This is a genomic window from Streptomyces sp. NPDC088810, assembly GCF_044750305.1.
GTDB lineage: Bacteria > Actinomycetota > Actinomycetes > Streptomycetales > Streptomycetaceae > Streptomyces.
This window is the reverse complement of sequence record NZ_JBIVJQ010000014.1, coordinates 55,990-168,994: the sequence shown is the minus strand read 5'-3', so window position 1 is coordinate 168,994 and position 113,005 is coordinate 55,990. Positions and strand designations below refer to the sequence as shown.

The 113,005-nt window shown below is 72.6% G+C and carries 95 protein-coding genes and 6 pseudogenes (1 of these 101 cut by a window edge); 59 read left to right on the top strand and 42 right to left on the bottom strand.

Going from position 1 to position 113,005, the window contains the following annotated elements:
- A protein-coding gene (locus ACIP4Y_RS34115; protein ID WP_401399811.1) for an alpha/beta hydrolase crosses the window boundary here: on the top strand, positions 1 to 607 show its 3' portion. The gene continues 290 nt to the left of window position 1, outside the view; only the last 607 of its 897 coding nucleotides appear in the window; its start codon lies off the left edge, out of view; it ends in the stop codon at positions 605 to 607.
- Positions 604 to 1,440, top strand: coding sequence for an NAD(P)H-binding protein (locus ACIP4Y_RS34110; protein WP_401399809.1), 837 nt, complete (start codon positions 604 to 606; stop codon positions 1,438 to 1,440). The genes ACIP4Y_RS34115 and ACIP4Y_RS34110 overlap by 4 nt, the downstream gene beginning before the upstream one ends.
- 298 nt (positions 1,441 to 1,738) lie before the next feature.
- Here the strand turns inward: ACIP4Y_RS34110 and ACIP4Y_RS34105 are convergent.
- Both ACIP4Y_RS34105 and ACIP4Y_RS34100 read right to left on the bottom strand, forming a co-directional pair.
- Positions 1,739 to 2,363: pseudogene (locus tag ACIP4Y_RS34105) on the bottom strand (SDR family NAD(P)-dependent oxidoreductase).
- Positions 2,364 to 2,468: 105 nt separating this feature from the next.
- A complete protein-coding gene (locus tag ACIP4Y_RS34100; RefSeq protein WP_401399807.1) occupies positions 2,469 to 3,497 on the bottom strand; it encodes a helix-turn-helix domain-containing protein in 1,029 nt (342 codons plus the stop codon).
- A 508-nt stretch (positions 3,498 to 4,005) separates the two neighbouring features.
- Here ACIP4Y_RS34100 and ACIP4Y_RS34095 point away from each other — a divergent pair.
- From ACIP4Y_RS34095 to tgmB, 3 genes are all read left to right on the top strand, one after another.
- Positions 4,006 to 6,921 carry an AfsR/SARP family transcriptional regulator gene (locus ACIP4Y_RS34095; protein WP_401399805.1) on the top strand — a complete coding sequence of 972 codons (2,916 nt, stop codon included), beginning with the start codon at positions 4,006 to 4,008 and terminating at the stop codon, positions 6,919 to 6,921.
- Between the two features lie 322 nt (positions 6,922 to 7,243).
- Positions 7,244 to 7,489, top strand: a complete 246-nt coding sequence (tgmA, locus tag ACIP4Y_RS34090) for a putative ATP-grasp-modified RiPP (protein ID WP_401399803.1) — start codon at positions 7,244 to 7,246, stop codon at positions 7,487 to 7,489.
- Entirely contained in the window at positions 7,489 to 8,523 is a 1,035-nt protein-coding gene (gene tgmB, locus ACIP4Y_RS34085) for an ATP-grasp ribosomal peptide maturase (protein WP_401399801.1), read from the top strand. The genes tgmA and tgmB overlap by 1 nt, the downstream gene beginning before the upstream one ends.
- A gap of 114 nt (positions 8,524 to 8,637) precedes the next feature.
- Here the strand turns inward: tgmB and ACIP4Y_RS34080 are convergent, their stop codons facing one another.
- Positions 8,638 to 9,858 (bottom strand): metallophosphoesterase, encoded by a 1,221-nt coding sequence (locus tag ACIP4Y_RS34080; protein ID WP_401399799.1) that lies wholly within the window; start codon positions 9,856 to 9,858, stop codon positions 8,638 to 8,640.
- 340 nt (positions 9,859 to 10,198) lie between these two features.
- On the opposite strand from ACIP4Y_RS34080, the gene ACIP4Y_RS34075 reads away from it, so the two are divergent.
- From ACIP4Y_RS34075 to ACIP4Y_RS34065, 3 genes are all read left to right on the top strand, one after another.
- Complete coding sequence (locus ACIP4Y_RS34075) at positions 10,199 to 10,336, top strand: hypothetical protein (RefSeq protein WP_401399797.1); 138 nt, start codon at positions 10,199 to 10,201, stop codon at positions 10,334 to 10,336.
- Between the two features lie 157 nt (positions 10,337 to 10,493).
- On the top strand, positions 10,494 to 10,616 hold the full coding sequence (locus ACIP4Y_RS34070) for a hypothetical protein (protein ID WP_401399795.1): 123 nt from the start codon (positions 10,494 to 10,496) through the stop codon (positions 10,614 to 10,616).
- Positions 10,617 to 11,650: 1,034 nt separating this feature from the next.
- A complete protein-coding gene (locus ACIP4Y_RS34065; protein ID WP_401399793.1) occupies positions 11,651 to 13,729 on the top strand; it encodes a SpoIIE family protein phosphatase in 2,079 nt (692 codons plus the stop codon).
- A gap of 106 nt (positions 13,730 to 13,835) precedes the next feature.
- Here the strand turns inward: ACIP4Y_RS34065 and ACIP4Y_RS34060 are convergent.
- Positions 13,836 to 14,132, bottom strand: a pseudogene (locus tag ACIP4Y_RS34060) (metal ABC transporter permease); the annotation flags it as partial.
- A gap of 235 nt (positions 14,133 to 14,367) precedes the next feature.
- Complete coding sequence (locus ACIP4Y_RS34055) at positions 14,368 to 14,889, bottom strand: hypothetical protein (RefSeq protein WP_401399792.1); 522 nt, start codon at positions 14,887 to 14,889, stop codon at positions 14,368 to 14,370.
- 268 nt (positions 14,890 to 15,157) lie between these two features.
- Between ACIP4Y_RS34055 and ACIP4Y_RS34050 the strand changes: the two genes are divergently transcribed.
- Positions 15,158 to 15,832 carry a hypothetical protein gene (locus ACIP4Y_RS34050; protein ID WP_401399790.1) on the top strand — a complete coding sequence of 225 codons (675 nt, stop codon included), beginning with the start codon at positions 15,158 to 15,160 and terminating at the stop codon, positions 15,830 to 15,832.
- 265 nt (positions 15,833 to 16,097) lie between these two features.
- On the opposite strand, the gene ACIP4Y_RS34045 is transcribed toward ACIP4Y_RS34050, so the two are convergent.
- Both ACIP4Y_RS34045 and ACIP4Y_RS34040 read right to left on the bottom strand, forming a co-directional pair.
- Positions 16,098 to 17,069, bottom strand: coding sequence for an alpha/beta hydrolase (locus ACIP4Y_RS34045; protein ID WP_401399788.1), 972 nt, complete (start codon positions 17,067 to 17,069; stop codon positions 16,098 to 16,100).
- A gap of 1,570 nt (positions 17,070 to 18,639) precedes the next feature.
- Positions 18,640 to 19,467 (bottom strand): sulfite exporter TauE/SafE family protein, encoded by an 828-nt coding sequence (locus ACIP4Y_RS34040; RefSeq protein ID WP_401399786.1) that lies wholly within the window; start codon positions 19,465 to 19,467, stop codon positions 18,640 to 18,642.
- 431 nt (positions 19,468 to 19,898) lie between these two features.
- On the opposite strand from ACIP4Y_RS34040, the gene ACIP4Y_RS34035 reads away from it, so the two are divergent.
- The 4 genes from ACIP4Y_RS34035 to ACIP4Y_RS34020 all read left to right on the top strand — a co-directional run bounded on the left by ACIP4Y_RS34035 (position 19,899) and on the right by ACIP4Y_RS34020 (position 22,075).
- The gene (locus ACIP4Y_RS34035; protein WP_401399784.1) at positions 19,899 to 20,312 is read left to right on the top strand and encodes a DUF6233 domain-containing protein; all 414 of its coding nucleotides are present in this window, start codon (positions 19,899 to 19,901) and stop codon (positions 20,310 to 20,312) included.
- 272 nt (positions 20,313 to 20,584) lie between these two features.
- Positions 20,585 to 21,061: a hypothetical protein gene (locus ACIP4Y_RS34030; RefSeq protein WP_401399782.1), complete on the top strand. Its 477-nt coding sequence runs from the start codon at positions 20,585 to 20,587 to the stop codon at positions 21,059 to 21,061.
- A 210-nt stretch (positions 21,062 to 21,271) separates the two neighbouring features.
- Complete coding sequence (panD, locus tag ACIP4Y_RS34025; protein ID WP_401399780.1) at positions 21,272 to 21,691, top strand: aspartate 1-decarboxylase; 420 nt, start codon at positions 21,272 to 21,274, stop codon at positions 21,689 to 21,691.
- A 39-nt stretch (positions 21,692 to 21,730) separates the two neighbouring features.
- Positions 21,731 to 22,075, top strand: coding sequence for a GNAT family N-acetyltransferase (locus ACIP4Y_RS34020; RefSeq protein WP_401399778.1), 345 nt, complete (start codon positions 21,731 to 21,733; stop codon positions 22,073 to 22,075).
- 1,485 nt (positions 22,076 to 23,560) lie between these two features.
- Here the strand turns inward: ACIP4Y_RS34020 and gndA are convergent.
- A complete protein-coding gene (gene gndA / locus ACIP4Y_RS34015; RefSeq protein WP_401399777.1) occupies positions 23,561 to 25,000 on the bottom strand; it encodes an NADP-dependent phosphogluconate dehydrogenase in 1,440 nt (479 codons plus the stop codon).
- 272 nt (positions 25,001 to 25,272) lie between these two features.
- Between gndA and ACIP4Y_RS34010 the strand changes: the two genes are divergently transcribed.
- Positions 25,273 to 26,457 carry a transglycosylase family protein gene (locus ACIP4Y_RS34010; RefSeq protein ID WP_401399775.1) on the top strand — a complete coding sequence of 395 codons (1,185 nt, stop codon included), beginning with the start codon at positions 25,273 to 25,275 and terminating at the stop codon, positions 26,455 to 26,457.
- Here ACIP4Y_RS34010 and ACIP4Y_RS34005 read toward each other — a convergent pair.
- Entirely contained in the window at positions 26,447 to 27,586 is a 1,140-nt protein-coding gene (locus ACIP4Y_RS34005) for a DMT family transporter (RefSeq protein ID WP_401399774.1), read from the bottom strand. The two genes, ACIP4Y_RS34010 and ACIP4Y_RS34005, sit on opposite strands and share 11 nt — an antisense overlap.
- Positions 27,587 to 27,814: 228 nt before the next feature.
- On the opposite strand from ACIP4Y_RS34005, the gene ACIP4Y_RS34000 reads away from it, so the two are divergent.
- From ACIP4Y_RS34000 to ACIP4Y_RS33965, 8 genes and pseudogenes are all read left to right on the top strand, one after another.
- Positions 27,815 to 28,585: a (2Fe-2S)-binding protein gene (locus ACIP4Y_RS34000; RefSeq protein ID WP_401399884.1), complete on the top strand. Its 771-nt coding sequence runs from the start codon at positions 27,815 to 27,817 to the stop codon at positions 28,583 to 28,585.
- 40 nt (positions 28,586 to 28,625) lie between these two features.
- Positions 28,626 to 29,777 (top strand): glycogen synthase, encoded by a 1,152-nt coding sequence (gene glgA / locus ACIP4Y_RS33995; RefSeq protein WP_401399772.1) that lies wholly within the window; start codon positions 28,626 to 28,628, stop codon positions 29,775 to 29,777.
- 50 nt (positions 29,778 to 29,827) lie between these two features.
- On the top strand, positions 29,828 to 31,048 hold the full coding sequence (gene glgC, locus ACIP4Y_RS33990) for a glucose-1-phosphate adenylyltransferase (RefSeq protein ID WP_401399770.1): 1,221 nt from the start codon (positions 29,828 to 29,830) through the stop codon (positions 31,046 to 31,048).
- An 88-nt stretch (positions 31,049 to 31,136) separates the two neighbouring features.
- Positions 31,137 to 31,433 (top strand): annotated as a pseudogene (locus ACIP4Y_RS33985) (GNAT family N-acetyltransferase); the annotation flags it as partial.
- Between the two features lie 131 nt (positions 31,434 to 31,564).
- Positions 31,565 to 33,886, top strand: coding sequence for a GH92 family glycosyl hydrolase (locus ACIP4Y_RS33980; protein ID WP_401399768.1), 2,322 nt, complete (start codon positions 31,565 to 31,567; stop codon positions 33,884 to 33,886).
- A 150-nt stretch (positions 33,887 to 34,036) separates the two neighbouring features.
- Positions 34,037 to 35,368: a wax ester/triacylglycerol synthase family O-acyltransferase gene (locus tag ACIP4Y_RS33975; protein WP_401399766.1), complete on the top strand. Its 1,332-nt coding sequence runs from the start codon at positions 34,037 to 34,039 to the stop codon at positions 35,366 to 35,368.
- 131 nt (positions 35,369 to 35,499) lie between these two features.
- Positions 35,500 to 37,017 carry an SDR family NAD(P)-dependent oxidoreductase gene (locus ACIP4Y_RS33970; protein WP_358642776.1) on the top strand — a complete coding sequence of 506 codons (1,518 nt, stop codon included), beginning with the start codon at positions 35,500 to 35,502 and terminating at the stop codon, positions 37,015 to 37,017.
- Positions 37,018 to 37,370: 353 nt separating this feature from the next.
- On the top strand, positions 37,371 to 37,544 hold the full coding sequence (locus ACIP4Y_RS33965; protein ID WP_358642778.1) for a hypothetical protein: 174 nt from the start codon (positions 37,371 to 37,373) through the stop codon (positions 37,542 to 37,544).
- A 160-nt stretch (positions 37,545 to 37,704) separates the two neighbouring features.
- Here ACIP4Y_RS33965 and ACIP4Y_RS33960 read toward each other — a convergent pair whose 3' ends face one another.
- On the bottom strand, positions 37,705 to 39,051 hold the full coding sequence (locus ACIP4Y_RS33960; protein WP_401399764.1) for an amidase: 1,347 nt from the start codon (positions 39,049 to 39,051) through the stop codon (positions 37,705 to 37,707).
- A gap of 108 nt (positions 39,052 to 39,159) precedes the next feature.
- Positions 39,160 to 40,221, bottom strand: coding sequence for a LacI family DNA-binding transcriptional regulator (locus tag ACIP4Y_RS33955; protein WP_401399762.1), 1,062 nt, complete (start codon positions 40,219 to 40,221; stop codon positions 39,160 to 39,162).
- Positions 40,222 to 40,450: 229 nt separating this feature from the next.
- On the opposite strand from ACIP4Y_RS33955, the gene ACIP4Y_RS33950 reads away from it, so the two are divergent.
- The 7 genes from ACIP4Y_RS33950 (at position 40,451) to ACIP4Y_RS33920 (ending at position 50,452) form a co-directional block, all read left to right on the top strand.
- The gene (locus tag ACIP4Y_RS33950) at positions 40,451 to 41,737 is read left to right on the top strand and encodes an extracellular solute-binding protein (RefSeq protein ID WP_401399760.1); all 1,287 of its coding nucleotides are present in this window, start codon (positions 40,451 to 40,453) and stop codon (positions 41,735 to 41,737) included.
- A 6-nt stretch (positions 41,738 to 41,743) separates the two neighbouring features.
- Entirely contained in the window at positions 41,744 to 42,631 is an 888-nt protein-coding gene (locus tag ACIP4Y_RS33945) for a carbohydrate ABC transporter permease (RefSeq protein WP_401399759.1), read from the top strand.
- On the top strand, positions 42,628 to 43,533 hold the full coding sequence (locus ACIP4Y_RS33940; RefSeq protein WP_401399757.1) for a carbohydrate ABC transporter permease: 906 nt from the start codon (positions 42,628 to 42,630) through the stop codon (positions 43,531 to 43,533). The genes ACIP4Y_RS33945 and ACIP4Y_RS33940 overlap by 4 nt, the downstream gene beginning before the upstream one ends.
- A gap of 26 nt (positions 43,534 to 43,559) precedes the next feature.
- On the top strand, positions 43,560 to 44,816 hold the full coding sequence (locus tag ACIP4Y_RS33935) for a glycosyl hydrolase (RefSeq protein ID WP_401399755.1): 1,257 nt from the start codon (positions 43,560 to 43,562) through the stop codon (positions 44,814 to 44,816).
- A complete protein-coding gene (locus tag ACIP4Y_RS33930; protein WP_401399753.1) occupies positions 44,813 to 46,846 on the top strand; it encodes an endo-beta-N-acetylglucosaminidase in 2,034 nt (677 codons plus the stop codon). The genes ACIP4Y_RS33935 and ACIP4Y_RS33930 overlap by 4 nt, the downstream gene beginning before the upstream one ends.
- A gap of 28 nt (positions 46,847 to 46,874) precedes the next feature.
- Complete coding sequence (locus tag ACIP4Y_RS33925; RefSeq protein ID WP_401399751.1) at positions 46,875 to 49,895, top strand: alpha-mannosidase; 3,021 nt, start codon at positions 46,875 to 46,877, stop codon at positions 49,893 to 49,895.
- An 89-nt stretch (positions 49,896 to 49,984) separates the two neighbouring features.
- Positions 49,985 to 50,452 (top strand): DUF4231 domain-containing protein, encoded by a 468-nt coding sequence (locus ACIP4Y_RS33920; protein WP_401399750.1) that lies wholly within the window; start codon positions 49,985 to 49,987, stop codon positions 50,450 to 50,452.
- 12 nt (positions 50,453 to 50,464) lie between these two features.
- Here ACIP4Y_RS33920 and ACIP4Y_RS33915 read toward each other — a convergent pair.
- Positions 50,465 to 50,668 (bottom strand): annotated as a pseudogene (locus ACIP4Y_RS33915) (FCD domain-containing protein); the annotation flags it as partial.
- On the opposite strand from ACIP4Y_RS33915, the pseudogene ACIP4Y_RS33910 reads away from it, so the two are divergent.
- Positions 50,620 to 51,081 (top strand): annotated as a pseudogene (locus ACIP4Y_RS33910) (amidohydrolase family protein); the annotation flags it as partial. The pseudogenes ACIP4Y_RS33915 and ACIP4Y_RS33910 overlap by 49 nt on opposite strands.
- Here ACIP4Y_RS33910 and ACIP4Y_RS33905 read toward each other — a convergent pair.
- The gene (locus ACIP4Y_RS33905; protein WP_401399748.1) at positions 51,069 to 52,490 is read right to left on the bottom strand and encodes a lipase maturation factor family protein; all 1,422 of its coding nucleotides are present in this window, start codon (positions 52,488 to 52,490) and stop codon (positions 51,069 to 51,071) included. The pseudogene ACIP4Y_RS33910 and the gene ACIP4Y_RS33905 overlap by 13 nt on opposite strands.
- 126 nt (positions 52,491 to 52,616) lie before the next feature.
- Here ACIP4Y_RS33905 and ACIP4Y_RS33900 point away from each other — a divergent pair, with 126 nt between their 5' ends.
- The 3 genes from ACIP4Y_RS33900 (at position 52,617) to ACIP4Y_RS33890 (ending at position 56,772) form a co-directional block, all read left to right on the top strand.
- Positions 52,617 to 53,723: a DUF6777 domain-containing protein gene (locus tag ACIP4Y_RS33900; protein ID WP_401399746.1), complete on the top strand. Its 1,107-nt coding sequence runs from the start codon at positions 52,617 to 52,619 to the stop codon at positions 53,721 to 53,723.
- A 62-nt stretch (positions 53,724 to 53,785) separates the two neighbouring features.
- Positions 53,786 to 55,852 carry a SpoIIE family protein phosphatase gene (locus tag ACIP4Y_RS33895; protein ID WP_401399744.1) on the top strand — a complete coding sequence of 689 codons (2,067 nt, stop codon included), beginning with the start codon at positions 53,786 to 53,788 and terminating at the stop codon, positions 55,850 to 55,852.
- A gap of 56 nt (positions 55,853 to 55,908) precedes the next feature.
- Positions 55,909 to 56,772 (top strand): Fpg/Nei family DNA glycosylase, encoded by an 864-nt coding sequence (locus ACIP4Y_RS33890; RefSeq protein ID WP_401399742.1) that lies wholly within the window; start codon positions 55,909 to 55,911, stop codon positions 56,770 to 56,772.
- A 6-nt stretch (positions 56,773 to 56,778) separates the two neighbouring features.
- On the opposite strand, the gene ACIP4Y_RS33885 is transcribed toward ACIP4Y_RS33890, so the two are convergent.
- From ACIP4Y_RS33885 to ACIP4Y_RS33870, 4 genes are all read right to left on the bottom strand, one after another.
- A complete protein-coding gene (locus ACIP4Y_RS33885) occupies positions 56,779 to 57,357 on the bottom strand; it encodes a hypothetical protein (RefSeq protein ID WP_358642815.1) in 579 nt (192 codons plus the stop codon).
- Positions 57,358 to 57,434: 77 nt separating this feature from the next.
- A complete protein-coding gene (locus tag ACIP4Y_RS33880; RefSeq protein ID WP_401399740.1) occupies positions 57,435 to 58,091 on the bottom strand; it encodes a zf-HC2 domain-containing protein in 657 nt (218 codons plus the stop codon).
- Between the two features lie 151 nt (positions 58,092 to 58,242).
- Positions 58,243 to 58,758 carry a hypothetical protein gene (locus ACIP4Y_RS33875; RefSeq protein ID WP_361475430.1) on the bottom strand — a complete coding sequence of 172 codons (516 nt, stop codon included), beginning with the start codon at positions 58,756 to 58,758 and terminating at the stop codon, positions 58,243 to 58,245.
- 141 nt (positions 58,759 to 58,899) lie between these two features.
- Positions 58,900 to 59,448 (bottom strand): sigma-70 family RNA polymerase sigma factor, encoded by a 549-nt coding sequence (locus ACIP4Y_RS33870; protein WP_358642821.1) that lies wholly within the window; start codon positions 59,446 to 59,448, stop codon positions 58,900 to 58,902.
- Between the two features lie 217 nt (positions 59,449 to 59,665).
- Here ACIP4Y_RS33870 and ACIP4Y_RS33865 point away from each other — a divergent pair, with 217 nt between their 5' ends.
- Positions 59,666 to 60,814 carry a CapA family protein gene (locus ACIP4Y_RS33865; protein WP_401399738.1) on the top strand — a complete coding sequence of 383 codons (1,149 nt, stop codon included), beginning with the start codon at positions 59,666 to 59,668 and terminating at the stop codon, positions 60,812 to 60,814.
- On the opposite strand, the gene ACIP4Y_RS33860 is transcribed toward ACIP4Y_RS33865, so the two are convergent.
- Together ACIP4Y_RS33860 and ACIP4Y_RS33855 are read right to left on the bottom strand one after the other, a co-directional pair.
- Complete coding sequence (locus ACIP4Y_RS33860; protein WP_401399736.1) at positions 60,815 to 62,245, bottom strand: amino acid permease; 1,431 nt, start codon at positions 62,243 to 62,245, stop codon at positions 60,815 to 60,817.
- A gap of 117 nt (positions 62,246 to 62,362) precedes the next feature.
- Complete coding sequence (locus ACIP4Y_RS33855; protein ID WP_401399735.1) at positions 62,363 to 62,839, bottom strand: universal stress protein; 477 nt, start codon at positions 62,837 to 62,839, stop codon at positions 62,363 to 62,365.
- 98 nt (positions 62,840 to 62,937) lie between these two features.
- On the opposite strand from ACIP4Y_RS33855, the gene lysX reads away from it, so the two are divergent.
- Complete coding sequence (gene lysX, locus ACIP4Y_RS33850; protein ID WP_401399733.1) at positions 62,938 to 66,216, top strand: bifunctional lysylphosphatidylglycerol synthetase/lysine--tRNA ligase LysX; 3,279 nt, start codon at positions 62,938 to 62,940, stop codon at positions 66,214 to 66,216.
- A gap of 133 nt (positions 66,217 to 66,349) precedes the next feature.
- Positions 66,350 to 67,183 (top strand): polysaccharide deacetylase family protein, encoded by an 834-nt coding sequence (locus ACIP4Y_RS33845; RefSeq protein WP_358642830.1) that lies wholly within the window; start codon positions 66,350 to 66,352, stop codon positions 67,181 to 67,183.
- 39 nt (positions 67,184 to 67,222) lie between these two features.
- Here the strand turns inward: ACIP4Y_RS33845 and ACIP4Y_RS33840 are convergent, their stop codons facing one another.
- Entirely contained in the window at positions 67,223 to 67,894 is a 672-nt protein-coding gene (locus ACIP4Y_RS33840) for a class F sortase (protein WP_401399730.1), read from the bottom strand.
- Positions 67,895 to 68,226: 332 nt separating this feature from the next.
- On the opposite strand from ACIP4Y_RS33840, the gene ACIP4Y_RS33835 reads away from it, so the two are divergent.
- The gene (locus ACIP4Y_RS33835; protein WP_401399729.1) at positions 68,227 to 69,090 is read left to right on the top strand and encodes a hypothetical protein; all 864 of its coding nucleotides are present in this window, start codon (positions 68,227 to 68,229) and stop codon (positions 69,088 to 69,090) included.
- Between the two features lie 156 nt (positions 69,091 to 69,246).
- On the opposite strand, the gene ACIP4Y_RS33830 is transcribed toward ACIP4Y_RS33835, so the two are convergent.
- Entirely contained in the window at positions 69,247 to 70,011 is a 765-nt protein-coding gene (locus ACIP4Y_RS33830; RefSeq protein WP_358642836.1) for a hypothetical protein, read from the bottom strand.
- A 32-nt stretch (positions 70,012 to 70,043) separates the two neighbouring features.
- A complete protein-coding gene (locus ACIP4Y_RS33825; RefSeq protein WP_401399727.1) occupies positions 70,044 to 70,613 on the bottom strand; it encodes a hypothetical protein in 570 nt (189 codons plus the stop codon).
- 333 nt (positions 70,614 to 70,946) lie between these two features.
- Here ACIP4Y_RS33825 and ACIP4Y_RS33820 point away from each other — a divergent pair, with 333 nt between their 5' ends.
- From ACIP4Y_RS33820 to ACIP4Y_RS33810, 3 genes are all read left to right on the top strand, one after another.
- Positions 70,947 to 71,912 (top strand): SCO0930 family lipoprotein, encoded by a 966-nt coding sequence (locus ACIP4Y_RS33820; RefSeq protein WP_401399882.1) that lies wholly within the window; start codon positions 70,947 to 70,949, stop codon positions 71,910 to 71,912.
- A 276-nt stretch (positions 71,913 to 72,188) separates the two neighbouring features.
- On the top strand, positions 72,189 to 73,001 hold the full coding sequence (locus tag ACIP4Y_RS33815) for an SAM-dependent methyltransferase (RefSeq protein WP_401399725.1): 813 nt from the start codon (positions 72,189 to 72,191) through the stop codon (positions 72,999 to 73,001).
- Positions 72,998 to 75,142: a putative bifunctional diguanylate cyclase/phosphodiesterase gene (locus ACIP4Y_RS33810; protein ID WP_401399723.1), complete on the top strand. Its 2,145-nt coding sequence runs from the start codon at positions 72,998 to 73,000 to the stop codon at positions 75,140 to 75,142. Before ACIP4Y_RS33815 ends, ACIP4Y_RS33810 begins: the two co-directional genes overlap by 4 nt.
- Before the next feature lie 1,069 nt (positions 75,143 to 76,211).
- On the opposite strand, the gene ACIP4Y_RS33805 is transcribed toward ACIP4Y_RS33810, so the two are convergent.
- Positions 76,212 to 77,096: a LysR family transcriptional regulator gene (locus tag ACIP4Y_RS33805; protein ID WP_401399722.1), complete on the bottom strand. Its 885-nt coding sequence runs from the start codon at positions 77,094 to 77,096 to the stop codon at positions 76,212 to 76,214.
- Between the two features lie 120 nt (positions 77,097 to 77,216).
- Here ACIP4Y_RS33805 and ACIP4Y_RS33800 point away from each other — a divergent pair, with 120 nt between their 5' ends.
- The 8 genes from ACIP4Y_RS33800 (at position 77,217) to ACIP4Y_RS33765 (ending at position 84,698) form a co-directional block, all read left to right on the top strand.
- On the top strand, positions 77,217 to 77,888 hold the full coding sequence (locus ACIP4Y_RS33800) for a succinate dehydrogenase (protein ID WP_401399879.1): 672 nt from the start codon (positions 77,217 to 77,219) through the stop codon (positions 77,886 to 77,888).
- A gap of 1 nt (position 77,889) precedes the next feature.
- Complete coding sequence (locus ACIP4Y_RS33795; RefSeq protein WP_401399720.1) at positions 77,890 to 79,839, top strand: fumarate reductase/succinate dehydrogenase flavoprotein subunit; 1,950 nt, start codon at positions 77,890 to 77,892, stop codon at positions 79,837 to 79,839.
- Complete coding sequence (locus tag ACIP4Y_RS33790) at positions 79,836 to 80,585, top strand: succinate dehydrogenase/fumarate reductase iron-sulfur subunit (protein WP_401399718.1); 750 nt, start codon at positions 79,836 to 79,838, stop codon at positions 80,583 to 80,585. The genes ACIP4Y_RS33795 and ACIP4Y_RS33790 overlap by 4 nt, the downstream gene beginning before the upstream one ends.
- 104 nt (positions 80,586 to 80,689) lie before the next feature.
- Positions 80,690 to 81,718: a hypothetical protein gene (locus ACIP4Y_RS33785; RefSeq protein ID WP_401399716.1), complete on the top strand. Its 1,029-nt coding sequence runs from the start codon at positions 80,690 to 80,692 to the stop codon at positions 81,716 to 81,718.
- A gap of 144 nt (positions 81,719 to 81,862) precedes the next feature.
- On the top strand, positions 81,863 to 82,633 hold the full coding sequence (locus ACIP4Y_RS33780) for a GNAT family N-acetyltransferase (RefSeq protein ID WP_401399714.1): 771 nt from the start codon (positions 81,863 to 81,865) through the stop codon (positions 82,631 to 82,633).
- On the top strand, positions 82,633 to 83,466 hold the full coding sequence (locus ACIP4Y_RS33775) for a lysophospholipid acyltransferase family protein (protein ID WP_401399712.1): 834 nt from the start codon (positions 82,633 to 82,635) through the stop codon (positions 83,464 to 83,466). Before ACIP4Y_RS33780 ends, ACIP4Y_RS33775 begins: the two co-directional genes overlap by 1 nt.
- Before the next feature lie 98 nt (positions 83,467 to 83,564).
- The gene (locus ACIP4Y_RS33770; RefSeq protein ID WP_401399710.1) at positions 83,565 to 84,125 is read left to right on the top strand and encodes a hypothetical protein; all 561 of its coding nucleotides are present in this window, start codon (positions 83,565 to 83,567) and stop codon (positions 84,123 to 84,125) included.
- 30 nt (positions 84,126 to 84,155) lie between these two features.
- Complete coding sequence (locus tag ACIP4Y_RS33765; RefSeq protein ID WP_401399708.1) at positions 84,156 to 84,698, top strand: hypothetical protein; 543 nt, start codon at positions 84,156 to 84,158, stop codon at positions 84,696 to 84,698.
- Positions 84,699 to 84,732: 34 nt separating this feature from the next.
- Here ACIP4Y_RS33765 and ACIP4Y_RS33760 read toward each other — a convergent pair whose 3' ends face one another.
- The 3 genes from ACIP4Y_RS33760 to ACIP4Y_RS33750 form a co-directional block, all read right to left on the bottom strand.
- On the bottom strand, positions 84,733 to 87,063 hold the full coding sequence (locus ACIP4Y_RS33760; RefSeq protein ID WP_401399706.1) for an ATP-binding cassette domain-containing protein: 2,331 nt from the start codon (positions 87,061 to 87,063) through the stop codon (positions 84,733 to 84,735).
- 29 nt (positions 87,064 to 87,092) lie between these two features.
- Positions 87,093 to 87,290, bottom strand: a complete 198-nt coding sequence (locus tag ACIP4Y_RS33755; protein ID WP_358642862.1) for an antitoxin — start codon at positions 87,288 to 87,290, stop codon at positions 87,093 to 87,095.
- 88 nt (positions 87,291 to 87,378) lie between these two features.
- Positions 87,379 to 88,386 carry an LLM class flavin-dependent oxidoreductase gene (locus ACIP4Y_RS33750; RefSeq protein ID WP_401399704.1) on the bottom strand — a complete coding sequence of 336 codons (1,008 nt, stop codon included), beginning with the start codon at positions 88,384 to 88,386 and terminating at the stop codon, positions 87,379 to 87,381.
- Positions 88,387 to 88,611: 225 nt separating this feature from the next.
- Here ACIP4Y_RS33750 and ACIP4Y_RS33745 point away from each other — a divergent pair, with 225 nt between their 5' ends.
- Positions 88,612 to 89,103, top strand: coding sequence for a hypothetical protein (locus ACIP4Y_RS33745; protein ID WP_401399702.1), 492 nt, complete (start codon positions 88,612 to 88,614; stop codon positions 89,101 to 89,103).
- Positions 89,104 to 89,122: 19 nt separating this feature from the next.
- Here ACIP4Y_RS33745 and ACIP4Y_RS33740 read toward each other — a convergent pair whose 3' ends face one another.
- Entirely contained in the window at positions 89,123 to 89,338 is a 216-nt protein-coding gene (locus ACIP4Y_RS33740) for a dodecin (protein ID WP_401399700.1), read from the bottom strand.
- 209 nt (positions 89,339 to 89,547) lie between these two features.
- Here ACIP4Y_RS33740 and ACIP4Y_RS33735 point away from each other — a divergent pair, with 209 nt between their 5' ends.
- Complete coding sequence (locus ACIP4Y_RS33735) at positions 89,548 to 90,804, top strand: extracellular solute-binding protein (RefSeq protein ID WP_401399699.1); 1,257 nt, start codon at positions 89,548 to 89,550, stop codon at positions 90,802 to 90,804.
- A 15-nt stretch (positions 90,805 to 90,819) separates the two neighbouring features.
- Here ACIP4Y_RS33735 and egtD read toward each other — a convergent pair whose 3' ends face one another.
- From egtD to egtA, 4 genes are read right to left on the bottom strand one after another with little or no spacing between them, the layout of a single operon-like run.
- Positions 90,820 to 91,884 carry an L-histidine N(alpha)-methyltransferase gene (gene egtD, locus ACIP4Y_RS33730; RefSeq protein WP_401399877.1) on the bottom strand — a complete coding sequence of 355 codons (1,065 nt, stop codon included), beginning with the start codon at positions 91,882 to 91,884 and terminating at the stop codon, positions 90,820 to 90,822.
- The gene (gene egtC, locus ACIP4Y_RS33725) at positions 91,776 to 92,555 is read right to left on the bottom strand and encodes an ergothioneine biosynthesis protein EgtC (protein WP_401399697.1); all 780 of its coding nucleotides are present in this window, start codon (positions 92,553 to 92,555) and stop codon (positions 91,776 to 91,778) included. Before egtC ends, egtD begins: the two co-directional genes overlap by 109 nt.
- The gene (gene egtB, locus ACIP4Y_RS33720; RefSeq protein WP_401399695.1) at positions 92,555 to 93,898 is read right to left on the bottom strand and encodes an ergothioneine biosynthesis protein EgtB; all 1,344 of its coding nucleotides are present in this window, start codon (positions 93,896 to 93,898) and stop codon (positions 92,555 to 92,557) included. Before egtB ends, egtC begins: the two co-directional genes overlap by 1 nt.
- Positions 93,895 to 95,238, bottom strand: coding sequence for an ergothioneine biosynthesis glutamate--cysteine ligase EgtA (gene egtA / locus ACIP4Y_RS33715; RefSeq protein ID WP_401399693.1), 1,344 nt, complete (start codon positions 95,236 to 95,238; stop codon positions 93,895 to 93,897). The genes egtB and egtA overlap by 4 nt, the downstream gene beginning before the upstream one ends.
- Before the next feature lie 270 nt (positions 95,239 to 95,508).
- Between egtA and ACIP4Y_RS33710 the strand changes: the two genes are divergently transcribed.
- A complete protein-coding gene (locus ACIP4Y_RS33710) occupies positions 95,509 to 96,381 on the top strand; it encodes a TIGR02452 family protein (protein ID WP_401399691.1) in 873 nt (290 codons plus the stop codon).
- Between the two features lie 117 nt (positions 96,382 to 96,498).
- On the opposite strand, the gene ACIP4Y_RS33705 is transcribed toward ACIP4Y_RS33710, so the two are convergent.
- Complete coding sequence (locus ACIP4Y_RS33705) at positions 96,499 to 96,945, bottom strand: type II toxin-antitoxin system PemK/MazF family toxin (protein WP_401399689.1); 447 nt, start codon at positions 96,943 to 96,945, stop codon at positions 96,499 to 96,501.
- A 178-nt stretch (positions 96,946 to 97,123) separates the two neighbouring features.
- Positions 97,124 to 97,534 carry a cupin domain-containing protein gene (locus ACIP4Y_RS33700; RefSeq protein WP_401399688.1) on the bottom strand — a complete coding sequence of 137 codons (411 nt, stop codon included), beginning with the start codon at positions 97,532 to 97,534 and terminating at the stop codon, positions 97,124 to 97,126.
- A 110-nt stretch (positions 97,535 to 97,644) separates the two neighbouring features.
- Here ACIP4Y_RS33700 and ACIP4Y_RS33695 point away from each other — a divergent pair, with 110 nt between their 5' ends.
- The gene (locus tag ACIP4Y_RS33695) at positions 97,645 to 98,304 is read left to right on the top strand and encodes a helix-turn-helix transcriptional regulator (protein WP_401399686.1); all 660 of its coding nucleotides are present in this window, start codon (positions 97,645 to 97,647) and stop codon (positions 98,302 to 98,304) included.
- Positions 98,301 to 98,729 carry a hypothetical protein gene (locus ACIP4Y_RS33690; protein WP_401399684.1) on the top strand — a complete coding sequence of 143 codons (429 nt, stop codon included), beginning with the start codon at positions 98,301 to 98,303 and terminating at the stop codon, positions 98,727 to 98,729. The genes ACIP4Y_RS33695 and ACIP4Y_RS33690 overlap by 4 nt, the downstream gene beginning before the upstream one ends.
- A gap of 196 nt (positions 98,730 to 98,925) precedes the next feature.
- Here the strand turns inward: ACIP4Y_RS33690 and ACIP4Y_RS33685 are convergent, their stop codons facing one another.
- The 5 genes from ACIP4Y_RS33685 to ACIP4Y_RS33665 form a co-directional block, all read right to left on the bottom strand.
- Positions 98,926 to 100,413 (bottom strand): SPFH domain-containing protein, encoded by a 1,488-nt coding sequence (locus ACIP4Y_RS33685; RefSeq protein WP_401399682.1) that lies wholly within the window; start codon positions 100,411 to 100,413, stop codon positions 98,926 to 98,928.
- A 133-nt stretch (positions 100,414 to 100,546) separates the two neighbouring features.
- Positions 100,547 to 100,765, bottom strand: a complete 219-nt coding sequence (locus tag ACIP4Y_RS33680) for a hypothetical protein (protein ID WP_358642890.1) — start codon at positions 100,763 to 100,765, stop codon at positions 100,547 to 100,549.
- 26 nt (positions 100,766 to 100,791) lie between these two features.
- Positions 100,792 to 102,216, bottom strand: coding sequence for an amidase (locus tag ACIP4Y_RS33675; protein WP_401399679.1), 1,425 nt, complete (start codon positions 102,214 to 102,216; stop codon positions 100,792 to 100,794).
- Between the two features lie 121 nt (positions 102,217 to 102,337).
- On the bottom strand, positions 102,338 to 103,303 hold the full coding sequence (locus ACIP4Y_RS33670; RefSeq protein WP_401399677.1) for an alpha/beta hydrolase: 966 nt from the start codon (positions 103,301 to 103,303) through the stop codon (positions 102,338 to 102,340).
- Between the two features lie 429 nt (positions 103,304 to 103,732).
- Positions 103,733 to 104,290, bottom strand: a complete 558-nt coding sequence (locus ACIP4Y_RS33665) for an NADPH-dependent FMN reductase (protein WP_401399675.1) — start codon at positions 104,288 to 104,290, stop codon at positions 103,733 to 103,735.
- Positions 104,291 to 104,389: 99 nt separating this feature from the next.
- Here ACIP4Y_RS33665 and ACIP4Y_RS33660 point away from each other — a divergent pair, with 99 nt between their 5' ends.
- Positions 104,390 to 105,070 (top strand): TetR/AcrR family transcriptional regulator, encoded by a 681-nt coding sequence (locus tag ACIP4Y_RS33660; protein ID WP_401399673.1) that lies wholly within the window; start codon positions 104,390 to 104,392, stop codon positions 105,068 to 105,070.
- Between the two features lie 52 nt (positions 105,071 to 105,122).
- Here the strand turns inward: ACIP4Y_RS33660 and ACIP4Y_RS33655 are convergent, their stop codons facing one another.
- Positions 105,123 to 106,271 (bottom strand): FAD-dependent oxidoreductase, encoded by a 1,149-nt coding sequence (locus tag ACIP4Y_RS33655; RefSeq protein WP_401399671.1) that lies wholly within the window; start codon positions 106,269 to 106,271, stop codon positions 105,123 to 105,125.
- A complete protein-coding gene (locus ACIP4Y_RS33650; RefSeq protein WP_401399669.1) occupies positions 106,268 to 106,948 on the bottom strand; it encodes a TetR/AcrR family transcriptional regulator in 681 nt (226 codons plus the stop codon). Before ACIP4Y_RS33650 ends, ACIP4Y_RS33655 begins: the two co-directional genes overlap by 4 nt.
- A gap of 136 nt (positions 106,949 to 107,084) precedes the next feature.
- On the opposite strand from ACIP4Y_RS33650, the gene ACIP4Y_RS33645 reads away from it, so the two are divergent.
- Positions 107,085 to 108,098, top strand: a complete 1,014-nt coding sequence (locus ACIP4Y_RS33645; RefSeq protein WP_401399667.1) for a LacI family DNA-binding transcriptional regulator — start codon at positions 107,085 to 107,087, stop codon at positions 108,096 to 108,098.
- A 25-nt stretch (positions 108,099 to 108,123) separates the two neighbouring features.
- Here ACIP4Y_RS33645 and ACIP4Y_RS33640 read toward each other — a convergent pair whose 3' ends face one another.
- Positions 108,124 to 108,501, bottom strand: coding sequence for a thioredoxin family protein (locus tag ACIP4Y_RS33640; RefSeq protein ID WP_358642903.1), 378 nt, complete (start codon positions 108,499 to 108,501; stop codon positions 108,124 to 108,126).
- A 142-nt stretch (positions 108,502 to 108,643) separates the two neighbouring features.
- On the opposite strand from ACIP4Y_RS33640, the gene ACIP4Y_RS33635 reads away from it, so the two are divergent.
- Positions 108,644 to 110,074: a dihydrolipoyl dehydrogenase family protein gene (locus ACIP4Y_RS33635; RefSeq protein ID WP_401399665.1), complete on the top strand. Its 1,431-nt coding sequence runs from the start codon at positions 108,644 to 108,646 to the stop codon at positions 110,072 to 110,074.
- 8 nt (positions 110,075 to 110,082) lie between these two features.
- Here the strand turns inward: ACIP4Y_RS33635 and ACIP4Y_RS33630 are convergent, their stop codons facing one another.
- Positions 110,083 to 110,727 (bottom strand): peptide deformylase, encoded by a 645-nt coding sequence (locus ACIP4Y_RS33630; protein WP_401399663.1) that lies wholly within the window; start codon positions 110,725 to 110,727, stop codon positions 110,083 to 110,085.
- A 133-nt stretch (positions 110,728 to 110,860) separates the two neighbouring features.
- Here ACIP4Y_RS33630 and ACIP4Y_RS33625 point away from each other — a divergent pair, with 133 nt between their 5' ends.
- From ACIP4Y_RS33625 to ACIP4Y_RS33615, 3 genes and pseudogenes are all read left to right on the top strand, one after another.
- Positions 110,861 to 112,261 carry a PepSY-associated TM helix domain-containing protein gene (locus ACIP4Y_RS33625; RefSeq protein ID WP_401399661.1) on the top strand — a complete coding sequence of 467 codons (1,401 nt, stop codon included), beginning with the start codon at positions 110,861 to 110,863 and terminating at the stop codon, positions 112,259 to 112,261.
- A 42-nt stretch (positions 112,262 to 112,303) separates the two neighbouring features.
- Positions 112,304 to 112,702 carry a BlaI/MecI/CopY family transcriptional regulator gene (locus ACIP4Y_RS33620; RefSeq protein ID WP_401399659.1) on the top strand — a complete coding sequence of 133 codons (399 nt, stop codon included), beginning with the start codon at positions 112,304 to 112,306 and terminating at the stop codon, positions 112,700 to 112,702.
- Positions 112,703 to 112,743: 41 nt separating this feature from the next.
- Positions 112,744 to 113,005, top strand: a pseudogene (locus tag ACIP4Y_RS33615) (M56 family peptidase); the annotation flags it as partial.

The following is a 113,005-nucleotide window of genomic DNA, read 5'->3' as shown; positions in this document are numbered from 1 at the left end:
CCTGGCCGCCCACGAGGCGGTCGACGGCGACCGGATCGGCGCACTCGGCATCTGCGCGGCCGCGATGTACATGTCGGACAGCGCCGCCGGTGACGCCCGGGTGCGATCCCTGGCCCTCGTCGCCCCCTGGCTGCACGACGCCGCCGTCTGCGAGGACGCCTACGGCGGCGCGGAGGCCGTCGCCGAACGGGTCAAGGCCGGCCGGGAGGCCCGCGCCCACTACGAGGAGACCGGCGAGGTCGCATACGTCCCGGTGGTCTCCGCGACCGACGAACGCGCCGCCATGCCGTACGAAATCGACTTCTACCTCAACCCCGCGCGCGGCGGCATCCCCGCCTGGCCGAACCGTTTCGCTGTGATGTCGTGGGCGGACTGGCTCACGTACGACGCCATCGCCCTCGCGCCCCGCATCGGGCAGCCCACCCTGCTGGTGCACAGCGAGGACGCCGCGATCCCCGACGGTGCCCGCCGCTTCCACGCGGGGCTCGCCGGCCCCAAGGACATCCTGTGGACGCAGGGCACGCAGTTCGACTTCTACGACTCCGAACCCCAGGTCACCATCGCCGTCGACACCGTGGCCGCGCACTTCGCCCGGACGCTGCGATGATCCTCGTCACCGGAGCCACCGGAAACGTCGGCGGCGAGGTCGTCCAGGCGCTCGCCCGCGCCGGAGAGCCCGTACGTGCCCTGGTCCGCAAGCCCGCCGATGTGCCCGCCGACCAGGTGGTCGGAGATCTGAACGAGCCTGACTCGCTCGGTCCCGCCCTCGACGGCGTACGGGGCGTGTTCCTGCTTCCCGGCTACCGCGACATGCGTGGGCTGCTCGCCCGTATGCGCGGTGCCGGGGTGGAACGCGTCGTCCTGCTCTCCAGCTTCGCGACCGTCGCCACCGACACCGACAACGTCCTGTCGGAATTCATGATCGACTCGGAGACCGCGGTCAGGGAATCAGGCCTCGCCTGGACGGTCCTGCGGCCGAACGCCTTCATGTCGAACGCGCTGCGCTGGCTGCCGCAGCTCCGGGCGGGCGATGTGGTCAGGGACGCGTTCGGCGCGGTGCCGGTCGCGTCGGTCGACCCGTACGACATCGCCGCCGTCGCCGTCCGAGCCCTGCTCGACCCCGGCCACGAGGAACGGATCCACCCGCTCAGCGGCCCCGAACCGCTGCTGCCGGCCGAGCGGTTGGCCGTCCTGGCCGAGGTCCTCGGGCGCGACCTGCGCTTCCACGCGCTGTCGGACGAGGAGGGCCGGGCCGACATGGCCGCGGCGGGCGTGCCGGAGCCGTACATCCGGGCCTTCTTCGGTTTCTACGGCGACGGCACCCTCGACGAGTCGCAGGTCTACCCGACCGTCGAGCGGCTGACCGGCAGCCCGCCCCGCACCTTCCGCCAGTGGGCGACCGCACACCGTGCGCAGTTCACGGCCGATCGGGAGCCGTGAAGCCCCCGGGAGCCCGGTCCAGGAAGACGGCGACGGAGCTGATCCGGCCGTCCTCGTCGAGGTGCAGGACGTCCGTGCCGCGGTGGCGGAGGATGCGCGGCCGATCCGCGCACGGCGGAGCCGATGCGGGCCGGTGACCGCCCAGCGCCCCTGTCGTCGTGGCCCGGCGCGCGTGCGCGGAGCCCCTGGCTTCCGGCGAGGGGCTCCGTCGTCGGTGCGGGTGCCTTCAGCGGGCGACCAGGCGGTCAGCAGACGACAGACGACGTGTGCGTTCGACCGCTGCGTACGGCCGGGGTCCTCAGGCGTCGTCGAAGTCGGTGCTGCGGCTGACCGACTCCCAGGCCCGGGTCTCTTCCCGGGCGGCCTCCGCGTGGGCACTGATCGCCTCGAACGCGTCGTGGCCCAGGGCGAGCCGGAGCGGGGTGTGCTCGCTGTCAAGCGCCTTCAGGATGGCGGCGGCCGCCTTCGCCGGGTCACCTGCCTGCTTGCCGTCGCTGTCCGTCAGGCCCGTACGGACGGCACCGGCGGTCGCGGCGTACTCCGGCATCTCGGCCGTCTGCTGCAGCGCGTCACCGCCGACGAACGAGGTGCGGAACGAGCCGGGCTCGACGATGAGCGCCTTGATGCCGAATGGGGCGACCTCGGCGGCGAGCGCCTCCGTCAGCCCTTCCAGGGCGAACTTGGTCGCCGAGTAGGCACCGACACCGGGGAAGGACAGCCGCCCTCCCATGCTGCTCATCTGGACCACGGCACCGGACTTGCAGCTCCATCAGGTCTCGGAGTGCCTGGTCGCTTGTGTCCTCCACGGCGCCCACCAGAGCGCGCCCCGCGTTGTTCACCAGGACGTCGATCCGGCCGAATCGCGCGATCACGTCGGTGACGGTCGCGTCGACGCCGGTGGCGTCCGTGACGTCCAGAGCCACCTGGATCAGCCGGTCGGGGTACGTCGTGGCGAGGTCGTCGGCGGGCCGCCGCGGCACTGCCCGATCTTCGTCGGGCCGTGTTGCCGTTCCGTCCACACCGTCTTCTCACTTTGTCCCAGGCCCCCTCCTCGGCTGCTCGCTCCGGCAGGCCGTTGCGCGGTAGTCGCGCGGGGAGAGCCCGTACGCGGCGCGGAAGGCCCGGGTGAAGTGGGAGGCACGGGGCATGCCCCACCGGGTGGCGAGCGCGTGGATGGGCCGGTCGCGCAACGCTGGGTCCGCGAGGTCGGCGCGGATCCTCTCCAGCCGCTGGGTGCGGATCCAGGCGGCGACCGTCTCGCCCGGGGTGTGTTCGCCGAAGACGCGGTGCAGGTGGCTGAGGGAGATGTGGTGCGCGGCGGCGACCCTGCTCGGGGTCAGCTCCGGGTCGGGCAGGTGCTGCTCGATGAAGGTCCGGATGCGCCGGCCGAGGATCTCGTACCGGGTTTCCGCCGGCAGGGCGGCCTCGGCGTCCAGGGCGTGGGCGAAGAAGGCCGAGACCAGGTCCAGCGTGACCGTGCCCAGGCGGGGCCCGTCGGCCGGCCGCAGCACCTCGGCCTGCCGGTCCAATCCCGTGAGGAAGTCCGCCAGGAGCAACCCCGGGCCGGTCCGAACCGACAGCCCGTGCCCGAGCACCCGTTCCACCTGCCGCTGCGGCAAGGGCAGCAGGTTCTTGGGCAGGTCCACGCCCACACCGGCGACCACACCCGGCCGGCCCTCTGCCGTGGCGGCCGAGGTGTACGCATGCGAGGTGCACGCCTGCCGACTGGCGTCCACGAGAACGTCACCGGCGCCTATCGTGGCCGTCCCCCCGCGCTCATGGACCAGCGTCAGTCTGCCGTCAGTCAGCAGGGACAGGTGGTAGAGCTCGGCGTCGTCCCGCCGGATGCGCCGCTGTGTCCGCCGGAACGTCGCGGGCGAGAACGCCGTCCGCCACACGGTCACCGGCCCCAGCTCCATCACCCGCAACTGGGCCCGGAAGTCGGCGGTATGGGGACTGCTGGCGTCGTTGGCCCGGCTCTGGTCGATCAACTCCCGCCAGCGGTCGAACCGCTCGCCGACGGGTACGTCCTCGCTGCGGAATACCGTACCGATCACTGCTGTGCTCTCCGTCCTCCCCGATGGGCGCACGTCCTGTGGGTGGTGAACGCCGTGACGGACTCCAGGATGAGGCCGTGCTGGACGAGGAGGTCCACCCACAGGTGTGGCGTCCGTACCCACATGTGCACCAGGTGCTCCACTTCAGTGTCGGGCAGCCACAGGATTCGCAGGTGTGGTGACACGGAGGTGGCGGGACCGGGGCCGTAGGAGTCGGTGCCCAGGCGGTGAAGAGGAGCCGTCCACCGGGCCTGGGTCTCCGTGCCGCCCCTGCGCGCACGGTGCGCTCCAGCCGCAGCCGGGCCGAGCGCCCGCGCAGCGTCAGAGTCACGGCGAGATCGGCGGACCAACGGGGGAGCGCCGCCCACTGCTTCCGGTCCCCCCGGCGCAGGGCTTCGCCGAACCGGGCCAAGCGCCGCGTCCCACGCCTCGGCGTCGTGCACGAGATGCGGCAACAGCCAAGGCAGGGACCCTGTGAGCGGGGGAGCGCGGCCCTATACTCCCCAGCGTGCCATCCAACGGGGAGTTGTCGACGCACGGCAGGCCGCTCCGGTTCGCCGTGCTCGGCCCGCTCCAGGCCTGGCGCGGCGACGTGCCGCTGGACCTCGGTCCGGTACGCCAACAGGCCTTGCTGGCGGCGCTGCTGCTACGGCTGGGCACCACCGTCAGCAGGCAGCAGCTGCTCGACGGTGTATGGGGCCCGGACCCGCCGGGCACCGGCGCCAAGGTCATCCCGGTCTACGTGCACCAGCTGCGCCGGCGTCTGGACCCGGAAGCAGGGAGTACCTCCGCATCCGTGATCGTGACCGACCGTGGTGGCTACCGCTTCGATGCGCGAAGCGTCCGGACCGACGTGGCCCGATTGAGGGAGATCGTCGAAGAGGCCCACAGCGCCCGGGATTCGGGTGATCTGGCCACCGCGGTGAGCGCGTGGTCCGCCGCTTTGGACCTGTTCCACGGTGAACCCCTGGCGGCGCTCCCCGGGCCGTTCGCCGAGGCGGAGCGTCTACGGCTGTCGGAGTACAGGCTCGTGCTGGTGCGGGACAAGGTGGAGTGCCAGCTTCGGCTGGGCCGCCACGCCGAGGTCGTCGCGGAGCTGTTCGCTCTGTCCGCGACGCACCCCCACAACGAGTCCGTGGCCGCCCTGTTGATGCGCGCCCTCTACGCCGCCAACCGGCAAGCCGATGCGCTGTCCGTCTTCGCCAAGGTGCGCCGCCGTCTGGTGGCGGAACAGGGAGCGGAGCCGGGCGGTGAACTGCGGCGGGTGCACGAGGCGGTGCTGCGCGCTGATGACGTTCTCCTCGTCGGCGCACCCCCGCCGGCAACCCGATCGACAGACCGGCGACCGCAGGCCGCGCGCCCCCTCCGGCGCCTGCGGGACGAACTGCCGGTCGACGTCGCCGGTTTCACCGGGCGCAACCACGAGCTGGACGCGCTCCTCGCGCCGGTGGACGAGCAGGCGGTGACAGTCCGTGCGGTGGACGGTATGGCCGGAGTCGGCAAGACCGCGCTCGTGGTGCGCGCAGCGCGGGCGGTCCGCGACCGTTTCCCGGACGGCTGCTTGTTCGTGGACCTGGGTGGTCACCGGCAGGGACGGGAACCAGCTGTGCCGGAGCGCGTGCTGCGCCGATTGCTGCGGACGGTCGGCGAACTCACGGAAGGCGACGGCGATCCCTCGGGTGATGTCGAGGGCCTGGCGGCGTCCTGGAGAGCGGCCACCGCCTCCCTCCGGCTCATGGTGGTGGTCGATGACGCACGCGCCGCACAACAGGTGCGCCCACTGCTGCCCGCCGGTCCGGGCAGCCTCGTGCTGGTGACCAGTCGCCGGCGGCTGACCGGGCTCGACGTCGATCGCAGGATTTCACTGGCGCCACTGGAGACGGACGAGGCGGAGGCCTTGCTGACCGGTGTCGTCGGCGGCACGGGGTCCGATCCGGAGCGTGCCGCGCTGCGCGAACTGGCTCGCCTGTGCGACCGGCTGCCGCTGGCTCTGCGGGTCGTCGGGGCTCGGATGCAGAGCCGTCCGCTGTGGGCGCTGGAACGCATGGTGGTCCGGCTGGCCGACGACGAGCACCGTCTCGCGGAACTCGCGGTCGAGGACCGCAGCGTGGAGGCGGCCTTCCAGGTCTCCTACGATCAGCTTCCCGGCGCGCAGCGTCGGGCTTTTCGCGTACTGGGTCTCTCGCCCACCGTGAGTTTCGATCGGCTGACCCTGGCCGCCCTGCTCGGCCTCACCCCGTCCGCCGCCGAGCGCGTCCTGGAGAGCCTGGTCGAGGCGAGTCTCGTCCAGGAGGCCGTCACGGGACGCTACCGCCTGCACGACCTGGTCGCGGTCCACGCCCGGCGCGTCGCCGCCGCGCACCCCGCAGAAGTCGCCGCGGCGCGGGCCGGTGTCTTCCGGCTCTACGTGGCCGCCGCCCGCTGTGCGAGCGACTGGGGCCCCGTTGCGTTCCCCACCGGCCCGAGCGCCGACACGGCGCCCTTCGCCCACGGGGAGGAGGCGACGGCGTGGCTGGACGCGGCGGGCGGCGAACTGGTCGACGTGGTCGCCCAGGCGGCGGCCGTGGGCCATGTGGACGACGCCGGCCGGCTCGCCGAGGGATTGTGCGACTACTTCACCCGGCAGGGCCGGTACCAAGAGTGCCGGGCCGCCGTCGAGATCGTGCTGCCGCTCACGGAGCAGCTCACCGACCAGCGCATGGTCTCCCAACTGCGCACCTGCATGGGCATCGCGTACGGGCTGCAGGGTCACTACGGGCAGGCGCGCCGCTGGCTGGGCGAAGCGCTTCGGATCAGCCGCCGCACCGGAGATGCCCTCGAGCAGGCACGGGCTCTGGGTTCCCTCGGCATTTTCGCGAACGCGGCAGGGGAGCCGGCCGAGGCCGCCGTGCTCCTGGCCGAGTCCGCTGACCTGTCCCGGGGGGTGGAGGACGACTGGCTCGCCGTGATGTACCTGGCCAATGTGGGCGCCGTCCACCATCAGGTGGGAGAGAAGGACAGGGCGCAGGAGTGCTACGCGGCAGCGGTCGGTCTCGCCGAGAGGATCGGCAGGCCCCGGATTCTGAGCAAGACGCTCTTCCGTATGGGTACGCTCCAGCTGGACCGCGGGCACCACGCGCAGGCCGCCGAAGCGCTGACCAGGGCAGCCGAACTCGCCGAGCGCGTCGGGGACATCCCCCTCCTCGCTGCGGTCCTCGGCAGACTCGCCGCCGCAGAGCAGTGCCTGGGCAACCCGGCCGGAGCGGCCCGCTTGCACGCCGAGGCGCGCGCGGCGGTCGGCGGACGGCCCGGCGCCGGGCTGAAGGCCGAGATCCGTAACCGGTTGGGCTGGCACCAGGCCGCGACGGAGGACCTCGTCCAGGCGCGCGACCGGTTCGAACGGGCCGTCGCCCGCTCCCGCACCGCATCCGGAGAACCCGCGTAGGCCCGCATCCGTCACCAGCGGCTGTTCCTCATCTCCGTGCCGCACCGCTGCCGCCGCATCCGCCCGATGAACCGGGATTTCACCGGTATTTCATCGCCCCTTGCCAGCATGGAGTCGTCGCTCACCGTATGAGCCGCGCCTGCATCCACGACGAAGAGGATCCACATGGGGCTGTTACATGCCTGGCGTATGCAGGAACTCGTTCCGGACGCCAGAACCGCCTAGTTCAGATCCACTTCATGCGACGAGAGTGAGCACGAACCCGGAGACCCTCCTACGGAGAAACAAGCCCCCGAACAGTCGGAAGCGAAGGAGACGAACGATGACGACGCGAAACGCCGGTGCGCCCTGGGGCATCACCCGCATGGCACCGTATGCCGAGACGCGGCCGGTCCCCCTGCTCACCACGGTTATCGACCCGGAGACCCAGATCGCCGTCGTGATCGACGAACACGGCCAGGCGGCCGAGCTCCTTCACCAGACGGGCAGCGGCACGTCGAGCTCCACGAGTACCAGCTGCGCCGACAGCTACGACTCGGACAGCTCGTCGGACTCCGACCACGACTGATGACGACAGGCCCGATCGGGTCGGTGCTGGTACTGACCAGCCGCCACGACGTGACCGCTGACGTGGTCCTGCGCATCCTCGCGGAACGCCAGGTCCCGGTGGTCCGTCTCGACCCCGGCACCGACCTGCACACAGGTGCCGCGCTCACCGCCACGTACCGTACCGGTGATCAACGCGGCACCTTGCGCACGCCGACCCGCGAGCTCGACCTCACCGAGGTGCGCTCCGTCTGGACACGCCGTCCCTCCCCCTACGAGGGGCCGCCCGAACTGGGCGGTCAGGAGCGCCGGTTCGCTGCCTCTCAGTCTCTGTGGGGCGTCGGCGGCGTCCTGGCGTCGCTTCCCGGAGCCCACTACGTCAACCATCCGTGGAACAACCGGGCGGCCGAGTACAAGCCGGCCCAGCTGGCCGCCGCACAGCGCAGCGGCCTGTCCGTCCCGTCCACGCTGATCACCAACGACCATGAACAGGCCCGCGAGTTCGCTGCCCAGCACTCCGGTGCCGTGGTCTACAAGCCGTTGTGGAACACGCCCTATGCGATCGGCGGCAAGGCACATCAGGTGTGGGTTCGCGAAGTGCGCCCGCACGAGATCACGCCGGCCGTGGCCGTCTGCCCGCATCTGTTCCAGGCCAAGGTGGAGAAGGCGTTCGATGTACGACTCACAGCTGTCGGCAGCCGGATGTTCGCGGTCCGCATCGACAGCCCGGACCTGGACTGGCGGCAACGGCAGTCCCTCATGGAGTGCTCGCCGATCGCCGTCCCCGCCCGGATCGCGCGCTCGGTGTCCGCGTACCTCACCACCTTCCGACTGGTCTTCGGAGCCTTCGACTTCGCCGTCACGCCCGCCGGCGACTGGTACTTCCTCGAGTGCAACCCCAACGGACAGTGGGCGTGGCAACCCGGCCCGGTGACCGACTCGATCGGCCGTGCCATCGCCGACGAACTGCAAAGGGCCTCGGAGCATGAGCCGGCCCGTGCCGGCAAGCCACCGGTCACCGTGCAGGAGGACGGTGACGTTCCAAAGCCGCTGTAGGCCTCGGCGTCCGTGCAGCAGGTGCCGGTCCCCGAAGGTGCTCCTGGGCGTCATACGATGCCGCGTCCCTCGGTTCGTGGACTGCTGCGAGCGGATGCGTGGGCCCGTCGGATGCTACGGCGAGGTGGGCGGTTGTGGGGAGCGGAGCACGAGCAGGGTGATCTCGCTGGGGGCGAAGACGCGGAACGGCGGGCCCCAGAAGCCGGTGCCGCGGCTGGTGTAGAGGAGGGTGCGGGTGCCGTGGTGGCTGAGGCCGGCGAGGGCGGGCTGGTCGAGGCGGACGAGGTGGTGGAAGGGCCAGATCTGGCCGCCGTGGGTGTGGCCGGAGAGTTGGAGGTCGATGCCGGCGGCTGCCGCCCGGTCGATGAACTTGGGCTGGTGTGCCAGGAGCAGAACGGGCAGGTCGGGGTCGGCGCCGTTCAGGGCTCCGGCGAGGTGGGCGCGGTGGCCTGCCAGGCCGGATGACTCGGCGGTGACGTCGTCCACGCCGGCCACCACGAGGGTGTCGCCTCCGCGTTCCAGCAGCAGATGGCGGTTGCGCAGCGGCTCCCAGCCCAACTCGTCCATCAGGTCGACCCAGCCCTGGGCCTCGCTGTAGTACTCGTGGTTGCCGGTGACGTATACGCGGGCATGGGTGGCCCGCACGGTGCCGAGGGGGGTGGCCTGGGCACGGCGGCGTTCGGCCGTGCCGTCCGCGATGTCGCCCGTGTGACAGACCAGGTCGGCTTCCAGAGCGTTCACGGTCTCGCACACCCGTGCCGACCAGCGGGCGCGATCGAGTGGGCCGTAGTGGGTGTCGGTGATGAGGACGACGCGGAGGCCGTCCAACCCGGCGCCCAGCCGGGAGAGTTGCACGTCGAGTCGGCGCACGCGTGGCACGCGGCGGGCCTCGGCGTACCCCCAGGCGAGCAGTACGGCGGTTACGCCGAGGACGGCCCAGGTGACGATTCGGGCCCGGTCCTGACTCTCGCCGACGCCGGCCACGGTCAGGGCGAGCCGCAAGAGGACGCCGAGCAGAACGGACCAGATGAACAGGACCCAACTCGTGCCCAGCAGGGTGTCACCGACGATCGCCGCCCCGTCCTGCTGACGCCGGCCGTGGCCGCGCGCCATTGCGAACGGCATACCGACGAGGCCGAGGACGAACAGGGCGGTGCCGACCAGCGTGACGGGCAGCGGCCAGTGCTGGCCCGTGTGCAGGAGCACCCAACAGGGCACGGTCCACAGCAGGACGGGAGCGATCAGGGGGATGTAGCGCATCAGGCGGTGCAGTCGGCTCCGCCGCGGTGCTTGCGCTTCACCCTCGGCTGGCCGGGTGTTGCTGGTGTCGGTCACCCTTCCCCCTCCCTGACCAGGCTGCCGTCTCGCGCACTGTATCCGGTCACCCTCGGGCCGGCCGGACCGGCGTTCATGGACGCGGCCTCTCGGACCGCAGGGTTCTCTGCAGGATGACAACAAAGCAGGCAGGGAGCCGTCTTCCAGGAGTTCAACATGCTGCGCACCATGTTCAGGTCCAGGATCTAGCGTTTGGGCGTTTTCGCAGGTCAGGGCCCTGATGGCCGCACCCGGGTCAGCGAAAGGTCAGCATCGGACCGGACGGTGTCCCGTGTGCTGACCTGCCACTTTTGGCATGGGCCTGCTGCGCCGCCCGACGCCCGCTCGGAAGGCTTGATGCGTGGCTCGACAGCTCGCCCGTGGGATGGGGTCCTTCTTCAAGGAGTGCGATTGCACCAGGCAGACCCATTGCCCGCGCTCGGTGCGGGAGGCGATGGAGCGGTACGAGGAGAAGCGCGGCACCACGAAGGAGGGCTAACTGCTGCACGGTCCGAGCGGCTACTACACGGAGCCGATGGAACGCCGTCGTGTGCAGAAGCTCTTCAAGGACCTGCCTGCAGAGGACGGTGTCGGCATGTACGGCTTCCGGCACTACTTCGCCTCGAACGCTCGGGAACGGGATATCGATCACCGACGTGGCTGAATGGATGCGCCACAAGTCGATCGAGGAGACGTATCGCACCTACCGGCATCTGATGCCGGGGAGCATCACCAAGGCGGCCCGCATCCTGGACGCCGGCCTGTGGGACGCGGCCTGAGGCCGCAGCGAAGCCTGTCTGGGCTGCCCTCCGGTTTGGGCTGCAGCGGCACGATCCAGGCGGTCGACGTCCATCAGATCGGGTGCCATCCAGATGACCACGCTTCCGGTGCGGGGGAAGATCCGCAGTGCCCTGAATCCGTGGATGCCCATCAGCCGCTCATCGACCAGCCCGGCGCTGCCCGGACGGGCCCGTACCCAAGGAACGGTCAGACGAAGCGCGGCCCGTCGCCACAGACCGTACGACCACCTCCGCATGATCAGTGCTCGTGTCCGTGATCGTGTGACTCGACGCCGACAGCGGAAGGCGGCGGTGCGGCCCCCGACGCACGACGTCGATCTGCGTCCCTTACAGCCGGGAGAGGGTGGGCGTGGTCATGCAGATCCAAGGAGAGAAGCGGCTCGTCGCAGAGCAGGATCCGTGGGTCCGTGCCGAGCGCCTGAGCGACGCGGATGCGTGTTGCTCACCGCCGGAGAGCGTGCCCATCGGTATGTCCGCGAAGTGCGTCGCCGGATCGCCCGCGGAGTGAGCGACGGCCCCCAGCGATGCCCGTCGATCCCGAGCTGTACCAGGTCGCGGGCGCGGAGCATGGTGTGGGCGGGAAGGGACTCCGGCTGGGGGACGTAGCCGATGTTTCTGCTGCCGTGCCGCGGCGCCCGGCCGAGGACTGTGACGGACCCCGCTGTGAGCTGCTGTCGGCCACTGGGATGCCGTGCCCCGCTGGCAGAACCGCCGTAGCTTGCGGACCGGCCCCTGCGCCATAGCGAAACCGGAACGGTTATCGCTTGAATTATCCCTTTGCAGGCCCCATGGATCCACTCGATCACCCAGGCTGTTCGCCCGCGACATGCCTTCATCGCGTAGCACGGTCTGGCTATGGCGCCAGCTGCTGTGAAGGGCTGGGCGCCGATCCCGAGCAGGCTCGCATCCAGTCGGGGGTGTGTTCTTCCTCGGTCTGGGCCGACCATGGATGAAGGCAGAACGCCCGCCGGTACGGCACAAGCCAAGGCGCCGAGCGGGAAGGGAAACGAGGCATGGGCACGACGGACTCCTCCCGAGCGGACGACGGCCGGTCACTGACGGGTCCTGCTGCGCCACCCAGTGGCCTGCTCGATCTGCTCAGCGTCGCCGCGGTGGTGCTGAATGCGCAGGGCCAGGTGGTCTTCTGGAGCCGGAAGGCCGAGGAACTGTTCGGCTACACCGCGGCGGAGGCGTTGGGCCAGCACGCGGCTGGGTTGACGGTCCACGAGGAGCACCGGGACGCGGTGATCAAGCTGCTCGCCGACGTCATGGAATCCGGCACCGACTGGGCAGGGGCCTTCCCGATCCGGCACAAGGACGGCAGCACCCGTCTGGTGGAGTTCCGCAACATGCGGCTGCTGGACGACCTCGGTGACGTCTACGCCCTGGGCCTTGCCGCGGATCAGGCCGCTGTGGAGCGGGTCGAGCGAGATGCCGCCCTGGCCATGCGGCTGGTGTCCCAGTCCCCGGTCGGGCTGGCCATTCTGGATCCGGACCTGCGGTACCTGGCCGTGAATCCTGCTCTCGAACGCATCACCGGCCAGTCCGCCGCCGAGCGTCTCGGCCGGCCGGTCGGCGAGGCCCTGAGCTACCTGGACACGGATCCCGAGGCCCGTCTGCGCCGTGTCCTGGAGACGGGCGAGTCGGTCGTGGACCGGCACATCGTCTGCCGTCCGCCCTCCGACCCGGACCATGAGCATGCCTGGTCCGTCTCGTACTACCGGCTGGAGGATTCAAGTGGACGGGTGCTGGGCCTGGCGTACTCCGTCATCGACGTCACCGAGCGTCACCGAGCCGCCATCGAGGCCGCACAAGCCCGGCAACGACTGGCACTGATCGCCAGAGCCTCTGCCTGCGTGGGTAGCACCCTCGACCTGGAGACGACAGCGCGCGAGCTCGCCGACCTCGTCGTACCCCTCCTGGCTGACGTGGCCGCCGTGGACGTCCTCGACAGCGCCCTTCAGGGCCGCACGGCGCCACAGACGGGCCCTGCCCGGTTCCGTGCCCTTGCCGTCCGCGCGGCCCATCGCACCGAGGCGGTCCGTGCGGCCGATCCACCCGGGGAACTCGCTGTCTACGAAGACGACCGCCTCATCTCCCGATGCGTACGCACCCGCCAACCGGTCCTGGTGCCCCGCACCACTCGTCGGGATCTGGATCACATCGCCCGCCATGGTGAGGCAGCCTCCCTTCTTGCGGCGGCCGGCGTGCACTCCTACCTGGCCGTACCACTCGTGGCCCGGGGCGAAGTCCTCGGCGCCCTCGACCTCAAACGCACCCGGAACTCCGCGCCTTTCGATGACGACGACGCCGCCTTCGCCTCGGAGTTGGCCGCCCGAGCCGCGGTCTGCATCGACAACGCCCGCGGATACCAGGCCCAGCGCCACGCGGCCCTCACCCTCCAGCGCAGCCTGCTCCCTGAGCCTCCATCGCACTTGCCGGGTCTAGACGTTGCCTGCCGCTACCAGCCCGCCGGGGTCACGAGCGAGATCGGCGGCGACTGGTATGACGCCATACCTCTGGAGGGGGACAAAACCGCCCTGGTCGTCGGGGACGTCATGGGCAGTGGCATCAACGCCGCCGCCACCATGGGCCAACTCCGCAGTACGGTCCGCGCGTTCGCTGAACTCGGCCTAGCCCCCGCAGAGGCCCTTCGTCACCTCGATCACCTGACCGAGGGCGTCGAGCAGACCATCACCACCTGCATCTACTGCGTCTACGACCCTCACCAGGGCACGTGCCAGATCTGCCTCGCCGGCCACCTGCCCCCCGCTCTCATGCCAGCCGGCCACGCGGCGCACCTGCTGGACATGCCCACCGGCGCACCGCTGGGCGTGGGCGGGGTCCCCTTCGAGGCCACCACCATCCCCTTCCGCCCCGGCGACGAACTGGTCCTCTACACCGACGGCCTGGTCGAAACCCGCAGCGAACCCATCGACGCCCGCCTGGACACCCTTCTCGACACCCTGGCCGCGACCCGTGGGCACGACCTGGATGACACCTGCAACCGCATCCTGGAGATCCTGCGGCCGCCCGGCGGGGAGGACGACGTCGCCCTGCTCATCGCCCGAGCACAGGCTGACCAATCATAGGGAGGTTTCACCCGCCTGAACCGACGGCGAGTCCAGCCGTCGGCAGCACAGGCTTCAGGTGTGCAACACAAGCGGACCGGGTGTCAGGGCAACTCCCCCCACCCCTTCAGACCGGTTGGGGCGTTACCCTCCTCGCTCCCCACCGTCGGGTGCGGTGGGCCCCCGCCAAGCGGCAGGCGGCGTAGAGGGTGAACGAAATGGTCGTGACGTAGGGGCTGATGGGGATGCTGCGGCCGAGGGCGAGCAGGATGCCGCCCTTCATCGAGACCACGGTGAAGACCACGCTGAGCAGCGGAAGCAGCACCGGGGAGGCGGTGATACGTGCGGCGGCGGCTGCCGGGGCCACGACGAGGGTCAGGACCAGCAGTGCGCCGACGACCTGCACCGAGAGGGCGACCGCCATCGAGGCCCGCGCACTGCAGTAGATAGCCCAGGCCCAGGCCCGCCGGGAGGGGGAACTCCGACAGCGCGCCGAGTTCGCCGCATCACGGGCCGTCGGCGCCCGCTCGGAGCCACTAGGCTAACCGCCGCGGGCAGCGCCGGCGTCGGTGGCGCCAGCGGGACTTTCGAGAGGGACCCCGCCGGACCGTACCGCTCGGGCAAGTCCCGCCATGGACGCCAGTGGGATCCCGTACTCCCTAGTCGCGGCCGAGGTATCCCGTGAACTGCTCGCCGACGGCGAAGTCCTTGAAGGAGAGCGGGCAACTGGCAGTGTGGGCCAAGACCTCGGCCGCTGTGGCCCCTGCGGTGAAGGCGAACGTAGGTGTAGTCAGTCCGGACACCCCCAGCCAGAACGACAGGCCGTTGAGGGGGCCACTAAGCAGCTTGCCGTGCGGAACTCGAAGACGCACGCGGGGCGTGGGTGACAGAGAGGTCTCGTCCCATGTGGTGCCGCTGGGTACCCCCCAGAGGACGTTACTTCCCATCCTCGGGTTCGGCATGAACTTCGCCCCAGTTGGTGCCTTGACCTCAAGGGTGAGGCAGATGTCGGTGAACTCCACGTCCTTATAAGCCGTTGGCACGATGACGTCGATGTACATCTCCGCATCCAAATTCGCCGGCTTGGTCGGTGGTACGACGAATTTTCGGAGCCCCGTGGTACCGATGAAGAGGATGTCAGACCTGCAGTTCGGATCTTGCTTGGTGTAGCTGGCCGTCATGGAAGCCTCCTTCCAGATGCCCGGGCACACTCACCGGGCGATACCACCTGTGGAAGCACTGAAGTGGCCGACGCCTGCGGTGCAACGGACGTTCCTGGGGCTGCGGCCCTCGCCGTTGCTGTCCCGCTTACACGGCACACTTCCATGTAAATCCCGCTGACACAGCCCTGCCAGTCGAGGGGGCGCAGGAGGATTGCAAAGTCCGTTGATCGTGCGTTGGCGCAGGTCAGTTGAGTCCGAGGACAGCCAGTGGCCGGTCAGGGGCGAGATGGACATCCTGGACCAACTACCGGCCGAGTGCGCGCAGGGCACCTATGCCACACCGGGACGGCACGACGCTCTCATTCGCTTTTCTAACGGCTCGGGCCATCTGGGGACCGATGCCCGGCTGGGCCCCGTCACGGGACTGGCGTTGAAGCTCTTCGACATCGACGGTCCAACCCTGCTGGAAGACGAGCCCGACACGCGCACCTGCGACTACGCCAACATCAACGCACCGATCTTCTTCTGCAGCACCATCGAGCACTACAACTTCATCCAGGACCTGGTCACGACCGCGCCGACCTACCTCGCCGACGGCAAGCCCGGCTTCCACCGGTTCCTGCACGACTGGGTCACGGGAAAGGGAACGCTGCCGCCCGAGGAGTGGGCATGGGAGGAGCTTCGCGCGTTCCGTACACGTGGCGCCAGAGCCCGCCTTCGCCGACAAGGTTGTGCAGCGAACTCTCGACCTAGGGTCGGCACCGGAGGTCTTCGGGCCGGTCTCGTATCCGAACTACATGAACGCCCCTACCAATTCAACATTCAGGTGCAGCTCTGTGCTGACCTGGAACAGATGCCGGTGAGGACGTCACCGTCGAATGGCCCGAGGAACTGTCCCCATCGGTCACCATGGCGAAGCTGCGTATCCCGCAGCAGGAGATATCCGGCGACGGCAACCTGAGGAAGCTGGACACTCTGTCCTTGAATCCGTGGCGGGTTACGGCAGAACACCGCCCTCTCGGCAGCATCATGCGGGTATACAAAGAGGTGTATCGCAATTCCTCGATCCTGCGCCACAAGCTCAACGACCAGGAGCGCAAAGAGCCCCACAGCGCCGACGACGTACTGCCGCTGCCGTAAGGAGGGAGTCAGCCGCCCAGATCCGCGAGCGCTCTATCGCCGGCCGCAGAGGCTTTCATCCGCCTCACGGCGTAATACGACACGCTTCAGGGGTGCAGTGCTCGTTGCAGCGCCTCGATGGCGAGTGTGCGCGCGACCGTGGTCGCCTTGGAGTCGCGGAGGCTGTCGAGCATCAGGAAGTCGTGGACCATTCCCAGCACTCGGACCGCGGTGACGTCCACTCCTGCCTCGCGGAGCTTGGCCGCGTAGGCCTCGCCTTCGTCACGCAGGACGTCGGCCTCGTCGGTGATGACCAGTGTGGTGGGAAGGCCACGGAGCTGCTCGATGTCGGCCCGCAGCGGCGAGGCATAGACTTCGGTGCGCTGCTTGGGGTCCGAGGTGTAGGCGTCCCAGAACCACTTCATCCCGTCGCGAGTGAGGTAGTAGCCGTCGGCGAACTGCTGGTAGGACGGAGTGTCGAAGTTCGCGTCGGTGACGGGATACAGCAGCACCTGGGCAGCCAGTTGCACATCTCCGCGTTCCTTGGCCATCAGCGCGAAGACCGTCGACATGTTGCCGCCCACCGAATCGCCACAGACCGCTATCCGTGAGGCATCGAGGTTCTGTTCCCCGCCGTTTTGGAGAATCCACTTTCCGACCGCATAGTTCTGCTCGATCTGAGTCGGGTACTTCGCCTCGGGGGCCCTGTCATAGACGGGGAAGACCACCGCGGCATTCGCTCCGACCGCCAGTTCGCGGATCAGCCGGTCGTGCGTCTTCTCGTCACCGAACACCCATCCGGCGCCGTGGATGTACAGAACCACAGGGAGGGTTTTCATCGTTCCCCGAGGGCGGATGATACGCGTGCGGACGTTGCCGTACTGCCCGGCGTCGATGGTCACCCAGTCCTCGTCCACCGCCGGCTTGGCCACCCCTTTCCCTTCCTGGAGACCATCGAGAATCTCGCGGCCGTTCTCCGGCGGGACCTCGTAGATGCGCGGATGTGGCGACGTGGCCTCCGTCAGCTCCCGGGCAGAGGGTTCCAGGACTGGGGTTGCGACGGATTGAGAAGCGGGCATGGTGCGCCTCCTGCCTCGGATGTAGCGGAACATGCGGCGGGCCCACCCACCTCCCATCGTCTCTCAGCAGCGCATTGGTGCAACCGCGGGACAGGACGTGAAGCCCAGGTCACGTTGGGTCGTCGAGGTTGCACCATGGCGCGGATCCACCGTCGGGTCCCGGCTTGTGGCTGTACTGCCGTCCCTACGCGGGGCGCCGCCGCATCCGAAACGGCCACGCCGGAGAAACCGACGGGCCGTCGGCTCGCTCAGGCGGCCCAACCGATCAGCAGTCCTGACAGCAGAGCGGCGGGACCCGGCGCCCAAAGGACGCCGGGTCGCGGGTCTCGTCTTCGGGCATCCGAGGGGTCCCTGTGCCGTGTTCATCCTCCGCCGTATCCGATTCCGGCCGACCTGTTCCGTCAAGCCTGGGGCGGGACGGGGACTTCCGCAGCTCTGGGTGGGCCGGACGGCCTCTCAACTGGCGGAACACACAGGTCCGGTGGTGCTGCTGCTCTTCGCCGTCCTGAAGATCTTTTGAAGACAGGGCCCTAGGCTGCGGCCGCACGGGCTTCCGCCGACCTTCTTCCTGGTGAGCCGCGTGTCGGGCTCGGAGCCTGCCGAGTTCAACGCGCTGCCGTCACCCGTGCCCAGTTGGGTCGAGGTCCGTGAGTCGCACCTGATGTACGTACGGGCGGACTGGATCAGCAGTGGCCGACCCGCGGAGGACGAATTGGGGCGCTGGTGCTACATGTGGCGCGATCGCGTGGCCGTCGGATAGAGCGTACGGACCGCCCGGCCTGTCCCGGCCGCCGCACCCGCCAGCACAGTCGGTCGTTCACGCGGTCCGCTCAGAGTTCGATGGCACGCGCTCAATCTTCGATGACACAGGACATCGGTTCGAGGATCACGTGACTGAGCGCGGTAGGCGGTCAGCCTGGCCGACTACCGCGCTCACGGGCGCCACGGTCCGGAGGGAACTCCAGCTGAGGCGGTGGTCCTACCAGCTGCCGCCCCAGACGGCGCGCGTTCCAACGGGGCAGGTGAGCCGGTAGTTCCACTGCCCCGAGAAGGTCTCCCGGAAGAAGTGGCGGCCATCCGTGCAGTCCACATACTGATGGCATGAGGTTGTGACGCACGTCATGAATACGTTGCGACCACCGTCCGTGCGTGCGTGCCAGCACGCGACTCCCGGTTCACGCTCGTCGGAGTGCGATGCGCGCTGAACTGCGGTGCTGATCGGCTCCGGCGCCGGTCCGGCGGTGCTGGTCTTGCTCTGCCCGTCGATGCTTGTGGCCAGGGCTCCGGCGGTGTCGGGTACCGGGTCGGCGCCAGCGGGTGCGGAGGGACCGACGAGCGCCGTGACGCGACGGCTGCGGCGGTGATGATCTTCCTGATGCTCTCGGGAACGACCGGACCGGGCCCGGGACACGCCAACCCAACCAGCGCGCTGAACCGCCATCGCACTGGGCGGTTGCTAGGGCTGGCCAACTATCGCGCCCACCGGTCAACTACGGCGCTCAGTCACAGCTGGTGTGACTGAGCGCCTCATTTGGCCACTCTGAGCGTCACAGTTGGCCGGACCGAGCGGTCATGCGGTCGGGGTGGCATGGCGGGCCACCTTGACCGCTGAGATCAGCAAGATAATCGCGAGCGCGGGGAGGAGAACCATGTCGGGGATCACGCCGAGTAGGAGGCCGCCGAGCAGTGCCCCAACGATCGAGCCTGTGGCCATGAACGCGGTGAAGCGCAGGTTGGCGCCCAGGACGGCGAAGCTGCCGTCGCGGCTGTAGCGGGCGAACGCGACGAGCATGGTGGGCAAGGACACAAGCAGGGACAAGCTTCCTGCGATCTTGATGTCGACGCCGTACAGCAGAACGATCGTGGGGATGAGCAGCTCACCACCCGCCACGCCCATGATCGCGGCGACCACGCCGATGCCGAACCCGGCGGCCACGCCGGCCACCGCCTGCACCGGACCCGGCAAAGCGAGTGATCCCAGTGCGGTGCTGTGGGTGAGCACGAGCGCGGCGGCCATGCCGACCATCAGGATCGCGAGGACCTTGTAGAGAGTGGCCGAGCGCATTCGCACGGCCCACGAGGCGCCCGCCCACGCTCCGAGCAGGCTCCCGGCCAACAGGTTGATCGCAATGGTCCAGTGGGCGCCCAGGCCCGTGAAGGACACAGCGGCCAGCCTGGCAGGTAGAGCGGTGATGACGACGACCAGGCTCATCGCCTTGTTCAGGATGACGGCCGACAGCGCCGCGAATCCGAACAGGCTGATCAGCAGCGGCAGCCGGAACTCCGCGCCGCCCAGCCCGATCATCCCGCCCAGCACGCCGATGGCCGCTCCCGCACCGAACGCCAAGGGCGTCTCGTGCGTCGGATGTGCGGGAGCGAGGTCCTTTACGGTAGCCATAGCGGGCATCTTCGCTGGCAGCCGTCCCGGCCCGCTACGGCCCAGCCCCGGCTTCGAGGAAAGACACCGGCGAACGCACTCAGGATTCGTTCGGTCCTCTGAAGCATCACGTGCGGCCAACTGCGGCGCTCAGTACGGCCAACTATCGTGCTCAGCGGCCAACTGGAGCACTCAGTCACAGATCAAACGGACAGTTGCGTGGTCCGACATGCGCAGCAAATCGAACACGTGATTGAATTTGGTCATGAGCCCCATCCCTAGCGACCTCGCTCGTGCACAAGAGGAGTGGCGCGCTGTCTACCGCCAGCTCGCCGCGCGACCGCAGACCGCTCAGCGGCGCCAGCTCATTCACCTGTCCGCGCAGGTGCTGTTCCACCCGTACTGGCAGGGCCGGAGGACCGGAGCCTGGGCAGCGCTGCACGGTGCTCGCCATGTCCGAGCCGCCTCCTGACCCGCCCCGCCTTCGGGCGATGCTCGCGTACCTTGACCGGCAGATCGCGGAGAACGACACGGTCGGCAGATACCTGCGCCTTCAGCACGAAGCCGTACGGAAGGCGCTAACCCGCGCCGAGCGGCCGGCGCCACCGCCGCGACGCCCGAGCCGCTCTGTGAAGGGACTGCCCGCCTTCCGTCCAGCGCTGGTGAGGACCGGCTTCGTAGTGCAGCAGAAGCGCACCCCGACCGGTCCGGAGCCTGCCCTCGTTCACCTCGCGGACTGCTCCATGATCGAGGGCACACCGCACCCGGTCAGAGCAGGCGAGGCACGAGCCGCGCTCACCGAGCCCACCATCGAGCCATGCGCCTTCTGCAGGCCGGACACCGAGCTGGGTATGGATCTCGCGTGACCATCGCTGTGCGCACGCCCCCGCATGGCCGGATATATTCGCACTTATGGACGGGGTGCTTGAGCGCGTCGCCTTGGAAACGGACCGATCCGTCGCGGCACGCCTGCTGGGCTGTGCCCCCGACGAGGTCGGGTACTGCCCACGCTGCCAGGGGCTGACTCACCGATACGGTCGTAATGCCCGGATGATCTGCCCGGCCTGCCGCGCCGCTGAGCCCACACCGGCGGCTGGTGCTTCGGAGTGACATAGTGCTTCGACCGCCGGTGGAACCGATGCTGGCGCAGGCCCGCGACAGCCTGCCCCCGGCCAGCGCGCTCCCAGGCGAACTCATATTTCAGCCGAAGTGGGACGGCTACAGGACGATCTTGTTCACTCCCTGTCCGTCGCCCGGACCGGTGCTGCTGCAGTCTCGCCGGGGGGCACTCATCCAGGGGCGGTTCCCTGACCTGGTGGGCCCGGCGTGCAGCCTGCCTGACGGCCTGGTCCTTGATGGCGAGCTGGTTGTGCTTGCCGGTGAGCGACTTTCGTTCGAGGCTCTCCAGCGGCGTGCGGCCTCCGGGGGACGGACCGCTGCCCGGATTGCCCGCGAGTTGCCGGCACACTTCGTTGTGTTCGACGCCCTACAGATCGATGGGCGTGAACTCTTGCGGACGCCGTACGTCGAGCGACGTGCCTGCCTGGAGGCCATGTTCACCGAGTACCGCCTGAGTGACGGTGATCACGGACGTGCTTCGGGGGGTGCTGCGTAGGCTTGGGCCGTCGTCACGGTGGGGGCCGCCTGAGTGGGCGAAGCCCTCCTCCAGTGACCTGACGATGCGTCGGCAAAGTCAGCAAGTGGTCAGCATGAGTCCTGAAAAACCCGGGGAAAGCTGCCCGGACATGCGACTCGTTGTAGGGTGTCGAAACAGCCCTTGACCTGCAAAAACGCAGGCAGGGAGCCTACTTGTGGGAGTGCCCCAATGTTGCGTACCATGTTCAAGTCCAAGATCCACCGCGCCACCGTCACCCAGGCCGACCTGCACTACGTGGGATCGGTGACCATCGACGCCGACCTGCTCGACGCGGCCGACCTGCTGCCCGGGGAGCTGGTGCACATCGTCGACGTGACCAATGGGGCCCGGCTGGAGACGTACGTCATCGAGGGGGAGCGGGGGTCCGGGGTCATCGGGATCAACGGGGCCGCGGCCCATCTGGTGCAGCCCGGGGATCTCGTGATCATCATCAGTTACGCTCAGGTCACCGACGCGGAGGCGCGCGAGCTGCGGCCCCGGGTCGTGCACGTCGACGCCGACAACCGGATCGTGTCCCTCGGCGCCGACCCGTCCGAGCCGGTGCCCGGTTCGGACCAGCAGCGCAGCCCGCAGGCCGTGGGGGCCTGACCGGCGGACCGGGACCGAGGACCAGGAGCGTGCGTGCCCATGAGCGAGACCGAGATCCGCGACGACCGGGCGGCGGGCCGCCTGGAGGCCGTCGGCGGCGGTGAAGTCGTCGGCCGCATCGAGTACTTCGTGCTGGAGTCGCCCGCGCGCGCCCTGGTCCCCGTCCACACGATCGTCGAGCCCGCCCACGAGGGGAAGGGCATCGCCGGTTCACTCGCCCGCGAGCTGTATGCCCTCGCCGAGCGCGAGGGCGTCCCGGTGGCCCCCCTGTGTCCGTACGTCGTGAAGTGGGCCGAACGCCACCCCGAGCTCGCCCCGCCGACCGATCCGACCCTGCTGTCGTCCGCGAAGGCCTGGCTGCGGGCCCACCCGGACCGATTCTGAACGGACGGTGCCGGTCTCCGAGCCGGCCCCGCCGGCCGATCCCGGCGAGCCGCCGGCCGCGAAGGGCTGGCTGGCTGCGCGCCCACCCGGCCCGGTTCTGATCAGCCGCCCGGTCCCACAGGTGGCTCGCTGTCCGGCCCGGGCGTGTGTTGTCGGCCGTAGAGGATCGGCTCCGGGCCCACCCGGACCGATTCCGAGCGGGCGGCCGGCCCCGGAGGCGGCTTCGCCGTCCGATCCGGCGTGCTGTTCGCCGTCAAGCATGGGCTGCGGGCCCAGCCGGGCCGGTGCCCGGACGTAGCTCCTGCGCGATCCAGGTGTGCTCTCGGCCGCGAACGACTGGCTGCGGCCCACTCGGGCCGGTTCTGAGGTGCGGCCGGTCGCCGAACTGGCTCCGCCGGCCGATCCGGGGTGCCGTCGGCCACGACGGACTGGCTGCGCCTCCAGCCGGGCGAGTTCTGAGCGGCAGGCGGTCTCCGCGATGGCTCCGCTGTCCGAACCGGTCCTGCCGTCGGCCGCGGGTCGCGCGCCCACCCGGACCGGCGGCCGGTCCCCGTCCCCTCGTCGGCCACCCACCCGGACCCCTTCGGTGCTGCCGTCGGGTGAGTGGTCGCGCGGGCGAAGGGTAGGCGGGGGAGTAGTCCAGAGGCGACGTGCCGTGACTGCCCGGAGGACATCATGACGAACCCGCACCCCGACCCGGTCCCGCCGGGCCCGACACCGGGTCCGGGCCCGACACCGACCCCGCCGGATCCGTATCCCAGCCCGGTCCCGCCGCCGGAGCCGGCTCCGCAGCCCACCCCGCCCGCGCCGGGCCCCGACCCGACCCCGCCTCCGGCCCCGCCCCACCCGGGCCCGCCGGGGCCGCCCCCCTCCCCGATCCCACCGGGCCCCGAGCCCGTACCCAACCCGGAACCGGGCCCACCCCTCACCTGAGACGCGGGCCGCGCCCAGGCGAGCCGCTCACAGCCGGAGCCGCGCCGTGGGGCCCGCGCAGCGGGTGCCCAACCGGGAACCGGGCCACCCCTCACCTGAGATACGGGCTGCGCCCAGGGGAGCCGCACACAGGCAGGAACCCAGGCGGGCCCCAACCGTAAGACACGGAGCGCGCCGAGGGGCCCGCGCAGCCCGTACCCAACCCGGAACCGGGCCCGCCCCTCACCTGAGACACGGGCCGCGCCCAGGCAAGCCGCACACAGGCAGGAACCCAGGCGGGCCCCAACCGTGAGACACGGAGCGCGCCGAGGGCCCGCGCAGCCCGTACCCAACCCGGAACCGGGCCCACCCCTCACCTGAGACACGGGCCGCGCCCAGGCAAGCCGCACACAGCCCGGAACCCAGGCGGGCCCCAACCGTGAGACACGGGCCGCGCCCAGGGGAGCCGTGGCCGCCCGGAATCCAGGCCGTCCCTCGGCCGGTACAACGCCGCGGGGCGCAGGGAGGCTCAGCGCACACAGCCCGCCCCCGCGCCCCGACCGGCTGCTTCTCCTACGCGGTCACCTCCGACCGGTCCCCGCCCCACAGGGTGTGGAACGAGCCGTCCCGGTCCACCCGGCGGTAGGTGTGCGCACCGAAGAAGTCCCGCTGCCCCTGCGTCAGCGCCGCCGGCAACCGCTCCGCCCGCAGCGCGTCGTAGTACGCCAGCGCCGCCGCGAACCCGGGTGTCGGCACGCCCTGCCGGGTCGCCGCGATCAGCACCTCGCGCCAGTCGTCCTGCGCGTCGGCGATCTCGCGTGCGAACGTTTCGTCGGACAGCAGGCTCGGAAGGTCGGCCCGGGCGTCGTACGCGGCGCGGATGCGGTCGAGGAACGCGGCCCGGATGATGCAGCCGCCCCGCCAGATCGCGGAGACCGCACCGAGGTCGATGTCCCAGCCGTACTCCTCGCTGCCGGCCGCGATCTCGTGGAAGCCCTGCGTGTAGGACACGATCTTGGACGCGTACAGCGCCTGCTCCACCCGGTCAGCGAAGGCCGCCGCCTCCGCCTCGCCCAGCGGCGACGCCTTCGGCCCGGCCAGCCCCCGGGAGGCGTCCCGCAGGGCCGCGTGGCCCGACAGGGAGCGGGCGAAGACCGCCTCGGCGATGCCGGACACCGGAACGCCGAGGTCGAGCGCGATCTGCACGGTCCAGCGGCCGGTGCCCTTCTGCTCGGCCTGGTCCACCACCACGTCCACGAACGGCTTGCCGGTGGCTTCGTCCACGTGGGACAGCACCTCGGCGGTAATCTCGATCAGGTACGAATCCAGCCGGCCGGTGTTCCAGGTGCGGAAGATGTCCGCGATCTGCGCGGGCTCGTACCCGGCGACATCGCGCAGCAGCTGGTACGCCTCGCCGATCAGCTGCATGTCGGCGTACTCGATGCCGTTGTGGACCATCTTCACGAAGTGCCCGGCACCGTCGGGACCCACGTGCGTCACGCACGGCGCGCCGTCGGCGGCCTTCGCGGAGATCTTCTCCAGCATCGGGCCCAGCGACTCGTAGGACTCCTTCGAGCCGCCCGGCATGATGCTCGGGCCGTGCAGCGCGCCCTCCTCGCCGCCGGAGATACCCGTGCCGACGAAGTGGATGCCCCGCTCGCGCAGCTCCCGCTCGCGCCGCCGGGTGTCCGCGAAGTGCGCGTTACCGCCGTCGATGATCATGTCGCCGGGCTCCAGCAGCGGGGCGAACTCCTCGATCACCGCGTCCGTCGGCTCGCCCGCCTTGACCATGACGACCAGGCGGCGCGGGCGCTCCAGGGCCGCCACGAATTCCTCGGCGGTCTCGGCCGCGACGAACTCGCCCTCGTGCCCGAACTCCTCCACCAGCGCCTTGGTCCGCGACACCGTACGGTTGTGCACGGCGACCGCGTAGCCGTTGCGCGCGAAGTTCCGGGCGAGGTTGCGGCCCATGACCGCGAGGCCCGTGACACCGATCTGCGCTGAAGTGCTCATACCGCCTGCTCCCTGGTTGCCTCGTGTACTACGGCTCCGTCAGTACGGGTCCTCGCCCATCCTGACGTGCCGCTTCGGCGAGCGCACATCCGACCCGCCACGCATGTGTACGCGCCGAGGCCGCCTTCCGCCTCACTCACCGGCCCGTCCGGTCAAGCAGGGGCCGTTCCCGGCCACTTGGACCGCAGGGGAGGCCGGTTTCCTGTCTTGTCATGGCCTGTTCGTGGCGCTTACTTTTGCCGCTCCTGACGCATGCCGAGGGGATTTCGGACATGGCCGTACGCGGCCGGCACCGCCGGTACCAGCCGAACAGGATCAACCGCGCCTCACTCACCGTCACGGCCGGCGGCGCCGGCCTGGCGCTCCCGCTGGTCGCCGCCGGCACCGCGCACGCCGCCGACGCGGCCACCTGGAACAAGGTCGCCGCCTGCGAGTCCAGCGGCAACTGGAGCATCAACACCGGCAACGGCTACTACGGCGGGCTGCAGTTCACCCAGTCCACCTGGGAGGCCTACGGCGGCGCCCGGTACGCGCCGCGCGCCGACCAGGCCACCCGGGCCGAGCAGATCGCCGTCGCCGAGAAGGTCCTGGACGGACAGGGGCCGGGCGCCTGGCCGGTGTGCTCGGTACGGGCCGGGCTCACCCGGGGGCAGGCCGCCCCCGACGTGCACGCCGAGACCGGCTCCACGCGTGCCGCGAGAACCGGCTCCGCGAAGTCCGGCCCGGCGAAGTCCGGCTCCGCACGCCCCAGCTCCGTCAAGGACGTGCAGCCGCAGATCACCCCGCAGTCCCGCGCCGGCCGCGCCGAGATGTACACGGTGGTGCACGGTGACACCCTCTCCGGCATCGCCGGCGACCACCACGTGCCGGGCGGCTGGCACACGCTGTACGCCGGCAACCGCGCCACCATCGGCGCCGATCCCGACCTGATCGTGCCGGGGCAGCGGCTCAGCCTGAACGGCACCCCCACCCGTCCCGCGCCCCCCAAGTCCCCGAAGAAGAAGACGCCTTCGGAGCACCCCACCACGCACCGCACGACGCCCCCGGCCCGGCACGCCCTCGTCGCCCCGGTGACCGCGTCCGTCGGCACCGGCTACCACGTGGCGGGCTCCCACTGGTCGAAGGGCTACCACACCGGCGTCGACTTCCTGGTGCGGACCGGCACCTCCGTGAAGGCGGCGGCGGCCGGACACGTCGTGGCCGCGGGCTGGGGCGGCTCGTACGGCTACCAGGTGGTGCTCCGGCACGCCGACGGCCGCTACACCCAGTACGCCCACCTGTCGGCCATCTCCGTGCGGGCCGGCCAGACCGTCACCGCCGGCCAGCGCATCGGCCGCTCCGGCGCCACCGGCAACGTCACGGGCCCGCATCTGCACTTCGAGGTGCGGACGGGGCCGGGATTCGGCTCGGACATCGACCCGCTCGCCTACCTGCGGGCCGGCGGCGTCAGGATCTGACGCGGCTGCGCTGCCGGTCCTGGACCGGCAGCGGCACGGGGACGCCCTGGGGCGGCGCGGTGTACGACCCGGGGAGCGCGCCGTCGGCCGGTGGTCCGTTGCCGTCGGCGTCCGCGCCGTTTCCGGGCGGGCCCGGCAGCAGCCTGCGCGGCGCCGTTCCGTCCGGTCCGGCGCCGGTCCCGGCGGGTTCGGCCGGCCCCGCTCCGGTGCCCGCGGTCCCGCGCTGCCGCGGCACGTCCGGGCGCGCCTCCGCGGCGGCCGGCGGAAGGGTGACCGGTGCTCCCTCGGCGGTGGCCGCCGCACGCTCCATCCGCTCCGTCGTCAGCATGATCAGTCCGCCCGCCGCCACCACCGCGCAGCCCAGGGCGAGCGCGGTGCCCGTGGTGTCGTAGCGGAACGTCTCGCCGAACATGAGGATGCCGACCGCGGCGGCCAGCACCGGATTGACCACCGTCAGCGTGGCCAGCGGGGCGGCGAGGCCGCCGCCCCGGTAGGCGGCCTGGGACAGCAGGACGCCGGCCAGCGTGAACAGGCCGATCACCGAGAGCGAGGACAGGTCGCCCAGGCCGATGCCGTGGGACCAGTCGACGGCCACGGTCTTGGTGAACACCGACGACATGCCGAAGGCGATGCCGGAGGCGGTGGCGAGCAGCACGCTGCGCACCGCGGGATGCCGGTGCGCGGCCAGGCCGGCGCACATCAGCGCCGCCACCGCCCCGCCGGTGACCAGCGCGACCGCCAGCCGCTGGGCCGGGTCGAGGGAGTGCGCGGCGGAGGAGCCGACCAGGGACAGCAGCCCGGCGAGGCCCACCGTGGCCATGAGGGCGCCGCGCCAGGCGGTCGCGCCGGCCCGGCGGCCGACGCACAGTGCCGCCATGGGCAGCGCGAAGACGATGGTCAGCGCGCCCAGCGGCTGCACCAGGCTGAGCGGCCCGCAGGCCAGCGCCACGACGTGCAGCACGCCGCCGAGGCCGTTGAGCCCCAGCGCGCCCCACCAGCTCGGCCGGCGCAGCGGGAGGTACCCGCCGCCGGGGGAGGCCACCGCGACCTGCTCCTGCACGATCGCTCCGCCCGCGTAGGCGAGGGCGGAGACGACCGACAGGAGCACGGACAACGCCAGGGCGCTCATCGGTGTCTCCTCTGCGTGCCCCGGGCGTGCTCGCTGCGGCGCGGCGTGCGGTCGGCTTCCATGGCCCACACTCTGCCCGCCCGCGCCCCTCCCGTCGTCGTACCTGAGCACGCAATGCGTCCTACTGCCGATGGAGTACACCGGTCGGGTGATCATCCCCTGGAGGGGTGACGGAGGGTGCACACCCGCCCGCTCGCCCCGGTGACACGCCTGGTAGTAGTGCCTGTCGTGGACCTCGACCCCGAACTCGCCGCGCTCCGCCCGCTCGGCGGCTTCTTCGTCCTGCGCACGCTGCCGGGCACGGCGGGCGAGCCGTGGCGGCTGCCGACCCTCGCGGACGGCTACGAGGGCGGCACAGCGGATCCTCGGCGGGATCCCGTGGCTCTGCGGGTCGCCACCGTCGCCGGCCGCCTGCGGACCGCCGAGCCGCGCGTCGCCGCTTCCCTCGCCCAGCAGGGCCTGGCTGCACGGCTGTGGTCGGCGGCCCTCGGCTGCGCCGTCCTGTACGGCAGGGTGCCCGACCTGGACCCGCGCCTGCTGCGCTGGGACGCCCGGGCCACCGCCCCCGACGACCTGTGGCTCGCCGAGCCGCGTCCGCTGCCCGGGGACGCGGCCACGCTCGCCGCGACCGTGCTGCACGGCCATCTGGAGCCCCTGGCGGCAGCCTTGCGGGCCCGCTACGGCGTCGCGGCCGGCCTGCTGTGGGGCAACGCGGGCTCCGCGCTCGCCGCGACCGCCCGGGAGCTGAGCCGCTGGGCCCGTGCCCACGGCCGTACCGACGTGGCGGCCCGCACCCGTGTGCTGACCGCCGAACTCTTCGCCCACCCCCTGCTGGAGACCACCGGCACCCGCACCGGCACGGCCTTCCGGCGCCGCAGCTGCTGCCTGTACTACCGGGTCCCCGGCGGCGGGCTCTGCGGCGACTGCTGCTTCACCCGGCCGCCGCGCTCCTCCCTGCGTTCTTCCCTGCGCTCTTCCCCGGGCGGCGCATCTGGGTGACCATGAGGGGGACGTACCGCCGAGACCAGGGGGTTGCCGGGTGCGAGTGGGACTGCTGACCCGGGAGTACCCCCCGGATGTGTACGGCGGCGCCGGCGTCCATGTGGAGTTCCTCGCCCGCGAGTTGGCGGCCCTGGTGGACCTGGAGGTGCACTGCTGGGGCGAGGGGCGCGGGGTCGGCGTCGTACGCCACCGCCCCTGGTCCGTCCTCGACGGCTCCAACGACGCGCTGCGCACCTTCTCCGTGGACCTCGCCATGGCCGCCGCCCTCGAAGGCCGCGAACTCGTCCACTCCCACACCTGGTACGCCAATCTCGCCGGGCACGTCGCCAAGCTCCTGTACGGCGTCCCGCACGTGGTCACCGCCCACTCGCTGGAGCCGCTGCGCCCGTGGAAGGCCGAGCAACTCGGCGGCGGATACGCCCTGTCGGGCTGGTCCGAGCGCACCGCGATCGAGGCCGCCGACGCGGTGATCGCCGTCTCCGGCGCCATGCGGGAGGACATCCTCGCCTGCTACCCGGCCCTGGACCCGGCCCGGGTCCACGTCGTGCACAACGGCATCGACACCCGGCTGTACCGCCCCGACCACGGCACCGACGCGCTCACCCGGCACGGCATCGACCCCGCCCGCCCGTACGTCCTGTTCGTCGGCCGGATCACCCGGCAGAAGGGCGTGCCCCATCTGCTGCGCGCCGTACGGGACATCGACCCCGGCGCACAGGTCGTACTGTGCGCGGGCGCACCCGACACCCCGGAGATCGAACGGGAGTTCCAGGAGCTGTTCGAGGAGCTGCACCGGGTGCGGGCGGGCGTGTTCTGGATCCCGCAGATGCTGCCCCGCGCGGAGGTCGTCCAACTCCTCACGCATGCGGCGGTCTTCGCCTGTCCCTCGGTGTACGAGCCGCTCGGCATCGTCAACCTGGAGGCGATGGCCTGCGGCACCCCGGTCGTCGCGTCCCGGGTGGGCGGCATTCCCGAGGTCGTGGACGACGGCCGCACCGGTCTCCTGGTCGACGTGGACGACGACTTCGAGTCCGCGCTCGGCCGGGCGCTGGACACCGTCCTCGGCGACCCGGCCGCGGCCCGGCGGATGGGGGAGGCCGGACGGGAGCGCGCGGTGCGGGAGTTCGGCTGGGACGCGGTGGCCCGCCGTACGGCGGGGCTGTACGAGGAGATCCTCAAGCAGGCTTAGTCCGGCCTGCTCGGGGCAATCATGGTTCAACCACGGTGAGGGGAGTGGTCATGCGTCGTGGAGGGCCTTCCGTACTCGGGATCGTGCTGGCGGGCGGCGAGGGCAAGCGCCTGATGCCGTTGACCGCGGACCGCGCCAAACCAGCCGTCACCTTCGGCGGCACCTACCGGCTCGTCGACTTCGTCCTGTCCAACCTGGTCAACGCCGATGTGCTGCGCATCTGTGTGCTGACCCAGTACAAGTCGCACTCGCTGGACCGGCACATCACCACCACCTGGCGGATGTCCAGCCTGCTCGGCAACTACGTCACCCCGGTCCCCGCCCAGCAGCGCCTCGGCCCACGCTGGTACCTGGGCAGCGCCGACGCCATCCTGCAGTCGCTCAACCTGGTCCACGACGAACAGCCCGAATACGTGGCCGTGTTCGGCGCCGACCACGTGTACCGCATGGACCCGCGGCAGATGCTCGCGCAGCACATCGAGGGCGGCGCCGGGGTGACGGTGGCCGGCATCCGGGTGCCGCGCGCGGAGTCCTCCTCCTTCGGGGTGATCACGCCGGGCCCGGACGGCCGTACCGTCGAGCGCTTCCTGGAGAAGCCCGCCGACCCTCCGGGCCTGCCGGACGACCCGGAGACGGTCTTCGCCTCGATGGGCAACTACCTCTTCACCACCAAGGTGCTGATCGAGGCCTTGCACCGGGACGCCGAGGACAGCCAGTCCGTGCACGACATGGGCGGCTCGATCCTGCCCCAGCTGACCGGTCGCGGCGAGGCGCAGCTGTACGACTTCAGCGACAACCACGTGCCCGGCGAGACCAGCCGCGACCAGGGCTACTGGCGGGACGTGGGCACCCTCGACGCCTACTACGAGGCGCACATGGACCTGATCGCCGAGCGCCCCGCGTTCAACCTCTACAACCGTCAGTGGCCCATCTACACGCACTCCTACCAGCTGTCCCCGGCGCGGTTCAACGCGGGCGGCATCGCCGGCGAGTCCATCATCAGCGCGGGCTGCCTGATCCGCGGCCAGGTCACCCGGTCCGTGCTGTCGCCGGGCGTACGGGTCGATCCGGGCGCGGTCGTGCAGGGTTCGGTGCTGCACGACAACGTGCACATCGGCCGGGGCGCGGTCGTGCGTGGTGCGGTGCTGGACAAGAACGTCGAAGTGCCACCGGGCGCGACGATCGGTGTCAACCCGGAGCGCGACGCCGAGCTGTACACCGTCTCCAAGGGCGGTGTCATCGCGCTGGGCAAGGGCCAGCGGGTGCCGTAGCGGGCGTCGGGGCCGGCGCCATGTCCGCTGCTTTCGCACTCGTGTTCCGTCCGGCGACCCGTGCCGACCTGCCCGCCGTGCTCGGATACTGGTCCTCGCCGAGCGGGGCACCGGCACGGTGGTGGGCTGCCTGCAGGCGACGTACATCCCCGGGCTCGGCAGGGGCGGTGCCGAGCGGGCGCTGATCGAGGCGGTGCGGATCCGCGCGGACCGGCGCGGCGGCGGGCTCGGCCGGACCCTGATGGAGCACGCGATGACCAGAGCACGGGCACGCGGCTGCGCACTCGTCCAGCTCACCAGCAGCAAGAACCGCGCGGACGCCCACCGCTTCTGCACCCGGCTGGGATTCGCCCCCAGCCATGAGGGCTTCAAGCGGGCTTTCTGAGCGCCCATCAGCACCCGATTCCCTCGCGCCCACGCGACGCGTTTCATGGAAATATCCACGAATGCCCGGGTTTTCGGCCTCCGCCGTCCAGGATGCAGGCAACGATGTCCAACCTGCGGAGGTCATCCGACATGAGAGGGACCCGGCGCACGCGGCTGTGCCTGGCCGGGGTGATGGCAGCGTCCGCGCTGATCGCCACCCCCGCCGCACGGGCCGCCGAGCGGACCGACGGCCACCTCGCCGACCTGGTCAACCCGTTCATCGGGACCCAGAACGAGGGCAACACCTTCCCCGGCGCGACCGTGCCCTTCGGCATGGTGCAACTCTCCCCGGACACCGGGCACAACACCGGCTACGACTACACGCAGAACCGTATCCGCGGTTTCTCCCTGGTCCACCTCTCGGGCGTGGGCTGCCGGATCGGCGGGGACCTGCCCGTGCTGCCCACCACCGGCGAGGTCACACAGACGGACTACGCCCGGTACGCGGCGGCCTTCTCGCACGACGACGAGGAGGCGAGCCCCGGCTACTACCGGGTCGGCCTCGCCTCCGGCATCCGCGCCGAACTGACCGCGACCGCTCGCACCGGCGTGCAGCGCTACACCTTCCCGGCCACCGACAAGGCCAACGTCCTGCTGAACGCGGCCCAGTCGCTGCACAAGCCGGTGAGCAGCTCGGTGCAGATCCTGGACGACCGCACCGTACGCACCGAGATCACCGGCCACGGCTTCTGCCGGGACACCGGCCCGTACACGGTCTACACGATCACCCGCTTCAGCCGGCCCTTCACCGCCTACGGCACCTGGGACGGCGGGACCGTCACCCCGGGCGCCCGGAGCGGGGCCGGCGGCGCCTACGTCCGCTTCGACACCAGCAAGGACCGCACGGTCGAGGCGACCACCGCCCTGTCGTACGTCGACTCGCGCGGCGCCGCCGGCAACCTGCGTGCCGAGGGCGGCCGGTCCTTCGACGCCGTACACCACCGGGCCCGCGAGGACTGGGAGGGCCGGCTCGCCGCCGTCCGGGTGCGGGGCGGCACGCCCGCGCTGCACCGCACCTTCTACTCCTCGCTGTACCGGTCGTACCTCGCGCCCAACACCGGCAGCGACGCCGACGGCCGCTACTTCGGCTGGGACCGCCGTACCCACCGCGCCCGGGGCTTCACGTACTACCAGAACTGGTCGCTGTGGGACACCTACCGCACCCAGGCCCAGCTGCTCGCCCTGCTCGCCCCGCGCGAGGCCCGGGACATGGCCCGGTCGGTGATCGCGGTCGACGAGGACGGCGGGTGGCTGCCCAAGTGGGGCTACGGCCCGGTCGAGACGAACGTCATGAGCGGCGACCCGGTCACCCCGTTCCTGACCACCGCCTACCGGATGGGGCTGCTCAAGGGCTTCGAGGAGCGGGCCTACCGCGCGCTGAAGAAGAACGCCGACGGGGTGCCGCCCGCCGAGTACCCGGGCATCGGCCGGGAGGCCAACGCCGAGTACATCGCGCACGGTTTCGCGCCCTACGTCCAGGGCCGCCCGCTGGCCAAGATGGGCGACTCCGACTACCACCACGGCGCCTCCGTCACCCTGGAGTACGCGCTCGCCGACGCGATGCTCGCCCAGATGGCCCGCGGCCTCGGGCACGCGGACGACGCGGCCCGCTACGCCGCCCGCTCGCGCAACTACCGGAACGTCTTCGACCCGGGTACCGGGTTCTTCCGCGCCCGGGACGCCGTCGGCGCCTTCACCGGCTCGCCCGACCCGGCCCGCGGCGTCGGCTTCCACGAGGGCACGGCCTGGCAGTACCAGTGGCTGGTCCCGCAGGACGTCCCGGGCGTGGTCGACCTGATCGGCGGCACGCACGCGGCCAACGCCCGGCTGGACACCTTCTTCGCCTACGACCGGCTGCTCGCCGACCCGGAACGCACCGCCCGCGAGGTGTGGGTGCACGGCGATCCGTACGCGTACTACAACGCCGCCACGTACAACCCGATGAACGAGCCGGACCTCATCGCGCCCTACACCTACCTGTCCACCGGCCAGCCCTGGAAGACCACGGACGTGGTGCACGCGGCGCTGACCCTGTTCACCGACAGCCCCACCGGCATGACCGGCAACGACGACCTCGGCACCATGTCCGCCTGGAACGTCCTGTCGTCCATCGGGCTCTTCCCGGTCCAGCCCGGCTACGACACCTGGGGCCTGACCACCCCGGTCTTCGAGCGCGTCGACCTGACCCTGGACCGCCGCTACTGGCCCGGCGGCCGGCTGACGGTGACCGCGCCCGGCACCTCGGCCGCCGACCGCTACGTCCAGGCCGTGCACACGGACGGAGCACCGCACGGCCGGACCTACCTGACCACCGGTGCGCTGCGCTCCCTGCGCTCGCTCGCGTTCACGGTCGGCCCGCGCCCGTCGGAGTGGGGTACGTCACCCGAAGCGGCGCCGCCCGTTCTGAGGTGACTTTAGGTGTCTCCCGAGTCCCGCCGCTCTCACCGGGGCGGGGGGACTTAACCTGGCATTAACTGAGCGTAGTCTGATCGTACTTGACCGTAATCGCCCTGCCGGGATTGACTGCTGATCCGCCCGTCGCCGCACGCGTGAGGCAAGCCCTTGACTTCCGACCTGCTCGCTCCGCTCGACCTGGCCTTCTGGAACATGGAGTCCGACCGGCACCCGATGCACCTCGGGGCGCTCGGCGTCTTCGCCGCGCACTCGCCCACCGCCGGCGCCCACGCCGCCGACCTGCTCGCCGCCCGCGCCGCCGCCGTACCCGGCCTGCGCATGCGCATCCGCGACATCTGGCAGCCGCTCGCCTTCGGCGGCGCGACCCGCGAGAGCGACCCGGACTTCGACCCGCTGAACCACGTACGGCTGCACGCTCCGACCGACGACTTCCACGCGGTCGCCGGCCGGCTGATGGAGCGCCCGCTGGAACGCAGCCGGCCGCCGTGGGAGGCGCATGTGCTGCCCGGCGAGGACGGGGTGTCCTTCGCCGTGCTCTTCAAGTTCCACCACGCCCTCGCCGACGGGCTGCGCGCGCTGAAGCTCGCCGCCGGCGTCCTGGACCCCGTCGACCTTCCCGAGCGCGCGCCCCGCGCCATCGAGCCACCCCGCGACCTGCTCTCCGACGTGCGCCGGCTGCCCGCGCGGGTGCCCGGGCTGGTCAGGGGCGCGCTGTCCGACGTGGGCCGGGCCCTGGACATCGGCGCCTCGCTCGCCCTGTCCACGCTCGGCATGCGCCCGACCGCCGCGCTGACCTCCGCGCCCAGCGGCACCCGCCGCACCGCCGGTGTCGTCGTCGACATCGACGACGTGCACCGGGTGCGCAAGAGCGCCGGGGGCACCGTCAACGACGTCCTCGTCGCCGTCGTCGCCGGTGCGCTGCGGCGCTGGCTGGACGAGCGCGGCGACGGCAGCAAGGGCGTGGCGCCCCGCGCGCTGATCCCCGTCTCCCGGCGCCGCCCGCACACCGGCCGGCCACAGGGCAACCGGCTCTCCGGGTACTTGATACGGCTTCCGGTGCACGAGCCCGACCCGCTCGGCCGGCTGGAGACCGTGCGGACGGCGATGGTGCGGAACAAGGACGCGGGGCCCAACCGGGGCGCCGGCGCGGTGGCGCTGCTCGCCGAACACGTGCCGGCGCTCGGCCACCGGCTCGGCGGGCCGCTGGTCGGGCAGGCGGCACGGCTGTGGTTCGACATCCTGGTCACCAGCGTGCCGCTGCCCGGACTCGGGCTCCGGCTCGGCGGGCACGAGCTGACCGAGGTGTACCCGCTGGCTCCGCTCGCACCCGGGCAGGCGCTGGCGGTGGCGATCTCCACGTATCGCGGGCGCGTGCACTACGGGCTGGTCGCCGACGCGGAGGCCGTGCCGGACCTGGACCGGTTCGCCCACGCGGTGTCGGCCGAGGTGGAGACGCTGCTGGAGGTGTGCGACCGCTGACACCGGCCTCCGCCGAGGGGCTTCCCGGAGCGGAGCGGTTTGGTTCCGGGGGCCGGGCTCCGTAAAATTCGCTGTTCGAAAGCGGGCGCGAGTCGGAGCGCTGCGCAGGTGATCAGGGAAGCGGCAGCGCGATGACGGTGACAGAGGACGGCTCGGCGTCCATGGACATGCCCACGGACGCCTCCGTGGACGAGCTGGTCCACGGGCCCGGTATCGACCCCGAGCGGCTGGCCGTCTGCCTGAGCGTGCTCGAGGAGCTGGACCGCATCGACGTCGACCACCCCGACGCGATCGCGGTCCGCCGGGCCACCTCGCACATCTACCGGACGGTGAAGCAGCGCCGCCGCCAGGAGCGCCGGGCCGCCAAGACCGCGCACGACCGTGCCGTGACGGAGGCCACCGCCACCGGCTCCGCCGAGCGCATCGACGACGAGACCGAGGGCATCCTGCCCTCCTCCAAGGTCGAGACCGGCAAGATCGCGGGGATACTCCAGCGTCCGCGCTCCTGCTACACCTGCAAGACGCGGTACGTGGAAGTCGACTACTTCTACCACCAGCTCTGTCCGGACTGCGCCCGCCTCAACCGCGCCAAGCGGGACGCGCGCGCCGACCTCACCGGCAAGCGCGCCCTGCTCACCGGTGGCCGGGCCAAGATCGGCATGTACATCGCGCTGCGCCTGCTGCGCGACGGCGCACACACGACGATCACGACGCGGTTCCCCAAGGACGCCATCCGCCGCTTCAAGGCGATGGAGGACTCGGCGGACTGGATGCACCGCCTGGAGGTCGTCGGCATCGACCTGCGCGACCCCGCCCAGGCCGTCGCGCTGGCCGACCAGGTCGCCGAGGCGGGCCCGCTGGACATCCTGATCAACAACGCCACGCAGACCGTGCGCCGCCTGCCCTCCGCCTACGCCGCCCTGGTCGAGGGCGAGAGCGCCCCGCTGCCCGCCGGGGAGCTGCCCGCCCACCACGTGATCGGCGCCTTCAACTCCGGCGCGGTCGACGGCCTGGCCGCGCTGCCCCTCGGCACCAGCGGCCTCGACGCCCAGAAGGTCGCCGACCTCGCCCTGGTCGCGGGCAACGCCAGCGTCGCCCGGCACCTCGACGGCACCGCCATCGACGCGGGCGGCCTGCTCCCCGACGTCGTCGACAGCAACACCTGGGTGCAGACGATCGACCAGATCTCCCCGGTGGAGCTGCTCGAGACCCAGCTGTGCAACTACACGGCGCCGTTCATCCTCATCAGCAAGCTGCGCCCGGCGATGGCCGACGCCGCGCGGAAGGCGGCGAGCGGACGGGCGTACGTCGTGAACGTCTCGGCCATGGAAGGCGTCTTCAGCCGCGGCTACAAGGGTGCGGGCCACCCCAACACCAACGCCGCCAAGGCCGCGATGAACATGGTGACGCGGACCAGCGCCCAGGAGATGTTCGAGGCCGACTCCATCCTCATGACCTCGGTCGACACCGGCTGGATCACCGACGAGCGCCCCCACTACGACAAGCTGCGCCTCGCCGAGGCCGGCTTCCACGCACCGCTCGACCTGGTCGACGGCGCCGCCCGCGTCTACGACCCGATCGTGCGCGGCGAGGAGGGCGAGGACCTGTACGGCGTCTTCCTGAAGGACTACGCGCCCGGCAAGTGGTAGGCCACATGGGTGATTCGCGGAGTCGTCCGGGTGAGCATCTTGTTTCAAAAAGCCCCATATTAGGGGGTATTGAACGGCCGGATGCCGCGTATCGGTTACCGCTTGTTTGCATTCCCTATCGAGCGGATGCCCGCTCATTTGGTTAATCTGGAGGGGACGGACAGCACTAAGGGGTCCCACCCACACCCATCGTCCGTCCCGGGGTGAGCCGGTCGACAACGGCCTGCTCCGACAGAGACACCGGCGCCACCGCGTCCGAACTGGCCTTCCATCCAGACCCGAGCGGGCGTCGAGCTCCGGAGCGCAGACTGTCCGGTACGCCCCGAGGGTGACCGACACATAAGGAGTGCGCGGTGACACCGGAGAAGACGAATCGCGAACAGCGCCCCGAGGAACACACGGAGCGCGTGGGCCGCCGGCCCGGAGAACTCGGCAGTCTCGACGTGTGGGCCCGGTCCGCCCCGATCCGCCTCGCCGGGTACGAGGACGACCTCGCCGAGCCGCACATCCTGCCGAGCGTGGACTGACCTCCGGGTCGGGCCCGTCGCGATCGCCGCACGCAGGGGCGTGACCGCCGCGCCCACGCCGTTCAGAGAAGCCGCGGCCGGGGACCGGCCGCGGCTCTCGCTTCTTCCGGCGGCAGAGACCCTCACACCGCGTCCCCCGTGGCCGGCACCGGTTCCCGCCTCAGCCGGGCACGGGGGCCGTCCGCTGCCACGGGCTCAGCTCCTGCAGCTCCTCCGCCAGGTCCAGCAGTACGGCCTCCGTGCCCGGCCGGCCCACGAGCTGTACGGCGCAGGGGGCGCCCGAGGGCAGGGCGCCGGCCGGCACGGACATCGCGGGCCACCCGGTCAGGTTCCACGGCGGGGTGAACGGCGAATAGGCGGTGTTGGCCAGCACGTTGGGCAGCCAGCCGCGTTCGTGCCACGGGCCGGCCTGCGGGGAGCGGCGGGCCAGCGCCGGGGTGAGCAGCACGTCGTACTCGGTGAAGAACGGCGTCAGCCGGGCCCGCAGCCGTTCGCGGGCGTCCCCGGTGCGGACCCGCCGGACGAACGGGCGGCCCACGGCCGCGTGCACCCGGGTCCGGCGGGCCAGCCGCGCCCGGTCCAGGCCCTCGGCGTCCACCGCCGTGCCCGCCGTCCAGTGCCGGAGCGCGGTCACGCCGAGCGAGAGCGGGTACGGCGGCTCGGCCCGCCGCACCTGGTGCCCGGCCCGGGCCAGCACCCCGGCGGCCTGCCGGACCGCGGTCGTATACGGCCGGCTCACGCTCACCCCGGGGAGCGGGCTGCGCACCGCGGCGGCGATCCTGAGGCGGGGCCGCTCCTCCCGGCGCTCGAACTCCCGGTCCGCGAGGACCGCCAGCATCAGGCGCAGATCCTCGACCGTCGTGGCGAGCGGGCCGTTCTCCGACATCCCGAACCAGTCGCCGTTGCCGATCCCGGCCGGCACCACCCCGTGCCCCGGCTTCAGCGTGACCAGCCCGCAGTTGGCGGCCGGGATGCGCAGCGAGCCCATGCCGTCGTTGCCGAGCGCGAGCGGCACCAGCCCCGCGGCGACCGCCGCCGCGCTGCCGCCGGAGGAGCCGCCGGCCGTGCGGGAGAGGTCCCACGGATTGCGGGCGATGCCGTACGGGCTCTCCGTGGTGCCGAAGACGCACAGTTCGGGCACGTTCGTCAGGCCGACGACCACCGCACCGGCCGCCCGCAGCCGGGCCACCGTCACATGGTCCTCGGCGGCCGGGGCGTCCGGGGTGGCGGCGGAGCCGTTGCGGGCGGCCTCGCCGCGCACCGCCAGGTTGTCCTTGACCGCCAACGGCACGCCGGCCAACGGCAGTTCGGTCAGGTCGGCGCGGGAGGCCACCTCGTCCGCCTCGGCGAGCGCCGCCTCGGCCCGGACCTTCCGGAACGCCCCGATCCGGCCGTCGAGCCGCTCGATCCGCGCGAGCTGCCCGGCCACCACCTCCCGGGGCGTGACCCGCTTCTCACGGACGGCGGCGGCGATCTCCACGGCACTCCGGCCGATCCAGGTGCTCACGGGCGCTCCTCGTTACTCATCGGTACGGACGACGGGTAGGAGAACTCTGCCCGGCGGGACGGAGTACGTCGAGAGGCCGCGCCCGGGTGAGCCGGTACTGACGGCCGGTCAGGGCACCTTGCCGCCCGGGGCGCGGACGGCACCCGTGCTGCCGCGCCCCGTCAGCCGTGGCACCGGCACCCCCACCGCCCGTGCCGGGGCGCCGTCGAGCAGGGCCAGCAGTTCCCGGGCCGCCGTGCGGCCGAACTCGGCGCTGTCGCGGGACAGGGCGGACAGCCGCGGGGCGACCATGCGGCACAGCGCCGAGTCCTCCCAGGAGACCACGGAGACGTCTTCCGGCACGCGACAGCCGAGTTGGGCCGCCGCCGACACCCCGGCCACCGCCATCACGTCGTTGTCGTAGATCAATGCGGTGGGCGGGGCAGGGGAGTCCAGGACCCGGCGGGTCACCGCCGCGCCCTCCGTGTCGGAGTAGTCCGTGGTCACCGAGCGGACCTCGGTCAGGCCGCGCCGCTCCGCCTCCGCGCGCAGGGTGGCGATCCGGCGCCGGGTGTGGGCCAGCTCGGGCAGGCCGGCGATGTGCACGATCCGCCGGTGGCCGAGGGCGGTCAGCTCGTCCACGACCGAGGCCATCGCGCCCGCGTCGTCCGCCCAGACGGTGGACAGGCCGGGGTGGCGTTCGTCCGGTGCGCCCCCGATCACCACGGCGGGCAGGCCCAGTTCGTCCAGCAGGCCGGGGCGCGGGTCGTCGGCGCGCGGGTCGGCCACCAGGACGCCGTCCACCCGGTGCTCCGCCCACCAGCGCCGGTACACCGCGCACTCGTCGGCCACGTCCTGCGCCACCTGGAACAGCAGGCCCAGATGCCGCTCGGCCAGGACCTCCTGGATACCGGAGACGAGCTGGAGGAAGAACGAGTCCACGCCCAGCGTGTGGGCGGGACGGGCCAGGACGAAGCCGACCGTCGCCGCACCCTCCCCGGACAGGGCGCGGGCGGCCGTGCTGGGGCGCCAGCCGAGCTGCTCGGCGACCCGGCGGACCCGGGCGCGGGTGGCCTCGGAGACGCCGGGGCGGCCGTTGAGCGCGAAGGACACGGCGCTCTCGGAGACTCCGGCGCGCCGGGCGATGTCCTTCATCGTGGGCCGGCGGGCGGGGGACCTTTTGGTCGGCACGTTTCTCCCCGTTCGGAGTGTCCAGCTAATGCGCTTGAGTGCGCGGATGTGTCAAGACCCTAAAGCGCATTAGTGAATTGCGGCAAGCTTCGCATCAAAAGCCCTCTGACCTGGACTAATGAAGGCCTGATTTCTTTAGCTCGGTGAATCCATTGACTTTCTCGGAAGGCCCCGGGCAAGGTCTCTGACGCCACCCGGCATCCCCACACAGCAGAGGAGCCGTGTCCCCGTGCCCATGTCCCGCAGAGCCCTCGCCGCCGCTGCCGTCGCCCTCGTCCTGCCGCTGAGCGCCTGCGGCTCGGGCGGTGACGGCGGCGGTACGACCGACGCCTCCGGCAAGGTGGAGGGCGACATCACCTTCCAGACCTGGAACCTGCGCGCCAACTTCAAGCCGTACTTCGAGGGCCTGATCGCCGACTTCGAGAACACGTACCCCGGCACCCATGTGAAATGGGTCGACCAGCCCGCCGAGGGCTACCCGGACAAACTGAGCGCCGACGCGGCCGGCGGCACCCTGCCCGACGTCGTCAACGTCTCCCCGGACCTGGTCGCCCCGCTCGCCAAGGCCGGCCTCGCCCTCGACCTCGACAAGGCCGCCGGCAGCTACCGGTCCGAGTACCTCCCCGGTGCTTGGGCCAGCCACCGGATACCGGGCATGAAGGGCACGTACGCCTTCCCCTGGTACCTCAACACCGGGCCGCTCTTCTACAACAAGGCGCTGTTCCGGCAGGCCGGACTCGACCCCGACCAGCCGCCGAAGACGTACGACGAACTCTTCGCCGACGCCCTGCGGATGGCCCGGAAGAGCGACGGCAAGGTCGCCACCCTCGCCAACGTGCCCACCATCGAAGACTTCGGCCGCTACGGCGTCCCCCTCATGAACGAGCAGGGCACCGGCTTCGCCTTCAACAACGCCAAGGGCGTCGAACTCCTCACCAAGTACAAGCAGTTGTACGACGCCAGTGCCCTCGACCCGCAGGCGCTGACCGCCACCGGGGAGTCCGCCGGCAAGAAGTTCCTCACCGGCGCCGTCGCCATGAACCCCGGCAGCGCCCTGGACCTCGGCAACTTCAGGAAGAACGCGCCGGGCCTGTACCGGAACATCGGCATCACCGACCAGATCACCAGCACCGGGCACGTCAACATGTACGTGATGGGCGTGATGGTCAACTCCCGCACCCGGCACACCCCGGCCGCTGTCGCCTTCGCGCACTTCGTCACCGACGCGCGGCACCAGATGTCCTTCGCGAAGCAGGTCGCCATCTTCCCGAGCACCGCCGGCTCCCTCGACGACCCGTACTTCACCAAGGAGGACGGCACCGACGAGACCCGGGTACGCGTCGCCGCCGCCAAGTCCCTGAAGAACGCGGTCAACTACACGCCCGTGCTCTTCAGCGACCAGATGAAGACCGCGCTGCGCAACGAGGTCGCCAAGGCGCTCCAGGGCAAGGAGAGCCCCGAGGAAGCCCTCGACAACGCTGTCGACGCCGCCGACCGGCTGCTCCGGCAGGGCTGACCCGCCATGGCCACCCCCCTGCGCATCAGGCGCCAGCTGCCGTTCAGCCCCTGGCTGTTCGCCGCGCCCGGACTGCTGGTCACCGGCGTTTTCGTGCTGTACCCGTTCGCCTCCACGCTGGCGAACTCCTTCACCGACCGCCGCACCCTGGTCCCCGGCCACTTCGTGGGCCTCGCCAACTTCCGCGAGCTGCTCCACGACGACATGTTCTGGACCGGCCTGCGCAACAGCACCCTGTACATCGTCGGGGTTGTACCCGCCCTCGTCGTCCTGCCGCTGCTGCTCGCGCTGCTGGTGCAGAGGAACATCCCCGGCATCACGTTCTTCCGCTCCGCCTTCTACACCCCGGTCGTCGCCTCGATCGTCGTGGTCGGACTGATCTGGGTGTGGCTGCTGGACGAGCGCGGACTGGTCAACTCCCTGCTGGAGACCGTCGGCATCGGCCGGGTCGGGTTCCTGAGCGACCAATGGCTGCTCCTGCTGAGCGCCATGGCGGTCACGGTGTGGAAGGGCCTCGGCTACTACATGATCATCTACCTGGCCGCGCTGGCGAACGTGCCGCGCGAACTGCACGAGGCCGCCGCCGTGGACGGCGCCGGACCGGTGCGCCGCTTCTTCTCCGTCACCGTACCCGCCGTCCGCTCCACCATGGTGCTGGTCGCCGCGCTGTCGTCCGTCGCCGCCTTCAAGGTGTTCTCCGAGGTCTACCTGATGGCCGGCCCGAGCGGCGGCCCGGCCGGCGAGGACACCACCCTCGTCATGCTCGTCCAGCGCACCGGCACCGGACTCACCGGCCGGGTCGGCTACGCCTCCGCCCTCTCCGTCGTCGTGTTCGCCGTCACCGTCGTCCTGATGCTGCTCGTGCTGCGCGCCGACCGGAAGGAGGAGCGTTGAGCGTCCTGGAGAAGGTACGGCCCGAGCGGCCGGCCACCGCGGCCCGGGAGCCGGGCGTCACCGACGAGCACGGCCGCCGGATCCGGGCCGGCGAGCTGACCTGGCGCTACCTGCTGCTCCTCGCCGTCCTCGCCCTGACCGTCGGCCCGTTCCTGTGGCAGCTGTCCACCTCCCTCAAGGGTCCCACCGAGGACATCTACGGCTCCCCGCCCCGGTTCCTGCCCGGCCACCCCACCCTGCACAACTACGCCCGGGTCGCCGACACCATCCCGGTCTGGGACTACGCCCTGAACTCCCTGAAGGTCGCCACCGCCAGCGTGGTGACGAACTGCGTCGGCTCGGCACTCGCCGGGTACGCCCTGGCCCGGCTGCGCTACCGCGGCCGGCGCGCGACCACGCTGGTCTTCGTGCTGGCGATGCTCGTGCCCGTCGAGGGCATCGTCATCGCCCAGTTCACCACCATGCGCGAACTCGGCCTGAACAACACGCTGATCGGGGTCGTCCTGCCCGGTGCCGTCGGCGCGATGAACGTACTGCTGATGCGCAACGCCTTCCGCAACCTGCCCTACGAGATCGAAGAGGCGGCCTACGTCGACGGCGCCGACGTCTGGCAGCGGTTCCGGCGCGTCGCCCTGCCGTCGGTGAAGGGCACCCTCGCCGTCGTCGCGATCTTCGCCTTCATGGGCGCCTGGGACGACTTCCTGTGGCCGCTGATCGTGCTGAGCGACCCGTCCAGGTTCACCCTGACCATCGGCCTGAACTATCTGCACGGCACCTTCGCCAACGACGAGCGCCTCGTCGCCGCCGGGACCATGATCGCCGTGGCACCGCTCATCGCCCTGTTCGCCTGCCTCCAGCGGTACTTCTTCCGCGGCGTCGGCGAGGGCGCGGTCAAGGGCTGAACCTCCCCCGAGTGCAAGGACACCGCATGCCTGCTGCCGTGCGCTTCGGCGTCAACTACACGCCCAGCCAGGGGTGGTTCCACCACTGGCTCGACTTCGACCTCGACTCCGTACGCGCCGACCTCGACGCCATCGCCGCCCTCGGCCTCGACCACATCCGCGTCTTCCCGCTGTGGCCGTACTTCCAGCCCAACCGCACCCTGATCCGCCCGCACGCCGTCGACCAGCTCGTGGCCCTTGCCGATGCCGCCGCCGAACGCGGCCTCGACGTCAACGTGGACGGCCTGCAGGGGCACCTGAGCAGCTTCGACTTCCTGCCCGCCTGGACCCGCACCTGGCACCGCCGCAACCTCTTCACCGACCCGGAGGTCGTCGACGGCCAGGCCGCCTATCTGCGCACCCTCGCCGCCGCCCTCGCCGACCGCCCCAACTTCCTCGGCATGACCGTCGGCAACGAGGTCAACCAGTTCGCCGCCGGCCCCCACCCCGACCCCGACCGGATCACCGCCGAGGAGGCCGAACGCTGGCTCACCCGGATGCTCGCCGCCTGCGCCGGGGGCGCCCCCGGCCGGCTCCACCTGCACGCCTCCTACGACGCCGCCTGGTACCAGGACGACCAGCCCTTCACCCCCGGCCACTCCGCCCGGCTCGGCGACCTCACCGCCGTACACTCGTGGGTCTTCAACGGCACCGCCCAGCGGCACGGCCGTACCTCGGTGCCCGCCGAGCACCACGCCGCCTACCTGGTCGAGCTGAGCAAGGCCTGGGCGGACGAACCGCACCGGCCGGTGTGGCTCCAGGAGGTCGGCGCCCCCGCGCCCCTGGTGCCCGCCGAACACGCCGCCGCCTTCGCCGAGGCGACCCTCACCCACGTCCTGGACTGCCCGGACCTGTGGGGCGTCACCTGGTGGTGCTCCCACGACGTCCCGCGCACCCTCGCCGACTTCCCCGAACTCGAGTACTCGCTCGGCCTGTTGACCAACGACCGGCGGCCGAAGGAGATCGCCCGGGTGCTGGCCGCAGCGGCCCGCCGGACCCACCGCACCCCGGCGGTGCGCGGCACGGCCCTCGTCGTACCCGCCGAACCCGCCCGGCGCTCCCGCTGCGCACCCGGCGGCGACGTCTTCGACGCCTTCTTCCGGCTCGTCGCCGAGGGGGTCCGCCCCACCACCGTCCTCGACACGCGCGCCGACGACAAGGACCACCTCGCCGCGCGCGGCATCACCGACGTCGTCACTCCCGACCAGGTACTCCCCACCCCCCAAGGAGGCACCCGCTCGTGAACCCCACCAGACGCACCGTCCTGATCGCCGCCGGCGCCGCCGCCCTGTCCCCCGCTCTGCCCGCGGCGGCGGCCCCGCGCGCCCCCGCCGCGACCCCGCCGTACGCCGCGTACTGGTACCCGGACTCGCTGCCCGCCGGCAGCCCCGGCCCCGGCATCACCTGGCGCAGCCTGAAGAACTGGCGCGCGGCCGACGACCCCGACCTCGCCTTCAACGCCGCGAGCGTGCCGCTCGCTCCCCGCTTCACCCCGACCCCGGCGAACCTGACCGCCCGCTCCGGCCAGGCCCGCGTCCAGGCGCTCGTCTCCTTCGGGCCGACCTCGGGCAACCCTTCCCAGGGCTCGGCCACCGCCGACTACTACGCCCTGACCCACTGGGCATACCTCGACGAGCTGGTGTTCTGGGGCGGCTCGGCCGGCGAAGGGCTGATCCTCGCGCCGAACGCCCCCGTCGTGGACGCGGCCCACCGGCACGGCGTCCCCGTCCTGGGGAACATCTTCCTGCCGCCGGTGACCTACGGCGGGCAGTTGCAGTGGACCCGGGACCTGGTGCAGAAGGACGCCGCCGGGCACCACCCGCTCGCCGTGCAACTCGTCGCGGTCGCGGCGGCCCACGGCTTCGACGGCTGGTTCGTGAACGCCGAGACCAGCGGCGGGAACACCGCGCTGGGCACGGCCGTGCTGGGCTTCGTCCAGGAGCTGAAGGCCCTCGCGGCCACCCGAGGGCAGCGGGTGACCTGGTACGACGCCCTGACCGTGAACGGCACGGTCGGCTGGCAGGGCGCCCTGAACAGCCGGAACCAGGCGTTCTTCCAGGCCGCCGACGACATGTTCGTGGACTTCCGGTGGAGCGCGGCCACGCTGGCCTCGTCCGGTACGAAGGCGGACCGGCTGGGGCGCAGCCGCTACCAGCTGTGGGCCGGCATCGACGTCGAGTCCAACGGGTCCGGCACCCATGTGAACTGGGACGCGATCGTGCCGGCCGGCACACCGCACGTCACCTCGATCGGCCTCTACCGGCCCGAGTGGACCCGCAACCACCTGCCCGCCGACCGGCGCGCCCCCGAGGACTTCCACGCGGCCGACGACCGGTTCTGGACCGGCCGGTCACTGGACCCCGCGCGGCCGGACCCGAGCGATCCGTGGCGGGCGCCGGCGGTGTCCGTGACGGACCGGTCGACGGTGACCTCGGTACCGTTCGCGTCCGTGTTCAACACCGGGCACGGACTGCGCTGGTACGAGGCGGGGGCGGTCGTCTCGGCGGCGCCGTGGAACCATCTCGGGCTCCAGGACCGGCTGCCGTCGCGGCGGTGGGTGGTGCGGACGGCGGGGGAGCGGCCGGCGGTCGGATTCGACTTCGCCGACGCCTGGCGGGGCGGGAGCAGCGTGCTGGTGGCCGGTGAACTGGATCAACCAGCGGTCGTGGACCTGTACGCGACCCGGCTGCCGATGGGTGTGAACACGGTTGTCGACCTGGCCTTCCGGAGCGAGGCTGGGAGTGTGAACGCCGAGCTGGCGGTGGCGACGGCCGAACCGGGCGCGCCGGGGGCGACCCCGCCGTACACGTATCTGCCGGTGAACCCGGTCGACAGGGCGAGCCGAGTGCGGTCGGTCAACGGATGGCAGACCGTGACCGTGCCGCTCACCGGCCTGTCCGGCACCGTCCACGCCCTCGGCGTCCGCCTCACCGCGGCGGACGGCCCGGTCCGCTGGCGGCTGGGCGGCCTCGCCGTCCGCCCCGACGGCACGCCTCCGCCGCCCGCCGCTCCCTCCGGCGCCCGCGTCACCGCGGCGAACGGCGGCGACCTCCGGCTCGCCTGGAACGCCGCCCCCGGCACCGTCCGCCACTACACCCTGCACCGCCTCCTCCCCGACGGCACCCGCCGCTTCCTCGGCGCCACCGGCCAGCGCGCCTGGTTCGTCCCCGGCCAGCGGCCCGAGCAGGGCGAGGCGACCGCACGGTTCGAAGTGCGCGCGGTGGGGGAGCTCTACAACGCCTCGGCCCCCGTCACCGTCACCCACCCCTGGTAAACACCGGAACCCGCAGGGAGCACCCCGCATGCATGACGACCGCACTCTGGTGGAAGCCCGCCTCAGGCGCGTCCTCGACGAACGTATCCGCCCTGCCGTGTACCCCGAGTCCGTGCCGCTCCGGGTCGCGGTGTGGCACGCGCCCGGCGAGCCCGTGCCGGTCGCGGAGGGGCTCGCCGCCGAGCCCGAGCCGATCGAGGTGGGCGCCCGGTGGGGTGCTCCGTGGGGCACCAGCTGGTTCCGGGTGACCGGGACCGTGCCGGAGGCGTGGGCCGGCAGGACCGTCGAGGCGCTGCTCGACCTGGGCTTCGACGAGAACATGCCCGGCTTCCAGTGCGAGGGCCTGGTCTACCGGCCCGACGGCACCCCGGTGAAGGGCCTCAACCCGCGCAACCAGTGGGTGCGGATCGGCGCGCCCGTCGCGGGCGGCGAGGAGGTGCGCCTGCACATCGAGGCCGCCTCCAACCCGGTCGTCCTCGACTACCACCCCTTCCGGCCCACCCCGCTGGGCGACAGGGAGACCGCCGGCAGCGAGCCGCAGTACACGCTCACCCGCATGGACCTCGCCGTGTTCGACGAGACCGTGTGGCAGTTGGTGCTGGACCTGGAGGTGCTGGGCGAGCTGATGGCCGAGCTGCCCGTGGACTCCGCCCGCCGGCACGACATCCTGCGCGCGGTCGAATGCGCCCTGGACGCCGTCGACCTCCAGGACGTGAACGGCACGGCGGACCGGGCGCGGGCCCGGCTGGCCGGTGTGCTGTCCGCCCCGGCCGTGCCGTCCGCGCACCGGATCAGCGCGGTCGGGCACGCGCACATCGACTCGGCGTGGCTGTGGCCGCTGCGCGAGACGGTGCGCAAGGTGGCCCGTACGACGTCCAACATGACCGCGCTCATCGAGGACGAGCCGGAGTTCGTGTTCGCCATGTCCCAGGCGCAGCAGTGGGCCTGGGTGAAGGAGCACCGGCCCGAGGTGTGGGCGCGGGTGAAGAAGGCCGTGGCGGAGGGCCGGTTCGTACCGGCCGGCGGGATGTGGGTGGAGTCGGACACCAACATGCCCGGCTCGGAGGCGATGGCCCGGCAGTTCGTGCACGGCAAGCGGTTCTTCCTCGACGAGTTCGGCATCGAGAACGAGGAGGCGTGGCTGCCGGATACCTTCGGCTTCGCCGCGGGTCTGCCGCAGATCATCAAGGCGGCCGGCTCCAAGTGGCTGCTGACGCAGAAGATCTCCTGGTCGCAGACGAACCGGTTCCCGCACCACACGTTCCACTGGGAGGGCATCGACGGCACCCGGATCTTCACCCACTTCCCGCCCGTCGACACCTACAACTGCTCGATGAAGGGCAGCGAACTCGCACACGCGGCCCGCAACTTCAGGGACAAGGGCCGGGCCCGGCACTCCCTCGCGCCCACCGGCTGGGGCGACGGAGGCGGCGGCACCACCCGCGAGATGGTCGCCAAGGCGGCCCGGCTGCGCGACCTGGAGGGCTCCCCGGCCGTGGTCTGGGAGACACCGCGCGCCTTCTTCGAGAAGGCCGAGGCCGAGTACCCCGAACCGCCCGTCTGGGTCGGCGAGTTGTACCTGGAACTGCACCGCGCCACCCTCACCAGCCAGGCGAAGACCAAGCAGGGCAACCGGCGCAGCGAGCACCTGCTGCGCGAGGCCGAGCTGTGGGCGGCCACGGCAGCCGTACGCACCGGATTCCCTTACCCGTACGAGGAGTTGGACCGCATCTGGAAGACGGTCCTGCTGCACCAGTTCCACGACATCCTGCCCGGCTCCTCGATCGCGTGGGTGCACCGGGAGGCACGGGCGACGTACGAGCGGATCGCCGCCGAGCTGGACGAGATCATCGGCGCGGCGCAGCGGGCCCTGGCCGGCGAGGGAGGCACCGAGCTGCTCTTCAACGCGGCCCCGCACTCCGGCCACGGCGTCCCGGCGGGTGGTGCCGCCCCACCCGCCGTGACGGGTGGCACGCGGCTCACCCCGCGCGAGGACGGCGGGTTCGCGCTGGACAACGGCCTGCTGCGGATCACGGTCGACGCCCGGGGCCTGGTCGTCTCCGCGTACGACCCCGCCGCCGACCGCGAGACCGTCGCCCCCGGTCGGGCCGCGGGCCTCCTCCAGCTGCACCCGGACTTCCCGAACATGTGGGACGCGTGGGACGTCGACTCCTTCTACCGCAACACCGTCACCGACCTCACCGACGCCGAGTCGGTCACGGCCGGCGAGGACGGCGCCTCGGTGCGCGTCGTCCGGACCTTCGGCTCCTCCCGGGTCACCCAGCTGCTGACCCTGCCGCCCGGGGAGCGTCGGCTGCTCATCGACACCGAGGTCGACTGGCACGAGACGGAGAAGTTCCTGAAGCTGGCCTTCCCCCTCGACCTGCACGCCGAACGGTACGCGTCCGAAACCCAGTTCGGGCACGTCTTCCGCCCCACCCACACCAACACCTCATGGGAGTCGGCCAAGTTCGAGGCCTGCAACCACCGCTTCGTCCACCTGGCGGAGCCCGGCTGGGGCGTGGCGGTCGTCAACGACTCGACGTACGGCCACGACGTCACCCGCACGGTCCGCACCGACGGCGACCGCGGGACGACCACGACGGTCCGGGTGTCCCTGCTGCGCGCCCCGCGCTTCCCCGACCCCGAGACCGACCAGGGCGTCCACCGCTTCCGGCACGCCCTGCTCCCCGGCGCCTCGATCGCCGACGCGGTCCGCGAGGGCTGGCGGGTCAACCTGCCCGAACGCCGCCTGACCGGCGCCCGTGAGGTAGCCCCGCTGGTCACGGTCGACGACGACGCGGTGGTGGTGACAGCGGTGAAGCTCGCCGACGACGGCACCGGAGACGTGGTCGTCCGCTTCCACGAGGCCCACGGCGGCCGGGCCCGGGCCACGCTGACGGCCGGTTTCGAGGTGGCGGAGGTCACGGCGACGGACCTGCTGGAGCGGCCGTGGGAGGAGGGGGCGCCGCCGGTGCTGGACGGTGACCGCGTCACCGTGCGGCTGCGCCCGTTCGAACTCGTGACCCTGAGGCTGCGCAGGGCGTGAACCCGCGGCGGGCAAGGGAGCCCCGCGCGGCCGCCCTTGCCCACCACCGGGGCTTTCCCCGGCAGGGGAACGACGACGATGATGTTCCGATGCGACGAAGAAGGGTGCCCGACAACTCCTGGGCCGCGGAGCCGGATCCCCTGCTGGCTCTCGCCCGAAGGGACCTGTCGTTCTACGCGCGGGCCTCCGACCGTGCCAGGCGGCTGCACCACGCCACCGAACTCGGCGCTCTCCTCACGACCTCGGTGACCGTCGTCGCCGCCGGTCTGCATGCTCCCGCGTGGCTGACCGCGCTGATCGCGGGCGGTGCCGTCTTCTTCACCGGCATGCGCCAGCTGTACGGCGCCGGCTCCCGCTGGGTGCTGGCCGCGCAGGCGCGGGAGTCGCTGCGCCGCGCACTCGACCGCTACCTGCTCCTGCCGGAGACCGAACGCGACGCGGCGGCCCGGCAGGCCCTGCAGGCGGTGGTCGAGGAGGTCGGCGCGAACGAACTGCGCGCCTGGTCCGAGACGCAGAGCGGGCGCCCGGAGGCGCCTCCACCCCCGGTGGGAGCCTGACCGAGGGGCTGGTCAGTGCCCCAGCTGCGTCCTGAGCCACTCCTCGGCCTCGCCCACGTGGGCCGCTGCCGCCGCGCGTGCCGCCTCCGGGTCGCGGGCGGCGAGGGCGCGGTGGATGGCGGCCATGGTCTCGTTGCCGGCGGCGGACGCGATCTCGCGGTGGAAGACGAGGTCGTGCGCGAGGATCTCCTCGGGGTCGTCGGTGGCGTTCATGGCCGCTGCCCCACCAGCTCCCGGCCTGCGCCGCGGCGGCCCGGGCCCTGCCGCAGCTCACCTTCGTCCTCGACCACCTGGGCAAGCCGCCCATCGCCTCCGGGGACCTCGCACCCTGGGCCGCCGGTCTGCGCGCCCTCGCGGCCCTGCCCAACACGGTCGCCAAACTCTCGGGCCTGGTCACCGAGGCAGCCCCGGGCGCCCGCAGCCCCGCGGACCTGCGCCCGTACACCGACACGGCCCTGGACGCCTTCGGCCCCGGCCGGCTGATGGCCGGCTCGGACTGGCCGGTGTGCACGCCGGCCATGTCGTACACCGAAGTCCACGCGCTCACCGGGGAGCTGACCGCGGGGCTCGGCGAGGCGGAGCGCGACGAGCTGTTCGAGGGCACGGCGGCCCGGGTCTACGACCTCTGAGCCGCCTCCGCCAGCCGCGTCGGCGGCAGGTACTCCCGTACGAACGTCCGCTCCCAGCACGCCCCCGTCTGCCGCAGCTCCCGCCAGCTCGTGTACCGGTAGCGGAACAGCCGGGCCCGGACATAGCGGGGCGGGGTGTCCGGCGGGAACGGGGAGCGGCGCAGCAGCTTCAGCGTGTCCCGGTCGTTCTCCAGCAGGCGTTCCACCAGCCCGCCGAACCACTCCCCGGCGTAGCCGGGCGACAGTGCCGCGAACCACATCAGCCAGTCCAGGCGCAGATGGTAGGGGGCGAACTGGCGCGGCCAGTGCCGGGGATCGCCGGGCTTGCCCTTGAACGCGTACTCCCGCCAGTCCGAGTCCGGGTGCGGGGTGTCGTCCAGCGTGCCCTCGACCACCACCTCGTAGCGCACCCGGCTGACGCTGCCGAACGCGCCGTAGGTGTTCACCAGGTGCAGCGGGTCGAAGGAGCGGTTCATCACCTGGCGGCGGGAGACCATGTTCACCACCGGGCGGTGGCTGAGGAAGACCAGCAGCGCGGCGACCGCCAGCACCAGCACCTCGTACCACAGCGGCGCCGCCGGCACGGGCGGCGCCGTCGCCGGCAGCCGGAGCGCGGACAGGGCCAGCACGATGGTGATCCAGTTCAGCCAGGAGAAGTTCCCGGACAGCACCAGCCACAGCTGGGTGACGATCATCAGGGCGGCGGCGGCCGAGGCGATCGGCTGCGGGGTGAACAGCAGGACCGGCACGACCAGCTGGGTGACGTGGTTGGCGGCCACCTCCATCCGGTGCAGCGGCTTCGGCAGATGGTGGAAGAACCAGCTGAGCGGGCCCGGCATCGGCTGGGTCTCGTGGTGGTAGTCCAGGCAGGTCAGCTTCCGCCAGCAGGCGTCACCGCGCAGCTTGATCAGCCCGGCGCCGAACTCCACCCGGAAGAGGATCCAGCGCAGCAGCAACAGCACGACGACCGGCGGCGCCACCTCGTCGTTGCCGAGGAACGCGGCCAGGAACCCCGTCTCCAGCAGCAGTGACTCCCAGCCGAACGCGTACCACGTCTGGCCCACGTTGACGATCGACAGGTACAGCGCCCACGGCACCAGCCACAGCAGGATCCCGGCCCATAGCGGCAGCGCGGAGTCCGCCCCGGCCAGCAGGGCCGCCGCCACCGCGCAGCCCGTCCAGGCGCAGGCCGCGAAGAAGCGGTCGGAGTAGTGCAGGTGGAACAGGCTGGGGGCGCGCCGGAACCGCACCCGGGCGACGAAGCGGGGGACCGGCAGCATCCCGCGCTCGCCCAGCAGGGCCCGGAACTGCAGGGCCGCTGTCAGGAACGCGACCAGGTACAACGCGGCCAGAGCCCGCTGGAGGACCAGCCGGCTCAGCCAGTAGTCGGGTGCGGTGAACCAGTCCACGGCTGTGCGCGCCTCCTGTGCGGGGACACCGGCGCCTGTCTCGTCACGACGGTCCCCGAGTTGCCAGGCAAAGCTGGGCAATGCCAACAATAGGGCGTAATCACCCACAGTGATGCGGAGTGTGCGGTGCGGATACCCACCCGAACCATCGTCACGGCCTGCGCGTTCCTCGTGACGCTCCTGGCCGCGGGCTGCGCGGGCACCGGCGTCAAGCAGACCAGGGCGGGGGAGCTGGTCCTCCTGCAGGCGGCCACCGAGCGGGGGCCCGGGCCCTTCACCGAGTCGACGGACACCGGCGTCCCGAGGCCGGCCGAGTCGCCCCGGGTCACCGCCCGGGTGCAGCGCGGCGACGTCGAGGCGCCCCTGCGCGCGGCACGCACCCTGTCCGGCGCGACACCCGGCCTGTACCGGGGCTCCCCGCGCGTCGCCGGCTGCGACGTCGAGCGGCACATCCGCCGGCTGACGGCGGACGAGGCCAAGGCCGACGTCTTCGCCGGGGTGGCCGGCGTCACCCGGGCGGCGCTCCCCGGCTATCTGCGCGGCCTGACCCCGGTCGTCCTCGGCGCCGACACCCGCGTCACCAACCACGCCTACCGCGCCCGCGAGGCCTCCCGCTACCAGGCCGTGCTCCAGGCCGGCACCGCCGTCCTCGTCGACAACCGGGGCGTGCCCCGGGTGCGCTGCGCCTGCGGCAACCCGCTCGACGAGCCCGCGCCGACCCGCGGCGGGGCCGGCGCCCGCGGTACCCCGTGGGCCGGCTACCGGCCGAACCAGGTGATCGTGGTGGCCCCGGCGTCCCGCCCCGTCAGCAGCCTCACGATCGTCGACACCGCGACCCGCACCTGGATCGAGCGCCGGGTCGGCCCCGACGTCCGCCGGGACCGGGTCGTGCCCGCGCCCCCGGGGGCCGCCACCAGCCCGGCCGACCCCGATCCGGCGGACGCCGGAGCGGCGGTCACCGGGCAGCCCAGCCCCGACGCCAGCGGCCCGCCCGCCTCCCCGGAGCCCAGCGCACTGCCGCCGTCGCCGTCCGGCCCCGCGGCACCGGACCGCCGTACCGGCTCCCCGGACCCGACCACCGCGACCACCGCGACGGAGCCGCCACCCCCCGCCCCCGATCCCGTCCTCTCCCTCGCCCCCTCTCCGGACCCCTCCGGCGAGAGCGGCACGGGCACGGCCACCCCCGGCCCGACAGGCCCGTCCGGCACCGAGCCCGGCCGGCCCGTCGCCTGAGTCCCCGGTCAGGCGTGCCGATCAAGTCGAAGAATCGGCCGGATACTGGCAGTCTGGGCCCCATGGCCGATCGGGGAGCGAGCGCCCTGTCACTCCCGGAGGACGGGCCCGCACACCCGGACCCGATCCTCGCGCTCAACCGCATGGGCAGTTTCGACTGGGACCTGGACGCCGGTCTCTTCCACATGGACGCCCAGGCCTTCGAGGTGTTCGACCTGCGGCCCGACGAGTACGACGAGCGCCCGGAAACCCTCGCCGTACGGGTGCCGCCACCGGAGGCCGCCCGGCTGGACGCGGTGGTCGCCCGCGCGATCAAGGACGGCAGCGAGAACTACGGCACCTACTTCCGCATCCGCTGCCGCGACGGCAGCCTGCGCTGGACGCACACCCAGGGCTACATCCGGCGCGACGGGACCGGCCGCCCGCGCCGGGTCGTCGGCATCGTTCGCGACGCCACCCAGGAACTCGCCGACAGCGCCGCCCGCAGCCTGCGGGCCGCCCAGGACGAGGCCTTCCGGCAGCAGACCAGCGTCGTGCAGGTCATCTCCGCCGCCCTCGCCCACGCCCGCAGCGTCCAGGACGTCATCGACGTCCTCAAGGACACCCACGGCGTCCGCCATCTGGGCGCCGCCAGCCTGGTGATGGGCCTGGTGGAGGCGGGTCGGATCCGGCTGGTGGCCGAGGGGCCCGCGGGCGCCTCCGTCCCCGGCACCCGCATCACCCGGATCGACGAGCCGTACCCGATGAGCGAGGTCGTCCGCACCCTCAGCCCCCGGTTCATCGAGTCCCCGGAGGAGTTCGCCGCCGGCTACCCGATCCTGTGGCCGCACCTGACCGACCTGCACATTACGTCGGCCGCCTATCTGCCGCTGATCGCCCAGGCCCGCCCGATCGGCGCGATGGGGCTGCTCTACGACGACCGGCGCGGCTTCTCCGCCGAGGAACGCGCCGTCCTGGTCGCCCTGGGCAGCAGCATCGCGCAGAGCCTCATGCGGGCCATGCTCTACGAACAGGAGAAGGACCTCGCCCAAGGGCTCCAGCAGGCCATGCTGCCCCGCACCATCCCCAGTGTCCGCGGCGCCGACATCGCGGTCCGCTACCGCTCGGCAGCCCTGGGCCGGGACATCGGAGGTGACTGGTACGACCTGATCCCGCTGCCCGGCGGCCGGGTCGGCGCGGTGATCGGCGACGTCCAGGGCCACGACACGCACGCGGCGGCCGTCATGGGCCAGCTGCGGATCGTGCTGCGCGCCTACGCCGCCGAGGGCCACACCCCGGCCACCGTGATGGCCCGCGCCTCCGTCTTCCTCCACGAACTCGACACCGACCGGTTCGCCACCTGCCTGTACGCCGAGGCCGACCTGTCCACCGGGGTCGTCCAGGTGGTCCGCGCCGGGCACATCGACCCGCTCGTCCGGCACGGCGACGGCAGCTGCGCCCGGATCACCGTCGAGGGCGGACTGCCGCTCGGCCTGTCCGCCGAGTTCGGCCGGCTGGAGTACCCGGTCGCCACCCTCGAACTCGATCCCGGGCACACCCTGCTGCTGTGCACCGACGGGCTCGTCGAACAGCCCGGCACCGATCTCGACGACGGCATGCGCGGCCTCGCCGCACTCGTCGCGGAGGGCCCGGAGGAGGTGGACGGCCTCGCCGACCGGCTGATCCAGCTGTCCGAGGAACAGGGCGGCGACGACGACGTGGCCCTGCTCCTGCTGCGTCGCCACGCCCCCGAGACCGCGCCCGCCGGCGGCCGGCTCCGCCGGCATGTGGCGCCCGGCGACCCGGAGGCCCTCACGCAGGCCCGGCACATGATCCGCGCCGCGGTCCGCGCGTGGGGCGCCCGCGACCGCGCCTACGAGATCGAGCTGGCCGCCGACGAGCTGATCACCAACGCGCTGATGCACACCGAGGGCTCCGCGATCGTCACCCTGCGGGCCCTGTCCGGCGGCGGCCGCCGGCTGCGCATCGAGGTCGAGGACTCCTCCAGCGCGCTGCCCCGGCGCCGGGACGCCGGGGAGAGCGGGGTGTCCGGCCGCGGTCTGCTCCTCGTGGACCGGCTCGCCGACGGCTGGGGCGTGGAGGCGCGGGGCGGCGGCAAGGCGGTGTGGTGCGAGTTCCGGCTGCCGTGAGGCGCCGGCCGGGCGGAGGACAGGGCGTTGTCGGTGCCGGATGGCACTCTGGACGTATGCCGGAACTGCCCGAGGTAGAAGCGCTGACGGACTTCCTCACCGAGCACCTGGTCGGCCGCCTGGTGGTGCGGGTGCTGCCGGTCGCCGTCAGCGTCCTGAAGACGTACGACCCCCCGGTCACCGCCGTCGAGGGCGGCGCGGTGACCGCCGTGCGCCGGCACGGCAAGTTCCTGGACATGGAGACGGACGCCGGGCTGCACCTGGTGGTCCATCTGGCCCGCGCGGGCTGGCTGCACTGGAAGGACCGGCTGCCCGACGGCCCGCCGAAGCCCGGCAAGGGCCCGCTGGCGCTGCGCGTGGCACTGGAGACCGGCGAGGGCTTCGACCTGACCGAGGCCGGCACCCAGAAGCGGCTCGCCGTGTACGTCGTCCGCGACCCGCGTGAGGTCCCGGGCATCGCCCGCCTCGGCCCGGACCCGCTCGCCGCCGACTTCGACGAGGACCGCTTCGCCGCCCTGCTCCGGGACGAACGGCGGCAGCTGAAGGGCGCCCTGCGCGACCAGTCGCTGATCGCGGGCGTCGGCAACGCCTACAGCGACGAGATCCTGCACGCCGCGAAGATGTCCCCGTTCAAGCTCGCCGCGTCCCTCACCCCGCAGGAGACCCACCGGCTGTACACGGCGCTGCGCGACACGCTCACCGAGGCGGTCGAGCGCTCCAGGGGTGTGGCGGCCGGCCGGCTGAAGTCGGAGAAGAAGAGCGGCCTGCGCGTCCACGGCCGTACCGGCGAGCCCTGCCCGGTGTGCGGCGACACCATCCGCGAGGTCTCCTTCAGCGACTCCTCGCTCCAGTACTGCCCCACCTGCCAGACGGGCGGCAAGCCGCTGGCCGACCGCCGGCTGTCCCGCCTGCTGAAGTGAACCCGCTCAGCGCTGACTGTTGCGGAAGCCGATGACGACCGCTCCCCACCAGCACACCTGGGACACCACCGCGGTGCCGGCGCACCGGACCAGCAGGCGCGGCGCCACGGAGCCGTCCTGTCGGGCGCGCATGCGCCGGTCAAGCCGTCCGGCCTGCAGGCCGTTGAGGGCGAGCCCGAGCACCAGGGCGAGCTTGACACGGGTGAGGGGGGCGCCGAGGTCGGGGTGGAGCAGAACTCCGCTGGCGACCAGTCCGGCGAGCCCGGCCCAGATCGGCACGTGCAGCCGGTGTGTGCCGTCCAGGGCGTCCCTTAGGGAGCAGCGGCCGGTCAGCCAGAGCAGGGCGTGATAGTCGGCGGCCAGCACGGCACCGAATCCCAGCACCAGGGAGGCGAGGTGGACGAAGAGGGCGGCGGTGTGCAGTGTGGCGTCCACGCGCAGGTGCACGGAGACCCAGGCACAAGCCCCGAGGCTCAGACAGACACCGGCCGCCGCAGCGCCGGCCGTCCACCAGGTGTCGTACAGCCCCAGCCGCGACGCGGAGGTCACCTGGGGGGACACGGGGGGTTCGGGGCGTACGGACACGGACTGCTCCTGGAAGATTCACAACAAACTCAGGTAAGGCTCACCTAAGATGAATCTCCGGTCAAGGTCCGGTGCCGCTACCGTGTCTCTACCGTGACCAGCAGCTTTCCCTCCGCGGTGCGGACCTCGTAGCGCGCAATGTCATCCGGGTGCAGCGCCGCCGCGCCCATCGCGGTGGTGGGCCGGGTGCCGTCGCCCGGGTTGGTCCAGCCGGCGACCGCCTGCTCGCTGCCGTCGCGGCCGACCGCGACCAGCCGGCAGGTGTGCGGCCCGGAGCCGTCCCTGACCTCGAGGCGCAGGTCGCTGCCCCAGTCCTGGTCCGCGGAGGTGACCCGCGCCCACACCCCGGTGTGCGGGTCGGTCGCCGCCGTGACCTGGGACGCGGCCGGCTCCGTGTGGCCGGCGAAGGCCACGATCCCCTGGCCGGCCACGGCCAGCACCACCGAGGCGGCCAGGCCGTACAGCAGCCTGCGGCGTCGCGCCCGGTGCCGGTGGGCCAGCTCGCCGAGCAGCCGGTCCAGCAGCCGGGGGCCGGGCTGTGCCATGGGGTGCACGAAGCGCGGCGTGGCCCGGCGGTACAGCATCAACTGCCGGGTCGCGGGCCCGAATTCGGTCACGTGTGCCGCGCACCGAGGGCACTCCATGAGGTGGTCCTCGAAGCGGAAGGCCTCCGCCTCGTCCAGCACGCCGAGCGCGTACGCGCCGACGTCGCGATGCCTTTCCAGGGACCTCATGCCGAATCCTCGTGCCGAAGGGTGGGGGAAGGGTTACTCCTTGCTCCCACCCGTACGCAGCCGACCGCCGAATCACTCAAGCCGCGCGCAGAATCGCGGACAAGAGATTCGGAGCGGCCCGGCCCGCGGATTGGTGTGAATTCCGGAAGGTTCAGAAGAGGTGGATCGCGAGGTGCCCGAGGGGCAGTCCGAGCCGCCAGGCCGGTGTCCACACCTTCGGCCCGTCGTCCTCCCCGAACACCCCGCCGCCGCCCGGCACCGCGTCCAGGTCCGGCGCCAGCAGCTCGGTCTCCTCCAGCCACCGCCAGGCGTCGGCCGCCAGCGCCAGGTCGGGGTCGGGGGCGTCCGAGCCGGCCGCCCGCTCCGTCAGCTCGGCCATGCGCGCCCGCACCCAGTCCCGCCACGGCTGGTCGTAGGCGGTCAGCGACAGCCAGTTCTCCAGCTGGGAGATCACCCGGATGCCGGACAGCTCCCCGTCGGTGTCGGACAGGAAGACGGTCAGCGCCAGCGCGTCCCGGCCGGCCCGGAACTCGAAGGACGTCGGTGGCATCAGATCACCGGTGCGCAGCAGCTCGTCGGCGATGTACTCGGCGTACAACCAGGCCATGGGTACGGCAAGTTCACCGCCGTCGGTGCCGTCCGTACTCTCGTGCCCTCTGTGCAGCATCCCTTCCTGCCCTTCCTCCGGTACGTGCGCGTCACCCGAAACCCGGGGCCGCCCCCGACCGGAACGCGGATGAGGACAGCCCATTGCCCGAACGGGGGCCGCAGCAAGGCGCTTTACCGAGGTTTGACCAGGCTTCCGGTTTCACCGCAGGTCGGCTGTGTAACCGGGAAGGACCCGGCGCAGGGCGCGCAGCGCGTAGTACGCGCGGGATTTCACCGTACCGGGTGGGATCCCCAGGGTCTGCGCCGCTTCCGCCACACTGGCCCCGAGGAAGTACACGAGTACCAGGACGTCACGGTGCTCGGGCGTGAGTGTCTTCACAGCCTCCCGGACGTCCAGCATCGCCGCGGCCCGCTCGGCGTGGTCGGCGGTCACCCGCGCGTTCTCGGGGACCTCGTCGCCGATCTCGGGCGGCCGTGCCTGCCGGGCCCGCCGGGCGTCGATGGCGAGTCGCCGGGCCACCGTGAGCAGCCAGGGCCGTACCGAGTCGAAGTCCTCGGCGTGCAGCGCCTCGGGATGCTGCCAGGCGCGCACCAGGGTCTCCTGCACGAGGTCCTCGGCGCGCTGCCGGTCCCCGTCGCAGAGCCTGAACAGCAGGGCGAACAGAGGGCCGCCGTGCTCGCGCTGGAGCGCGGCCAGCTCGTGCTCGGCGGTCGTCGTCCCGTGGGTGAGTGAGGTTCCGGCCGTCATGGCCGTATCGCAGCGCAGGGGGCGGCCCGGCGGACAGGGGGCGGGCCCGGTTGTGCGACGGACGGTCGATCGCGTCGGCGAACGGTCGGACGAGCGGTACTCCGGGACACCGGACGGGCTAATGACACCACCCGGGCTGTTTATCCGGCACATCAGATTCATACCCATATGCCCGTCACGGCTTCGTCTGTATATACGACAATCTTGGGGTGAGTTGATGATCGGACGCAGACAGCAGGTGGCTCTGGCCCTGACCGCCGTCCTCGCGGCCGGGGCGGCCTGCCAGAACCAGCACCGGGAGACCGGCGCCCAGGGACGCTCGGCGCCCGCCGCGCCCGGCGGCTTCACCCTAGTCGCCTCCGGGGACGTCCTGCCGCACACCTCCGTCATCGAACGGGCCGCCTACGACGCGGGCGGCAACGGCCACGACTTCCGCCCCATGCTGTCCGGCGTCGCACCGGTCGTCTCCGGCGCCGACCTGGCGCTGTGTCACATGGAGACCGTCTACGGCGCCGACGGCGACTACGCCGGCTACCCCGTCTTCAAGTCCCCGCCGCAGATCGCCGCGGGCCTCGCCGCGACCGGCTACGACGGCTGCTCCACCGCCTCCAACCACGCCCTGGACGACGGCGCCGCCGGCATCCGGCGGACCCTCGACGCCATGGACAAGGCCGGTCTCCGGCACTCCGGGACCGCCCGCAGCGAGGCCGAGGCCCGCTCGGTCACCATCCTGCGGGCGGGCTCGGCCAAGGTCGCCCATCTGTCGTACACCTTCGGCACCAACGGCAACGCGATGCCCCCCGGACAGCCCTGGGCGGTCAACCTGATCGACGCCGACCGGATGATCGCCGACGCCCGCGCGGCCCGGCGGGGCGGCGCCGACGTGGTCGTGCTCTCCGTGCACTGGGGCACCGAGTGGCAGGACGAGCCCGACCGGCTCCAGCTCTCCGTCGCCCAGCGGCTCACCGCCTCGGCCACCGACGGCCACCCGGACATCGACCTCATCCTCGGCACCCACGCCCACGTCCCGCAGGCGTACGAGAAGGTCAACGGCACCTGGGTGGTCTACGGGATGGGCGACCAGATCGCCGGCGAGATGTACAACGGCGACGGCGCCCAGGACCCGCGCGGCAACGAGTCCACCCTCGGCCGCTTCACCTTCGCCCCGCCGGCCCGGCCGGGCGAGGCCTGGCGGGTCACCAAGGCCGAGTTCGTCCCGCAGTTGTACGACCTCGACGCCGGCCGCGTCCTCGACCTCAACCACGCCATCGCCCAGGGCGCCGAGCTGGAGGCGGTGCGCGACCGCATCAAGGACGTCGTGCTCAGCCGGGGGGCCGCCCAGGACGGCCTGGTCATGGCGGAGTGATCAGCCCTGCTCGGCGCGCTGCCGGCCGGCCAGCGCCGAGCGCCGGTAGGAGTAGCCGAAGTAGATCGCGCAGCCGATCAGGAACCACACCGCGAACCGCAGCCACGTCTGCCACTGCAGGAACGTGATCAGCCAGATGGAGAAGACGACACCCAGCGCGGGCACCACCGGCATCCCCGGCGTCCGGAAGGAGCGCGGCAGCTCCGGCTGCCGGTAGCGCAGCACGATCACCGCCGTGCACACCACCACGAACGCCAGCAGGATGCCGATGTTGGTCAGCTCGGCCGCCTCGCCGATCGGCACGAACCCGGCGATGGCGGCCGAGGCCGCCCCCACGATCCAGGTCACGCGGGTCGGCACGTGCCGCGTCGGGTGCGTCTTGGCGAACCACCGGGGCAGCAGCCCGTCCCGGGACATCGAGAACCACACCCGGGTCACGCCCAGCATGAACGTGAACATCACCGTGAGGATGCCGATGATCGCGCCGACCGCGATCACGTCCGCCAGCGCGCCCAGGCCCACCGACTTGAACGCCGTCGAGAAGCCGCTCTCCTTGTCGATGTCCTTGTAGTTCTGCATGCCGGTCAGCACCAGGCAGGCCGCCACGTACAGCACCATGGAGATCACCAGCGAGTAGATGATCGCCTTCGGCATGTGCCGCTGGGCGTCCTTCGACTCCTCGGCCGCCGTCGACATCGCGTCGTAGCCGAACACCGCGAAGAACACCGTCGCCGCGCCCGTGAACGCCCCGCCGATGCCGAACGGGAAGAACGGGGTGTAGTTGGCCGAAGTGATGTGGAACACGCCCACGCCGATCACCAGCAGCACCACCAGCACCTTCAGCGCGACCACGAACGTCTCGAAGCGGGCCGCGCTGCGGATCCCCTGGGTCAGCAGCCACGCGATCAGCAGGCACAGCACGACCGCGAACAGGTCGACCCGGTGCCCGGCGCCGGTGCCGGGCGCCCCCAGCATCCAGGCGGGCAGATGCGCGCCCATCGCCTCGACCAGGAAGCCGAAGTAGCCGGAGATGCCGATGGCCACCACGGCCACGATCGCGGTGTACTCCAGCAGCAGGTCCCAGCCGATGAACCAGCCCGCGAACTCGCCGAGCACCGCGTACCCGTAGGTGTAGGCCGAGCCCGCCTTCGGGATCATCCCGGCGAACTCGGCGTACGACAGCGCCGCGCAGGCGCTCGCGACACCGGCGATCAGGAAGGACACCAGTACCGCGGGTCCCGCCGTGCCGTTCGCCACCGTGCCGGCCAGCGTGAAGATGCCCGCGCCGATGATGCCGCCGACGCCGATGGCGGTCAGCTGCCAGAGCCCCAGCGACTTGTCCAGCCGGGTGCCCTCGCCGACCTCGGTCTCCTCGATGTGCTCGATGGGTTTGCGGCGGAGAATCCCCTCACCCGCACGGAGCTTGGCCATACGCCTCACCTCTTCGCCGACGGCAAACGGCTGACGGCCGATCATGATGGCTCAGCACGGACCCCCAGGGAAGACGCCACGCACGGCGGCCGACCGGGGGCCCGTGACTAGGGCCTCCTACGGTACGACCGTCACCGGCCAGCGGCCCGTCTTGACCAGGCGGACCGCCACCGAGCCGACGATCCGGTGGCCGGCCTGCTCCGAGGCGCCCACCACGACCGCGTCCGCCTTCAGCTCGTCCGCCGCCTTGACCAGCCCGTTATAGGGGTCGCCGCGGAAGGTGTGGAACTCCCAGCGCACCTCGAATATCCCCTTGAGCCGCTCGGCACCCTCCCGGATCTGCGCGACCAGGTCCTCGGCGATCTCGTCGGTGGTCTCCGCCACCGGCGCCCCGAGCGCCGCCCCGGCGGCGAGCACCGGCTGCACGTACACCACCGCCAGCAGCGCGTGCTGGCGCCGGGCCAGACCGGCGGCGTACGCGGCCGCACGCATCGAGGAGTCGGAGCCGTCCACCCCGACCACGATGACCTTCGGACCGTCCGTGCCCCGCTCGAACCGGTGTGCGGGCGAGTGCTGCTCGTGCTGTTCCGTCACGGCCGTGAGGCTATCGGAACCGACCGTTCCTGAAGAAGCGGCGGCTGCCCGGACCGCTCGACGGGCGAGCCGCGGCGCCGCTTCCTAGAGTCGGAACCATGACCGCCACCGCGGAGCCCGCCGCCGGGAGGGACGCCACCGCCCCGGTACGCCCGCCCGCCGGCGGGCGTCTCGGCTGGGTCCCGGAGGCCTTCGCGACCCTTTTCGCCGCCCTCGGCCTGCTGTGCGCCCTGCTCGCGGTCGTCCCCCCGCTGCGCAGCCCGCTCCGCCCGGTCGCCCGCACCCTCGACCTGCTGCTGGTCCCCGTCAGCGCCAACCTCGCCTACGCCGTCTTCCTGTTCCTGCTGGCCGGCGCCACCGCCGCCCGCAAGAAGGTCGCCTGGTGGCTGGTGGTCGTCTACCTCGGCCTGCTCGTCCTCACCGACGCGCTCGGCGCGGCCGCCGGCCTGTACGCCGCGTCGCTGCCGTCCCTGGTGCTGTGCGCGCTGCTGCTGCTCCTGCTGGTCCTGGCCCGCCGCGAGTTCTACGCGGCCTCCCGCCGCGGTGCCGTGTGGCGGGCCCTCGCCGTGCTGCTGGCCGGGCTGGCCGTGGCGATCCTGCTCGGCTGGGGCCTGGTGCTGCTCTTCCCGGGCACGCTCCCGGCGGGCCAGCACCTGGCCTGGGCGGCCGACCGGGTGTGCGGCGGACTGGTCTCGGCCGGCTCCTTCGCCGGCCGCCCGCCGCGCGCGATCACCTTCCTGCTCGGCCTGCTCGGCGCCCTCGCCCTGCTCAACGCCGCCGCCGCGCTGTTCCGCTCGCAGCGCCTGGAGGCCGCCCTGCACGGCGACGAGGAGGCCCGCATCCGCGCCCTGCTCAGGGCGTACGGCGAGCGGGACTCCCTCGGCTACTTCGCCACCCGGCGGGACAAGGCCGTCGTCTTCTCACCCAGCGGCAAGGCGGCCGTCACCTACCGTGTCGAGGCCGGCGTGTGCCTGGCCGGCGGGGACCCCGTCGGCGACCCGGAGGCCTGGCCGCACGCCATCGACGCCTGGCTGGACGTGGCCCGCCGGCACGCCTGGGCGCCCGCCGTGATCGGCGCCTCCGAGGCCGGCGCCCGCGCCTACGCCCGCGCGGGCCTGGGCGCCCTCCAGCTCGGCGACGAGGCCATCGTGCACGTCGCCTCCTTCGACCTGCAGGGCCGCGAGATGCGCGTCACCCGGCAGGCCGCGCACCGGGTCCGCCGTACCGGAGCCGTCTGCCGCATCCGCCGTCACGCGAGCCTCACCGAACGCGAGATGGGGGAGATCGTCGGCAAGGCCGACGCCTGGCGGGACACCGAGACCGAACGCGGCTTCTCCATGGCCCTGGACCGGCTCGGCGACCCCGCCGACGGAGACTGCCTGCTCGTGGAGGCCCTCGGCGAGGACGGCCGGCTGCTCGCCCTGCTCTCCTTCGTGCCCTGGGGGCGCGACGGGGTCTCCCTGGACCTGATGCGCCGTGACCGGGCCGCCCCCAACGGGGTCATGGAGTTCATGGTCGCCGAACTGTGCGCCGCCGCGCCGAAACTGGGCGTGCGCCGCATCTCGCTGAACTTCGCCGTCTTCCGGTCGGTCTTCGAGGAGGGCGCCCGCCTCGGCGCCGGACCGGTCCTGCGGCTCTGGCGCCGGCTGCTGCTGTTCTTCTCCCGCTGGTGGCAGCTGGAGGCGCTGTACCGCTCCAACGCCAAGTACCGCCCCGAGTGGTACCCGCGCTTCCTCTGCTACGCCGACGCCGCCGCCCTCGCCCGCATCGGCCTCGCCTCCGGCATCGCCGAGGGCTTCGTCTCCGTACCCAGCTTGCGCAAACTCTGGGGAAAGGGGCACCCGGGTAGCGGACGGCGGCCCGCCGCTGCGGCGGTCCCGCCGTCCGTGCAGGCGCTCGGCCTCGACGGAGGGGACCAGGCCGGGTCCGCCGCCCCGGACGCGGGCCTGCCCGACCAGGTCCGCGTCCGGTACCGCACCCTCGACCGGCTGCGCGCCACCGGCACCGACCCCTACCCGGTCGGCGTCCCCGCACCGACCCACGCCCTCGCCGACGTCACCCCCGGCGCTGACGTGACCGTCGCCGGACGCGTCCTGCTGGTCCGCGACTTCGGCGGCATCGTCTTCGCCGTGCTGCGCGACTGGTCCGGCGACCACCAGATCGCCCTCACCCGCGACGGCTGCGGCCCGGACCTCGACCGCTTCACCGCCGACACCGACATCGGCGACCACATCACCGTCACCGGCCGCGCCGGCCTGTCCGACCAGGGCGAACCCACCGTCTTCGGCACCTCCTGGCAGCTCACCGGCAAGTGCCTGCACCCGCTGCCCGACAAGCGCCGCGGCCTGACCGACCCCGAGGCCAAGGTCCGCCGGCGCCACCTGGACCTGATCACCAGCCCCGACGCCCGCGCCGTCGTCCGCGCCCGCTCCGCCGCCGTACAGGCCCTGCGCCGGGGCCTGCTGGACCGCGGCTACCTGGAGGTCGAGACCCCGATGCTCCAGCAGATCCACGGCGGCGCCAACGCCCGCCCCTTCACCACCCACATCAACGCCTACGACCTCGACCTGTACCTGCGCATCGCCCCCGAGCTGTACCTGAAGCGACTGTGCGTCGGCGGCCTGGAGAAAGTCTTCGAGCTGGGCCGCACCTTCCGCAACGAGGGCGTCTCCTACAAGCACAATCCCGAGTTCACGATGCTGGAGGCCTACCAGGCCCACGCCGACTACGACGTCATGCTCGACCTCGCCCGCGAACTGATCCAGGCCGCGGCGACCGCCGCCCTCGGCTCCCCGGTGGCCCGCAAGGACGGCGCGGAGTACGACATCTCCGGGACCTGGCCGGTCCGGACCGTGTACGGGGCGATCTCCGAGGCGGTCGGGGAGGAGATCGGCCCCGGCACCGAACTGCTGCGGCTGCACCGGCTGTGCGACCGCACCGGGGTGCCGTACACCGCCGACGACGGACCCGGTGACGTGGTGCTGGAGATGTACGAGCGGCTGGTCGAGCACCGGACCGGACCACCCACCTTCTACAAGGACTTCCCGACCGACGTCTCCCCGCTGACCCGGCAGCACCGCACCGACCCGCGGCTCGCCGAACGCTGGGACCTCGTCGCCTTCGGCACCGAACTCGGCACCGCCTACTCGGAGCTGACCGACCCCGTCGAACAGCGCCGCCGGCTCACCGAGCAGTCGCTGCTGGCCGCCGGCGGCGACCCGGAGGCCATGGAACTGGACGAGGACTTCCTGCAGGCCCTCGCCTACGCCATGCCCCCGACCGGCGGCCTCGGCCTCGGCGTGGACCGGATCGTCATGTTCCTCACCGGCCTGACGATCCGCGAGACGCTCCCGTTCCCGCTCGTGCGCCGCCGCTGACCCGCGCGCACGGAAAGGCTCGCGCCCGGACGTGTGTTCCGGGACGTACGGTCACTGCGCTGTCCGGGTGTATTCCGCCGCCGCGCCGGTGCCGTCGCGGTGCGCCGAAGCCGGGTGGGGCGACTGATGAGTCATGCAGAAGGATCAGTTGTTCACGCGGCGCCGGATGCTCCTCGCCGGCGTCGCCGCTCTCGGAGCGGCGGGCACCGCCGGGGTCATCGTGGCGGGCGGCGAGGAGACCGGCCGGACCGCCGCGGCCCCCGTCGCCGGCCCCCAGGCCAGGCAGGCCCTCAAGCCCTCCGCCTTCCGGCTCCAGCCGCTCACCGGATACGGCCCACCGCGCACCGCGCCCCGCAGGCTGAAGGTGCGTGACGAACCCATCCTGCAGGTCTCCGGACGCGGCCGGCACATGGTGCTGACCTTCGACGACGGCCCGAACCCGGAGTACACCCCGCACATTCTGGACACCCTCGCCAAGTACCGCGTACGGGCGATGTTCTTCGTGTGCGGCGAGTGTGTCGTGGAGAACAGGGAACTGCTGGCCCGGATGGCCGACGAGGGGCATGTGGTCGGCAACCACACCTGGACGCACCCGCTGCTGACCGAGCTGAACCGCCGTGAGATCCGCTCCGAGATGGAGAGCACCAGCGACGCCATCGAGGACGCCTACGGCGAGCGCCCGCAGTGGTTCCGCGCACCCTACGGCGCCTGGAACCGCGCCGCCTTCCAGCTGGGCGCGCAGATGGGCATGGAGCCGATGGCCTGGACCGTGGACACCACCGACTGGATGGAGCCGGGCACCGACACCATCGTGGACCGGGTGGAGAGCGGCGCCGCCCCCGGGGTCGTGGTGCTCTCGCACGACGCCGGGGGCGACCGTTCGCAGACCGTCCGGGCGATCCGGGAGTGGCTGCCCTACCTGATCGACTCCGGGTACCACCTCACCGTGCCGCCCCGGCGCGCCTGACGCTCCCCGGACCTCACCGCCCCGCCGGGCCGCGGCGGTTCACATCACCGCGGCCAGGCGGGCGAAGACGACGACGTTCCCCTCGTAGCCGTTCTGCTTCGAGAAGCCGCCTCCGCAGGTGATGACCCGGAGTTCCGGTGTCCCCTTCGAGCCGTACACGCGGTCGCCGGGGAAGCTGTTCTTCGCGAAGACCTCGACTCCGTAGATCTCGAACACCGCGGTCTTCCCGTCCTGGCGCAGGACCTCGATCTGGTTGCCCTTCGTCAGCGCCCCGAGGCCGTAGAACACGGCGGGGCCCTGCTTGTTGTCGACGTGGCCGACGATGACCGCGGTGCCCTTCTCGCCCGGGGACACGGCGCCGGTGAACCAGCCGGCCAGGCCGGGGTTCTCCGGCGGCGGCGCGGCGACCCAGCCGTCCGCGTCCAGCCCGACCTGCACGACGGGCGCGTCCACCCGGATCGCCGGGATGCGGACCCGCTGCACGGGGGAGAACGGCAGGGCGGTGGGCGCGGGCGCGAACGTGCCCAGGGTGGCGCGGCTGTCCGGGGCCGCCGCCGATGCGGGCTGCGGCGGGCCGACGTCGAACTCCCCGGAACCGTTGCGGATCAGGGCCAGACCGGTCAGCAGAACAAGCGCTATCACGCCCCAGGGGGCGCGCTTCCTCCGCCGCTCCTCCTCTTCGGCCAGCTCGGCCAGCTTGGACGCAGACATTCGCCATCCCCTCTCGACGCGGTCGCCGCCACGCCCGTCGCGCATGGGAAAACGCTAAGTCCCGCGCGGACGGCGGGCGACGGGGCGATCGGCGAACGGGTGGCGGCCCGCATGCTCGGTGAGCCATCCGAGTTGCCGTTCCCAGGAATTTTCTGACGGTCCGTGACCTGCGGCAATATCCGATTGTGTGGTTGTCCGTCGGTGTGTCGGATCACCAGGACGGACCATTCTCGACATGCGGGCGTGTTCCGCGCGTCCGAGGGTCTGTACGGGAGGTGATTTCTCGCCGATCCACCGGGGACGGGACCCGGTGACCTCCCGCGGAGGATCACATGCGCAACCAACGTGCCCTGGCGGCGGCGTGCACCACGGTCGCCGTGCTCGGGCTCGCCGCCCCCGTGGCTGTCGCGGACGGCATGGGCAACGGGGGCGGTCCGAGCAGCACCGACAACACCACCGTCATCGTGCCCGGCACCGGCAACATCGGCACCTTCAGCGGGGGCGGCGTCGTCCCCGGCACCGGCAATGTCAACGGCAACGGCCACTTCAACGGGAACGGGAACGGGAACGGGAACTTCAACGGCAACGGCAACGGCAACGGGAACGGAAACGGGAACTTCAACGGCAACGGCCGCGAGGGCTTCGGCAACAACGGCCGCGGGCGCGAGGGCGGCAACAACGGCCGTGGCGGTGAGGGCGGCAACAACGGGCGCGGGGACCGCGGAAACGACTTCGGCCGCGGGAACGACTTCGGCCGCGGGGACGGATTCGGCGGGGAAGGGGGCCGTGGCGAGGGCTACGGCAACTCCCGCGACATCTTCGTCACGCCCGACATCGTGCCCGCCGGCGGCCGCGTCACCATCATCGTGAACGGCTGCCGCAGCGGCACGGCGAGTTCCGACGCCTTCGGCGTCACCCGGCTGGAGTCGTTCCGCGACGACACCGCGCGGGGTGTCGCCACCGTCGACCGGGACGCCCGACGCGGCCGCTACGACGTCACCGTCCGCTGCGACGGCCGTACCATCACCCGCCGGGACGCCTTCACCGTGATCGGCGGAGTCAACGGCGGGTTCGGCGGCAGCAGGACCAGCGGCGCGACGCCCACCGACATGGCCATCGGCGGTGGCCTGGTGGCCTCGGCCGTGATCGGCGGGGGCGCCTTCTGGCTGCGCCGCCGGCACGAGAAGCACGTCTGAGTCCCCGGTGCGCCGCCGAGGGCACCGGATCCGTCCCCGTCCCCGACCCGCGCACGCCGACAGGCCTTCGCCCCGATTCCTCGCGGAAGCGGGGGCGAAGGCCTGTCGGGGCCGCCGTGCCGATCGGGCGGCGCACGCCGCTCCGGCGGCCGGGGGCTATCCGCCGGCGCCCGGGAACATGCTGAGGAACGGCTCGGCGGTGACCGCGATGCCGCGGCTGTAGGGCGCGTCGAAGTCCCAGATGAGGAACAGCATGAAGGCGATGGTCGCGGAGAACAGCCCCGCCAGGACCAACTCGCGCCGGGTGCGCCGGATCTGGAGCGCGAACACCATGCCGATGGTGATCAGCGCCCCGGTCAGCAGCCCCCACCACACCACCGGGGGCATGGTGGCCCCGGTGGCGTCGGCCCGCGCGTTGCGCGCCTGGTCGGCGGTGGCCAGTTGGTCCAGCAGCGGCTGGTAGGCCTGCGCCTCGAAGTCGTTGCGCGGCTGGTAATCGGTGACGTCCGCCCGCACCGTCTGCAGCAGTTCGGCGCCGTGGTCCGTGACCCGCTCCTTGTCCGCCATCGTCCGCCACTCGGTGTGCACGACGTACCCCACGTAGGCGTCCACGTCGGCGCGGATGCGGTCACGGACGTCGGGCGGGTAGACCCGGACCCGCTCCGAGATCTCGTGCAGCGCCTGGGCCTCGGTCTGGACGTAATCCTGGGCGGAGTTCCGGGCCTCCCAGACACCCGCGATGGCCAGCCCCAGCACGATGGCGTAGATGACGCCGATCCACATCGTCATGTACTCGATGACGTCCGGGGTCTCGCTCGGATCCTCGTCCTCGGAGGCCGTCCGGTGCCGCAGCAGCGTGATGACGACCACCACGGCACAGGCCCCCAGCATGGCGAGGACGAGAACAAGCCAATCCGACAACTGGTGCCTCCAGGAGTGAGCGAGCCGGCGCGTCAGCGCGGGCGCAGCGCCGCGACGGCGACGATCGCGGGGATGGTGATGAGCAGGACGTAGGTGACGGGCGAGGTGTGGCCGCGGGTGGGGCGGCTGACGGCGTGCGGGTGGTAGGCCGGGTAGCTCACCGGGGTCACCGAGGGCCGCGGGGCGGGCTTGGGCGTCGGCTTGGGCGTGGGGGCCGGCTCGGGCGCCGGCGGCGGGGCGGGCGGGGGCGTCGGCCGTGCTGCCGGGGGCGCCGGGGGCGCCGGAGCGGGCCTTGGCGGCCGCGGCGTGGGCGTGGGCGTCGGCGTCGGTTCCGGCGTCGGTGTGGGTGTCGGTGTCGGCTCGGGGGTGGGGGTCGGTTTCGGCGGCGGCTTCGGCGGCGGGGTCGGTGTGGGGGTGGGGGTGGGGGTGGGCGTCGGCGGGCACGGGGGCGGGGGCGGCTTCGGGCAGGGCGGGTCGGGCCAGTGGTGGCCGCCGGCGTAGGCCACGGCCACCGTGCCGTCCGGGCCCGTCGAGGCGGACGCGCAGGCGTCGGCCGTCGCGCTGCCGGCCGGACAGCCCACCAGCGCCCAGGTCAGCGTCACGAGGGCCAACACCCGTGGGGTGGGCGCGCGTCGGGTCACTTCGGGTCCATGCACGACGGAGATCATGAGGCGCGACCGGCCGCCGTACCCCGCAGTACGCCGATATTGCTCCGAAAGAGGGAGATGAGGCGATCGCAGGTTTGCGGGGTGGAAGAGTCCGTGTCATCCCGCTCTGTTCCGGTGCGTGCACCGGTGGCCTCCCCGGGCGTGTCACGGGATCCGGAAAGAAATTCCGGCCGCCGTTGAACACCGCGGCCCCTTCGCCGCGTACCCATGACCGTGCGGCGGCGCAGCAGGCGCTGCAATATCCAGGCGATAATGGGGAGTTTGACGATGAAGACCTCCTGGCGGACCGCCTCACTGGTGGCCACAGCCGCTTCGGTGCTGGCGCTGACGACGGCGTGCGGTCAGGACAACGCCACCGCTCCCGCGTCGGCGGCCCAGAACGTCGGGGCCACGGCCGCCGCCGGCGACTACGGCAACCCGGGTGCCGGGACCACGACCGGTGCGGGCAACGGATACGGCGCCGACGGCAGCAAGACCTCCGCCTCCCCGGCCCCGGCCGCCCCCGCGGGCAAGCTCACCGTGGCCGCCAACCCGGACCTGGGGAACGTGCTCACCGACGGCTCCGGCCTCACCCTCTACCGGTTCGACAAGGACACCGCCAACCCGCCCAAGTCCAACTGCGACGGCGACTGCGCCACCACCTGGCCGCCGGTCCCCGCCGACGACGCCACCGCCGGCGCCGGCATCGACAAGGCGCTGCTCGGCGAGGTCACCCGCGCCGACGGCAGCAAGCAGCTCACCATCGGCGGCTGGCCCGCCTACCGCTACGCCAAGGACGTCAACGCGGGTGACGTCAACGGCCAGGGCGTGGGCGGCAAGTGGTTCGCGCTCGCCCCCAACGGCAAGAAGGCCACGCTGTCCGACCTGCCCGGCCTGTCCGTCCGCAAGGACCCCAAGCTGGGCGACATCGTCGTCGACAAGAAGGGCATGACCGTCTACCGCTTCATGAAGGACCAGGCCTGGCCGAAGTCCGTCTCCAACTGCACCGGGGCGTGCCTGGAGAAGTGGCCGGCCGTCGGCCCGGTCAAGGCCGACGACACCGAGGGCGTGAAGAAGAAGGGCCTGATGCCGTTCACGCGTCCCGACGGGGTGAAGCAGATGACCGTCAACTGCTGGCCGATCTACACCTTCTCCGGGGACAAGGCCCCGGGCGACACCAACGGTCAGGGCGTGGGCGGCACGTGGTACGCCGTCTCGCCCGACGGCAAGCCGGTCGGCGCGCCGGGCGAATAGATCACCTCCCCAGGGTCGATCGTCCCGCCCGGCCCGGCGCGCGGCCGCAGATCCGCCCCCTCCGCACCGCACGGAGGGGGCGGATCGTTGTGTGCGGTGGGCGCGCACCCGGCCGGACAGCCGTGACACAGCGGGGCCATACGGGCACTTGCCGCAGGCAGTGACCGGGAACGGACGGTCAATTTCCGGTTCAGGTCGCCCGTTTGGCGGGCGATCAGTAGCCTCAGCTCGAACACCGGATCGCCTGTCCCTGTCGCCTACGCCTTGGAGTGATACATGGAGCGCCCCGCCTGGGCCCCCCGGAGCATCGACATCTCGGTGCCGAGCGTCTCGCGGATCTACGACTACTACCTGGGCGGTTCGCACAACTTCGAGGTGGACCGGGAAGCGGCCCGCAAGGCCATGGAGTACATGCCGGGGCTTCCGAAGATCATGCAGGCCAATCGGGCGTTCATGCGCCGGGCCGTGCGGTACGCGGCCGGGGAGGGCATCACCCAGTTCCTCGACATCGGCTCGGGCATCCCGACCTTCGGCAACGTCCACGAGGTGGCGCAGGCGGCCGTGCCGGGCGCCCGCGTGCTCTACGTCGACCACGACCCGGTGGCCGTCGCCCACAGCGAGGCGGTGCTGGCGGGCAACGACGCCGCCGACGTGGTCGCGGCGGACCTGCGCAAGCCCCAGGAGATCCTCTCCAGCCCCCGACTGGACCGCCTGATCGACCTGAATCGGCCAGTGGCCCTCCTCCTCGTTGCCATACTGCACTTCGTGGAAGACGCGGACGACCCCTACGGTGCGGTGGCCGAGCTGCGCGAGGCGCTCGCGCCCGGCAGCCTGCTGATCCTCACCCATGCCTCGTACGAGGGAATCCCGCTGCCCGCCGAGCGGGCCGAGGGCGCGGTGGACGTGTACAAGGGCATTCGCAACCCGCTGATCATGCGCTCGCGCGAGGAGATCGCGCGGTTCTTCGAGGGGTACGACATGGTGGAACCCGGACTGGTGCCGATGCCGCACTGGCGCCCGGAATCGGCACCGGAGGACGAGGACCCGTATGCCTTCTCCGGATTCGCCGGCGTGGGGCGTACGGCGTGAGCGCGGAGCCGGACGAGCCGGAGGGCAGACTGCGCCGGCTGACGACGATCTGGAGCCGGGCGCTCTTCCCGGTGACCTCGACGTCGCTCACCCGAGCCGAGTTCGAGGAACAACTCCTTCCGCTCGCCCGCCGGCTGAGCGAGCTGCTGCGGACCCGCAGCTTCGACGCGGACACGGCGAAGGCCGTCGGCGCCGCCCTGGTCGAGGCGCACTGCACCGACCCCGAGGCGCTCGCCCGCACCCTGGACTGCGTCGACGCCTACCTGGTCCTGTACTGCGGCGGGGACGGCCCCCAGGACGAACTGCGCATGCGCTCCTCGCGGTTGCAGCACGCGATGGCCGCCGGCTACGCCCAGGCGCTGCGCGAGCGCACCCTCGCCGAGCAAGAGGCCATCGCCCAGGCCGCGTTGCGGGCCCAGGGCGTGGTGGCCCAGGCGCTGCACGCGAGCGAGGCCCGCTTCCGCGCGGTCTTCGAGGGGGCCGCGATAGGGATCGGCATCGCCGACCTGGACGGCAACGTCCTCCAGGTCAACGAGGCGCTGCTGCGCATGTTCGGCCTCTCCGAGCAGACCCTGCGCGGCCGCCGCGTCCAGGACTGGGTCCACCCCGAGGACGCCCCGCAGACCTGGCGGCTCTACGACGAACTCGTGCGCGGCGACCGCGAGCACTACCACGTGGAGAAGGCCTTCAACCGCCCCGACGGCACGGTCCTGTGGACCAACCTGACGGTCTCCCTGCTCCGCGACGCCGACGGCACCCCGCAGTACCAGCTGGCCCTCATGGAGGACACCACCGAGCGCCGGCTGCTCAACCTCCGGCTGCGCTACGAGGCCACGCACGACGCCCTCACCGGCCTGCCCAACCGCTCCCTGTTCTTCGAACGCCTGGAGAAGGCGCTGGGTGCGGGCGAGGGCCAGCGCTTCGGGCTGTGCTACCTGGACCTGGACGGCTTCAAGACCGTCAACGACAGCCTGGGTCACGCGGCCGGCGACCGGCTGCTGGTCGAGGTCGCCGACCGGCTCCAGTCCTGCGCGACCGCGCCCGGCGAGATGGTCGCCCGGCTCGGCGGGGACGAGTTCGTGGCCCTCACCACCGGTCCCGGCACCGAACGCACGGTGGACGAACTCGCCGAGCGCATCATGAACGCGCTGGTCACCCCGATCAGCATCGACGGCCGCGACCTGCTGGTCCGCGGCAGCCTCGGCATCGTCGAGGGCCCGGCCGGCGAGCGCACGGCCGCCGAGGTGCTGCGCAGCGCGGACATCACCATGTACCGGGCGAAATCGGCCGGCGGCAACCGCTCCGAGCTCGCCGACCCGGAAGCCGACGCCCGCGCCATCACCCGCCACGGTCTGACCACGGCCCTGCCTACCGCCCTGGAACGCGGCGAGTTCTTCATCGAGTACCAGCCGCTCGTCCACCTCGGCGACGGCAGTGTGCGCGGCGCCGAGGCCCTGGTGCGCTGGCTGCACCCGCAGCACGGCGTCCTCGGCCCCGACCGGTTCATCCCGCTCGCCGAGCACACCGGCCTGATCGTGCCGCTCGGCCGGTGGGTCCTGGAGGAGTCGATCCGCCAGGCCCGCGCCTGGCGCGAACGCTACGGCGAACAGACCTCCGCCGGTCCGCTGCGGATCAACGTCAACCTGTCCCCGTGCCAGCTCAGCCACCCTGGCCTGGTGCAGGACACGGTCGACATCCTCGAACGCTCCGGCGTCGCCCCGGACGCCCTGTGCCTGGAGGTCACCGAGTCCGCGCTCATCGGCGCCGACGACGACCTGCTCAAACCCCTGCGCCGGCTGGCCGAGATGGGCGTCGACATCGCCCTGGACGACTTCGGCACCGGCTACTCCAACCTCGCCAACCTGCGCCGCCTGCCGGTGAGCATCCTCAAGCTCGACCGCTCCTTCACCCAGAGCATGCAGCAGTTCCCCGCCGACCCCGTCGACCTGAAGATCGTGGAGGGCATCGTCTCCCTCGCCCACAGCCTCGACTTGGCGGTCACGGTCGAGGGCGTGGAGACCGGCGCCCAGGCCGAACAGCTGCGGATACTGGGCTGCGACACGGCCCAGGGCTGGTACTACGCCCGCCCGGGCCCGCCGGAAAGGCTCCAGGACCTGGCGTTGGTGGACGCAACGGGCTGACCGGCCCCGTCGTCCTCCGCGGCCGCGGCCACGGTGGTGGCGGCCCGGACGAGTGCCGCGGTGGCCGGGGAGCGGGACTGCTTACCCGGGCCTGGTACGACGCCCGCCCGGCCCGCCGGAGAGGCTCCAGGACCTGGCGTTGGTGGACGCAACGGGCTGACCGGCCGCGGGCCACCGGGCTGCTGTTGGACCGGGCGCGGCTCCTGCTCGACCGGGCCCGGGTTGCTGCACGACCGGCACGGCCTGCCACCTCACGGGCGCGGTCTGCCGGTCCGCGGGCATCGGCTGCCGTTGGACGGCCCCGGCCTGCCGGTCCGCGGGTCCCGGCTGCCGCTCCATTGGCAGGCCTGCTGCTCTGCGGGCACCGGCTGCCGCTCCACTGGTATGGCCTGCCGCTTCGCAGGCCCGGGCTGCTGTTCGACAGGTCCACGCCGCTGCTCGCGGGCACCGCCTGCCACCTCACGGGCGCGGCCTGTCGGTCCGCGAGCCCGGCTGCCGTTGGACGGCCCCGGCCTGCCGGTCCGCGGGCCCCGGCTGCCGCTCCACTGGCAGGCCTGCTGCTCTGCGGGCACCGCCTGCCTCTCCACTGGTATGGCCTGCCGCTTCGCAGGCCCGGGCTGCTGTTCGACAGGTCCACGGAGCTGCTCCGCGGGCACCGCCTGCCACCTCACGGGCGCGGTCTGCCGGTCCGCGGGCATCGGCTGCCGTTGGACGGCCCCGGCCTGCCGGTCCGCGGGCCCCGGCTGCCGCTCCACTGGCAGGCCTGCTGCTCTGCGGGCACCGCCCGCCGCTCCACTGGCATGGCCTGCCGCTTCGCAGGCCCGGGCTGCTGTCCGGACAGGCCCACGGAGCTGCTCCGCGGGCACCGCCTGCCACCTCACGGGCGCGGCCTGTCGGTCCGCGAGCCCGGCTGCCGTTGGACGGTCCCGGTCCACGGGCCCCGGCTGCCGTTGGACCGCCCCGGCCTGCCGGCCCGCGGGCCCCGGCTGCCGCCGACCGGCTCGGCCTGCCGCCTTACCGGCACCCCCTACCGCCCCACCGGCCCCGGCCACCGCCCCGCCGGCACCCGCTATCTCTCCAGCAGCATCCGCTGCAGTTCCCGGGCCGCTCGCGGCGGAGCCACGTCGCTGCGGTGGGCGAGTGCGATGGTGCGGTGCAGACCGGGGCGGGTCAGCGGGGTGACCCGCAGTCCCCGGCCCGCCCGAGCGGCGACCATCCGGGGGACGACGGCCACCCCGAGCCCCGCCCGGACGAATCCGAGCACCGCGTCCATCTCGCCGCCCTCCACCGCGAAGTCCGGCTCGAACCCCGCGGAGCGGCACGCGGCCACGGTCAGCTCGCGCAGGTCGTACCCGTGCCGGAACATCACCAGCCGCTCGCCCTCCAGGTCGCCGATCTCCACCGCCCGCCCGTCCCGGCCGGGCACCGGCGCCTCCGGTGAGGACACCACCACCAGGTCCTCCCGCAGCAGCTCCACGGTCGTCAGCGCGGGCGCCGGCGTCGGCAGCGGCAGCACGACCAGCGCGAGGTCGAGCGCGCCGCGCGCCAGCTCCCGCACCAGATCGTGGGAACCGCCTTCCTCGATCAGCAGCCGGACACCGGGATACCGGTCGTGGAAGGCGCGCAGCACGTCCGGCAGCAGCCCCGTGCACAGGCTCGGCGTCGCCCCCAGCCGTACCCGCCCGCGCCGCAGCTGCACCAGCTCCTGCACCTCCTGCCGGGCGGTGTCCGCGTCGGCCAGGATGCGCCGGGCGAGCGGCAGCAGCGCCTCGCCGGCGTCGGTGAGCGTGATGTTGCCCCGGGCGCGCAGGAACAGATCCGCGCCCAGCTCCCGCTCCAGCGCCTTGATCTGCTGGGACAACGACGGCTGGGCGACATGGACCAGCTCGGCGGCCCGGGTGAAGTGCCGGGTCTCGGCGACGGCCACGAAGTACTGGAGCTGCTGGAACTGCACACACTCAGCATAGCTTCCGTCTATGGAAACAAGCTGGACCATGTCTTGGACCGATCGGGACCTTCGGCCCTAGCGTGCTGTGCCATGGCACTGGCAACGCGGACGGACCGACGGCCGTCCATGGCGCGCACGATGTGGGACTCCTCCGTCGGCAAGAAGACCGTGATGGCCGTCAGCGGACTGATCATGCTGCTGTACCTGGTCGCGCACATGATCGGCAATCTCAAGATCTACTTCGGTGCGGGCGAGTTCAACCACTACGCCCACTGGCTGCGCACCGTCGGCGAACCCTTCATGCACTACGAGTGGACCCTCTGGCTCATCCGGATCGTCCTCGTCGTCGCCGTGGTCGCCCACGCCACGTCCGCCTACCAGCTCAGTCGCCGCGACATCAGGGCACGGCCCAGCAAGTACGTGCACAAGAAGCCCCGGGCCGGTTACGCGACCCGCACCATGCGCTGGGGCGGCGTCATCCTCGGCCTGTTCATCGTCTGGCACATCCTCGACCTGACCACCGGCACCGTGCACTCCGGCGGCTTCCAGGAGGGCCGCCCGTACCAGAACGTCGTCGACACCTTCTCCACCTGGTACGGCAACGTCGTCTACATCGTGGCGATGCTGGCGCTCGGCCTGCACATCCGGCACGGCTTCTGGAGCGCCGCGCAGACCCTCGGCGTCGGCAGCCGGAGGCGCGACCGCGCCCTGAAGACCCTCGCGAACGTCCTCGCGCTGCTGCTCACGGCCGGCTTCATCGCCGTACCCGTGGGCGTCATGACCGGAGTGGTGAGCTGACATGACTACCTACGCCGACTACGCGACCGGCGCGCCGGTCACCGACACCAAGGCCCCCGCCGGGCCCATCCACGAACGCTGGGACAAGCGCCGCTTCGAGGCGAAGCTGGTCAACCCCGCCAACCGGCGCAAGCACACGATCATCGTCGTCGGCACCGGTCTGGCCGGCGGCTCCGCGGGCGCCACGCTCGCCGAACAGGGCTACCACGTCGTCCAGTTCTGCTACCAGGACTCTCCGCGCCGCGCCCACTCCATCGCCGCGCAGGGCGGTATCAACGCGGCGAAGAACTACCGCAACGACGGCGACTCCGTCCACCGCCTCTTCTACGACACCGTCAAGGGCGGCGACTTCCGCGCCCGCGAGTCCAACGTCCACCGGCTCGCGCAGATCTCCGTCGAGATCATCGACCAGTGCGTGGCCCAGGGCGTGCCGTTCGCCCGCGAGTACGGCGGCCTGCTCGACACCCGCTCCTTCGGCGGCGTCCAGGTGTCGCGTACGTTCTACGCCCGCGGCCAGACGGGGCAGCAGCTGCTCCTCGGCGCCTACCAGGCCCTCAGCAGGCAGATCGCCGCGGGTAACGTGGAGATGCACCCGCGCACCGAGATGCTCGACCTGATCGTGGTCGACGGGCGGGCGCGCGGGATCGTGGCGCGCGATCTCATCACCGGGAAGATCGACACGTACTTCGCGGACGCCGTCGTCCTCGCCTCCGGCGGCTACGGCAACGTCTTCTACCTGTCGACCAACGCCATGAACTCCAACGCGACCGCCGTCTGGCGGGCGCACCGGCGCGGCGCGTACTTCGCCAACCCCTGCTTCACCCAGATCCACCCGACGTGCATCCCGCGCACCGGCGACCACCAGTCGAAGCTGACGCTGATGAGCGAGTCGCTGCGCAACGACGGCCGGATCTGGGTGCCCAAGGCCCAGGGCGACACCCGCCCGCCCAACGAGATCCCCGAGGACGAGCGCGACTACTACCTGGAGCGCATCTACCCCTCCTTCGGCAACCTCGTGCCCCGGGACATCGCCTCCCGCGCCGCGAAGAACGTCTGCGACGAGGGCAGGGGAGTGGGCCCCGGGGGGCAGGGCGTCTACCTGGACTTCGCCGACGCCATCCGGCGCATGGGCCGCAAGGCGGTCGAGGCCAAGTACGGCAACCTCTTCGACATGTACCAGCGGATCACCGACGAGGATCCGTACGAGGTGCCGATGCGGATCTACCCGGCCGTGCACTACACGATGGGCGGCCTGTGGGTCGACTACGACCTCCAGACCACCGTCCCCGGCCTGTTCGCGATCGGCGAGGCCAACTTCTCCGACCACGGCGCCAACCGGCTGGGCGCCTCCGCGCTGATGCAGGGCCTCGCCGACGGCTACTTCGTGCTGCCGGCCACCATCAACGACTACCTGGCCCGCAACCCGCACCAGGAGCCGGTCACCGGCCGGCACCCCGTCGTGCAGGAGGTGCTGGCCGAGACCGAGGACCGGATCAACCTGCTGCTGGCCGTGGACGGCGACCGTACCCCGGACTCCTTCCACCGTGAACTCGGCGAGCTGATGTGGGAGTTCTGTGGCATGGCCCGCAGCGACGCGGGACTGCGCAAGGCGCTGGAGCGGATCCCGCAGATCCGCGAGGAGTTCTGGCGCCGGATCAAGGTGCCCGGCACCGGCGAGGAGTTCAACCAGTCGCTGGAGAAGGCCAACCGCATCGTCGACTACCTGGAACTCGCCGAGCTGATGTGCCTCGACGCGCTGCACCGCACCGAGTCCTGCGGTGGCCACTTCCGCGAGGAGTCCCAGACCCCGGACGGCGAGGCCGCCCGCAAGGACGACGCGTTCTCGTACGCCGCCGCGTGGGAGTTCACCGGCACCGGCGAGGCGCCCGTCCTGCACAAGGAAAACCTGGTCTTCGAGTACGTCCACCCCACCCAGCGGAGCTACGCATGAAGCTCACCCTGCGCGTCTGGCGGCAGAAGAACGCCGACGCCGAAGGAGCGATGTCCACCTACGAGGTGGACGACATCTCGCCCGACATGTCCTTCCTGGAGATGCTGGACGTCCTCAACGAACAGCTCATCCTCTCCGGCGAGGAGCCCGTCGCCTTCGACCACGACTGCCGCGAGGGCATCTGCGGCGCGTGCAGCCTGGTCATCAACGGCGACGCGCACGGGCCGGAGCGCACCACCACCTGCCAGCTGCACATGCGGTCCTTCCGGGACGGCGACACGATCGACATCGAGCCGTGGCGGGCGTCCGCGTTCCCGGTGATCAAGGACCTGGTGGTGGACCGGTCGGCGTTCGACCGGATCATCCAGGCCGGCGGCTACATCACCGCGCCGACCGGCTCCGCGCCGGAGGCCCACGCCACGCCGGTGCCGAAGGCCGACGCCGACTTCGCGTTCGAGCACGCGGAGTGCATCGGGTGCGGGGCGTGCGTGGCCGCGTGCCCGAACGGCGCGGCGATGCTGTTCACCTCCGCCAAGGTCAACCACCTGAACGTGCTGCCGCAGGGGGCGCCCGAGCGGGAGACGCGGGTGCTGGACATGGTGGCCCAGATGGACGCGGAGGGCTTCGGCGGCTGCACGCTGGCGGGGGAGTGCGCGACCGCCTGCCCCAAGGGAATCCCGCTGGTGTCGATCACCAGCATGAACAAGGAGTGGCTGAGGGCGGCCCGGAAGGCGGGCAAGCGGTAGCGCGCACCACCCGAAGACGTTCGCCGGACGGAGGCGGGCGGGCGGGGCCGGGAGTGGTGCTCCCCGGCCCCGTCTGGTGTCCCGGGCCCCTGTAGTCTCCGCCCATGATCTTCGGGAACAAGGGGAAGCAGCGGTTCCTTGACGCCGCCACGGGTTTCGAGGCCGCTGTGCGCGAGCAGGACGCCGACCGGTCGCAGCAGTACTTCCAGGACATGCACCGGTACTTCGCAGAGGCGGCCGACGCGGAGTTCCACCAGGCCGGGCCACGGCTCGCCGGAATACTCGACGAGGTTCCGCCGGGACCCCGCGCCACCGTCGCCGTGATCGTCGGCGCCTGCGTCGAGCGCGGCGCCGACGCCTCCGCCTGCGGGCCGCACGTCCTCGCGGGGCTCTCCGGGACGCTCGACGGCGCCCGCGCGTTCTGCGAGCGCTGGGCGGCCACCGGCGGCGGCGACTTCCCCGACCCGCAGGCCGACGAGCCGCACGAGGGCCTCTTCGACCGGGTCGGCCCCGAGGCGGCCGTGGCCTGGCTGACCCTGCACCAGTGGGAGATGGCCGCCGTCGCCATGCTCAACCACGCCGCCGTCCGCACCGCCCTCGACGCCGGGACCCGCGCCGGCCTCTTCCAGGCGCTGCGCGCGGTGGAGGAGGCCTCCGGCCACGACTTCAAGTGCCTGGCCTACGCGCTGCTCGTGCTGGACGACGAACCGCTGGTCGTCCTGCACCGCCCCACCGGCACCGGCTACGCGATGCGCATGACCGGCATCGGCGACAACTTCCAGCTGCACACCCTGCTCGCCGACGTCCTCATAGGCGGCGGCCACCTGCCCGGCAGCGCGCCGTCCGCCGAGGAGGCGGCCGTCTGCCGCGACCAGCCCGGCCAGGTCGACACCACCGGCGCCTTCAACCTCGTCACCCCCTCCGGTGACTGGGTGTGGAACGAGGGCACCCCCTCCGACATCCCCGTCGTGGACGGCGTACGGCTGCTCGTCCTGGACCCGCCGCCGTACCAGCGGAGCTGGCCCGCGGGCCGCTTCTTCCCGCACATGACGGGCGACCTGGTCCTGGAGCGGGTGCTCGACGAGGACGAGGCCGGGCGGCTGCTCGCCGGATGCGTCACCAAGGACGGCTGACCAAGGCGTTCACCACCCCCACATCCGCGCTCCTGGCACCGGTCACACGCACGCCAACCGGCATCGGAAGAACAGGAGCGGCGGGCCGTAGCCACCGGGCCCGCCGCCCCTGCCGCCGACCCGGCCCGTGCCCAGGAGAGTGCCATGACCGGCGTGACCACCCTCGACCGTCCCCCGCAGCCCGCGGCGCCCACCCGCTACACCGTCACCCTCGCCCGTGACGAGGCCGACGTGCGTGCCGCGCAGCGGCTGCGGCACGAGGTCTTCGCCGGGGAGATGGGGGCCCTGCTGGCCACCGCCGAGCCGGGGCACGACGTCGACGCCTTCGACGCCTACTGCGACCACCTGCTCGTGCGCGAGGAGGTGACCGGGCAGGTCGTCGGCACCTACCGGCTGCTGCCCCCGGAGCGGGCCGCGGTCGCCGGCCGGCTTTACTCCGAGGGCGAGTTCGACCTGACCGCGCTCGACGCGATCCGACCCGGCCTGGTCGAGGTCGGCCGCTCCTGCGTCCACCCCGGCCACCGCGACGGCACCGTCATCGGCCTGATCTGGGCCGGCATAGCCCGCTACATGACCGACCGGGGCCACGAATGGCTCGCGGGCTGCTGCTCCGTACCGCTCGCCGACGGCGGGGCCCTGGCCACCGGCACCTGGCAGCGGGTGAGCGACAGACACCTGGCGCCCGCGGAGTTCCGGGTCCGGCCGCTGCTGCCGTGGACCCCGAACGCCCAGGCCCCGGCCGCCCGCACGGACCTTCCCGCCCTGTTGCGCGGCTATCTCAGGCTGGGCGCCTGGGTGTGCGGCGAGCCCGCGCACGACCCCGACTTCGGGGTCGCCGACCTGTACGTGCTGCTGTCGATGCGCCGGGTCCACCCGCGCTATCTGCGGCACTTCCTCTCCCTCGTCCCGGCCTGATGAGCGGCTGGCTGCCCACCGCGCCGTGCACCCCGGACGCCTGCGTGGAGCCGGCCCCGGCCGCCGCGGCCCTACCCCGTGCCGTGCTGCGGCTGACCGCGGTCGCGGCCCTGGTGCTGGCCGGGATCGCGCTGTCCCCGCTCGGCGGGAGGATCCCCGCCGAGTGGGTCGGGCGGTGGTGCCGGTGGATCGTCCGGGCCGTCGGGGTGCGGGTGCGGATCACCGGCTCCGTCCCGCCGGCCGGCGGGCTGCTGCTGGTCGCCAACCACGTTTCCTGGCTGGACATCCCGCTGCTCGCCGCCGTACGCCCGGCCCGGATGCTCGCCAAGGCCGAGGTCGGGCAGTGGCCCGTGGCGGGCGCGCTGGCCGCGCGCGGCGGGGCCCTGTTCATCGAGCGGGACCGGCTGCGCGCCCTGCCCGGCACGGTCGCCCGGATCGCCGGCGCCCTGCGTGCGGGCGTGGCCGTGACCGCCTTCCCCGAGGGCAGCACCTGGTGCGGACGCGCCCGCGGCCGGTTCCACCGGGCCGTCTTCCAGGCCGCGCTCGACGCGGGCGTGCCCGTCCAGCCGGTCAGCCTGCGCTACCGCCGGCAGGACGGCGGCCCCGGCACCGCGGCGGCGTTCGTCGGGGAGGACACCCTGCCGGCCTCGCTGTGGCGGGTGGCCCGGGCCCGCGGCCTGGTCGCCGAGGTGGAGGTCCGGCCGGTGCTCCCGCCGGGCGCCCACCCCGACCGGCGTTCCCTCGCCCGGGCCGCTCAGCCGGTGGCCCCGGAGCCGGCCTGGACGCACGCGGTCCTGGTCGCCGCCGGAGAGCGCGCCGCCGTGAACGCGTAGTGCACGACATGAGTGTAGGGAATGTCTGGAATGCGTAGATCTGGCAGGAGAGGGAACTCGGAGGGTGCACATCACTACTCCCTGAGGAGCGTGTGCCCATGTCCACGGGAACGCTTCTGGCGATCATCATTCCGATCGTGGTGGTGATCGCTCTGGCCGCTGTGGCGGTCTCACTGCTGATGCGACGCCGTCACCTCCGTGAGCGCTTCGGCCCGGAGTACGAACGGACGGTCGAGGGATCCGACAGCCGGCTCGCCGCCGAGCGTGAGCTCAGGGAACGCGAGAGGCGACACGACTCGCTGGACATCAAGGAGCTGCCCCCCGTCTCCCGGGACCGCTACACGCGGGAGTGGACCAGCGTCCAGGAGGAGTTCGTCGACCGGCCGGAGGACGCGGTGCACGACGCGGACCGGCTGGTGACCTCCCTCATGCACGAGCGCGGGTATCCGACCGAGGGGTACGAGCAGCAGATGAGGGACCTCTCGGTGGAACACAGCTCCACGCTGGAGCACTACCGGGCCGCGCACGAGGTGGAGGCCCTCTCCACCCGCAAGCAGGCGACGACCGAACAGCTGCGGGGCGCCATGGTGCACTACCGCGCCCTGTTCGACGAGTTGCTCTCCGACGGCGGCGGCCGGGCGCAGCACGCCCGGTCCTGACCGCGATCACCACTCCGTACGGAGGAACGCATGCACAGGAACGAGGACGCGGGCCGCACCACCGGCGATCTGTCGACCGAGGACCTCGCCCAGCCGACGGCCACCGGTGCGGGCGCCGAGACGGAGGAAGCCCCCTCGGGAGCCCCGTTGTACCCGGGTGAGAGCACCGGGACGCCGAGCACCGAGGCGCAGAGCGCGGGCGACACGGCCGTCGGCGGTGAAGCCGATGCCGACGCCGGCGCCGAGGCTTCGGAGACTGCCGGGGCCCCGGCCGCCACGGGTGCTGCGGCCTCGGAGGACGAGGCTCCGCAGCTGCTGACGGACGACGATGAGCGGTCCTTCCGCGACCGCTGGCAGGCGATCCAGAACCGGTTCGTGGACGACCCCCGCGAGGCCGTGCACGACGCCGACGCCCTGGTCGCGGACGTCATGCAGACCCTGGCCTCCACCTTCGCCCAGCACAAGAAGGACCTGGAGAGCCAGTGGGGCGAGGGCGAGAAGGTGGACACGGAGGAACTCCGGGGAGCGCTGCGGCGCTACCGTTCCTTCTTCAACCGCCTGCTGAGCACCTGAGCCCCCGCTCCGCCCCCACGGCGCCCCGCCCGGCTCAGGGCATGACCCGCGCGAGGTAGGGCGCCGTGGCGCTGCCCTCCGCCCCCGCCACCCGCTGCGGCGGGCCGGCCGCGACGATCCGGCCGCCCCGGTCGCCGCCGCCCGGGCCCAGGTCGATCACCCAGTCGGCGCCCGCCACCACCGTCATGTCGTGCTCGACCACCACGACCGTGTGCCCGGCGTCGACCAGCCCGTGCAGCCGCTCCATCAGCACCTCGACATCGGCCGGGTGCAGTCCGGTCGTCGGCTCGTCCAGCAGGTACAGGGTGTGGCCGCGGCGCCCGCGCTGGAGTTCGCTCGCCAGCTTGATCCGCTGCGCCTCCCCGCCGGACAGCTCGGTCGCCGGCTGGCCGAGCCGCAGATAGCCGAGGCCCACGTCGAGCAGGGTGCCCAGGCTGCGGGCGGCGCCCGGGGCGTCCGCGAAGAACTCCGCGGCGGCCTCCACGGTCAGATCCAGCACGTCGGCGATGCTCCGCCCCCGGTACGTCACCTGGAGCGTCTCGGGGTTGTAGCGGGCGCCGCCGCAGTCCGGGCAGGGCGCGTACGTGCTCGGCAGGAACAGCAGCTCCACGCTGACGAACCCCTCGCCCTGGCAGGTCTCGCAGCGCCCTCCCGCCACGTTGAACGAGAACCGCCCGGCCCCGTACCCGCGCGCCCGCGCCTCCTCGGTCCCGGCGAACACCTTCCGTACCACGTCGAACAGGCCCGTGTAGGTGGCCAGGTTGGAGCGCGGGGTGCGCCCGATGGGCCGCTGGTCGACCCGGACCAGCCGCCCCACCCCCGCCACGTCCTCCGTCAACGCGCCGATGAGCGTGGACTTTCCGGAGCCGGAGACACCGGTGACCGCGGTGAACGCGCCGAGCGGGAAGCCGGCCGTCACCGCACGCAGGTTGTGCCGGGTCACCGGACCCACCGTCAGCCAGCCGTGCGGCTCGCGGACTGCGCGCGCCGGCCCGGGGGACTCGTCGAAGAGGAACGCGGCCGTCGCCGACTCCTCGACCGAGGCCAGCTCGGCCGGCGGCCCGCTGTACAGCACCCGGCCGCCGTGCTCGCCCGCGCCGGGGCCCACGTCGACCACCCAGTCGGCGCCGCGCACCACCTCCAGGTGGTGCTCCACCACGAACACGGAGTTCCCGGCCGCCTTGAGCCGCTCCAGCACGGTCAGCAGTGCCTCGGTGTCCGCCGGGTGCAGTCCGGCGGACGGCTCGTCCAGCACGTAGACGACACCGAACAGCCCCGAGCGCAACTGGGTGGCCAGCCGCAGCCGTTGCAGCTCGCCCGCGGACAGGGTCGGGGTGGCCCGGTCCAGGCTGAGGTAGCCGAGGCCCAGCTCGACCACCGGCGCGATCCGGGACTTCAGGTCGGCCGTGAGCACCCTGGCCGTCTCGTCGTCGCCGTCGAGCAGCCCCGCCAGGTCGGTCAGCGGCAGGGCGGCCAGCTCGGCGATGGTCCGGCCGCCGAAGGTCACCGCGAGCGCCTCGGGCCGCAGCCGGCTGCCCCCGCAGGCCGGGCAGGGCGCGCTCGTCAGGAACCGTTCCGCCTTCGCCCGCAGGGTGGGCGACTTGGTGTCGGAGAAGGTCTTCAGCACGTACCGGCGGGCGCTCGTGTACGTGCCCTGGTACGGCCGTTGGATGCGGTCCGCGTCCCGGACCGGGTGCACGGTGACGACCGGCTGCTCGTCGGTGAACAGGATCCACGCGCGCTGCTCGGCGGGCAGCTCGCGCCAGGGCCGGTCCACGTCGTACCCGAGCGTGTCCAGGATGTCCCGCAGGTTCTTGCCCTGCCAGGCGCCCGGCCAGGCCGCGACGGCGCCCTCGCGGACGGACAGCGAGGGGTCCGGGACCAGCAGTTCCTCGGTGGTCTCGTGCACCTGCCCGAGCCCGTGGCACGCGGGGCAGGCGCCGGCCGCCGTGTTCGGCGAGAACGCGTCCGAGTCGAGCCGCCCGGCGCCGGGCGGGTAGGTGCCGGCGCGCGAGAACAGCATGCGCAGCGAGTTGGAGAGGTTAGTGACCGTGCCCACCGAGGAGCGCGAGGTGGGGGCCGCACGGCGCTGCTGCAGCGAGACCGCGGGCGGCAGCCCGGTGATCTCACCGACCTTCGGCGCCCCGACCTGGTGGATCAGCCTGCGCGCGTACGGGGCGACCGACTCGAAGTACCGCCGCTGCGCCTCGGCGTAGACCGTGCCGAACGCCAGCGAGGACTTGCCCGAGCCGGAGACGCCGGTGAACACGGCCAGGACGTCGCGGGGGATGTCCACGTCCACGCCCTTGAGGTTGTGCTCACGGGCGCCGCGGACGCGGACGTACGGGTCGTGGGGGCTGCGCATCGGGGGGATACTCTAACCGCCCCCGTGCGCTACGCCTGCGGAGGGTTGTCCCGGTCCTGCGGCCGGGTGCCGAACTCGTCCCGCAGCTTGTCCTGTCCGGTGTCGACCTGCGACCGGTACTTGTCCCCGGTGCGCTGGTCGACGTAGTCCCCGCCCTTGTCGATGCCCTTGCCGGCCATGCCCTCGTGGCCCTTGAGCATGCCCTTGATCTTGTCCATGAAGGACATGAGCCCTCCTCGTCGCTTTCGGGTTCGCCCTTCCAGGGTCACCGGCCCGGGCCGGTACCGCATCTCGAACGGCCCGGCGGCCCGGTGCTCAGCGGTCCGGCGCGAAGAGCGCGGCGAGCCGCCGGTGGGAGTCCAGCAGGGCCGTACGGTCGTAGGTGCTGGTGGTGACGAGCACCTCCTCGGCGCCGGTCTCCTTCAGCACCGCCTCCAGCTCGTGGGCGACCTGCTCCGCGGTGCCGGCGATGTGCCCGGCGAGAGCGGACTCGTAGAAGTCCCGTTCCCTCGCGCTCATCGCGCGGGCCTCGACCGACTCGGCGGGGGCGAGCGGCGGGAACGTGCCGTGGGTGCGGGAGTACGCCATCGACCAGGCCTCGGGGACCAGCAGCCGGCGCGCCTCGGCACCGGTGCCGGCGACCGCGACCGTGCCGGAGATCACCACGTACGGCTCGGACGCCCAGGGGGAGGGGCGGAACAGCGAGCGGTACTCGTCGATGCCGCGCAGCATCTTCTCGCGTCCGCGCAGGTCACCGATGACCATGGGCAGGCCCGCGCGGGCCGCGATCCGCGCGCCCTCGCCCATGGCCAGCACGAACGGCGGCACCCTGAGGCCCTCCGCGGGGCGGGCGTGCACCCCGGCCGGCGAGCCGCCCGTGAACCAGCCCAGCAGCTCCCCGAGCTGCGCCGCGAAGTCCTCGGCGTCGCCCTTGTCCCGGCCGAGCGCCCTGCGCACCCCGTCCGTGAAGCCCACGGAGCGGCCGAGCCCCATGTCGATCCGCCCCGGGAACAGCGCCTCCAGCACCCCGAACTGCTCTGCCACGACGAGAGGTTGGTGGTTGGGCAGCATGACCCCGCCGGTGCCGACCCGGATGGTGCGGGTGGCCGCGGCGACCGCGGCGGCGAGCACGGTCGGCGCCGAGCCGGCGACCCCCGGCACCCCGTGGTGCTCGGACACCCAGAACCGGTGGTAGCCGAGCGCCTCCGCCTCCCGGGCCAGCGCGACGGTGTCCCGCAGCGCCTCGCCGGGCGGGCGGCCCTCGCGGGTGCGGGAGCGGTCCAGGAGGGAGAACCGGGTCCGGCTGATCACTGTGCTGCTCACGCAGGGTTCAACGCCCTGGCGGGCGCGGGATTCCCGCGGCCACGCGAGGTCAGTGCGCGGGCACGCACGGTGCGGCCGGTGCCACGCGTCAGCGGTGTCGGGCGCAGGTCCAGATCGACGTGTTGCGCATGGAGTCTCCCGGGTGTCGGCCGGCTCGGTCGTACCCCGGTCGCCGCCGGTGGCGCGGAGGTTGCCGGGGCTCGCGGACTGGCTAGGGTGGCCGGTGTGACAGACAGCAGCAAGCGCGCGCTCGCCGTGTTCGACCTCGACAACACGCTGGCCGACACCGCCCACCGCCAGCACTTCCTGGAGAGCCGGCCGCGCGACTGGGACGGGTTCTTCGCGGCCGCCCCCCAGGACCCGCCGCTCGCGGAGGGCGTGGCGCTGGCCGTGGAGAGCGCCGGCGCGTGCGAGGTCGTGTACCTCACCGGCCGCCCCGAGCGGTGCCGCCGGGACACCCTGGACTGGCTCGCGGCCCACGGGCTGCCCGAGGGGCGCGTCTTCATGCGGAGCGACGCCGACCGCAGGCCGGCCCGGTTCACCAAGCTGCAGATCCTGCGCCGGCTCGCCCGGGACCGGGAGGTGCGGGTGCTGGTGGACGACGACGAGCTGGTGTGCGACGACGCCGAGCGCGCCGGGTTCACCGTCGTACGGGCCCGCTGGGCCGCCAAGTCGGCCGCGCTGGAGGAGGCGCAGGAGCGCGAGGGGCGTACCTGAGAAAGCCGTGTCGGCCTGCTCAGTCGCCGTCCTCGATGCGGAAGCCCACCTTCAGGCCCACCTGGTAGTGCTCGACCCGGCCGTTCTCGATCTGGCCGCGGATCTGGGTCACCTCGAACCAGTCCAGGTTGCGCAGGGTCTGGTCGGCTCGGGCGATGCCGTTGCGGATGGCCTGGTCGACACCGTCGTGCGAGGTGCCGACGATCTCGGTGACCCGGTAGGTGTGGTTCGACATGCGGGTGCTCCTCTCGTGTCACGCCGTACTCCACCGTGCCGTATCCGCGCTCCGTCCGCACGGCGTCACCGGTGTACCGCCGGTAGCCCTTGACCTCCGCATTGGTCCATACCAAAATCCAGCACACCCGTACGAGCCCCGCGCTCGTCCCCCCACGTCGGGCCCCCTCCCCTGTCCCAGCACCCCTGCCAGACAGAACAGGACCCCTCGTGAGACGACGTCTGCTCGCCCTCCTCTGCGTCACAGGCTCCCTCGTCAGCGGCTGCGGGATGCTCCCCGGCGACCACGAGCGCACGACCGTCACCGTGTGGCTGATGAAGGACAGCGCCTCACGGGAGTTCCTGCAGCGGTTCACCGAGGACTTCGAACGCACCCACGAAGACCTGCGGTTGGACATCCGCGTCCAGGAGTGGACCGGCATCGTCGAGAAGGTCCGCACCGCGCTGAAGGCGGACTCCGGCGACGGCCCGGACGTCATCGAGGTCGGCAACACCCAGGTGCCGCTGTACGCCGACGGCGGCCGGCTCGCGGATCTCACCCTGGAGTCGATGCGGGACTGGGGCAAGGAGAAGTGGCTGCCCGGCCTCGCCCAGCCCGGCAAGGACGGCAACAAGCAGTACGGCATCCCCTGGTACGCGGCCAACCGCGTCGTCATCTACCGCAAGGACCTGTTCGACCGGGCCGGCGTGACCCGGCCGCCGAAGACCCGCGAGGAATGGCTCGCCGCCACCGAGAAGCTCGACTCCGGTGACACACAGGGCATCTACCTCGCCGGACAGGACTGGTACACGCTCTCCGGCTTCATCTGGGACGAGGGCGGCGACCTCGCCCGGGAGCAGGACCACACGTGGCGGGGCACCCTGGACACCCCGGCCGCGCTGCGCGGCATGGACTTCTACCGCCGGCTCCAGGCGCTCGGCAAGGGGCCCGTGGACGCCGACGAGGAACACCCGCCCCAGGCCGGGGTGTTCGCCGGTGGCAAGGTCGCGCAGATCATCGCCGTACCCGGACTCGCCCAGGCCGTCGTCCGGCAGAACCCGGACCTGAAGGGCAAGCTCGGCTTCTTCCCGGTGCCCGGCAGGACCGCCGCACGGCCCGGCACCGTCTTCACCGGCGGCTCCGACCTGGTCGTCCCGCGCAACACCGACGACCAGTTCGCCGCGACCGCCGTCGTCGGCGCGCTCACCGGCGCCAAGTGGGACACCGAACTCGCCCGCACCATGAACTACGTGCCCAACAAGACCACCCTGGCCGGCGCGGTCGCCGGCGAGGAGGGGGTCGCCGCCATGGCCGCTGGCGCGGCACACGGCCGGGCGACCCCCCACACCCCTCAATGGGCCGACGTGGAGGCCGACAACCCGATCAAGGAGTACATGACGCGGGTGCTGAACGGCGCGGACCCGGCGACCGAGGCCCGCAGCGCCGCACGCGAGATCACCGAGGCGCTCGCCCCGGACGTGGGCTGACCGGCTGGAACCGGCTCACCGCAGCACGCTCAGCGACAGCGCGAAGCGGCCCTGCGGGTCCGTCCACCAGTGGGTCAGCTCCAGCCCGGTGGCGGCCAGTTCAGCGGTCACGCCCTCCTTCCGGAACTTGGCCGACACCTCGGTGCGCAGTTCCTCGCCCGCCGCGAAGTCCACGGCCAGGTCCAGCGCGGGCACCTTCACGGTCTGTGCCGTACGGGAGCGCAGCCGCATCTCGATCCACTCCCGCTCGGCGTCCCACAGGGCCACATGGTCGAACGCGTCCGGATCGAAGTCGGCGCCCAGTTCGCGGTCGACCACGGCCAGCACGTTCCTGTTGAACGCGGCCGTCACCCCGGCCGCGTCGTCGTACGCCCGGACCAGCATCCGCTCGTCCTTGACCAGGTCCGTGCCGAGCAGCAGCCCGTCGCCCGGGGCGAGCAGCGAGCGCACGGAGGCCAGGAACCGGGCGCGTTCGGCGGGCAGCAGATTGCCGATCGTGCCGCCGAGGAACGCCACCAGCCGGGGACCGGGCGTGGCGGGCAGGGTCAGCGGGGCGGTGAAGTCGGCGATCAGGGCGTGGACGTCGAGGTCCGGGCGCTCCTCGATCAGGGCCTGCCCGGCCTGGGTGAGGGCGCTCTCGCTGACGTCCACGGGGACGTACGCCGACAGGGGGAGCGCGTCGATCAGATAGCGGGTCTTCTCGGAGGAACCCGAGCCCAGCTCGACCAGGGTGCGGGCACCGCTGGCGGCGGCGATCTCACCGGACCGGGCGGCGAGGATCTCCCGCTCGGCGCGGGTGGGGTAGTACTCGGGCAGTTCGGTGATCTGCTCGAACAACTCGCTGCCGCGGGCGTCGTAGAACCACTTCGGCGGCAGCCACTTGGGCGTGGCGGTGAGGCCGTGCAGGACGTCGGCGCGCAGCGCGGCGTCCGTCGCGTCCTCGGGGAGCGTGCGGGTGACGTGCAGGGGGCTCAACGGCAGGGCTCCTTCGGTGATGCGGGCGCCGGTTCGTCCAAGGGGGCGAGCAGCACTCCGGCGCGGCTCGCGGTCAGCACGGTGCGGTCGGGGACCTCCTGCCAGAGGGGGTCGTCGTCGTACGGCTCGGAGGCGACGACCGTGCTCCGGCCGGGCTCCGTGCGGTACCAGAGCGAGTCGCCCCAGGCGGTGGCGGCGATCACGGCTCCGTCGGTCAGCAGCAGGTTCAGGCGGGAGGCGGGGGCGGCCCGGGCCAGTTGGCGAACCGTTTCGCCCAAGGCCTCGTCCGGTTCGTCGCCGCTGCGCAGCCGGTGCAGGACCAGCGCCCAGACGAACGCCGAGTCGTTGCGGGCCTGGAGCGACAGCAGGTCGACCGGCGGCAGCGCGGACACCAGCGGCGCCGCCGAGTCCGGCCAGCCCGCGATCACACCGTTGTGGCTGAACAGCCACCGCCCGGCCGCGAAGGGCGCCGCCGCGGCCTCGGCGTCCGCCCCCGCCAGGGTCGCGTCCCGTACGGCCGCGAGCACGGCGCCCGAGCGCACCACCCGGCCCAGGTCGGCGAAGGACAGGTCGGCCCAGATCGGCCCGGCCCGCCGGTAGCGCGCCGGGACGGGATCGTCGGAGGTGTACCAGCCCACCCCGAAACCATCGGCGTTGACCGTCCCGTACCGCTGCCGGCGCGGCGCCCACGACTGCCGGTACAGACTGTGCGGGGGCTCCACGAGGAGCCGGCCGAGCGGCTCCTCCGAGCCCAGATAGGCGAGGTGACGGCACATCAGACGGTCTCCGAGCGGGCGGTGCGGAACCCGGAGAAGATCTGCCGGCGGATCGGGTAGTCCCAGTTGCGGAACGTGCCCCGGCAGGCCACCGGGTCCACGGCGAACGAACCGCCGCGCAGCACCTTGTACTCGGGCCCGAAGAACACCTCCGAGTACTCCTTGTACGGGAAGGCCGTGAAACCCGGGTACGGCAGGAAGTCGCTCGCCGTCCACTCCCACACATCGCCGATCAACTGACGGACGCCGAGCGGCGATTCACCGGCCGGATAGCTGCCGGCGGGGGCGGGCCTGAGGTGCCGCTGGCCCAGGTTGGCGTGGTCGGGCGCCGGGTCGGCGTCGCCCCACGGATAGCGCCGGGAGCGGCCGGTGGCCGGGTCGAAGCGGGCCGCCTTCTCCCACTCCGTCTCGGTGGGCAGCCGCCGCCCGGCCCAGCGGGCGTAGGCGTCCGCCTCGTACCAGCACACATGCAGCACCGGCTCGTCCGGCGGGACCGGTTCCGTGGTCCCGAACCGGCGCCGCAGCCACTGGGCGCCGTCCCGCCGCCAGAACAGCGGGGCCGAGATGCCGTGCCGCCGGATGTGCGCCCAGCCCTGCGGAGCCCACCAGCGCTCGGTGTCGTAGCCGCCGTCCTCGATGAACGCCTGGTACGCCGCGTTCGTCACCGGGGTCGTGTCGATCCAGAACGGCGCGACCTCCCGCGGGTGCGCCGGGCGTTCGTTGTCCAGCGCCCAGGGCTCGCTGGAGGTGCCCATCGTGAACGGGCCGCCGGGTACGAGGACTTCGGCGGGTCCGGTGAACAGCGGGAGCGGATCCGGGTCCGGGGCGGTCAGGGCCTGCGGGCCCGTGCGGAGCTGATGGGTGATCAGCATGGTCTCGTCGTGCTGCTGTTCGTGCTGGGCGATCATGCCGAAGGCGAAGCCGGCCTCGGTCAGCCGGGTGCCGTGGAAGTCGGCCGCCTCCAGCAGGTCCAGGGCCCGGCCGCGCACGTCGGCCGCGTACCGGCGGGCCTCGGCGGGCGGCAGCAGCGGCAGCGAGGGACGCTCGGCCCGCGGGTGCTCGAAGGCGTCGTAGAGGCTGTCTATCTCGGGCCGCATCGCCTCACGGCCGCCGACCGTCCGGAGCAGCCACAGCTCCTCCTGGTTGCCGATGTGGGCGAGGTCCCACACCAGCGGGGACATCAGCGGGGAGTGCTGGGCGGTGAGATCCGGTTCGTCGACGCAGCTGGTCAGCAGCGTGGTGCGGTCACGGGCGCCGAGGAGGGCGGCCAGCGCGCGCCTGCGCAGCGCCTCGCTGTCCGTCTCCTCGGCCTGGGTCTCGGTGTCGGTCTCGGGGGCGGTCATGTACGGATGTCCTTCCTCCCGTGGGCGGTGCGGGTGCCCCCGGCCGGGCCGGAACGGGGCGGGTCGGTTGCGGGCAGCCGGTCCGGCAGGTCGTCGGCCGGGCAGCGGCCCCGGGCCACGTAGCGGTCCCGGAACGCCGCCACGGCGTCGGTGACCCGGGCCGTGGCGCCCAGCCGGGGCAGCGCCTCCTGGGCCGCCGCGAAACAGGTGTCGGCGGCCTCCCGGAGCTCCGGGTCGGCGAGCCCGAGCCGGGCCGCGTCGACCCACAGCGGGTTGTGCGGGGCGGGCAGGTTAAGGGCCCGTTCGGCCAGCGGCTTCACGGTCCGGTAGGCACGCTCGGCGGCCTCCGGGTCGTCGAACAGCGCCGCCGTCACCGCGAGCGGCACCAGCCAGCCGTCCTCGCCCGGCTGCGCGTCGATCATCCGCAGCTCGAGATGGCCGCGCGGCCGGACCGGCGGGAACAGGGTCGTCAGGTGGTAGTCGAGGTCCGCGCGGGTGGGCGGCCGGGGCGACCCGGAGCGGGTCCACTCCCGGAAGGTGAGCCCCGAGGGTACCTCCCACGGCCCGCTCTCCCGGCGGACGCACATCACCGGCGAGTCCAGCACGTGCCGGGCCCAGGCGGTTCGTGGCTCGCCGTTCAGCGGGGGACCGCCGGCCCGGCCGGCACCGATCTCCATCCACATCAGCTGCCGGGTGGACTGCCAGCCCGTGGGCCGCCGGCCCAGCAGCGGCGAGTTGGCGAACGCGGCCACCAGTACCGCGCCCAGCTGGTGCGCCAGCCACCAGCGCCTGGCGTGCCCCAGCGGGCCGGGCTCCTCGTGGCCGGCGTCCACGCAGACCTGGACGGAGGCCGAGGTGCACATCATGTGACGGCCGGCCGGACCGTTGCGGTCCAGGCAGGCCTCCATGGCGTCGTAGCGCGGCTCGTGCAGGAATCTGCGGGGCGCGTGCCAGGGGTCGTGGCCGATGCCCGCGAGGCCGAGACCGTCCTTCGCCAGGACCGCCCGTACGGTGTCCAGGTCGGCGGAGACGGTGTCGACGCACTCCATCAGGGAGGCGGCGGGCGGCGAGCTCAGCTCCAGCTGGCCGCCGGGTTCGACGGTGAGCGCCGAGCCCAGGGGTACGGCCCGCAGGGTGGCGTAGGCCGCTTCGAGCCGTTCGGGTGTGACCGGGAGCTGCGGCAGCTCCAGGGAGTGGACGAGCCACTCCAGCTCGACACCGAGGGTGCGGGGCGGGCCGGTCTTGAAGCAGATGCCCCGGACCAGGGCCTCCACCTCGGCCTCGGTGACGGCGGTGCGGTGCTCCGTACAGTCACCGCCGTCGGTCTGTGTACCGGACATGTCGGGTCCTCCTGAGGTTCCACCATGCCACCGGCCCGGTGTCGTGCCCGGGCAGGCGCTCGTCCCACCCAAAACCTTTCCGCCGAATCGCACAAGGGTGCCAACCGGGACGTTCCGGATCCGTCACCTCCGTTTCCTTGCGCGTTACCGGGCCGTTCCGGGAACGGGAAACTCCGTTGCACCGCATATCAGCATCACTCAGGATGACTGCATGAGCACGACGGGGGAGACCGCGCAGGCCGCGGTCGTGGCGCCGACGGGGGTGACGCCGTGAGCGCGCGCCTGCGCGGGGTCGCTGCGGAGACGGAACGTATCGTCGCTGCGGGCCGGTACCGGGCGCCGGACGGGCGGGAGGTGTCCGTGGCGGACGCGGTTCAGGCCGCGCGGGCGGGAACCCGGATGTTCGGCCCCGCGCCGGTGCCGGTCGCGCCTGCAGGACCCGCGGGCGAAGCGGTCTTCGAGGTCACCGGCGAGAGCAGCCTGGAGGCGGCCCGTCGGCTGGCCGACGCCCCCGTCGCCGTCCTGAACTTCGCCTCGGCGCGGAACCCTGGCGGCGGCTACCTCAACGGTGCGCAGGCGCAGGAAGAGGCCCTGTGCCGCGCCTCCGCGTTGCACACCTGCCTGCTGACGGCCCGCGCCTTCTACGACCACCACCGCGCCGACCGCGACCCGTTCTACACCGACCGGGTGATCCACTCCCCGGCCGTCCCCGTCTTCCGCGACGACCGGGGCCGACTGCTCGCCGAGCCGTACCACGCGGGCTTCCTGACGGCCGCCGCCCCCAACGCGGGCGTGATCCGCCGTACGGTCCCGCAGCGGGCCGCCGAGCTCCCCGACGCCCTGGCCTCACGCGCCGAACGCGTCCTGGAGACGGCCGCGGCCCACGGCTACCGCCGCCTGGTCCTCGGCGCCTGGGGCTGCGGCGTCTTCCAGAACGACCCGGCCCAGGTCGCCCACGCCTTCCGCACCCTGCTGGGCCCCGACGGGCGGTTCGCCCACCGGTTCGGCCACGTGGTGTTCGGCGTGCTGGACCGGACACCGGGAGCGGTGGTGCGGGGGGCGTTCGAACGGGCGTTTCCGGAGGCGGGGGCCGGGGGCGGCGAAGGGGACCGGGGGGAGCGGGCCGGTCGGGTGCGGATGTAGGACTGCGGGGGCACGGGCCGGGCGCGGTCGGCCGCGAGCGGGGGTTGCGCGGAGCAGGCCGGTCACGGTCGGCCGTGGTGCCCGTGCGGGCGGCCGGCCGTCGAGGGTACGGGCCGGTCAGGTCCAGCCGTAGCGCTCGTGGAGGCGTTGGCGGACCAGGTTGAAGCGCATCCGGTCCAGGGCGCACGCCTCGCGGCGCATGCCCGGCTCGTGGAGGCGCAGCACGCGGTCCACGTCCACCCAGGAGTCCCGGCCCGACCGGTCCCAGGGCCCACTGCCGATCGCCACCCACTCCCGGTCACCGTCGTGCCGCTTGCTGGACAGCTGGACGGCAAGCAGGGTGCCGCCCGGCTCCCGGGCCACGACCAGCACCGGCCGGTCCTTGCCCCGCCCGTCGTTCTCCTCGAACGGCACCCAGGTCCACACGATCTCCCCGGGGTCAGGGTCGCCGTCGTGGGCGGGGGAGTACTCGGTGCGCACCCGGCCGACCGCGCGCGGATCGGTTTCGGTGGTGGCATACGGGCCGTGACGGCCGGGGACGTTCTCTTCGGTAGACGTACTCACGCAGGCACCCTAAGGCTTGGCGGAGGTGCTCAGTCGAGACGGAACTCGTTGCCCTCGATGTCCTGCATGACGCGACCAGCCGTGTGCACTCGGCTTCCTGCGGGGCGAGACGCTCTACGCCCGAGCCCGGTACCGGCCCTCACGTCGAGGTGCACCTGATCGACGGGATCGGCGCACCTCAACTGGGGCGCGGGCCGATCCGCATGCCCGGGCGGCGGCTGTGCACGGTCAGGTAGGTCAGCCCGGCCTCACCCGCGGTGATGCTGCGGGGAGCGCCGTGCGGCAGCCAGACCAGGGCGCCCGCGGCGAGCGGCTCGGCCGCCTCCGCGGTGCCGTCGCCGAGGGTGCCGTGCCCGGCGACGACCAGGACCAGCACGTCCAACTGGGCCTCGGTGTGGGCCGTGATCCGTCCGCCCGGGGCCAACCGGACCACGTTGGCGTCGAGTTGGCGCTCGCCCTCCGCCAGCTTCCACAGCACGCCGGCCGGTACGGGAGGTGCCTCGGCCAGCGCGCGGGTGTCACACAGGACGCGCGGGTCCGCCGCCGGGCGGCCGGCCGGTGCGGTGTCGATCGCGGACGGCGACGTCATCTGTGTTCTCCTCGGCTCTTCCGTTTCCCTGCCACACTGCCCACCCACTCTACAATTAATACATGTAAGATTCGTGAAAAAGGGTCGCAGTGGGAGAGGGGTGTCCGGACGTGACCACGCGGGAGAGCCCGCGCCGCCGGGAGGTGCTGGAGGTGCTGCGCACCGCGCCCGCGCCGCTCGGGGTCGCGGAGGCCGCCGAGCGGATGGGGCTCCACCCCAACACCGTGCGGTTCCACCTGGACGCCCTGGTGACCGACGGCTTGGTGGAGCGCCGGGCCGAGGCGTCCTCGGGGCCCGGCCGGCCCCGTACCGTCTACACCCCGCGCCCCGGCATGGACCGCGGCGGCCTGCGCGACTACCGGCTGCTGGCCCGTATGCTGCTCAGCCGGTGGACCGCCGCCGACCCGGCCGAGGCGCGGGCCGAGGCGATGGAGACGGGCCGTGCCTGGGGGCGTTTCCTGGTGGACCCGCTCCCGCCGGACGAGCCGCCGACCCCCGAGCGGTCGACGGCCGCGCTGTTCGCCCTGCTGGACGGCCTGGGCTTCGCACCGCAGCCCGACGGGGGCGGCGGGCCGCCGGAGCGGATCCGGCTGCGGCACTGCCCGTTCCTCGAACTCGCCGAGGAGCGGAGCGGTGTGGTGTGCCCGCTCCACCTGGGCCTGATGCAGGGCGCCTTGGCGCGGCTGGACGCACCGCTGACGGTCACGGCGCTGGAACCCTTCGCCGAACCCGACGCCTGTGTCGCCCACTTGACCGGCGCCCGCGCATGAACGCCACCTCCGCCGCCACCGCCGGTGCGGTCAGCTTCGTCTGGCTCGGGATGGTGCTGGCGATCTCCTTCCTGGAGGCCCCGCTGAAGTTCCGCGCACCGGGGGTGACGATCCCCGTCGGGCTGGGCATCGGCCGGCTGGTGTTCCGTGCGCTGAACGCGGTGGAGGCCGTACTGGCGGTCGTCGTGGTCGTCGCCGTCGGCCTGGGCGGCGCCCCCGCCGGGATCGCCGGGCTGACCGCGGCGGTGGCGGTGGTCCTCGTCGCCCAGCTGGCCGTCGTACGCCCCCGCCTCAACCGCAGGTCGGACCGGGTCCTCGCGGGTGAGGAACTGCCCCGCTCAGGCAGCCATCTGTGGTACGTGGCCCTGGAGGTCCTCAAGGCCGGTGCCCTGATCGCTCTGGGAGTGTCCCTGCTCACGGCGTGATTCCGCAGGGTCGGCCGGCGGGGCACGGCACCCCTGTCTCCCGGCGGGCCGGCTCGCGGAACTCCTCGCCGACCCGGAACTCGCCCACGCCGCCGCCGCGAACCCGGCGCGGGACCCGCGGACCGTCGACCGGCTCGTGCACACGCACGGCCGGGGCCCCTGGTGAGGGGCCCCGGCCGCGACGGACCTTCCGGCCTCAGCCCTCCTGCTCCACGGGCACCTTCTGCGGCGGAGGCGTCACCACTCCGTTGAGCGAGGGCGAACCGCCGTTCACCGGCTGCCCGTTGTCGCCCATCGTGGCGAGCAGCTTGCGGGCCAGACCCAGGCCCGTGCCGCCCATCGTGAGCGCCTTCGCGAACAACTCGCCCATGCCGTCGGCGCCGTTGAGCAGCACCATGTTGTCGACGTTGCCGAACGCGGACGCGCCGGCCTGGACGATCTCCGGCCACCTCTCGGCGAGTTGCTGGGCGACGACCGCCTCCTGGTTCTCGGCCAGGGCCGCCGCCCGGGCCTTGATGGCCTCGGCCTCCGCCAGACCCTGGGCCCGGGTCGCCTCGGCCTCCGCCAGGCCCTTCGCCTGCGAGGCGGCCGCCTCGGCCTCACCGGTGGCCCGGGTGGCGGCGGCGCTCGCCGTACCCCGGGTCCTGGTCGCCTCGGCCTCGGCCGCCGCGGCGGTCTTCACCCGGGTCGCCTCGGCCGCCGCGGCCAGCTCCGTCTCCTTCGCCTTGGCCTGGGCCGCCGAGATCCGCGCGTCGCGCTCGGCCTCGGCCAGCGTCCGCTTCTCGTACGCCTTGGCGTCCGCCGGCTTGCGGACGTCCGCCTGGAGCTGCTGCTCACGCCGGTTCGCCTCCAGCTCGGCGACCCGCGTCTCCTGCACCACGACCTCCTGCCGGGCCGCCGCCGCGGCGAGCGGTCCGGCCTGCTGGGCCTTGGCCGCCGCCTTGTCCCGCTCGGCCTGGTAGCCGGCCTGCAGGATCTCGCTGTCCCGGGTGGCTTCCGACATCCGGGCCGCCGCCTGCTGCTCGGCCTCCGTGGCCAGCCGGTTCGCCTCCGCCTGCGCGATGCGCGCGTCCCGCTGGACGGCCGCCGCGTGCGGCATCGCCAGGTTCTGGATGTACCCGGTCGGGTCCTCGATCTCGTGGATCTGCAGCGAGTCCACGATCAGACCGAGCTTCTCCATCTCCGTACCGCAGGCCGCCCGGGTCTGTCCGGTCAGCTTCTCCCGGTCGCGGATCATGTCCTCGACCGTCAACCCGCCCACGATGGACCGCAGATGACCGGCGAAGACGTTGTGCACCCGCTCCGCCATCAGCCGCTGCTGGTCCAGGAACCGGCGGGCAGCGTTGGCGATCGACACGAAGTCGTCGCCCACCTTGAAGATGACCACGCCCCGCACCTTCAGCGGAATGCCCTGGTGCGTCACGCAGTCCACGTGCAGCTCGGTCTCGTTCAGGTCCAGCGAGAGCTTGCGCACCGCCTGCACCCCGGGCAGCACGAGCGTGCCCCGCCCGGTGACGATACGGAAGCCCATGCCCTCCTCGAGGCCCTCGGTGCGGTGCTTGGACCCGGAGATGATGAGTGCCTCGTTCGGCTCGGCGACCCGCCACATCATCTTGAACAGACCGATCAGTACGAGGACGGCAACGACGACCGCCCCCGCAACGACGCCGACAACCATCGGCATACGCCCCCTTTGCATGGTGCCCGTTCGGCACCGAACGAAGGGAGTGTGCGCCTGCCGGGGCCCCGGGTGAAGACGCCGGCGAATCCTTGTCGCAATCTTGACGCGCGCCGCCCTCACCTGGGGCGACGCGGGCTCAACTGTCGTACGCCGGCGTGACGTAGACCGTCCTCGGCGGCAGGTGCTCCACCACCATCACCACCGTCCCGGTCGTGATCCGGGTCCTGCCGTCGGCCGGATGGGCGAGGAAGTGTTCCGCGCCGCCGCGCACCCGCACGATCACCTCGCCCACCAGACCGGGCCCCACCGTCCCCGTCACCCGCCCCATCAGCCCGACCATCGACGCGTCGTCCATGGCCCCAGCGTACGGGCGGAACGCCGTCACGCGGCCGGGCTGTCCGCGTCCGCCCGCCGCGGCGGCCACAGCTCGTGCCAGCCCAGCTCCGCCTCCAACTGCGCGGCCAGGGACACCAGGAGCGGCTCGCTGTGGGCCGGGCCGAGCAGTTGCGCGCCCACCGGGAGCCCGGAAGCGGTGAACCCGGCGGGCACGTTCACCCCCGGCCAGCCGAGCACGTTCCACGGCCAGGCGTACGGGCAGGCGGCGATGATCGCCCGGTCGGTGGCCAGCCCGCCGAGCCGGGCGAAGGCACCGATCCGCGGCGGGGGCAGGGCGGTCGTCGGCGCGAGGATCACGTCGTACGACCCGAAGAACGCGCCGATCCGCCGGTGCAGCACCGCCTCGGCCCGCCGGGCCGCCCGCAGCGGGACCCCGCCGAGCAGCCGGCCGAGCCGGGCCGCACCCCGGGTGCGCGGGTCCAGCAGGGCGGGATCGGGCGCCTCGCGGACCCACTCGGCGATGCCCGCGGTGGCCCGCGGCACGAAGGTCAGCCCGATCTGCCCGTACGGCGGATCGGCCTCCTCCACGACGTGTCCCAACCCGGCGAGCTTTTCGGCGAGTTCGACGACCAGGGCGCGGATCTCCGGGTGCAGCCGGGCGGCTGCGGCGGTGAACGGCGGCTTCAGGGAAAGGGCGATGCGCAGCCGGCCCGGGTCGCGGCCGACCGCGTCCGACACCACCAGCGCGGGCGGCCGGTGCAGGTCGCGGTCGTGGTTGCCGCTCGCCGCGTCCAGCAGCAGGGCCGCGTCGGCGACCGTACGGGCGAGGGTGCCGTTGACCGTGATGCCGTGGAAGGACTCGGCGCGCGGCCAGGTCGAGATGCGGCCGCGCTGCGGCTTGATGCCGATCAGGTGGGTCCAGGAGGCGGGGATGCGCACCGAGCCGGCGCCGTCGGAGCCGAGCGCGGCCGGGACGAGCCCGGCGGCGACGGCGGCGGCCGACCCGCCCGAGGAGCCGCCCGGTGTGTGCCCGGTGTTCCACGGGTTGCGGGTCTCGCCGAACGCCGGGCCCTCGGTGAACGGCCACTGCCCCAGCTCGCAGGTGTTGGTCTTGCCCACGATCACCGCACCCGCCGCGCGCAGCCGCCGTACCGCCTCCCCGTCCTCGGCGACCGGCGGGAAGTCGCCCCGGCAGCCGAACGCGGTGGGCTCACCCGCCACGTCCATGTCGTCCTTCACCGCCACCGGCACCCCGAGCAACGGGCGCCGCCCGCCGGCGGCCAACTCCCGGTCGGCCGCGTCCGCTTCGGCGAGTGCGGCCTCGGCGCGTACGATCCGGAAGGCGTTCAGCGTCGCCTGCGCCCCCTCGATCCGCGCCAGCGCCTGCTCCACCAGCACCCGGGAACTCACCTCCCCGCCAGCAAGAGCACGACAACTCTCCGCAAGACCCGCGGCACGGTCAGGCGTCATGGGGGGCACCTCCGGGAGGGTCCGGGCACGGCTTCTACTGAACGGTAACCTCTGGACGGGGGCGGACGTACGGTTTTCGCGCAGCGGAGGCACGGTGTCGCACGGGTGGCCGGAGTGGCCGTCACCGCGCCAGCAGCCGGCGCAGCCAGGTGATGCGGGCCGTGCGGGCCGTGCGGGAGAGGGAGGCCTCCGGGGCGAGGGCGTCGAAGCCGTGGCAGCCGCCCGGCCAGACGTGGAGTTCGGCCACGCCGCCGGCCTGCCAGATGCGCGAGGCGTAGCCGACCACCTCGTCCCGGAAGGTCTCCGCGGAGCCGACGTCCAGGAAGGCCGGGGGCAGGCCGGAGAGGTCGGTGGCGCGGGCCGGGGCCGCGTACGGGGAGACGTCCGGGCCGCCGCGGCGGTCGCCGAGCAGGGCCGTCCACGCGGTCTCGTTGGCGGTGCGGTCCCACACGCCCCGGCCGGCCATCTGACGGCTGGAGAGCGTGTCGTTGCGGTCGTCCAGCATCGGGCACATCAGCAGCTGGCCGAGCGGGCGCGGGCCCTTGCGGTCCCGGCAGAGGAGGGCGAGCGCCGCCGTGAGCCCGCCGCCGGCGCTGGCGCCCGCGACCACGATCCGGTCCGGGTCGCCGCCGATCTCCCGCGCGTGCTCCGCGGTCCACAGCAGTCCGGCGTACACGTCCTCGACCGGTGCCGGGTGCGGGTGTTCGGGTGCCAGCCGGTACTCCACCGACACCACCACCGCGCCCAGTTCGCGGGCCCAGGCGAGGGGTTCGGTCACGCCGGCCCGGTTGGTGCCGGCCACCAGGCCGCCGCCGTGCACGTGGTAGATCACCGGGAACCCGGCCCGGGCGGGAGCGGCCGTGGGCCGGCACACGAGGAGGGACACATCGGGGGCGCCCTCCGGTCCGGGCACCGTACGGTCCTCCGCCGCGAAGGCGCCGTCCAGGGTCACGTCGACCATCCCGAGGGCCGCGCCGCGCCGGGCGGCTTCCACGTCGTCCGGGGTGAACCCGGGCGCGATCACCTCCCGGAACGACTCCAGCACGGTGGCGAGCTCCGGATCGAACGGCGGCGGGACCAGGGACATCGCGGCTCCTCCCATGACTCGTCTGACTCGTCGGCGCACCGGGCGGCGGCCCGTCGGCGGGCGTACCCCGTCCTCCCGGCGACCTCCTCGTCAGGTGCGCCGCCACGGCGTGCGCGGTCACCAGCCGTCTACCCCGTCACGCCCGGACGACGACCTTCCGGAGCCGTGTGCGCCGCGCGGTCAGGTGCCGGAGCAGCCCGAGCGTCGTCAGCGCCGGCCGGCCCGCACACCCCCTTGAGGCGCGGAGCTGGTTGCCGCCAGGCCGGCCGTGCCGCGCAGGTGCCGCCGCGGAGGCATACGGCAGGGCCGGAGCCACGGCGGCTCCGGCCCTTGCGGGGGGTTGTACAGCTCAGGCGCCTGCGGGGAGCCGTACCGTCAGACCCTTGCGGGGTGTCGTACGGTCAGGGCCCGCGCAGGGTGTCGTACGGTTCAGGCCGCCGCGCCCACGGTGCCGTGCAGGCGGGCCACGACCTCGGTCAGCTGGGCGGCGACCTCGGCGTCGTCGACCGGGTGGGTCTCGGCGAAACGGGTCACGGAGCCGGGGATGGACAGCTTGATGTCCTCGATCACCTTGCCGCCGGCGATGCCCACGGCCTTGCGGGCCTCGTCCTGCGCCCACACGCCGCCGTACTGGCCGAAGGCGGTGCCGACGACGGCGACGGGCTTGCCGCCGAAGGCGCCGGCGCCGTACGGGCGGGACAGCCAGTCGATGGCGTTCTTCAGGACGGCCGGGATGGTGCCGTTGTACTCGGGCGAGAAGAGCAGGAACGCGTCGGCGGCGAGGGCGGCCTCGCGCAGCCTGACGGCGGCGGCCGGGACGCTGCCCTCCACGTCGATGTCCTCGTTGTAGAACGGGACGTCGGCCAGGCCCTCGAACAGCTCGACCTCGGCACCCTCCGGCGCGAGCTTCACGGCCGCCTCGGCGAGCTGGCGGTTGTGCGAACCGGCGCGGAGGCTGCCGACGAGCGCGAGGATGCGAACAGACATGGGAACTCCAAGGGGCAGAAACATCGCTGTCACGATCCGGACCGAGGTCCGCTTAGCTTTCTAGCACCCTAAACGGACCGGGGTCCAGTTTTCTTCCCGATGCTTTACGCTGTCTTCATGTCCCGCGCCGTGCCGCCCTTCCCGAAGCCTCAGGAGCCCCTCGACGCACCCCGGTTGCTGGAAGTCGGCCCGGCTTCCGACGAGCCGTGCCTGCGCGCCGACGCGGCCCGCAACCGGGCCCGGCTGCTGGAGGCCGCCGCCCGGCTGATCGCCGAGCACGGGGTGGCCGGGGTCACGATGGAGGCGGTGGCCGCCGCGGCCAAGGTGGGCAAGGGCACCGTCTTCCGCCGATTCGGCGACCGCAACGGGCTGCTGACGGCCCTGCTCGACCACTCGGCCAAGCAGCTCCAGGCCGACTTCCTGAGCGGACCGCCCCCGCTGGGCCCCGGATCGCCGCCCCTGGAGCGGCTGCGGGCGTTCGGCGTGGCGGTGCTGTACCGCACGGCCGAGCAGCTGGACCTGCAGCTGGCCGCCCAGCCGGAGCCGACCCGCCGGTTCACCCACCCCGCGTTCGGCTCCCTGCGTATGCACATCACGGTGCTGCTCCGGCAGATCGCGCCGGGCGCCGACTGCGACCTGCTCGCCCACACCCTGCTGGCCTCGCTGGACCCGGCGCTGATCCACCACCTGACCCGGCAGCGCGGGCTGCCCATGGAGCGGCTGGAGGCCGGCTGGCTCGATCTGGTCGCCCGGGTGACCGGCACGGAACCGACGCGCTGACCGCCGTACCGGCGAGCCACCCGCCCGGTCGGCCACCCTGCCCGGCGCCCGGTCAGTCGCCCTCCCCGGTGAACATCTCCACCAGCCCCTGCGGGGCGTCCGCGCGGAACAGCAGGTCCTGGCTGCGCGCGGAGTCCGTCGCGGACTCCTCCGCGCGCCGGAACATCCGGGCCTCGTAGGCGGCCAGCGCGGCCTCGGTGTCCCCGGGAGCCGCCGCCAGCGCGAGGCCCAGTTCGGCGCCGTCGAGCAGGGCCAGGTTGGCGCCCTCGCCCGCGAACGGCGACATCAGGTGGGCGGCGTCCCCGAGCAGCGTGACCCCGGGCACCCGGTCCCAGCGGTGGCCGGCCGGCAGGGCGTGGATGCGGCGTGGCACCAGCGCCCCGTCCGCGTCCGCGACCAGTGCCCGCAGGCTGTCGTCCCAGCCGTCGAACTCCTTCAGCACGGGCGCCTTGGCCGCCTCGGTGTCGGTGAAGTCGATGCCGTCCAGCCAGTCCTCGGGTGCCGTCACGGCGGCGTACACGTGCAGGCTGCCGTCGGTCTCGCGGTGGGCGAGGAAGCCGCGGCCGGGGCCGAGCGCGAACAGCATGCCGCCGCCGACCATCGCCGCGCTCGCCGGGTGGCGCAGGTCCGCCTCCAGCAGGTCCGCCTCCACGAAGGACACGCCCGTGTACGCGGGCCGGGCGGCGGAGACCAGCGGGCGCACCCGCGACCAGGCGCCGTCGGCGCCGACCAGCACATCGGTGGTGAACCCGGTGCCGTCCGCGAGGGTCACCCGGTGCCGGCCGCCGCCCAGCGGGCGGGCGTCGGTGACTTTGGCGCCCCAGCGGATCGTGCCCGCGGGCAGGGAGCCGAGCAGCAGTGCGCGCAGGTCCCCCCGGTCTATCTCGGGGCGTCCGCCGGTGCCGTCGTCGGGCTCCGCCAGGTGGACGGTGCCGTGCCGGTCGAGGACCCGGGTGGCCTGGCCGCCCGGGTGGATCCGGGCGAGGAACTCCTCGTACAGTCCGGCGGCCCGCAGCGCCTCCTGGCCCGAGTCCTCGTGGATGTCGAGCATGCCGCCCTGGGTCCGGGCGCCGGCCGCCCCCTCCAGGTCGAACAGCGCGGCCTCGATGCCGTGCACGTGCAGCACGCGGGCGAGCGCGAGCCCGCCCAGGCCCGCGCCGACGACGGCGACGGGGTGGTGGGGGAGGGGAGTGGCGGTCATGTGGCCTCCTGGCCTTCGGTGGGTACGGCGGTCCGCTCGATGCCGTTGATCAGGGCGCGGAAGGCCCACGACAGGCGGGCCTCGGGCGTGCCGGAGAGCAGTGCCTTAGCGTCGGCGGCGATGTGCGGATGGGTGGCCGCGGGCGCCTCGCGCAGCGCCCGGATCAGCGCCTGCCACTCGTCGGGTGACTGGTCCCCGGCGTGCTCGGCCGCGGTCGCCGTGGCGTGCTGCAGCAGCAGGTCCACGCCCCAGGCCGCCTGGGCGGCGGGCACCCCGCCGTCGCGCAGCAGCCCCAGCAGGGTCTCGATCAGCCGCAGGTAGTGCGGGCCGCTCGGCCGGGCGGCCAGCGCCGAGCGGGCCAGGGAGGGGTGCTCCAGGAGCATCGCGGTGTAGGCGGTGAGCACCCGCTCCAGGCGCTCCCGCCAGCTGCCCTCGGCCGGTGCCGGGCCGACCGTGCCGAGCAGCTCGTCCAGGACGGCCGCGTGCAGCTCGTCGGTGTTGCGGACGTACACGTAGAGCGAGGCGGGGCCGGTGTCGAGTTCCCGGGCGAGCCGGCGCATCGTCACCTTGCGCAGCCCTTCGGCCCGCAGGATCGCGACGGCGGCGGCGACGATGCCCTCCCGGGTCAGGGCGGGCTTGGCGGGGCGCTCCCGGCGGGAGCGTGGAGCGTCGTTCATGCCGCCACCGTAGCGAACATGTTCGTCACGAACAAGCTCGTGACGAACACGTTCAACCGACCTTGGAATGTGCCGCGTTTGTCGAACGATGAACCACCTTGCCCCGCCCGCTCCCGGCCCCCGCCCCTCTGCCAGGATGCCGTCTGTCATGGTGCAGAAACCGAACACGCCCACGAGTGCCGATGTGGCCCGCCTGGCCGGCGTCTCGCGCGCGACCGTGTCCTACGTCCTCAACAACACCAGCGCCGTTCGGATCAGCGAAGCGACCCGCCGGCGCGTGCACGAGGCCGCCCGCGAACTGGGCTACGTCCCGCACGCCGCCGCCCGCAGCCTGCGCGCCGGACACAGCCGGATGGTCCTCATGCCCGCCCCGGCCATCCCGGTGGGCCCGCTCTACGGCGGGTTCCTCAACGAACTCCAGTGGGCGCTCGGCCGGCTGGACTACACCGTCGTGCAGTACGGCAGCGTCGGCCTGCAGGGCGACGAAGCGGCCCGCGCCTGGGCCGAGTTGCGGCCGGTGGCCGTCCTGGTGCCCGGCGCCGGCCTCGGCCCGGAGGGCGTCGCCCTGCTCAAGCGCTCCGGCACCCGGGCCGTGGTCACCCTCGGCCCGGGCCGCGTCGACGGGGCGCACGCCCTGCTGATGGACCACGACGCCGTCGGACACTGCGCGGGCGCCCACCTGTACGACCGCGGCCGGCGCCGGATCGGTGTCGTCCTGCCGGCGGAGTCAGGGCTCGAGGCCTACTCGCGGCCCCGGCTCGCCGGCGTCCGCGAGGCGCTGCGCGGCACCGGCGCCGCCGTGACGGAGCTGCCGCTCGCCTACACCGAGGAGGCCGCCGCCGAAGTGGCCGCCGGCTGGCGCGCGTCGGGCCTGGACGGGGTGTTCGCGTACAACGACGAGTACGCGATGCTGCTGATGCGCGCCCTGCAGGACGAGGGCCTGAGCATCCCCGAGGACGTCGCCGTGATCGGCGCGGACGACCTGATGCTGGGCCGGCTGCTGCGGCCCCGGCTGAGCACGGTCCACATCGAGCTGCCGTCGGGCCGCGCCCTCGCCGAACTGGTCGACCGCGTGGCGCGCGATCCCGGCGGCGAACCGGAGGTGCACACCGTGCTGGGGGCCTCGGTGGTGCAGCGGGAGTCCAGCTGACCCGGTACCGCTGCCCCCGCACGGGCTACTTCTGCGCCTGGCCCTGCTGGGCGGCGATGCTCTTGCGGACCTCGTCCATGTCGAGGTTGCGGGCCTGACCGATCAGGTCCTCCAGCACCGGCGCGGGCAGGGCGCCCGGCTGGGCGAAGACCGCCACCTGGTCACGGATGATCATGAGCGTCGGGATCGACTGGATGTCGAAGGCCGCGGCCAGCTCCGGCTGCGCCTCGGTGTCCACCTTGCCGAACACCAGGTCGGGGTTGTCGGCGGCGGCCTTCTCGTAGACGGGCGCGAACTGCCGGCACGGAGGGCACCACTGCGCCCAGAAGTCGATGAGAACGAACTCGTTCTCACTGACCGTCTGGTCGAAGTTCTCCTTGGTCAGCTCCACGGTGCTGCTCATGGCGTGATTCCCACTTCCTGGTGTAGGGGGTGTGCCGACGGCGGAAACACGGTCGCCGGGCCGCCTATTCCACCCGTGCACGCCTGTGTTCCGCGCGCGTACCCGTGTGGCCACGGCGCACACCACCCACCAGACTGACCCCATGACGGAAACGGAATCCATCGCGTACGACGTCGTGGTGATCGGGGGCGGACCCGTGGGGGAGAACGTCGCCGACCGCACCCGCGCGGCCGGGCTGACCACCGCGCTCGTGGAGAGCGAACTGCTCGGCGGCGAGTGCTCGTACTGGGCCTGCATGCCCAGCAAGGCCCTGCTCAGGCCGGTCATCGCGCAGGCCGACGCCCGCCGCCTGCCCGGCCTCGCCCAGGCGGTCCGGGGCCCGCTCGACACCCCGGCGGTCCTCGCCCGCCGGGACGACTACACCTCCCACTGGCACGACGACGGCCAGGTCGCCTGGCTGGAGGGCACCGGCGCCGACTTCTACCGCGGCCAGGGCCGGCTGGCCGGACCGCGCACGGTGACCGTCACCGCCTCCGACGGCACGGTCACCACCCTCACCGCCCGGCACGCCGTCGCGGTCTCCACCGGCACCCGCGCCCAGCTGCCCGACCTGCCCGGACTCGCCGACGTCAAGCCCTGGACCAGCCGCGAGGCCACCAGTGGCAAGGAGGCCCCCGGCCGGCTGATCGTCGTGGGCGGCGGTGTCGTCGCCACCGAGATGGCCACCGCCTGGCAGGCCCTCGGCTCCCGGGTCACCCTGCTGGTCCGCGGCAAGGGCCTGCTGAACCGGATGGAGCCGTTCGCCGGGGAACTGGTGGCCGAGGCCCTCACCGAGGCCGGCGTCGACCTGCGCACCGGTACCTCCGTGGAGTCCGTCAGCCGCGAGAACGGCACGGTCGTGGCCGTCACCGGCACCGGCGAGCGGATCGAGGCCGACGAGATCCTCTTCGCCACCGGGCGCGTCCCGCACACCGGCGACCTCGGCCTGGAGACCGTCGGCCTGGAACCCGGCTCCTGGCTGGACGTGGACGACAGCCTCCGCGTCACCGGCACCGACTGGCTGTACGCGGTCGGCGACGTCAACCACCGCGCCCTCCTCACCCACCAGGGCAAGTACCAGGCCCGCATCGCCGGCGCCGCGATCGCCGCCCGCGCGTCCGGCAGCACCCTCGCGGAAGCGCCGTGGGGCGCCCACGCGGCCACCGCCGACCACCACGCCGTACCCCAGGTCGTCTTCACCGACCCGGAGGCCGCCGCGGTCGGCCTGTCCCTCGCCGAGGCGGAACAGGCCGGCCACCGCGTCCGCGCCGTCGACGTCGAGTTCTCCTCCGTCGCGGGCGCAGGCCTGTACGGCGACGGCTACAAGGGCCGCGCCCGCATGGTCGTGGACCTGGAGGAAGAGATCCTGCGCGGGGTCACCTTCGTCGGCCCCGGCGTCGGCGAACTCATCCACTCGGCCACCGTCGCCGTCGCGGGCCGCGTCCCGGTCGACCGCCTCTGGCACGCGGTCCCGTCGTACCCGACCCTGAGCGAGGTGTGGCTGCGGCTGCTGGAGGCGTACCGGGACAACTGACCTGTCGGTCAGGGCAGTTCGAAGCCGAGCGCCTCGGCGGCCGACCGGGGCGTCGGCTCGTTCCACAACGCGGCGACCGCCTCGTTCGTGGACAGCGAGCGCAGTTCCGCGCGGTCCAGGTACAGGGTGCCGTCCAGGTGGTCCGTCTCGTGCTGGACGATGCGGGCCGGCCAGCCGGTGAACAGCTCGTCCAGGGGGCGGCCGTGCTCGTCCTCTGCGCGCAGCCGCACCTCGGCGTGCCGGGCCACCACCGCCTGCCAGCCCGGCACGCTCAGGCAGCCCTCGAAGAAGGCGGCGCGGGCGGCGCCGACCGGCTCGTACACCGGGTTGACCAGTACCCGGAACGGCTGTGGGACGCGTCCCCGGGCCGCCGCGACCTCCTCCGGCACCGGCGCCGGGTCCTCCAGGACCGCGATCCTGAGCGGCACGCCGACCTGCGGCGCGGCCAGGCCCACACCGGGGGCCGCGTGCATGGTGGCGCGCAGGGCCTCGACGAACCGGGCCAGCAGCGCGGGCCCGAGCTGACCGTCGTACGGCTCGGTGCCGCGCCGCAGCACGGGCTGTCCGGCCGCGACGATGGGCAAGGGGCCGCCGGCGGCGAGGAGTTCCTCGACCCGCTCGGCGAGCGGTGCGTGATCACGGGGAGGTGCCATCGCGTCAGCATGCCACGCCCGCCCACCGGTCCCTGTGGCACAGGTCACCAACACCCCGGGGAACTCAGCCGCTTCGCGGTCCGACTCCTGGACCGTCACCGCTCCAGCACCAAGCCCCCGGAGAAACCCGCCGATGACCACCGCTCCCTCGACCGTCCCGGCCGAGGCCTCCCGCCCCGCCGCCCGCGCCGGCTGGGCACCCCTGCGCCCCCTCGTGCTCCGCCTGCACTTCTACGCCGGCGTGCTGATCGCGCCCTTTCTGCTGATCGCCGCCGTCACCGGCCTGCTGTACGCGGGTTCCTTCCAGGCCGAGAAGCTCGTGTACGACCACGAGCTGACCGTCCCGGCCGGGGAGCGCGAGCTGCCGGTCTCCGCCCAGGTGGCCGCCGCCCGCAAGGCCCACCCCGAGGGCACCGTCACCGCCGTGCGCCCCGCGCCCGAGGCCGGCGCCACCACCCGGGTGCTGCTCTCCGGCGTCGAGGGCGTCGACCCCGGGCACACCCTCGCCGTGTTCGTGGACCCGTACACCGGGAAGGTCTGCGGCGCGCTGGAACAGTACGGCGCGACCGGCGCGCTGCCGCTGCGCACCTGGATCGACGAACTGCACCGCGATCTCCATCTGGGTGAGACGGGCCGGCTCTACAGCGAGCTGGCCGCCAGCTGGCTGTGGGTGATCGCGGGCGGCGGCCTGGTGCTGTGGTTCTCCCGGCGCCGCGCCCTGCGCAGGGTCCGCGGCACCAGCGGCCGGCGCCGCACCCTCGGCCTGCACGGCACGGTCGGCGTCTGGACCGCCGCCGGGTTCCTGTTCCTGTCCGCCACCGGCCTGACCTGGTCGGCGTACGCCGGCGCGAACATCGACGAGCTGCGCACCTCGCTCGGTCAGGCCACCCCGTCCGTCTCGGCGGCCGTGGCCGGCGGCGAGCACGCGGGCCACGGCTCCGCGGCCGGCGCCGGCGGTACGGCGGAGCACGGCGTGGGCCTGGACAAGGTGCTCGCGGCAGCCCGCGCGAAGGGGCTCGACGACCCGGTGGAGATCGTGCCGCCGGCCGACACGAACAGCGCCTGGGTGGTCAAGCAGGTCCAGCGCGGCTGGCCCACCCGGCAGGACTCCGTCGCCGTCGACCCGGCCACCGGACAGGTCACCGACGAACTGCGGTTCGCCGACTACCCGGTGCTCGCCAAGCTCACCCGCTGGGGCATCGACCTGCACACCGGCGTCCTGTTCGGGCTCGTCAACCAGATCGCCCTCGCGCTGCTCGCGCTCGCCCTGATCCTGCTGATCGTGTGGGGTTACCGCATGTGGTGGCAGCGCGGCCGGGGCTCCGCCTTCGGCCGGCCGATCCCGCGCGGCGCCTGGGCCGAGGTGCCGCCGTACCTGCTCGTCCCGGCGCTCGCGGCCGTCGCCGTGCTCGGCTGGTTCGTGCCGCTGCTCGGCATTCCGCTGGCCGGCTTCCTCGCCGTCGACATCGTCCTCGGCGAGATCGCGCACCGGCGCGGACGCCGCACCTACGGGAGTGCCGGCGGGGTGAAGTAGCGTGGGGCGACACGCCGACGCCGAGACAGGGGAGCCGGGACGATGGCGCGGGAAGGCGGGCGGGCCCGGCGGCGCGGCCAGGGCGAACTGGAGGGCCAGGTCCTCGGCGCGCTGCGCGAGGCGGACGGGCCGGTCACCGCGGCCTGGGTGCAGCAGCGCCTCGGCGGCGACCTCGCCTACACCACCGTCGTCACCATCCTGACCCGGCTGCTCGCCAAGGACGTCGTCGCCCGCGAACGGCACGGCCGGTCCTTCGTGTGGACGCCGACGGCCGACGTGGCCCGGCTGGCCGCCCTGCGCATGCGCCGCCTGCTGGACGGCGCACGGGACCGCGAAGCGGTCCTGGCCAGCTTCGTCACCGCCCTGCCGCCCGGCGACGAGCAGGTGCTGCGGGCCCTGCTCGACATCCCCGGCCCGGACGTCGGCGGTACGGAAGACTGACCGCTCAGGTCGCCCGGCTCGCCGCGACCCGGCGGCACCCGCGCACGGAGGCGGCCCGCGCCGTCGGCAAGGCGGCCCTGCTGTCCCCGGGCACTCCGGCGCCGACCCGGGCCGCGCCGGCGGCGACCGGTCCCGTGCCGCGCCGGGTGGCCGCGCTGCCGGCCCCCGCGCCCGTGGCCCGTACCCGGCCGTCGGCGTTCATCTCGGTCGTGTCTGGCCGTCTGGGGCGCGGTCGCCGGGGCGCTGGTGTCCGCGGTGTCGTCGGCGGACTCCGCCGTCACCCTGTTCCCGGTCCTGCATGCG

What these genes read in the sequence shown, in the direction of transcription:
- ACIP4Y_RS34110 (WP_401399809.1), top strand. Translation starts at nt 604, where the DNA reads ATGATCCTCGTCACCGGAGCCACCGGAAACGTCGGCGGCGAGGTCGTC.
- tgmA (WP_401399803.1), top strand. Translation starts at nt 7,244, where the DNA reads ATGACGACGCGAAACGCCGGTGCGCCCTGGGGCATCACCCGCATGGCA.
- tgmB (WP_401399801.1), top strand. Translation starts at nt 7,489, where the DNA reads ATGACGACAGGCCCGATCGGGTCGGTGCTGGTACTGACCAGCCGCCAC.
- ACIP4Y_RS34065 (WP_401399793.1), top strand. Translation starts at nt 11,651, where the DNA reads ATGGGCACGACGGACTCCTCCCGAGCGGACGACGGCCGGTCACTGACG.
- ACIP4Y_RS34055 (WP_401399792.1), bottom strand. Translation starts at nt 14,889, where the DNA reads ATGACGGCCAGCTACACCAAGCAAGATCCGAACTGCAGGTCTGACATC.
- ACIP4Y_RS34050 (WP_401399790.1), top strand. Translation starts at nt 15,158, where the DNA reads ATGGACATCCTGGACCAACTACCGGCCGAGTGCGCGCAGGGCACCTAT.
- ACIP4Y_RS34045 (WP_401399788.1), bottom strand. Translation starts at nt 17,069, where the DNA reads ATGCCCGCTTCTCAATCCGTCGCAACCCCAGTCCTGGAACCCTCTGCC.
- ACIP4Y_RS34040 (WP_401399786.1), bottom strand. Translation starts at nt 19,467, where the DNA reads ATGGCTACCGTAAAGGACCTCGCTCCCGCACATCCGACGCACGAGACG.
- ACIP4Y_RS34035 (WP_401399784.1), top strand. Translation starts at nt 19,899, where the DNA reads ATGTCCGAGCCGCCTCCTGACCCGCCCCGCCTTCGGGCGATGCTCGCG.
- ACIP4Y_RS34030 (WP_401399782.1), top strand. Translation starts at nt 20,585, where the DNA reads ATGCTGGCGCAGGCCCGCGACAGCCTGCCCCCGGCCAGCGCGCTCCCA.
- panD (WP_401399780.1), top strand. Translation starts at nt 21,272, where the DNA reads ATGTTGCGTACCATGTTCAAGTCCAAGATCCACCGCGCCACCGTCACC.
- ACIP4Y_RS34020 (WP_401399778.1), top strand. Translation starts at nt 21,731, where the DNA reads ATGAGCGAGACCGAGATCCGCGACGACCGGGCGGCGGGCCGCCTGGAG.
- gndA (WP_401399777.1), bottom strand. Translation starts at nt 25,000, where the DNA reads ATGAGCACTTCAGCGCAGATCGGTGTCACGGGCCTCGCGGTCATGGGC.
- ACIP4Y_RS34010 (WP_401399775.1), top strand. Translation starts at nt 25,273, where the DNA reads ATGGCCGTACGCGGCCGGCACCGCCGGTACCAGCCGAACAGGATCAAC.
- ACIP4Y_RS34005 (WP_401399774.1), bottom strand. Translation starts at nt 27,586, where the DNA reads ATGAGCGCCCTGGCGTTGTCCGTGCTCCTGTCGGTCGTCTCCGCCCTC.
- glgC (WP_401399770.1), top strand. Translation starts at nt 29,828, where the DNA reads ATGCGTCGTGGAGGGCCTTCCGTACTCGGGATCGTGCTGGCGGGCGGC.
- ACIP4Y_RS33980 (WP_401399768.1), top strand. Translation starts at nt 31,565, where the DNA reads ATGAGAGGGACCCGGCGCACGCGGCTGTGCCTGGCCGGGGTGATGGCA.
- ACIP4Y_RS33970 (WP_358642776.1), top strand. Translation starts at nt 35,500, where the DNA reads ATGACGGTGACAGAGGACGGCTCGGCGTCCATGGACATGCCCACGGAC.
- ACIP4Y_RS33945 (WP_401399759.1), top strand. Translation starts at nt 41,744, where the DNA reads ATGGCCACCCCCCTGCGCATCAGGCGCCAGCTGCCGTTCAGCCCCTGG.
- ACIP4Y_RS33935 (WP_401399755.1), top strand. Translation starts at nt 43,560, where the DNA reads ATGCCTGCTGCCGTGCGCTTCGGCGTCAACTACACGCCCAGCCAGGGG.
- ACIP4Y_RS33925 (WP_401399751.1), top strand. Translation starts at nt 46,875, where the DNA reads ATGCATGACGACCGCACTCTGGTGGAAGCCCGCCTCAGGCGCGTCCTC.
- ACIP4Y_RS33920 (WP_401399750.1), top strand. Translation starts at nt 49,985, where the DNA reads ATGCGACGAAGAAGGGTGCCCGACAACTCCTGGGCCGCGGAGCCGGAT.
- ACIP4Y_RS33895 (WP_401399744.1), top strand. Translation starts at nt 53,786, where the DNA reads ATGGCCGATCGGGGAGCGAGCGCCCTGTCACTCCCGGAGGACGGGCCC.
- ACIP4Y_RS33890 (WP_401399742.1), top strand. Translation starts at nt 55,909, where the DNA reads ATGCCGGAACTGCCCGAGGTAGAAGCGCTGACGGACTTCCTCACCGAG.
- ACIP4Y_RS33880 (WP_401399740.1), bottom strand. Translation starts at nt 58,091, where the DNA reads ATGAGGTCCCTGGAAAGGCATCGCGACGTCGGCGCGTACGCGCTCGGC.
- ACIP4Y_RS33875 (WP_361475430.1), bottom strand. Translation starts at nt 58,758, where the DNA reads ATGCTGCACAGAGGGCACGAGAGTACGGACGGCACCGACGGCGGTGAA.
- ACIP4Y_RS33870 (WP_358642821.1), bottom strand. Translation starts at nt 59,448, where the DNA reads ATGACGGCCGGAACCTCACTCACCCACGGGACGACGACCGCCGAGCAC.
- ACIP4Y_RS33865 (WP_401399738.1), top strand. Translation starts at nt 59,666, where the DNA reads ATGATCGGACGCAGACAGCAGGTGGCTCTGGCCCTGACCGCCGTCCTC.
- ACIP4Y_RS33860 (WP_401399736.1), bottom strand. Translation starts at nt 62,245, where the DNA reads ATGGCCAAGCTCCGTGCGGGTGAGGGGATTCTCCGCCGCAAACCCATC.
- lysX (WP_401399733.1), top strand. Translation starts at nt 62,938, where the DNA reads ATGACCGCCACCGCGGAGCCCGCCGCCGGGAGGGACGCCACCGCCCCG.
- ACIP4Y_RS33845 (WP_358642830.1), top strand. Translation starts at nt 66,350, where the DNA reads ATGCAGAAGGATCAGTTGTTCACGCGGCGCCGGATGCTCCTCGCCGGC.
- ACIP4Y_RS33840 (WP_401399730.1), bottom strand. Translation starts at nt 67,894, where the DNA reads ATGTCTGCGTCCAAGCTGGCCGAGCTGGCCGAAGAGGAGGAGCGGCGG.
- ACIP4Y_RS33835 (WP_401399729.1), top strand. Translation starts at nt 68,227, where the DNA reads ATGCGCAACCAACGTGCCCTGGCGGCGGCGTGCACCACGGTCGCCGTG.
- ACIP4Y_RS33820 (WP_401399882.1), top strand. Translation starts at nt 70,947, where the DNA reads ATGAAGACCTCCTGGCGGACCGCCTCACTGGTGGCCACAGCCGCTTCG.
- ACIP4Y_RS33815 (WP_401399725.1), top strand. Translation starts at nt 72,189, where the DNA reads ATGGAGCGCCCCGCCTGGGCCCCCCGGAGCATCGACATCTCGGTGCCG.
- ACIP4Y_RS33800 (WP_401399879.1), top strand. Translation starts at nt 77,217, where the DNA reads ATGGCGCGCACGATGTGGGACTCCTCCGTCGGCAAGAAGACCGTGATG.
- ACIP4Y_RS33795 (WP_401399720.1), top strand. Translation starts at nt 77,890, where the DNA reads ATGACTACCTACGCCGACTACGCGACCGGCGCGCCGGTCACCGACACC.
- ACIP4Y_RS33790 (WP_401399718.1), top strand. Translation starts at nt 79,836, where the DNA reads ATGAAGCTCACCCTGCGCGTCTGGCGGCAGAAGAACGCCGACGCCGAA.
- ACIP4Y_RS33785 (WP_401399716.1), top strand. Translation starts at nt 80,690, where the DNA reads ATGATCTTCGGGAACAAGGGGAAGCAGCGGTTCCTTGACGCCGCCACG.
- ACIP4Y_RS33780 (WP_401399714.1), top strand. Translation starts at nt 81,863, where the DNA reads ATGACCGGCGTGACCACCCTCGACCGTCCCCCGCAGCCCGCGGCGCCC.
- ACIP4Y_RS33775 (WP_401399712.1), top strand. Translation starts at nt 82,633, where the DNA reads ATGAGCGGCTGGCTGCCCACCGCGCCGTGCACCCCGGACGCCTGCGTG.
- ACIP4Y_RS33770 (WP_401399710.1), top strand. Translation starts at nt 83,565, where the DNA reads ATGTCCACGGGAACGCTTCTGGCGATCATCATTCCGATCGTGGTGGTG.
- ACIP4Y_RS33765 (WP_401399708.1), top strand. Translation starts at nt 84,156, where the DNA reads ATGCACAGGAACGAGGACGCGGGCCGCACCACCGGCGATCTGTCGACC.
- ACIP4Y_RS33760 (WP_401399706.1), bottom strand. Translation starts at nt 87,063, where the DNA reads ATGCGCAGCCCCCACGACCCGTACGTCCGCGTCCGCGGCGCCCGTGAG.
- ACIP4Y_RS33755 (WP_358642862.1), bottom strand. Translation starts at nt 87,290, where the DNA reads ATGTCCTTCATGGACAAGATCAAGGGCATGCTCAAGGGCCACGAGGGC.
- ACIP4Y_RS33740 (WP_401399700.1), bottom strand. Translation starts at nt 89,338, where the DNA reads ATGTCGAACCACACCTACCGGGTCACCGAGATCGTCGGCACCTCGCAC.
- egtC (WP_401399697.1), bottom strand. Translation starts at nt 92,555, where the DNA reads ATGTGCCGTCACCTCGCCTATCTGGGCTCGGAGGAGCCGCTCGGCCGG.
- egtB (WP_401399695.1), bottom strand. Translation starts at nt 93,898, where the DNA reads ATGACCGCCCCCGAGACCGACACCGAGACCCAGGCCGAGGAGACGGAC.
- egtA (WP_401399693.1), bottom strand. Translation starts at nt 95,238, where the DNA reads ATGTCCGGTACACAGACCGACGGCGGTGACTGTACGGAGCACCGCACC.
- ACIP4Y_RS33700 (WP_401399688.1), bottom strand. Translation starts at nt 97,534, where the DNA reads ATGACGTCGCCGTCCGCGATCGACACCGCACCGGCCGGCCGCCCGGCG.
- ACIP4Y_RS33690 (WP_401399684.1), top strand. Translation starts at nt 98,301, where the DNA reads ATGAACGCCACCTCCGCCGCCACCGCCGGTGCGGTCAGCTTCGTCTGG.
- ACIP4Y_RS33685 (WP_401399682.1), bottom strand. Translation starts at nt 100,413, where the DNA reads ATGCCGATGGTTGTCGGCGTCGTTGCGGGGGCGGTCGTCGTTGCCGTC.
- ACIP4Y_RS33680 (WP_358642890.1), bottom strand. Translation starts at nt 100,765, where the DNA reads ATGGACGACGCGTCGATGGTCGGGCTGATGGGGCGGGTGACGGGGACG.
- ACIP4Y_RS33675 (WP_401399679.1), bottom strand. Translation starts at nt 102,216, where the DNA reads ATGACGCCTGACCGTGCCGCGGGTCTTGCGGAGAGTTGTCGTGCTCTT.
- ACIP4Y_RS33670 (WP_401399677.1), bottom strand. Translation starts at nt 103,303, where the DNA reads ATGTCCCTGGTCCCGCCGCCGTTCGATCCGGAGCTCGCCACCGTGCTG.
- ACIP4Y_RS33665 (WP_401399675.1), bottom strand. Translation starts at nt 104,290, where the DNA reads ATGTCTGTTCGCATCCTCGCGCTCGTCGGCAGCCTCCGCGCCGGTTCG.
- ACIP4Y_RS33660 (WP_401399673.1), top strand. Translation starts at nt 104,390, where the DNA reads ATGCTTTACGCTGTCTTCATGTCCCGCGCCGTGCCGCCCTTCCCGAAG.
- ACIP4Y_RS33655 (WP_401399671.1), bottom strand. Translation starts at nt 106,271, where the DNA reads ATGACCGCCACTCCCCTCCCCCACCACCCCGTCGCCGTCGTCGGCGCG.
- ACIP4Y_RS33650 (WP_401399669.1), bottom strand. Translation starts at nt 106,948, where the DNA reads ATGAACGACGCTCCACGCTCCCGCCGGGAGCGCCCCGCCAAGCCCGCC.
- ACIP4Y_RS33645 (WP_401399667.1), top strand. Translation starts at nt 107,085, where the DNA reads ATGCCGTCTGTCATGGTGCAGAAACCGAACACGCCCACGAGTGCCGAT.
- ACIP4Y_RS33640 (WP_358642903.1), bottom strand. Translation starts at nt 108,501, where the DNA reads ATGAGCAGCACCGTGGAGCTGACCAAGGAGAACTTCGACCAGACGGTC.
- ACIP4Y_RS33635 (WP_401399665.1), top strand. Translation starts at nt 108,644, where the DNA reads ATGACGGAAACGGAATCCATCGCGTACGACGTCGTGGTGATCGGGGGC.
- ACIP4Y_RS33630 (WP_401399663.1), bottom strand. Translation starts at nt 110,727, where the DNA reads ATGGCACCTCCCCGTGATCACGCACCGCTCGCCGAGCGGGTCGAGGAA.
- ACIP4Y_RS33625 (WP_401399661.1), top strand. Translation starts at nt 110,861, where the DNA reads ATGACCACCGCTCCCTCGACCGTCCCGGCCGAGGCCTCCCGCCCCGCC.
- ACIP4Y_RS33620 (WP_401399659.1), top strand. Translation starts at nt 112,304, where the DNA reads ATGGCGCGGGAAGGCGGGCGGGCCCGGCGGCGCGGCCAGGGCGAACTG.